Source organism: Micromonospora sp. CCTCC AA 2012012 (genome assembly GCF_040499845.1).
Lineage (GTDB): Bacteria > Actinomycetota > Actinomycetes > Mycobacteriales > Micromonosporaceae > Micromonospora > Micromonospora mangrovi.
The window spans coordinates 3,251,101-3,364,862 of record NZ_CP159342.1; the positions used below are offsets into that span (position 1 = coordinate 3,251,101).

At 74.4% G+C, this 113,762-nt stretch carries 98 protein-coding genes, 1 pseudogene and 1 riboswitch (2 of these 100 only partly in view); of the genes and pseudogenes, 51 read left to right on the forward strand and 48 right to left on the reverse strand.

All coding sequences use genetic code 11. The annotated features are described in order from the left end of the window. Window positions 1-287: the start of an App1 family protein gene (locus ABUL08_RS14085; protein WP_350938212.1), read on the reverse strand. The gene continues 754 nt to the left of window position 1, outside the view; 287 of the gene's 1,041 nt are visible here — the first part of the coding sequence; it begins with the start codon at window positions 285-287; its stop codon lies beyond the left edge, outside the window. 119 nt (window positions 288-406) lie between these two features. Between ABUL08_RS14085 and ABUL08_RS14090 the strand changes: the two genes are divergently transcribed. The 4 genes from ABUL08_RS14090 to ABUL08_RS14105 all read left to right on the forward strand — a co-directional run bounded on the left by ABUL08_RS14090 (window position 407) and on the right by ABUL08_RS14105 (window position 4,653). Then, window positions 407-2,017: an ArnT family glycosyltransferase gene (locus ABUL08_RS14090; protein ID WP_458329395.1), complete on the forward strand. Its 1,611-nt coding sequence runs from the start codon at window positions 407-409 to the stop codon at window positions 2,015-2,017. A 22-nt stretch (window positions 2,018-2,039) separates the two neighbouring features. Beyond that, the gene (gene yaaA / locus ABUL08_RS14095; RefSeq protein WP_350938216.1) at window positions 2,040-2,837 is read left to right on the forward strand and encodes a peroxide stress protein YaaA; all 798 of its coding nucleotides are present in this window, start codon (window positions 2,040-2,042) and stop codon (window positions 2,835-2,837) included. Window positions 2,838-2,933: 96 nt separating this feature from the next. Then, window positions 2,934-3,602: a hypothetical protein gene (locus tag ABUL08_RS14100; RefSeq protein ID WP_350938218.1), complete on the forward strand. Its 669-nt coding sequence runs from the start codon at window positions 2,934-2,936 to the stop codon at window positions 3,600-3,602. Window positions 3,603-3,699: 97 nt separating this feature from the next. After that, a complete protein-coding gene (locus ABUL08_RS14105; protein WP_350938220.1) occupies window positions 3,700-4,653 on the forward strand; it encodes a TAXI family TRAP transporter solute-binding subunit in 954 nt (317 codons plus the stop codon). A 2-nt stretch (window positions 4,654-4,655) separates the two neighbouring features. Here ABUL08_RS14105 and ABUL08_RS14110 read toward each other — a convergent pair whose 3' ends face one another. The 3 genes from ABUL08_RS14110 to ABUL08_RS14120 all read right to left on the reverse strand — a co-directional run bounded on the left by ABUL08_RS14110 (window position 4,656) and on the right by ABUL08_RS14120 (window position 7,186). Further along, a complete protein-coding gene (locus ABUL08_RS14110; protein WP_350938222.1) occupies window positions 4,656-6,098 on the reverse strand; it encodes a sensor histidine kinase in 1,443 nt (480 codons plus the stop codon). A gap of 9 nt (window positions 6,099-6,107) precedes the next feature. Continuing rightward, entirely contained in the window at window positions 6,108-6,764 is a 657-nt protein-coding gene (locus ABUL08_RS14115; protein ID WP_350938224.1) for a response regulator transcription factor, read from the reverse strand. Between the two features lie 110 nt (window positions 6,765-6,874). Continuing rightward, window positions 6,875-7,186 (reverse strand): hypothetical protein, encoded by a 312-nt coding sequence (locus ABUL08_RS14120; protein ID WP_350938227.1) that lies wholly within the window; start codon window positions 7,184-7,186, stop codon window positions 6,875-6,877. Window positions 7,187-7,266: 80 nt separating this feature from the next. Between ABUL08_RS14120 and ABUL08_RS14125 the strand changes: the two genes are divergently transcribed. Both ABUL08_RS14125 and ABUL08_RS14130 read left to right on the forward strand, forming a co-directional pair. Continuing rightward, complete coding sequence (locus ABUL08_RS14125) at window positions 7,267-7,605, forward strand: DUF952 domain-containing protein (RefSeq protein WP_350938229.1); 339 nt, start codon at window positions 7,267-7,269, stop codon at window positions 7,603-7,605. 159 nt (window positions 7,606-7,764) lie between these two features. Further along, on the forward strand, window positions 7,765-8,307 hold the full coding sequence (locus ABUL08_RS14130; protein ID WP_350938231.1) for an acyltransferase: 543 nt from the start codon (window positions 7,765-7,767) through the stop codon (window positions 8,305-8,307). Between the two features lie 56 nt (window positions 8,308-8,363). Here the strand turns inward: ABUL08_RS14130 and ABUL08_RS14135 are convergent, their stop codons facing one another. From ABUL08_RS14135 to ABUL08_RS14145, 3 genes are all read right to left on the reverse strand, one after another. Further along, window positions 8,364-10,112, reverse strand: a complete 1,749-nt coding sequence (locus ABUL08_RS14135; protein WP_350938233.1) for a CDP-glycerol glycerophosphotransferase family protein — start codon at window positions 10,110-10,112, stop codon at window positions 8,364-8,366. 206 nt (window positions 10,113-10,318) lie between these two features. Beyond that, the gene (locus ABUL08_RS14140; protein ID WP_350938235.1) at window positions 10,319-11,602 is read right to left on the reverse strand and encodes a nucleotide sugar dehydrogenase; all 1,284 of its coding nucleotides are present in this window, start codon (window positions 11,600-11,602) and stop codon (window positions 10,319-10,321) included. 5 nt (window positions 11,603-11,607) lie between these two features. Next, window positions 11,608-13,176 carry a glycosyltransferase family 2 protein gene (locus ABUL08_RS14145; RefSeq protein WP_350938238.1) on the reverse strand — a complete coding sequence of 523 codons (1,569 nt, stop codon included), beginning with the start codon at window positions 13,174-13,176 and terminating at the stop codon, window positions 11,608-11,610. Window positions 13,177-13,504: 328 nt separating this feature from the next. Here ABUL08_RS14145 and ABUL08_RS14150 point away from each other — a divergent pair, with 328 nt between their 5' ends. Beyond that, window positions 13,505-14,689: a hypothetical protein gene (locus ABUL08_RS14150; protein ID WP_350938240.1), complete on the forward strand. Its 1,185-nt coding sequence runs from the start codon at window positions 13,505-13,507 to the stop codon at window positions 14,687-14,689. A gap of 48 nt (window positions 14,690-14,737) precedes the next feature. Here ABUL08_RS14150 and ABUL08_RS14155 read toward each other — a convergent pair whose 3' ends face one another. The 3 genes from ABUL08_RS14155 to ABUL08_RS14165 all read right to left on the reverse strand — a co-directional run bounded on the left by ABUL08_RS14155 (window position 14,738) and on the right by ABUL08_RS14165 (window position 20,115). Continuing rightward, window positions 14,738-16,708 carry a hypothetical protein gene (locus ABUL08_RS14155; protein WP_350938242.1) on the reverse strand — a complete coding sequence of 657 codons (1,971 nt, stop codon included), beginning with the start codon at window positions 16,706-16,708 and terminating at the stop codon, window positions 14,738-14,740. Between the two features lie 71 nt (window positions 16,709-16,779). Then, window positions 16,780-18,333 carry a glycosyltransferase family 4 protein gene (locus ABUL08_RS14160; protein WP_350938244.1) on the reverse strand — a complete coding sequence of 518 codons (1,554 nt, stop codon included), beginning with the start codon at window positions 18,331-18,333 and terminating at the stop codon, window positions 16,780-16,782. Window positions 18,334-18,585: 252 nt separating this feature from the next. Continuing rightward, a complete protein-coding gene (locus ABUL08_RS14165; protein WP_350938246.1) occupies window positions 18,586-20,115 on the reverse strand; it encodes a hypothetical protein in 1,530 nt (509 codons plus the stop codon). Between the two features lie 219 nt (window positions 20,116-20,334). Here ABUL08_RS14165 and wecB point away from each other — a divergent pair, with 219 nt between their 5' ends. Then, window positions 20,335-21,423 carry a non-hydrolyzing UDP-N-acetylglucosamine 2-epimerase gene (wecB, locus tag ABUL08_RS14170; RefSeq protein WP_350938248.1) on the forward strand — a complete coding sequence of 363 codons (1,089 nt, stop codon included), beginning with the start codon at window positions 20,335-20,337 and terminating at the stop codon, window positions 21,421-21,423. 64 nt (window positions 21,424-21,487) lie between these two features. On the opposite strand, the gene ABUL08_RS14175 is transcribed toward wecB, so the two are convergent. The 4 genes from ABUL08_RS14175 to ABUL08_RS14190 are packed head-to-tail and all read right to left on the reverse strand — an operon-like array spanning window position 21,488 to window position 25,192. After that, window positions 21,488-22,087, reverse strand: coding sequence for a hypothetical protein (locus tag ABUL08_RS14175; protein WP_350938251.1), 600 nt, complete (start codon window positions 22,085-22,087; stop codon window positions 21,488-21,490). After that, window positions 22,084-23,472 (reverse strand): glycosyltransferase, encoded by a 1,389-nt coding sequence (locus ABUL08_RS14180; RefSeq protein ID WP_350938253.1) that lies wholly within the window; start codon window positions 23,470-23,472, stop codon window positions 22,084-22,086. The genes ABUL08_RS14175 and ABUL08_RS14180 overlap by 4 nt, the downstream gene beginning before the upstream one ends. After that, the gene (locus ABUL08_RS14185; protein ID WP_350938255.1) at window positions 23,469-24,035 is read right to left on the reverse strand and encodes a hypothetical protein; all 567 of its coding nucleotides are present in this window, start codon (window positions 24,033-24,035) and stop codon (window positions 23,469-23,471) included. The genes ABUL08_RS14180 and ABUL08_RS14185 overlap by 4 nt, the downstream gene beginning before the upstream one ends. A 32-nt stretch (window positions 24,036-24,067) precedes the next feature. Beyond that, window positions 24,068-25,192: a glycosyltransferase gene (locus tag ABUL08_RS14190; protein ID WP_377521776.1), complete on the reverse strand. Its 1,125-nt coding sequence runs from the start codon at window positions 25,190-25,192 to the stop codon at window positions 24,068-24,070. Window positions 25,193-25,418: 226 nt separating this feature from the next. On the opposite strand from ABUL08_RS14190, the gene ABUL08_RS14195 reads away from it, so the two are divergent. Continuing rightward, window positions 25,419-27,071: a glycosyltransferase gene (locus tag ABUL08_RS14195; RefSeq protein WP_350938259.1), complete on the forward strand. Its 1,653-nt coding sequence runs from the start codon at window positions 25,419-25,421 to the stop codon at window positions 27,069-27,071. 73 nt (window positions 27,072-27,144) lie between these two features. Here ABUL08_RS14195 and ABUL08_RS14200 read toward each other — a convergent pair whose 3' ends face one another. Continuing rightward, on the reverse strand, window positions 27,145-27,861 hold the full coding sequence (locus ABUL08_RS14200) for a helix-turn-helix domain-containing protein (protein WP_350938261.1): 717 nt from the start codon (window positions 27,859-27,861) through the stop codon (window positions 27,145-27,147). Between the two features lie 239 nt (window positions 27,862-28,100). Between ABUL08_RS14200 and ABUL08_RS14205 the strand changes: the two genes are divergently transcribed. Both ABUL08_RS14205 and ABUL08_RS14210 read left to right on the forward strand, forming a co-directional pair. Continuing rightward, complete coding sequence (locus ABUL08_RS14205) at window positions 28,101-28,766, forward strand: DUF4097 family beta strand repeat-containing protein (RefSeq protein ID WP_350938263.1); 666 nt, start codon at window positions 28,101-28,103, stop codon at window positions 28,764-28,766. Between the two features lie 13 nt (window positions 28,767-28,779). Next, complete coding sequence (locus ABUL08_RS14210) at window positions 28,780-29,598, forward strand: alpha/beta fold hydrolase (protein WP_350938265.1); 819 nt, start codon at window positions 28,780-28,782, stop codon at window positions 29,596-29,598. 65 nt (window positions 29,599-29,663) lie between these two features. Here the strand turns inward: ABUL08_RS14210 and ABUL08_RS14215 are convergent, their stop codons facing one another. From ABUL08_RS14215 to ABUL08_RS14230, 4 genes are all read right to left on the reverse strand, one after another. After that, window positions 29,664-29,954 carry a cold-shock protein gene (locus ABUL08_RS14215; RefSeq protein WP_350938267.1) on the reverse strand — a complete coding sequence of 97 codons (291 nt, stop codon included), beginning with the start codon at window positions 29,952-29,954 and terminating at the stop codon, window positions 29,664-29,666. A gap of 90 nt (window positions 29,955-30,044) precedes the next feature. Beyond that, window positions 30,045-31,076 (reverse strand): Gfo/Idh/MocA family protein, encoded by a 1,032-nt coding sequence (locus ABUL08_RS14220; RefSeq protein ID WP_350938269.1) that lies wholly within the window; start codon window positions 31,074-31,076, stop codon window positions 30,045-30,047. Then, entirely contained in the window at window positions 31,073-32,182 is a 1,110-nt protein-coding gene (locus ABUL08_RS14225; RefSeq protein ID WP_350938271.1) for a DegT/DnrJ/EryC1/StrS family aminotransferase, read from the reverse strand. Before ABUL08_RS14225 ends, ABUL08_RS14220 begins: the two co-directional genes overlap by 4 nt. A gap of 163 nt (window positions 32,183-32,345) precedes the next feature. Then, window positions 32,346-32,978, reverse strand: coding sequence for a TetR/AcrR family transcriptional regulator (locus ABUL08_RS14230; protein WP_350938273.1), 633 nt, complete (start codon window positions 32,976-32,978; stop codon window positions 32,346-32,348). 167 nt (window positions 32,979-33,145) lie between these two features. Between ABUL08_RS14230 and ABUL08_RS14235 the strand changes: the two genes are divergently transcribed. From ABUL08_RS14235 to ABUL08_RS14250, 4 genes are all read left to right on the forward strand, one after another. Then, window positions 33,146-34,048, forward strand: coding sequence for an ABC transporter permease (locus ABUL08_RS14235; RefSeq protein WP_350938276.1), 903 nt, complete (start codon window positions 33,146-33,148; stop codon window positions 34,046-34,048). Further along, window positions 34,041-34,841 carry an ABC transporter ATP-binding protein gene (locus tag ABUL08_RS14240; RefSeq protein WP_350938278.1) on the forward strand — a complete coding sequence of 267 codons (801 nt, stop codon included), beginning with the start codon at window positions 34,041-34,043 and terminating at the stop codon, window positions 34,839-34,841. Before ABUL08_RS14235 ends, ABUL08_RS14240 begins: the two co-directional genes overlap by 8 nt. A 141-nt stretch (window positions 34,842-34,982) precedes the next feature. Beyond that, window positions 34,983-36,521, forward strand: a complete 1,539-nt coding sequence (locus ABUL08_RS14245; protein ID WP_350938280.1) for a bifunctional cytidylyltransferase/SDR family oxidoreductase — start codon at window positions 34,983-34,985, stop codon at window positions 36,519-36,521. A 28-nt stretch (window positions 36,522-36,549) separates the two neighbouring features. Continuing rightward, the gene (locus ABUL08_RS14250; RefSeq protein WP_350938282.1) at window positions 36,550-38,256 is read left to right on the forward strand and encodes a CDP-glycerol glycerophosphotransferase family protein; all 1,707 of its coding nucleotides are present in this window, start codon (window positions 36,550-36,552) and stop codon (window positions 38,254-38,256) included. A gap of 4 nt (window positions 38,257-38,260) precedes the next feature. On the opposite strand, the gene ABUL08_RS14255 is transcribed toward ABUL08_RS14250, so the two are convergent. From ABUL08_RS14255 to ABUL08_RS14275, 5 genes are all read right to left on the reverse strand, one after another. After that, complete coding sequence (locus ABUL08_RS14255; protein ID WP_350938284.1) at window positions 38,261-39,013, reverse strand: alpha/beta fold hydrolase; 753 nt, start codon at window positions 39,011-39,013, stop codon at window positions 38,261-38,263. Window positions 39,014-39,119: 106 nt separating this feature from the next. Beyond that, entirely contained in the window at window positions 39,120-39,971 is an 852-nt protein-coding gene (locus tag ABUL08_RS14260; RefSeq protein ID WP_350938286.1) for a C39 family peptidase, read from the reverse strand. A 230-nt stretch (window positions 39,972-40,201) separates the two neighbouring features. Next, window positions 40,202-40,344, reverse strand: a riboswitch (cyclic di-AMP (ydaO/yuaA leader). A gap of 290 nt (window positions 40,345-40,634) precedes the next feature. After that, complete coding sequence (locus ABUL08_RS14265; RefSeq protein WP_350938288.1) at window positions 40,635-41,423, reverse strand: hypothetical protein; 789 nt, start codon at window positions 41,421-41,423, stop codon at window positions 40,635-40,637. Between the two features lie 156 nt (window positions 41,424-41,579). Continuing rightward, window positions 41,580-42,080 carry a hypothetical protein gene (locus ABUL08_RS14270; protein WP_350938290.1) on the reverse strand — a complete coding sequence of 167 codons (501 nt, stop codon included), beginning with the start codon at window positions 42,078-42,080 and terminating at the stop codon, window positions 41,580-41,582. A gap of 351 nt (window positions 42,081-42,431) precedes the next feature. After that, a complete protein-coding gene (locus ABUL08_RS14275; protein ID WP_350938292.1) occupies window positions 42,432-43,658 on the reverse strand; it encodes an acyltransferase family protein in 1,227 nt (408 codons plus the stop codon). Window positions 43,659-43,753: 95 nt separating this feature from the next. On the opposite strand from ABUL08_RS14275, the gene ABUL08_RS14280 reads away from it, so the two are divergent. Next, window positions 43,754-44,389, forward strand: coding sequence for an alpha-ketoglutarate-dependent dioxygenase AlkB (locus ABUL08_RS14280; RefSeq protein WP_350938294.1), 636 nt, complete (start codon window positions 43,754-43,756; stop codon window positions 44,387-44,389). An 80-nt stretch (window positions 44,390-44,469) separates the two neighbouring features. Further along, window positions 44,470-45,816 carry a uracil-xanthine permease family protein gene (locus ABUL08_RS14285; protein ID WP_350938295.1) on the forward strand — a complete coding sequence of 449 codons (1,347 nt, stop codon included), beginning with the start codon at window positions 44,470-44,472 and terminating at the stop codon, window positions 45,814-45,816. Between the two features lie 51 nt (window positions 45,817-45,867). Here the strand turns inward: ABUL08_RS14285 and ABUL08_RS14290 are convergent, their stop codons facing one another. After that, window positions 45,868-48,357 (reverse strand): DNA gyrase/topoisomerase IV subunit A, encoded by a 2,490-nt coding sequence (locus ABUL08_RS14290; protein WP_350938297.1) that lies wholly within the window; start codon window positions 48,355-48,357, stop codon window positions 45,868-45,870. Window positions 48,358-48,389: 32 nt separating this feature from the next. Next, entirely contained in the window at window positions 48,390-50,504 is a 2,115-nt protein-coding gene (locus ABUL08_RS14295; RefSeq protein ID WP_350938299.1) for a DNA gyrase/topoisomerase IV subunit B, read from the reverse strand. Between the two features lie 295 nt (window positions 50,505-50,799). Between ABUL08_RS14295 and ABUL08_RS14300 the strand changes: the two genes are divergently transcribed. Next, window positions 50,800-52,056 (forward strand): SGNH/GDSL hydrolase family protein, encoded by a 1,257-nt coding sequence (locus tag ABUL08_RS14300; protein ID WP_350938302.1) that lies wholly within the window; start codon window positions 50,800-50,802, stop codon window positions 52,054-52,056. Window positions 52,057-52,184: 128 nt separating this feature from the next. Here the strand turns inward: ABUL08_RS14300 and ABUL08_RS14305 are convergent, their stop codons facing one another. Continuing rightward, on the reverse strand, window positions 52,185-52,622 hold the full coding sequence (locus ABUL08_RS14305) for an RrF2 family transcriptional regulator (RefSeq protein WP_350938304.1): 438 nt from the start codon (window positions 52,620-52,622) through the stop codon (window positions 52,185-52,187). A 160-nt stretch (window positions 52,623-52,782) separates the two neighbouring features. Between ABUL08_RS14305 and ABUL08_RS14310 the strand changes: the two genes are divergently transcribed. Next, window positions 52,783-54,003, forward strand: a complete 1,221-nt coding sequence (locus ABUL08_RS14310; RefSeq protein ID WP_350938306.1) for a globin domain-containing protein — start codon at window positions 52,783-52,785, stop codon at window positions 54,001-54,003. 367 nt (window positions 54,004-54,370) lie between these two features. Here ABUL08_RS14310 and ABUL08_RS14315 read toward each other — a convergent pair whose 3' ends face one another. Then, window positions 54,371-54,700, reverse strand: coding sequence for a cupin domain-containing protein (locus ABUL08_RS14315; RefSeq protein WP_350938308.1), 330 nt, complete (start codon window positions 54,698-54,700; stop codon window positions 54,371-54,373). Window positions 54,701-54,922: 222 nt separating this feature from the next. On the opposite strand from ABUL08_RS14315, the gene ABUL08_RS14320 reads away from it, so the two are divergent. The 10 genes and pseudogenes from ABUL08_RS14320 (at window position 54,923) to ABUL08_RS14365 (ending at window position 66,461) form a co-directional block, all read left to right on the forward strand. After that, window positions 54,923-56,575, forward strand: a complete 1,653-nt coding sequence (locus ABUL08_RS14320) for a carbamoyltransferase family protein (protein WP_350938310.1) — start codon at window positions 54,923-54,925, stop codon at window positions 56,573-56,575. Further along, window positions 56,572-57,645 carry a glycosyltransferase family 2 protein gene (locus ABUL08_RS14325; RefSeq protein ID WP_350938312.1) on the forward strand — a complete coding sequence of 358 codons (1,074 nt, stop codon included), beginning with the start codon at window positions 56,572-56,574 and terminating at the stop codon, window positions 57,643-57,645. Before ABUL08_RS14320 ends, ABUL08_RS14325 begins: the two co-directional genes overlap by 4 nt. Then, entirely contained in the window at window positions 57,642-59,258 is a 1,617-nt protein-coding gene (locus ABUL08_RS14330) for an HAD-IIIA family hydrolase (protein WP_350938314.1), read from the forward strand. The genes ABUL08_RS14325 and ABUL08_RS14330 overlap by 4 nt, the downstream gene beginning before the upstream one ends. 44 nt (window positions 59,259-59,302) lie before the next feature. Continuing rightward, a complete protein-coding gene (locus ABUL08_RS14335) occupies window positions 59,303-60,289 on the forward strand; it encodes a glycosyltransferase (protein ID WP_350938316.1) in 987 nt (328 codons plus the stop codon). Beyond that, entirely contained in the window at window positions 60,274-61,491 is a 1,218-nt protein-coding gene (locus ABUL08_RS14340) for a glycosyltransferase (protein WP_350938319.1), read from the forward strand. The genes ABUL08_RS14335 and ABUL08_RS14340 overlap by 16 nt, the downstream gene beginning before the upstream one ends. After that, window positions 61,491-62,063: pseudogene (locus ABUL08_RS14345) on the forward strand (D-sedoheptulose-7-phosphate isomerase); the annotation flags it as partial. The gene ABUL08_RS14340 and the pseudogene ABUL08_RS14345, both read left to right, overlap by 1 nt. Before the next feature lie 362 nt (window positions 62,064-62,425). After that, window positions 62,426-63,829: a D-glycero-beta-D-manno-heptose 1-phosphate adenylyltransferase gene (rfaE2, locus tag ABUL08_RS14350; protein WP_350938321.1), complete on the forward strand. Its 1,404-nt coding sequence runs from the start codon at window positions 62,426-62,428 to the stop codon at window positions 63,827-63,829. Window positions 63,830-63,905: 76 nt separating this feature from the next. Further along, a complete protein-coding gene (locus ABUL08_RS14355; protein WP_350938323.1) occupies window positions 63,906-64,601 on the forward strand; it encodes an SDR family oxidoreductase in 696 nt (231 codons plus the stop codon). After that, on the forward strand, window positions 64,598-65,575 hold the full coding sequence (locus ABUL08_RS14360; protein ID WP_350938325.1) for a glycosyltransferase family 9 protein: 978 nt from the start codon (window positions 64,598-64,600) through the stop codon (window positions 65,573-65,575). Before ABUL08_RS14355 ends, ABUL08_RS14360 begins: the two co-directional genes overlap by 4 nt. 22 nt (window positions 65,576-65,597) lie before the next feature. After that, window positions 65,598-66,461, forward strand: a complete 864-nt coding sequence (locus tag ABUL08_RS14365) for an alpha/beta hydrolase family protein (protein ID WP_350938327.1) — start codon at window positions 65,598-65,600, stop codon at window positions 66,459-66,461. A gap of 29 nt (window positions 66,462-66,490) precedes the next feature. On the opposite strand, the gene ABUL08_RS14370 is transcribed toward ABUL08_RS14365, so the two are convergent. Beyond that, on the reverse strand, window positions 66,491-68,308 hold the full coding sequence (locus tag ABUL08_RS14370) for a SpoIIE family protein phosphatase (RefSeq protein WP_350938329.1): 1,818 nt from the start codon (window positions 68,306-68,308) through the stop codon (window positions 66,491-66,493). 118 nt (window positions 68,309-68,426) lie between these two features. Between ABUL08_RS14370 and ABUL08_RS14375 the strand changes: the two genes are divergently transcribed. From ABUL08_RS14375 to ABUL08_RS14385, 3 genes are all read left to right on the forward strand, one after another. Further along, window positions 68,427-69,056 carry a hypothetical protein gene (locus tag ABUL08_RS14375; RefSeq protein WP_350938331.1) on the forward strand — a complete coding sequence of 210 codons (630 nt, stop codon included), beginning with the start codon at window positions 68,427-68,429 and terminating at the stop codon, window positions 69,054-69,056. Window positions 69,057-69,235: 179 nt separating this feature from the next. Continuing rightward, window positions 69,236-69,631, forward strand: a complete 396-nt coding sequence (locus ABUL08_RS14380) for a hypothetical protein (RefSeq protein WP_350938334.1) — start codon at window positions 69,236-69,238, stop codon at window positions 69,629-69,631. Between the two features lie 260 nt (window positions 69,632-69,891). Then, the gene (locus ABUL08_RS14385) at window positions 69,892-70,686 is read left to right on the forward strand and encodes an SGNH/GDSL hydrolase family protein (protein ID WP_350938336.1); all 795 of its coding nucleotides are present in this window, start codon (window positions 69,892-69,894) and stop codon (window positions 70,684-70,686) included. A gap of 63 nt (window positions 70,687-70,749) precedes the next feature. Here ABUL08_RS14385 and ABUL08_RS14390 read toward each other — a convergent pair whose 3' ends face one another. Continuing rightward, entirely contained in the window at window positions 70,750-72,270 is a 1,521-nt protein-coding gene (locus ABUL08_RS14390; RefSeq protein WP_350938338.1) for an APC family permease, read from the reverse strand. Between the two features lie 203 nt (window positions 72,271-72,473). Here ABUL08_RS14390 and ABUL08_RS14395 point away from each other — a divergent pair, with 203 nt between their 5' ends. Further along, complete coding sequence (locus ABUL08_RS14395) at window positions 72,474-73,127, forward strand: GOLPH3/VPS74 family protein (protein ID WP_350938340.1); 654 nt, start codon at window positions 72,474-72,476, stop codon at window positions 73,125-73,127. Window positions 73,128-73,167: 40 nt separating this feature from the next. On the opposite strand, the gene ABUL08_RS14400 is transcribed toward ABUL08_RS14395, so the two are convergent. After that, the gene (locus ABUL08_RS14400) at window positions 73,168-73,770 is read right to left on the reverse strand and encodes a GNAT family N-acetyltransferase (protein ID WP_350938341.1); all 603 of its coding nucleotides are present in this window, start codon (window positions 73,768-73,770) and stop codon (window positions 73,168-73,170) included. Window positions 73,771-73,992: 222 nt separating this feature from the next. Between ABUL08_RS14400 and ABUL08_RS14405 the strand changes: the two genes are divergently transcribed. Further along, the gene (locus ABUL08_RS14405; protein WP_449288901.1) at window positions 73,993-75,597 is read left to right on the forward strand and encodes an alpha/beta fold hydrolase; all 1,605 of its coding nucleotides are present in this window, start codon (window positions 73,993-73,995) and stop codon (window positions 75,595-75,597) included. Between the two features lie 58 nt (window positions 75,598-75,655). Here ABUL08_RS14405 and ABUL08_RS14410 read toward each other — a convergent pair whose 3' ends face one another. Together ABUL08_RS14410 and ABUL08_RS14415 are read right to left on the reverse strand one after the other, a co-directional pair. Then, entirely contained in the window at window positions 75,656-75,844 is a 189-nt protein-coding gene (locus ABUL08_RS14410; RefSeq protein ID WP_350938346.1) for a GTPase activator, read from the reverse strand. A gap of 74 nt (window positions 75,845-75,918) precedes the next feature. After that, the gene (locus tag ABUL08_RS14415) at window positions 75,919-76,821 is read right to left on the reverse strand and encodes a DUF72 domain-containing protein (protein ID WP_350938348.1); all 903 of its coding nucleotides are present in this window, start codon (window positions 76,819-76,821) and stop codon (window positions 75,919-75,921) included. A gap of 125 nt (window positions 76,822-76,946) precedes the next feature. Here ABUL08_RS14415 and ABUL08_RS14420 point away from each other — a divergent pair, with 125 nt between their 5' ends. The 4 genes from ABUL08_RS14420 (at window position 76,947) to ABUL08_RS14435 (ending at window position 79,745) form a co-directional block, all read left to right on the forward strand. Next, window positions 76,947-77,453 carry a DinB family protein gene (locus ABUL08_RS14420; RefSeq protein ID WP_350938349.1) on the forward strand — a complete coding sequence of 169 codons (507 nt, stop codon included), beginning with the start codon at window positions 76,947-76,949 and terminating at the stop codon, window positions 77,451-77,453. Window positions 77,454-77,569: 116 nt separating this feature from the next. Beyond that, a complete protein-coding gene (locus ABUL08_RS14425) occupies window positions 77,570-78,394 on the forward strand; it encodes a hypothetical protein (RefSeq protein WP_350938351.1) in 825 nt (274 codons plus the stop codon). Window positions 78,395-78,478: 84 nt separating this feature from the next. Further along, window positions 78,479-78,940 (forward strand): DUF427 domain-containing protein, encoded by a 462-nt coding sequence (locus tag ABUL08_RS14430; RefSeq protein WP_350938352.1) that lies wholly within the window; start codon window positions 78,479-78,481, stop codon window positions 78,938-78,940. Window positions 78,941-78,986: 46 nt separating this feature from the next. Next, window positions 78,987-79,745 carry a Pr6Pr family membrane protein gene (locus ABUL08_RS14435; RefSeq protein ID WP_350938354.1) on the forward strand — a complete coding sequence of 253 codons (759 nt, stop codon included), beginning with the start codon at window positions 78,987-78,989 and terminating at the stop codon, window positions 79,743-79,745. On the opposite strand, the gene ABUL08_RS14440 is transcribed toward ABUL08_RS14435, so the two are convergent. Together ABUL08_RS14440 and ABUL08_RS14445 are read right to left on the reverse strand one after the other, a co-directional pair. Beyond that, window positions 79,727-80,056, reverse strand: coding sequence for a P-II family nitrogen regulator (locus ABUL08_RS14440; RefSeq protein WP_350938356.1), 330 nt, complete (start codon window positions 80,054-80,056; stop codon window positions 79,727-79,729). The two genes, ABUL08_RS14435 and ABUL08_RS14440, sit on opposite strands and share 19 nt — an antisense overlap. A gap of 38 nt (window positions 80,057-80,094) precedes the next feature. Beyond that, window positions 80,095-84,285 carry a putative inorganic carbon transporter subunit DabA gene (locus ABUL08_RS14445; RefSeq protein WP_350938358.1) on the reverse strand — a complete coding sequence of 1,397 codons (4,191 nt, stop codon included), beginning with the start codon at window positions 84,283-84,285 and terminating at the stop codon, window positions 80,095-80,097. Window positions 84,286-84,368: 83 nt separating this feature from the next. Here ABUL08_RS14445 and ABUL08_RS14450 point away from each other — a divergent pair, with 83 nt between their 5' ends. After that, on the forward strand, window positions 84,369-84,914 hold the full coding sequence (locus ABUL08_RS14450) for a carbonic anhydrase (protein WP_350938360.1): 546 nt from the start codon (window positions 84,369-84,371) through the stop codon (window positions 84,912-84,914). Between the two features lie 26 nt (window positions 84,915-84,940). Here ABUL08_RS14450 and ABUL08_RS14455 read toward each other — a convergent pair whose 3' ends face one another. From ABUL08_RS14455 to ABUL08_RS14465, 3 genes are all read right to left on the reverse strand, one after another. Beyond that, window positions 84,941-86,986, reverse strand: a complete 2,046-nt coding sequence (locus ABUL08_RS14455) for an amylo-alpha-1,6-glucosidase (RefSeq protein WP_350938363.1) — start codon at window positions 86,984-86,986, stop codon at window positions 84,941-84,943. Then, window positions 86,986-87,360, reverse strand: a complete 375-nt coding sequence (locus ABUL08_RS14460; protein WP_350938365.1) for an SCP2 sterol-binding domain-containing protein — start codon at window positions 87,358-87,360, stop codon at window positions 86,986-86,988. The genes ABUL08_RS14455 and ABUL08_RS14460 overlap by 1 nt, the downstream gene beginning before the upstream one ends. 92 nt (window positions 87,361-87,452) lie before the next feature. Beyond that, on the reverse strand, window positions 87,453-88,295 hold the full coding sequence (locus tag ABUL08_RS14465; protein WP_350938367.1) for a DUF6671 family protein: 843 nt from the start codon (window positions 88,293-88,295) through the stop codon (window positions 87,453-87,455). 59 nt (window positions 88,296-88,354) lie between these two features. On the opposite strand from ABUL08_RS14465, the gene ABUL08_RS14470 reads away from it, so the two are divergent. Continuing rightward, complete coding sequence (locus ABUL08_RS14470; protein WP_350938369.1) at window positions 88,355-89,344, forward strand: glycoside hydrolase family 88 protein; 990 nt, start codon at window positions 88,355-88,357, stop codon at window positions 89,342-89,344. On the opposite strand, the gene ABUL08_RS14475 is transcribed toward ABUL08_RS14470, so the two are convergent. Next, complete coding sequence (locus ABUL08_RS14475; RefSeq protein ID WP_350938371.1) at window positions 89,314-89,823, reverse strand: mycothiol transferase; 510 nt, start codon at window positions 89,821-89,823, stop codon at window positions 89,314-89,316. The two genes, ABUL08_RS14470 and ABUL08_RS14475, sit on opposite strands and share 31 nt — an antisense overlap. Window positions 89,824-89,908: 85 nt before the next feature. Here ABUL08_RS14475 and ABUL08_RS14480 point away from each other — a divergent pair, with 85 nt between their 5' ends. Next, window positions 89,909-90,424, forward strand: coding sequence for a 2'-5' RNA ligase family protein (locus ABUL08_RS14480; RefSeq protein WP_350938373.1), 516 nt, complete (start codon window positions 89,909-89,911; stop codon window positions 90,422-90,424). Between the two features lie 19 nt (window positions 90,425-90,443). Here the strand turns inward: ABUL08_RS14480 and ABUL08_RS14485 are convergent, their stop codons facing one another. Next, window positions 90,444-92,240, reverse strand: coding sequence for a SpoIIE family protein phosphatase (locus tag ABUL08_RS14485; protein ID WP_350938375.1), 1,797 nt, complete (start codon window positions 92,238-92,240; stop codon window positions 90,444-90,446). Window positions 92,241-92,464: 224 nt separating this feature from the next. Here ABUL08_RS14485 and ABUL08_RS14490 point away from each other — a divergent pair, with 224 nt between their 5' ends. The 8 genes from ABUL08_RS14490 (at window position 92,465) to ABUL08_RS14525 (ending at window position 101,684) form a co-directional block, all read left to right on the forward strand. Further along, the gene (locus ABUL08_RS14490) at window positions 92,465-93,568 is read left to right on the forward strand and encodes a hypothetical protein (protein ID WP_350938376.1); all 1,104 of its coding nucleotides are present in this window, start codon (window positions 92,465-92,467) and stop codon (window positions 93,566-93,568) included. Window positions 93,569-93,703: 135 nt separating this feature from the next. Next, on the forward strand, window positions 93,704-94,531 hold the full coding sequence (locus ABUL08_RS14495; RefSeq protein WP_350938378.1) for an MEDS domain-containing protein: 828 nt from the start codon (window positions 93,704-93,706) through the stop codon (window positions 94,529-94,531). Further along, window positions 94,531-95,493: a sensor histidine kinase gene (locus ABUL08_RS14500; RefSeq protein ID WP_350938625.1), complete on the forward strand. Its 963-nt coding sequence runs from the start codon at window positions 94,531-94,533 to the stop codon at window positions 95,491-95,493. The genes ABUL08_RS14495 and ABUL08_RS14500 overlap by 1 nt, the downstream gene beginning before the upstream one ends. Window positions 95,494-95,650: 157 nt before the next feature. Next, complete coding sequence (locus ABUL08_RS14505) at window positions 95,651-97,126, forward strand: coiled-coil domain-containing protein (protein WP_350938380.1); 1,476 nt, start codon at window positions 95,651-95,653, stop codon at window positions 97,124-97,126. A gap of 127 nt (window positions 97,127-97,253) precedes the next feature. After that, on the forward strand, window positions 97,254-98,477 hold the full coding sequence (locus ABUL08_RS14510; protein ID WP_350938382.1) for an acetyl-CoA hydrolase/transferase family protein: 1,224 nt from the start codon (window positions 97,254-97,256) through the stop codon (window positions 98,475-98,477). Between the two features lie 47 nt (window positions 98,478-98,524). Beyond that, window positions 98,525-98,986, forward strand: coding sequence for an HIT family protein (locus ABUL08_RS14515; RefSeq protein ID WP_350938384.1), 462 nt, complete (start codon window positions 98,525-98,527; stop codon window positions 98,984-98,986). 184 nt (window positions 98,987-99,170) lie between these two features. Beyond that, window positions 99,171-99,641, forward strand: coding sequence for an SRPBCC family protein (locus ABUL08_RS14520; protein ID WP_350938386.1), 471 nt, complete (start codon window positions 99,171-99,173; stop codon window positions 99,639-99,641). A 54-nt stretch (window positions 99,642-99,695) separates the two neighbouring features. After that, window positions 99,696-101,684, forward strand: a complete 1,989-nt coding sequence (locus ABUL08_RS14525) for a SpoIIE family protein phosphatase (protein ID WP_350938388.1) — start codon at window positions 99,696-99,698, stop codon at window positions 101,682-101,684. 31 nt (window positions 101,685-101,715) lie between these two features. Here ABUL08_RS14525 and ABUL08_RS14530 read toward each other — a convergent pair whose 3' ends face one another. The 6 genes from ABUL08_RS14530 to ABUL08_RS14555 all read right to left on the reverse strand — a co-directional run bounded on the left by ABUL08_RS14530 (window position 101,716) and on the right by ABUL08_RS14555 (window position 108,715). Further along, window positions 101,716-102,255 carry a P-loop NTPase family protein gene (locus tag ABUL08_RS14530; protein ID WP_350938390.1) on the reverse strand — a complete coding sequence of 180 codons (540 nt, stop codon included), beginning with the start codon at window positions 102,253-102,255 and terminating at the stop codon, window positions 101,716-101,718. 23 nt (window positions 102,256-102,278) lie between these two features. Continuing rightward, entirely contained in the window at window positions 102,279-103,904 is a 1,626-nt protein-coding gene (locus ABUL08_RS14535; protein WP_350938392.1) for a glycoside hydrolase family 10 protein, read from the reverse strand. A gap of 44 nt (window positions 103,905-103,948) precedes the next feature. Beyond that, window positions 103,949-105,907, reverse strand: coding sequence for a bifunctional aldolase/short-chain dehydrogenase (locus ABUL08_RS14540; RefSeq protein WP_350938393.1), 1,959 nt, complete (start codon window positions 105,905-105,907; stop codon window positions 103,949-103,951). Between the two features lie 26 nt (window positions 105,908-105,933). Further along, entirely contained in the window at window positions 105,934-106,980 is a 1,047-nt protein-coding gene (gene mtnA, locus ABUL08_RS14545) for an S-methyl-5-thioribose-1-phosphate isomerase (protein ID WP_350938395.1), read from the reverse strand. 108 nt (window positions 106,981-107,088) lie between these two features. Continuing rightward, a complete protein-coding gene (gene dhaL, locus ABUL08_RS14550; RefSeq protein WP_350938397.1) occupies window positions 107,089-107,703 on the reverse strand; it encodes a dihydroxyacetone kinase subunit DhaL in 615 nt (204 codons plus the stop codon). A 10-nt stretch (window positions 107,704-107,713) separates the two neighbouring features. Beyond that, window positions 107,714-108,715 (reverse strand): dihydroxyacetone kinase subunit DhaK, encoded by a 1,002-nt coding sequence (locus ABUL08_RS14555; protein ID WP_350938400.1) that lies wholly within the window; start codon window positions 108,713-108,715, stop codon window positions 107,714-107,716. Between the two features lie 241 nt (window positions 108,716-108,956). Here ABUL08_RS14555 and ABUL08_RS14560 point away from each other — a divergent pair, with 241 nt between their 5' ends. Beyond that, the gene (locus ABUL08_RS14560; protein ID WP_350938402.1) at window positions 108,957-109,880 is read left to right on the forward strand and encodes a quinone oxidoreductase family protein; all 924 of its coding nucleotides are present in this window, start codon (window positions 108,957-108,959) and stop codon (window positions 109,878-109,880) included. Window positions 109,881-109,945: 65 nt separating this feature from the next. Here the strand turns inward: ABUL08_RS14560 and pdxY are convergent, their stop codons facing one another. Together pdxY and ABUL08_RS14570 are read right to left on the reverse strand one after the other, a co-directional pair. Further along, complete coding sequence (pdxY, locus tag ABUL08_RS14565; RefSeq protein ID WP_350938403.1) at window positions 109,946-110,797, reverse strand: pyridoxal kinase PdxY; 852 nt, start codon at window positions 110,795-110,797, stop codon at window positions 109,946-109,948. A 49-nt stretch (window positions 110,798-110,846) separates the two neighbouring features. Then, the gene (locus tag ABUL08_RS14570) at window positions 110,847-112,688 is read right to left on the reverse strand and encodes a glycoside hydrolase family 3 protein (protein ID WP_350938405.1); all 1,842 of its coding nucleotides are present in this window, start codon (window positions 112,686-112,688) and stop codon (window positions 110,847-110,849) included. A 140-nt stretch (window positions 112,689-112,828) separates the two neighbouring features. Between ABUL08_RS14570 and ABUL08_RS14575 the strand changes: the two genes are divergently transcribed. Then, window positions 112,829-113,762 carry the 5' portion of a MalY/PatB family protein gene (locus ABUL08_RS14575; protein WP_350938407.1) on the forward strand. It continues 311 nt past the right edge of the window, so the window shows 934 of its 1,245 coding nt (coding positions 1-934); it begins with the start codon at window positions 112,829-112,831; its stop codon lies off the right edge, out of view.

A 113,762-nucleotide genomic window follows, 5' to 3' on the forward strand; every position in this document is an offset into this window, starting at 1 on the left:
CCGGCCTCGATGGTGACGGTGACGTGCTTGGCGGGCAGGGTGGCGAAGCTGCGCCAGCCGCGCACCTTGTCCAGCCGGCCCTGCTGTCGGGTGTCCGGCCGGCCGAGCAGCACCCGGCAGAGCACCCGCGCCCAGCCGGGGCCGCCGTAGCCGGCGTACGCGATGATGTTGGGCTGCCAACCGGTGCGCCGCAGCCGCCGTTCCACCAGGGCGTGGACGGCGTCCTCGATGCGCGCGGCCCGGTGCAGCTGCGGTACGGCGAGTTCTCCGGCGGGTGTCGGTGGCACGCTGCAACCCTGCCACACCCGGCCGTGCCCGGCCACGCGAGTGGGCTGCGCCGATCGACCGCGCCGCCCGCCGGCACCGTGACAGACTGCGGTCGCAGGCGACGACGGGGGCGTTGGTCGTGGCGACACCAGTGCGGCGTACGGCGCGACGGTGGCCGAGGTGTGACCGGCCGGCGCTCGTGGCGCTGCTGCTCGGGCTGGCCGGGGTGGGTTACCGGCTGGTCCTGACGCTGTTCACGCTGCCCACCTCGAACAGCGACGAGGCGACGTTCGGGCTGGCCGCGCTGCACATCGCCGCCGGTGGGGAGCGGCCGGTCTTCCTGTACGGCCAGCGTTACATGGGGATGTTGGAGTCCTATCTCGCGGCCCCGCTGGTCGGCCTGGCCGGGCCGAGCTGGCCGGTGCTGCGGCTGCCGCTGCTGGCGCTGTACGCGCTCTTCGTCTGGCTGACCTACCGGCTGACCCGCCGGCTCTTCTCCCCCTGGTTCGCCGCCTTCGTGGTGGGGCTGCTGGCGCTGGGCTCGGAGCGGGTGGTGCGGGACCAGCTCACCGTGGTGGGGGGCCGGCCGGAGGTGAAGCCGGCGGTGGTGGCGATGCTGCTCATCGCGGTGGGGCTGGCGGAGCGGCGGATCGGGCACCGCTTCCTGGCGACCGGCCTGTTCGGGCTGCTCGCCGGGATGGCGCTCTGGTCGGACTGGCTGATCGTGCCCTATCTGGCGGTGGCCGGGGTGGTGCTGGTCTGGGCGGCGCCCCGGGAGCTGGTGGGGTGGGCGGGGGTGCTGCTGGTGGCCGGGTTCCTGGTCGGCGTCGCACCGATGATCAAGGACAACCTGGTGGCCCCGGCGGGGCAGGACTCGCTCTCGGTGTTCCGTGAGATCAGCACCCGGGCGGGCGCGACGCCGGCCTGGTCGCAGCGGGTGCGTGGCGGGCTGCTGGAGGGGGTGCCGCTGGCCACCGGGCTCTGCCCGATGGACGGCTGCGCCCGGTGGCAGCAGTGGTTCGGCCTGCTCTACCCGCTGCTGCTGGCGGTGGCCGCCGCGCTCGGGCTGGTCGCGTACCGGCGGGCCGTCGACGGCGCCGGCCGGGTTCGGGCCGTCGCGCAACTCGCCCTGGTCGCCGGCGCGGGCCTGACCCTGCTGGCGTACGTCCGCAGTCCGCTCGCCGCGACCGACCCGCTGGGCAACTCCCGCTACCTGTCGGTGCTCCAGATCTCCCTGCCGGCGGTGCTCTGGCCGCTGTGGTCGGCGGCCCGGCGGGCCGGGCCGGGCGCGGCGGGCGCGGCGGGGCGGCTGGTCGGGGTGCTGGGGACGGCGGTGCTGGCCGCGCTGACCGCCACCGCGCTGGTGGTGACCGGGGCCTTCGTGGCCTCCGCCGGCTCGCTGCGCGCCGAGGAGGGGCGGGCCCGGGAGCTGGCCGCCGCGGTGCGTCGGGCCGGCCTGCGGGAGGTCTACACCGACTACTGGACCTGCCACCGGCTGATCTTCAACACCGGGGAGGCGGTGGTCTGCGGGGTGCTCGACGGCAACCTCACCCCCGGGCAGAACCGCTATCCGGCGTACTGGCGGCGGGTGGCGCGGGCGCAGCGGCCGGGGTACGTGCTGGCGGTCGGGTCGTCGGCGGAACGGGGCCTGCGGCGGCTGCTCGGTGACCGGGCCGACGCCGCCGTGGTGACCGAGGTGAGCGGCTATCGCGTGTACCACCCGGAGACGCCCGTGCGGCCGTGGCGCTGAGCCCGGGCCGTACGCTCTCCGGGTGCTCATCCTGCTGCCGCCCTCCGAGGGGAAGGCCGACGCCGGCACCGGCCGTCGCCTCGACCTGAACCGGCTCTCGCTGCCGGAGCTGAACCCGGCCCGGGACGAGGTGCTCTCCGCGCTGGTGGCGCTCAGCACCGGCCCGGACGCCGACGCCGCCCTGGCGGCGCTGGGGTTGAGCGAGGGGCAGCGCGGCGAGCTGCGGCGCAACGCGCGGCTGCGGGAGGCGGCCACCGCGCCGGCCGGGCGGATCTACACCGGGGTGCTCTACGAGGCGCTCGACCTGGCCTCGCTGCCGCCCGCGGCGGAGCGGCTGGCCCGCCGCTCGGTGCTGATCTCCTCCGGCCTCTGGGGCGCGGTACGCCTCACCGACCGCATCCCGCCCTACCGCTGCCCGGTCGGGGCACGGCTGCCCGGGGTGGGGGCGGTGTCGGCGTACTGGCGGCGGGCGCTGGGCCCGGCGATGGCGGCGGCGGCCGGCAGCGGCCCGGTGCTGGACCTGCGCTCCGGCGCGTACGCGGCGACCTGGGCGCCGCGCGGGGAGCTGGCCGGGCGCACGGTGACCGTCCGGGTGCTGCACGAGCGGGACGTCGACGGGGTGCCCACCCGGTCGGTGGTCAGCCACTTCAACAAGGCGACCAAGGGCCGGCTGGTGCGTGACCTGCTCACCTCCGGAGTCCGGCCACGCAGCGCGAACGCGCTGGTCGGCGCGTTGCGGGACCTGAAGTACCGGGTGGAGGAGCAGCCGACGGCGGCCGGCCGGCCCCGCCAGCTCGACGTCGTGGTGACCGAGCTGTAGGCGCAAATTTTGCTCAAGGCTGGCGCGCAGCGGTTTCCTCGCACCGGCGTACGGGCCACGGTTAGGGGGACCCCGTAGCCGAGGAGGAGCGGTCCGATGGCCCTCGACACCACCCCCCTGCTCGACCGGACCCGCCCGTCGCCCGCCCCGCCCCCGCTGGACTGGCTGACCCTGGCCGACGCCTTCGAGGTGGCCTGCCTGGTGCGCTGCACCCCGCCCCCGCCCACGGACGCCCGCTGGCCGACCGGCGGCACGTACCGGGGTGGGATCGCCGAGTTCAACCGGGAGGACGCGGCGCAGCGGATGCGGCAGCTGCTCGCCCGGCTGGACGTGCCGGTGGCGCACGAGACGACGACCGGTGGGCTGCGCCGCCGCTTCGAGCTGCACCGGCTGCACGTGCCCCGGGAGCACCGGGCGACGTACGCGACGCTGCTGGAGACCGGGTGGCGGCAGGGCCGCCGGGAGCTGCTGGGCGGGCCGGTGCCCGGCGCGTCCACCGCCCGCCGGGTGTGGCGGCCCCGGCTCGCCGCCGCGGCCTGGCGGGCCGCGCTGCTGGGCGGCGGGCGGCACGTCCGCCGGCACATCCTCGGCATCCGGCTCGCCGACCGGGAGCTGGCCGCGGTGCTGGTCCGCGGCGCGGCCCTGCTCGACGTCCCCACCGTGCTCCAGCCCGGCGCGGGCTGTTACGTGGTGAGCGTCGCCAACGGTCCGCACCGGGACCGGATCCTCGACAGCGCCACCCTCGCCCCCGCCCCGGCCTGCTGAGCCGCCCCGGCGCGCCGAACGGTGCGCCGAACGGGCCGGCGGGCTCCGCCGTCCGGTGGCTTGCGCGGCGGGCCCCGCACGGCGCACAGTGCAGCCCGTGAGTCGTGGCTGGTCTCCCCGCGGCCGGCGCCGGGCCGCCGGCCCGGTGGCGCTGCTGATGCTGCTGGTGGCCGCGCTCGGCGGGTGCCGGGACGAGCAGCACGAGCCGGTGCAGATCCGGATCGCCACCGGCAGCCCGACCGCCGTCTACCACGCCTTCGGGCAGTCGCTGGCGACGATCCTCAACCGGGAGCTGCCCGGGGTACGCGCCAGCGTGGTGGTCACCGCCGCGTCGGCGCAGAACGTCCGGCTGGTCGGCTCCGGCCAGGCGGAACTGGGGTTCACCCAGGCCGACGTGCTGCCGGCCACGCCCCCGGAGCACCCCGGCGTGCTCGCCGTGGCCCGCGTCTACGACGACCTGCTGCACCTGGTCACCGTCGCGGGCGGCCCGGTGCGTACGCTGGCCGACCTGCGCGGCCGGCGCGTCTCGGTGGGCGCGGAGGGCTCCGGCACCGAGGTCACCGCCACCCGGCTGCTGACCGTGGCCCGCCTCGACGGCGACCGGGTCGTGCAGGAACACCTCGGGTTGGACGACTCGGTCGCGGCGCTGCGCGCCGGCCGGATCGACGCGTTCTTCTTCTCCGGCGGCCTGCCGGTGCGCGGCGTCGACGAGCTGGTCGCCGCCACCGCGATCCGGATCGTCGACCTGGGCGAGTGGACCGAGCCGCTGCGCCGCCGCTACGGGGAGGTCTACGTGACCCGGGACGTACCCCGGTCGGTGTACGGGCTGGAACCGGTGAGCACCGTGGCGAACCCGAACTACCTGATCGTCCGCGCCGACCTGCCCGAGCCACTGGTCCGCGAGGTGACCCGGCTGCTGATGGACCGCCGGGCGGAGCTGGCCGCCGCGCACCCGGCGGCCGGCCGGATGAGTCCCCGCTCGGCGATCGTCACCACCCCGCTGCCGCTGCACCCGGGGGCGGCCGACTGGTACCGCTCGACGAAACCCTGACGTCAGTCCACGGGTGCCGGGGCGGCGGCCGGCTTCCGTGGGCCGGGCAGCTCGGCCGGTCCGCCGGACACGACCGGGTCGGGCGTGGGGAACCAGAGTTCGGCGACCAGGCCACGGGGCTCCTGCGAGCGCATGGTCAACCGGCCGTCCGAGGCGTCCACCAGCACCGCGACGATGGTCAGTCCCAGCCCGGCGCCGTCGACGTTCTGCACCTCCGGTGCCCGCCAGAACCGCTCGGTGGCCTGGTCGAGCTGGCTCGCGGTCATGCCCGGGCCGGTGTCCCGGACCGCCAGCGCCGTCCCGCCGTCGGCGGCGCGTACGGTCACCGTCACCTCGCCGGTGTCCCCGCTGAACTTCACCGCGTTGTCGATCAGCGCGTCGAGGGCCTGGTCGATGGCGGTGGGCACGGTCCGGGCGTACGCGGGGGCGTCGTCGGCGACCAGCCGGAGGGTGACCGCGCGGCGGCGGGCCAGCGGCTCCCAGGCGGCCACCCGGGAGGCGGCCACCGCGACCGCGTCCACGGTGACCCGCTGGTTCTCCTCCCGTTCGGCCCGGGCCAGGGTGAGCAGCGCGTCGAGCACCTTGGCCAGCCGGTCGGTCTCCTCCAGCGCCAGCTGGTGCTCGGCGCGCCCGTCCGCGTCGCTGAGGCTGGGCCCCAGCTCCTCCACCCGCAGCCGCAGCGCGGTGAGCGGGTTGCGCAGCTGGTGGCTGGCGTGCGCGACGAAGGCGCGTTGCCGGTCCATCACGTCGGAGACGACGTCGGCCATGTTGTTGAAGCTGGCCGCCAGCCGGCGCAGCTCGGGCGGGCCGAGCCGGGGCCGGACCCGGGCTCCCCGGTCGCCCTCGGCGATCTCGTGGGTCACCGCGTCCAGCTCGGTGACCGGCCGCAGCACCCAGCCGGCCAGGGCGAACGCGGTGGAGAGGCAGGCCGAGACGGCGATCAGCCCGATCACGGCGAGCAGCAGCCACCAGGCGGTGACGGTCCGCCGGACCTTGTCGGCGGGGGTGGCGGTGACCACGGCCCCGAGCACCTCGCCGCCGTCGTTGATCGGTACGGCCACCACCAGCGGACCGTCCACCCAGGGCCAGACCGAGTCCGGTCCGCTGAACTGCTGTCCGGCCAGCGCCGTGTCCAGCGCCGACTCGGTGCCCCGCCCCGGGCGCCAGCCGGTGGAGGCGACCACCGTACGACCGTCCCGGTCGACCACGGCGGCGCCGATGCCGTACAGGTCGTCGTAGGCGCCCAGCTCACCGGCGAGCGGGCCGGGCCCTCCGCCGCGCAGCGCCGGCCCGGCGAGCGAGGCGAAGCGGGTGGCGTCGGCGAGCCGGTCGGCGCGGACCCGGTCGGTCTCCCGGGACGTCAGGGTGGCGGCCAACGGCGTCTCCAACGCCAGGAGCACCAACACCATCAGCAGCAGATAGCTGATCACCAGCCGACGACGCACCCGGTCTCCTCACTCGCCGCGCAGCCGGTAGCCGACCCCGCGGACGGTCTCCACCAGGGTCGGGTCGCCGAGCTTGCCGCGCAGCGACCCCACGTGCACCTCGACGGTGTGCCGGTCCGCCCAGGTGGTGCCCCAGACGTCGAGCAGGATCCGGTCGCGCGGCACCGCCACCCCCGGCTGCCGGGCCAGCGACAGCAGGATGTCGAACTCCTTGCGGGTCAGCGTGACGGCCCGCCCCGACACGCTCACCAGCCGGCCGGCCACGTCGATCCGGACCAGCCCCGCCTCGATCAGGTTCCGCTCCGGCAGGGTGTGCGCCGCGCGCCGCAGCACCGCCTCGATCCGGGCCTGGAGCTCCACCATGGAGAACGGCTTCACCACGTAGTCGTCGGCGCCCAGCCGCAGGCCGAGCACCCGGTCGCGTTCCTCGCCCCGGGCGGTCACCGCGATGATGCCGAGCTGGCTGCTGCGCCTGCGCAGCTCACGGCAGAGGTCGGTGCCGTCGCCGTCGGGCAGGGTGAGGTCGAGCAGCACCAGGTCACAGGGGGCGGCCGACAGAGCGGCGGCGACGGTCGCGGCGTGCTCCACCTCGTAGCCGCGACGGGTCAGCGCGGACGACAGGGCGGCGGCCACCCGACGGTCGTCCTCGACCAGGAGGATCCGCACCCGCGCTCCCCGCTTCCCACTCGACACTGCCCACTCGACGCTGCCCACGAATGGTGGCAGAAGCGGCGGCGGAACGGGAGAGCCGGGCACCCGCCGACCCGGCCGGCGGGTCAGAGGCCGAAGACCTCGTCGGCGGTGGCGTCCCGCACCCCGTCGACGAAGCCCCGGAAACCGGGGTCGTCGTGGCTGGCCGGCACGCTGGTCACCGGCACCCCGGTCGCCTGCGTGACGGCGTCGACCAGGGGCGGGTAGTCGGTCTCCGCGTCGGCGAGGGTGTCGTCGTCCGCCTGGCCGAGATTGATCACGTGCTGGACGTCCTGGGTGGGGGTGTCCGGGTCGGTCGCCCACTCGCCGCCGGCCCGGTGGCACTCGTCGTAGACGGCCCGCTGGCCGTCGGTCCAGTCGTCGGCGTAGCTCTCCATGGCATCCCTCCACGGCCGGTTCCCACCCGAGCATGCCGGGTCCGGGGTCCGACCGGGCAGGTTCCGCCTACGCTGCGACGGTGATCTACAAGATTCTCCCCACCGACGAGTGGGAGCAGGCCCGGGCGGCCGGGCACTTCGCCGGCACCGCGCTGGACCGCCAGGACGGCTACCTGCACCTCTCCGGGCCGGACCAGGTGGTCGAGACGGCCCGCCGGCACTTCGCCGGCGTCGCCGGGCTGACCCTGCTCACCGTCGACCCGGACCGCCTCGGCGACACGCTGCGCTGGGAGCCGTCCCGGGACGGCGCGCTCTTCCCGCACCTGCACGGCGTACTCCCGGTCGCCGCCGTGGTGGCGGCGGAGGCGCTGCCGGCGGACACTCCGGCCGCCGACGCGGTGGCGGCGCTGCTGGCCTGAGGGGTCGCTATGCTACGCCGAGCCCGCGCGCGACGGTCCCGGCTCCGCCGGCCCGGCGGCGGGCGGTCCAGCCCTGCGGGGACCGGCCGGCACCCGGCGCGGTCCACCGCACGGCACCGACGGCGCGACGGCGCGCCCCGTGACGAGGCGAGTTGAACGATGACTGACACCAACGACCGGACCCCCTCGGTCTTCGTCCACCCGACCGCCGACGTGGAGTCCGGCGCCCAGGTCGGCGACGGCACCAAGGTCTGGCACCTGGCCCACGTCCGGTCCTCGGCCCGGATCGGCGCCGGCTGCGTCATCGGGCGCAACGTGTACGTCGACGCGGGCGTCAGCGTCGGCGACCTGGTGAAGATCCAGAACAACGTCTCCGTCTACCAGGGCGTCACCATCGAGGACGAGGTCTTCGTCGGCCCCTGCGCGGTCTTCACCAACGACTTCCGCCCGCGCGCCCAGAACCCGGACTGGACGATCACCCCGACCCTGGTCCGCCGGGGCGCCTCGATCGGCGCCAACGCCACCCTGGTCTGCGGCATCACCGTCGGCGAGTACGCCATGATCGCCGCCGGTTCGGTGGTCACGAAGGACGTCCAGCCGTACCAGCTGGTGGCCGGGAACCCGGCCCGGCCGAAGGGCTGGGTCGACGAGAAGGGCGAGGTCGTCTCCCGCGACGTCGACAACCCGCCGCACCGGGGCTGAGCACGCGGCGGGGGCGACGACCACCGGTCGTCGCCCCCGTCGGCAGGTACGCGCCCTCAGCGGCAGAGCCGGCCCAGCTCGTCCCGGAACCGGTCCATCGGGTTCGCCCCGGCCGGGCCGAGCAGGTATTCCTTCAGCTCCCGCCGGGCCCCGGTCATCGGGTCGTCGCCGGCCCGGGTGACCTCGAGGATCTTCGGCAGCTCCCCGCAGTCCGCGGAGAGCAGGTACGCCGCCCGCGCGGTCGGGAACTGCCGGCGGAACTCGTCCTCCGGCAGGCCGGCCGGGTTCGCCACCACGTACGGGCGCTGGCTCTGCACGAAGTCCGACACGACGCTGGAGACGTCGCTGACCAGCAGGTCGGTGGCGTTGAAGCAGTCGAAGAGCGCCGGCGTACGACCGGTCACCACCAGGTGCGCGGTGCCGTCCAGCGAGTGCGCGTCGGTCTCGCCACCGGCGGCGCGGATCCGGGCGACGATCCGCTCGTGCACCGCCCGGGCCTTCTTCGACCGGGTGCCGGTCAACGGGTGCGGCTTGTAGACCACCCGCACGCCACCGGCGGCCAGCAGCCCGCCCACGATCCGCTCCCCCATCAGCACCAGCGAGGTGTGGTACGGGTCGTCGTCGAGCCAGCCCTCCCAGGTGGGGGCGTAGAGCACGGTGAACGGGCGCTCGACGTGCTCCGCGCCGAAGGTGTGCACCCCGGCGAGCTGCGGCCGGCCGATCTCCACGATGTCCCGGTCGAGGACGCCCACGTCGGCGCGGGCGTACCGCTCCCGACCGGCCGGCCCGGCGACCCAGACCTCGTCGTACACCTTGCTGTAGGGGTTGACGCTGGCCTGCTTGTCGCTGTCGCCGTGCCCGACGAAGACGTGCTTCACGCCCGGCTCGCGCAGCAGGTGGATGTTCGCGCCGACGTTCGCCGCGTAGAGCGCGACCCGCAGCGGGCTCAGGTCCAGGTTCATGAAGTCGACGCCCGCCGGTACGCAGATCACCGGCAGCCGGGTGTCGGCCAGTTCGCGGAACGCCTCGGCCTCCCGGAGCAGCACCACCGCGCGGCGGCCGGCCGCCTCGACCGGGGCGAGCCACATGTTGGCCTGGTAGACGTCCTTCGCCGGGCCGGCGAAGTAGAGCGCCACCTCCGGGCGTTCCCGGGCCAGCCAGTCGTGCACGACGGGCAGCACACCCGGCGTCCGGCCCCGCCCGCGCCACCAGCCCAGCGCCAGCGCCGCCGCGACGACCAGCCCGGCGGCCAGGGTGACCAGCCCGGTCACCACCACCGGGGTGGCCCGGTCGACCAGCACGGCGACCACGGCCGCCGGCACCAGCAGCACGTTGAGCAGCGGCAGCCGCAGGCCGGCGAGGCGCTGCGCCCAGGCCGGCGCCGCGGGCGTGCGGCGCAGCGCGCCCAGGTCGATGTTGCGGGTGTACGCCGGGGTGGTGGCGCGCCGGTCGGTGACCTTGCCGAGGGCGGTGGTGCCGACCGCGACGGTCCAGAGGGCGGCCGGCAGCAGCAGGACCGCGATGATCGCGCCCACCGTCGGGCGGACCGCGCTGACGACCAGCAAGACGACGGAGAGGTCGCGCAGCAGGCGCCGCCAGACCAGCCCGAGGCCGGCCTTCTGGAGCAGTGCCGCGGTGGCCGCGTACCGGGTGGCGAGGGCCAGCTCACCGGCGATGACGACGGCGGCGGCGACCGCGAACGGGACCGCCTGACCGAGGACTCCGGTCAGGAGCATGATCCCGTAGCCGAGCAGCACCACGCCGACCGTGGCGACACCCTGCTGGCTTCGTACTCTGCTGAACAACGACACGCTCCCTGTCTGCCCACCGGTGTCGAGGGGGTCCGAAACCGGGCAAGCTGCGACCCTAGACGGGGCAGATGACCCAAGTATTGCCGGGGTGTCGGGCAGGTGAACGAAGAACGACGCTGCTCACGATGGGTGCCGGCGGGGCTGCGCAACGCAGCGGGCCCCGACCGTGACCGGCCGGGGCCCCCTGACGGGCGACGTGCTCAGCCGCCGATGACCACCCGACGGACGCCGGCCCAGCGGGCCGGGTCGGTGACCCGGCGACCGTCGACCAGCACCGTCACGCCCGGCAGGTCGGCCGGGGAGAGGTTGCGGTACTCGGCGTGGTCGGCCTGGATCACGGCCGCGCCGAGCGGCTCGCCGTCGTACCCGGGCAGACCGTGCGCGACCAGCTCCTCGTTGCTGTACATCGGGTCGGAGACGTACGGCTTCGCGCCCCGGGCGCGCAGCGCCTCGACGGTCGGGAAGACGCCCGAGAAGGCGGTCTCCTTCACCCCGCCCCGGTAGGCGGCGCCGAGCACCAGCACGCCGACGTCGGTCAGGTCGCCGTACGCGGCGGCGAGCAGGTCGACGGCGTAGTCCGGCATGGCGGCGTTGGCCTCGCGGGCCGACCGGACGACGGTGGCGGCCGGGTCGTTCCAGAGGTACATCCGCGGGTAGATCGGGATGCAGTGCCCGCCGACCGCGATGCCCGGCGAGTGGATGTGGCTGTACGGCTGGGTGTTGCACGCCTCGATCACCTTGGTGACGTCGACGCCCACGGTGTCGGCGAAGCGGGCGAACTGGTTCGCCAGACCGATGTTGACATCCCGGTAGGTGGTCTCGGCGAGCTTCGCCAGCTCCGACGCCTCGGCCGAACCCAGGTCCCAGACGCCGTTCGGGCGGTTCAGGTCGGGGCGCTCGTCGAAGTCCAGCACCGCCTCGTAGAAGCGCACGCCGTGCTCGGCGGACGCCTCGTCGATGCCGCCGACCAGCTTCGGGTAGCGGCGCAGGTCGGCGAAGACCCGGCCGGTCAGCACCCGCTCGGGGCTGAAGACCAGGTGGAAGTCCGTGCCGGCGGTGAGCCCGGAGCCCTGCTCCAGCATCGGGGCCCAGCGGCTGCGGGTGGTGCCGACCGGCAGGGTGGTCTCGTAGCTGACCAGGGTGCCCGGCCGGAGACCGGCGGCGATGGAGCGGGTGGCGTCGTCCATCCAGCCGAAGTCCGGCACGCCCTCGGCGTCCACGAAGAGCGGGACGACCACGACGACCGCCTCGGACTCGGCGACCGCGGCCGCCGTGTCGGTGGTGGCCGAGAAGAGCCCGGCGGCCACCACCTCCTTCAGCTTGACGTCCAGGTCCGCTTCACCGGGGAACGGCACGGCCCCGTCGTTGACCAGCTGCACCACCCGCTCGGAGACGTCGGCACCGATCACCCGGTGCCCCTTGCTGGCGAACTGCACGGCGAGCGGCAGACCGATCTTGCCCAGCGCCACGACGCAGATGTTCATGAGTACTACTTTCCTCCTAGCGGAAGCCGGCGCCGCAGGCGGGCCATCATTCGACGGAGCGTCACCGGGGAGACGGCGAACACCAGCTGACCTTTGTGATTTGTGGTGGCGGTGATCAGAAAGAGCTGGCCCGCCTCGCGGTGCAGCACCCGCTGCACCACCGGGGGCCGGGGACCGCGCAGCGGGGTGCCGTCGCCGGTGGTGCCGGCGACCCGCGCCCGCACCACCCGGTTGCCGCCCTCGGGGGCCAGCTCGGCGAGCAGGTCACGCACCCGGAAGGTGGCGTGCACGGTGGTGCCGACGGGGTCCTGGGTGAGCGGGCGCAGGATGCCCTCGACCTTGCCGGCGTGCAGCCCGAGCGCGCCGCCGACCAGCTCGGCGAGGTCGGGGCGGGGGCTGCGGGCGACCAGTCGGAGCACCCGCTCACCGGCGCCGTCGACCGTCCAGCCGATCGAGACCGCGTCCAGCCGGGCGAGCCAACGGGCGGCCGGGTTGGTCAGTTCGAACCACTCGTCGGTCAGGCCGGAGCGCGGGTCGCCGAAGCCCGGATAGACGGCGTACCAGCGGTCGTCCTGGAGCACCATCGGCGGCAGGCCCTCCTCGACGTCCTGCCGGATCACCGCGCGCAGGTCGGCCAGGGAGCCGTACGCGGCGGTGCCGATCCGGACCCGGGAGGTGACGTCGAGCTGGTCGCGGATCCGGTCGGTGAGGAAGTCCCGGGCCAGCGTGCCGACCCCGGCCCGGACCCGCTCCTGGACGTCCCGGTCGAGCTTGAGGAAGTCCGCCTTCAGCAGCTTGGCGATCTCCCAGGCGAAGTGCCGCCGGAGCACGGCGTCGCGCTGCTCCCCCGGTTCGAGCTGCGCGGCGACGAACCGGACGATCCGGTCCACGCAGTCGAGCCGGGCGACGTGGTCGCTGCGGTAGGTGATGTTGCCGGCGTTGAGCCGCTTGACCGCGTAGTAGTAGTCGTAGTCGGCGAGCACGGAGATCCGGCCGGCGCGCAGGCAGGCTTCGAGGGTGAACGGCTGGTCGCTGCCGACCGGCATGTCCTCCGGGAAGCGCAGACCGTACTTCTCCACCAGCTCCCGGCGGAACAGCTTGGTGTTGGAGAGCGAGAACGGCAGCGCCGAGGTGAAGAGGTCCACCTCGGTCCGGGTCTGGTCGAAGATCTCCTGGTGGATGTAGCGCTTGTTGACCCCGACCGTGCGGCCGAGCAGCACGTCCGAGCCCCAGCGGTCGGCGGCGTCCACCATCCGCTCCAGCGCCTCGCGGCCGAGGTGGTCGTCGGCGCCGATGAAGAAGACGTACCGGCCGGTGGCCTGGTCCAGGGCGCGGTTGCTCGGCGCGGCCGGCCCACCCGAGTTGGCCTGGTGCAGCACCTTCACCGTGCCCGGGTACGCCTCGGCGAAGCGGTCCAGTTCGGCGCCGCTGCCGTCGGTGGAACCGTCGTCCACCGCGACGACCTCCAGCCGGTCCCGACCGATGCTCTGCTCCACCAGGGAGGTGAGGCAGGTGGTCAGGTCCGGCATGGTGTTGTAGACCGCGACGACGACCGTCACGTCGGGCTGGGTCACGCCTCCGCCTTCCGCGCCGGTGAGTCCCCGCCGGTCCGGTTCTCGACCTGAGTGGCGACCCGTACCCGGGTGTCCACCCCTGCGGTCGTGCCGTCAGATCCCATTACCGCCCGTTCCGTCGAAGCCGGCACCGCCCTCGCGGACCCGAGCGAGTCTACGACAGGCGGTCGGCGACCAGCGGGAGCGCCGTCCGGTGTTCCGGGCCCGGCCGCGTAGGTTGCTACCCTGCATCCGGTTCCCGGGCCGCACAGCACACCGTCGCCGCAGGCCAGGGGCGGCCTGCCGCCCTCCGGTGGACCGCACACCCCCTCACTGACGGGACCCGGACATGGACGTGGTGATGACCGACGAGCGCGGCCCGCAGCGGTGGACACCGCCCGAGCCGGCCGGGCAGGCGCCGCCGGCCGGCCGGCCGGCACGGCTGCGGGCCGCGGCCCGCGCCGCGCTGCCCGCCCTCGCGGGCTACCTCGCGGTCCGGCTGGTCGGCCTGCTCACCCTCGCGCTCTGGGCGCGGAGCACCGGCCGCTCCACCGGGGCGCTGCTCAGCAAGTCCGACGGCACCTGGTACCTGGGCATCGCCCAGCACGGGTACGACGGCTACGAGCGGGTGCAGAGCAACATGGCCTTCTTCCCGCTCTATCCGGGGCTGATCCGGGCCCTGGAGCCGCTCACCCCGCTCGGCGCCCGGAACACCGCGCTGCTGGTGGCGTGGGTCGCCGCCCTGGCCGCCGCGTGGGCGCTGTACGCCATCGGCGACCACCTGTACGACCGCCGGGTCGGCATCCTGCTCGCGGTGCTGTGGGGCGTGCTGCCGCACAGCGTCGTGCAGTCGATGAGCTACAGCGAGGGGCTCTTCACCGCCCTCGCCGCGTGGAGCCTCTACGCGGTGCTGCGGGCCCGGTGGGTGACGGCGGGTCTGCTCTGCCTGCTGGCGGGGCTGACCCGACCGACGGCGTCGTCCCTGCTCGCCGTGGTGTGCCTGGCCGCGCTGGTGGCCGTGCTGCGGCGTCGGGACGGCTGGCGGCCCTGGGCGGCGCTGCTGCTCGCGCCGGCCGGCTGGCTGGGCTACCTGGCCTGGGTGGGGTGGCGCACCGGCCGCCCGGACGGCTGGTTCCACATCCAGGACGCCGGCTGGGGCACCACCTTCGACTTCGGTGCGGACACGGTGACGGTGGCGCGGAAGGTGCTGGGCCACCCGTCGGCGCTGACGCTGTACGTGGTGACCCTGGTGGTGCTGCTGGCGGTGGCGCTGTTCGTGCTGAGCCTGCTCGACCGGCAGCCGTGGCAGTTGCTGCTGTACAGCGGCCTGCTGCTGGTCACCACCCTCGGCGCCGCCGGCTACTACCACGCGAAGGCCCGCTTCCTGCTGCCCGCGTTCCCGCTGCTGCTGCCGGTGGCCGTGGCGCTGGCGCGGGCGTCCCGGGCGAAGGCGGTCACGGTGGTGGCGACCCTCACGGTCGTCTCCGCCTACCTCGGTGGGCACGTGCTGATCATCTGGGCCCAGTCGCCGTAGGGCCCCGGCGACGCGGCCGGGTCGGCCCCGGTCGCGTCGCCGGGTCACTCAGCGGGTGTACGGGCGGACGTCCCACAGCCACACGTCGTCGACCCGCTGGCCCGGCCCGTAGAGCGCGTCCAGCACGGTACGCAGCGCGGTCTGGCGGCGGTGCTTCGGCAGCGCCACCGCGTCGGCCTTCCAGTAGCGGGCGTCGGCGCGGGCCTGGGCCACCTCGGCCGGGGTCACGGCGGTGTCCCGCTTGCCCTCGGCGACCGCGGTGAGCAGCGCGGCGGTCGGCTGCGGTTCGACCCCCCACCGGCCGGTGGCGTCGGTGGCCGAGACCGGGCCGAGGAAGTAGCCCTGCGGCACGGCGAAGCCGGCCAGGGCGGCGGAACTCCAGTACACCGACGTCATGTTGACCACCGGCACCGGCACCAGGGTCCGCCCGGGGCTCACGTGCGCGCGCCACTCGCCGTCGGTGACGAAGTGCGGCACGGGGGCGCGTCCGCGCGCCGGCAGCGGGGTGGGCAGGATCGGCAGCAGCGCGGCCAGCGCGGCGACCGCACCCAACCGGGCGAGCAGCCGCCCGGCGGGCTGGGCCCGCAGCTCTGCGGCGGTGAGCCGGTCCCCGGCGACGGCCAGCAGCACGCCGAGGGCCACGGTGGTGATCAGCGCGAACCGGGCCACCACCACCGAGTCGAACACCGGCAGGTTCTCCACCAGCGCGAACGGGGCCGGGATCGTGGTCCGTTCGACGCCCCACGTCCAGGTGGTGCCGATCGAGAAGAGCGCGGAGACGACGGCGACCAGGGCGAGGACCCGGACGATCGCCTCGCGGCGCAGCCACCAGACGGCGGCCACCGCCAGCACCAGCAGCGACCAGCCGTAGAAGCTGGCCTGCTCGGTGGTGTTCGGGCCCCAGCCGCCGGCGCTGGTGAGGCTGCCCGCGATCGACTCGGTGGCGTACCGGACGTAGGAGCCGAGCTTCAGGGCGTAGACGTCCGGGGCGCCGGGGTGCCCCACCCGGTGCTGCGGCCCGGCGAACTGCATCCACAGCGGGTACGCGGCGGCGGCCGCCACCAGCGTCCCGCCGACCGCCAGGCCGGCGACGAGCGGCCGGACCCGCCGCAGCGCGTCCCGGGGCCGGACGACCAGGTGGCCGAGGACGAACATCAGCAGGCCCAGCGCGGTCAGGAAGAGGATCTCCAGGCTGACGAAGAACTGCGCGGCGACCAGGACGCCCAGGATCAGCCCGTCGCGCAGCACCCGGCCGTCCAGGGCCAGTGCGACGACCCGCCAGACGATGAACGGCACCAGCCACTGGGCGGTGATGTGCGGGTGCCCGTTGCTGTGCGACACCAGGGCCGGCGCGAAGGCGCAGAAGAGCCCGCCGACGAACGCCGCCGCCCGGGACCGCACCAGGTGCCGGGAGAGCACGTGGTACCAGGCGTAACCGGTGCCGGCCAGGTTCAGGGTGATGAAGAGCAGGTACGAGAAGGACGCCCCGAAGAGCAGGGTGACCGGGGCCAGCACCAGGCCGGGCAGCTGCATCCCGACGTTGGTCATCAGGTTCACCCCGGTCGGGGCGTTCTGCAGGGTGGTGAAGAACGGGTTCTCCAGGTGGCTGACCGCGTGCGCCGCGTACGCCAGCATCCACTCGTTGAAGCCCTGGTCGTCGGGGCGGCTGCCGAGCAGGCGACCGTCGAAGTCCCGCCAGCCGCGGGCGGTCACCCAGACCGCGCCGAGCAGGTAGACCAGGGCGACCAGGAGGTCCACCCGGGCCCGCCGCCACCTCGGTACGGCCGCCGCCTCGTCGGCCCCGTCCCCGGCGCCCGGCGTCGGGTCCGGTGCGCCGGTCGGCTCCGCCCGGTCGTCGGTCCGCTGCTCCGGGACGGTGCCGCCGGTGGTCGGGCCGGTCGGCGCGGTCACCGGCCCGGTGCTGGTGGTGTCGGTCACCGCGCGGTCCTCCCTCGGCGCGTCGGCGCCGCCGGTCGACGCGGAATCAGGGCGGCGGGTGTCGGGGCCGGACGCGGTCATGGCGCAAGAGTCTACGAAAGCGATCTTCCCGGCCGGACCCTGCCCGTCGCGGGGTCCGGCCGGGGTCGGGCTCAGGCCTCCGCGCCGACCGGGGTCGACTCGGCGGCGGGCGCCGGACGGGCGGTCGGGACGGCGCCGGGGCGGCCCGGCAGCAGCCGGGAGTAGACCCCGTCGAGCACCCGGGCCTGCGCCTCCCAGGTCCACTCCTCGAGCAGGCCGGGCCGGTCGTACGCGGCCCGGTAGCGCTCCGGGTCGGCCAGCACGGCGCGGACCGCGCGGACGTAGTCGGCGGTGTCCTCGGCCCGGAACACCTCGCCCTGGCCGGTGGAGCGGACCGTGCCGGCCATCGTCTTCACGTCGGAGACGATCAACGGCAGCCGGGCGTGCGAGTACTCGAAGAACTTGGTGATCAGGGCGATCTCGTGGTTGGGCCAGTGGTGGATCGGGATCACCCCGGCGTCGGCCGCGCCGAGGAAGGGCACCACCTGCCAGTGCGCGACGTAGGGCAGCGCGTGCACCCGGTCGGCCACGCCGAGCTTCGCCGCCCGGGCCAGCACGCCGGTGACGTACCCGCCGGCCGGCTTGTTGACCACGAGCGCGACGTGTACGCCCGGCAGCTCCGGCAGGGCGTCGACCATCACGTCGAGGCCACGCTGCCGGGCGGCGGCGCCGCTGTAGACCAGCAGCGGGACGTCGGGGCCGACGCCGCAGAGCGCCCGCAGGTCGGGGGCGGGGGCGTCGGGCACCAGCTCGCCGTGGTCGGCGGCGGGCGCGTTGAGCACCACGTCGGGCAGGGTGGCCAGGCCGTGCTCGCGCTGGAGCAGCTCGGCCAGGCCGTCCGAGACGGTCATCACCGCGTCCGCGTACGGGGCGTACTCCCGCTCGTGCGCCATGTGGGCCGGCAGCCAGCGGCCGTTGTCCTGCCAGGGCTTGATGCCGGGGAGGAACTCGTGCGCGTCCCAGACCAGCTTGATCTCCCGCCCGGCGGCCGAGGCGCGGATCTTGGCGCGGGCGGCGACGCCCAGCATCCGGAAGTCGTTGGCGTGGATCAGGTCGGGCTTCAGCTCGTCGATCACCGGTCCGTAGGCCAGCTCGTAGTCCCAGAGCCCGGGCTCCAGCCGGCGCCAGGCCCGGTCACCCTGCACCGACTGCCAGAACTTCGTGTAGGCGCGGTCCCACGGGCTGCGCAGCTTGCGCCGGGTGCGGGCGTTCGTCAGCGACCAGTACCGCAGCGAGACCCACTTGCCGGTCGCCTTCGCGGCCAGCTCCTGGGCGGTCAACGCCGACCCGCGCAGCCCACCGTCGCCGCCGGTGACGGCGAGCTGGGCACGGCGCACCGCGAGGTCCGCCTTCCACGCCTTGACCGCCTGCGCCCGGTGCGCGGCGATGCCGGTGGGCGGGTACGCCAGCGGCCAGCGCAGCAGGGACCGGCGGAACTCGTGCCGCCGCTTGGCCAGTGGGTTCGGCATCTTCAGCAGGCGGACCCGGGCCTCGCCGAGCTGCCAGTGCCGCTCCTCGTTCACCGGGGACCGGCCGAGGAGGATCACCTCCCAGCCGGCGTCGGCCGCCGAGCGCGCGGCCTTCTGGACGCGCGAGTCGCCGTTGACGCCGTTGTCGACCAACATGACGATTCGTCCACGCGCGGCCGGTCGGCCGGAAGCGCCCTCGATTGCCATTGTGCCGGTATCGCCCTTCTGCGGGGGTGTGGTCGTCTCCGGGCGGTTCGTGCCGGAGCACACCGCCCTGCGTTCACCTGGGGGAAAGGCTCCGCCCACGAGCCCTCGCGAGTCTACGGCAGGACCGGACCCATCGACCTGCACCACCACGGCCCCCCGCGCTCACCGACGGGACCGCCCGTGACCTGCGGCACCATGCCCTCAGCGCTCATCCGACGAGACCGTGGCGGGCTCCGGTCGGCCCTGCTCCGCGGCGGCCGGGTCCGGCTCCTCGCCCGGGCCGGCGGGCCCGACGGTGCGCTCGGCCCGCCGGGTCAGCGCCGCGTCGAGCGCGGCGACCAGCAGCACCAGCAGGCTGATCCGCAGGTAGAGGGACTCCTGGATGCCGAAGCGGGTGTACTCCCCCGCCGACAGCATCAGGCTGGCCAGCACGCTCGCCACGCTGGTCAGCCCGCCGACCACCCCGACCACCACCAGCCGGCGCCGCCGGCGCAGCGCCCCGGTGAGCAGGCACGCCAGCACCGCCACCAGGGTGATGCCGCCGAGCGTCGGCAGCACCCGCGGCGCGGCCGGGAAGTAGACCGCCTGTACGACGCCGTCGGGCAGCAGCGGGACCGGCTTGCCGTACGTGTGCAGCGCGGTGCTGCCCAGCGCCGCCGGCAGCGTCTGTTCCATGGTCCAGGCGTAGTGGCGCGGGTCGGCCAGCGCGTACCGGTAGCCGACCGACATGCGGTGCTCGTCCGACCACGCACGCAGCGCCGGGCACGCCGTGTACGCCTGCGACACCGCGCCGATCCGCCACGCCTTCGGCGCGGTGGCCCGCTCCATCGGCCGGCAGCGCGGCATGCCGAGGTCCTGGTAGTAGGTCCGGCGCATCTGCGGGTCGTCCATGACCTGCACCATCAGCCGGTAGAGGAAGGTCTCCTCGGTCTGCGAATAGCCCGAGGCGCTCCACTTCGCGAAGGTGTGATCGGTCGGGCCGAGGATCGCCACGTTCCAGGCCAGGCCGGCGAGCACCGCGACCAGGGCGGCCGCCGCGGCCCGCCGGTGCGGCCGGCTGCGCCAGGCCAGACCGGCCAGCACCAGCACCACCAGGCCGACGAAGAGCAGCATGTCCTGCCGCACGAAGATCCACCAGAGCACGACCAGGGTCGTCGCCACCAGGACGACCCGGGACCGGGTCCGCACCCAGATCGCCAGCAGGCCGAAGGCCAGCAGGCCCAGGTTGATCGAGAGCGACTCGGAGATCAGCGTGTGGTCCCAGACGTACGCGGCCGGGGTCAGGGCCAGCCCGAGCAGGAGCACCGTCGCCACCACCCGGGCGGTCAGGGTGCGCAGGCTGAACCAGAGCGCGACGGCCAGCACCGACCAGGCGACCGTGCCGACGAGCGCCTGCGCCAGCGCCCGCGCCGGGTCGCTGCCGGCCAGCGCGTACAGCAGCGGGGTCCCCCACAGCCGGGGGGCGTGGCCGGTGAAGGAGACGGTGGCGGTGGGATTCGACCCGTCCAGCAGCCCGGCGTACGAGCGGGAGTCGTAGGTGCGGAACGGCTCCACCCGCGCGGCGATGCTCGCCCGCGCCGCGACGTACGCCAGCAGCAGCCCGACCAGGACCAGGTCCTGCGGTCGACGGCGCAGGCCCCGGCGCGCGGGCTCGACGGTGCTGGCCGACCCGTCGGTGGGAGCGGGTTCGTCGACCTCGGGGTCGACGGCGACCGGACGTTCGACGGCCACGGGCGGTCCTCACGCTCGTATCGGGATGGCGCTGCCGTCCTGGGGCAGGACGGCAGCGATGTTAGCCTAGGCCGCCCACAACCCGACGAGACGGACACCACGCCCGTCCGGCGCCTGGTCGGTGGGTCACGACGCCTCGGGGGCCGCCGACGGGTGGACCGGGCGTGCGGGGGCCGCAGCGGCCGATCGCGGACAGGACAATCGGAGGGAAACATCCAGATGAAGGTCGTCAGCATCGTCGGGGCCCGCCCGCAGCTGGTCAAGCTCGCGCCGATCGCGGCCGCGTTCGCCGCCACCGAGCACGAGCACGTCATCGTGCACACCGGGCAGCACTACGACGCGGACCTCTCCGACGTCTTCTTCTCCGGCCTGGGCATCCCCGACCCGGACGTGCACCTGGGCATCGGCTCCGGCAGCCACGGCGTGCAGACCGGCAAGACCCTCGCCGCCCTGGACCCGGTGCTCGCCGCCGAGCGCCCCGACTGGGTGCTGGTCTACGGCGACACCAACTCGACCCTCGCCGGGGCGCTCTCCGCGGTGAAGATGCACCTGCCGGTCGCGCACCTGGAGGCGGGGCTGCGGTCGTTCAACCGGCAGATGCCGGAGGAGCACAACCGGGTGCTCACCGACCACTGCGCCGACCTGCTGCTCGCCCCCACCGAGGAGGCGATGCGGCACCTGGCCAACGAGGGGCTGGCGAAGCGGGCGGTGCTGGCCGGCGACGTGATGGTCGACGTCTGCCTGCGGGTCCGGGACCTGGTCCGGGCCGGTGAGGCGCCCCGGCCGGAGCTGCCGGAGGGGATCGACCCGTCGGCGCCGTACCTGCTGGCCACCCTGCACCGGGCGGAGAACACCGACGATCCGCGCCGGCTCGCCACGCTGGTCGCCGCGCTGGCCGAACTGCCGGTGCCGGTCGCGCTGCTGGCCCACCCCCGGCTGCTGGCCCGGGCCGAGGAGCACGGCATCAAGCTGGGCGGCGGCTCGCTGCACGTCGGCCGGCCCCTGCCGTACGCCGGCATGGTCGCCGCCGTGCTCGGCTCGGTCGGGGTGGTCACCGACTCGGGCGGCCTGCAGAAGGAGGCCTACCTGCTGGACCGGCCGTGCACCACGCTGCGGCCGGAGACCGAGTGGGTGGAGACCCTGGCCGACGACTGGAACCGGCTGGTCCCGGACCCGTCGGCGCTGGGCCGTGACGGCTGGGTGGAGACGGTCACCCGGCCCGCCCCGCGCGCCGACCGGGGCACCCCGTACGGCGACGGCCGGGCGGCCGAGAACGTGGTGCGGATCCTCGCCGAGCACGCACGCTGACCGAGAACGACGTCGGGGGTGGTCGCCGCGGCGACCACCCCCGATCCGTCAACTCCTGCCGTGCTCAGCTCCGCGCGGCCGCCTCGGCGGCCGTCGGCGGGTCGAGCGAGGTGGTGGCCACGGCGTTCGGGAAACGACGGGCCAGCTTCCAGCCCAGCGTCACGGACAGGGCGTCCGAGGCGACGATCATGTCGACCCGGTCGAGGCCCAGCCCCGGCAGCCGCTTGTCGAAGATCCGGGACAGCACCAGCGGCCGGAAGTTCGAGTAGGTCTTCATGAAGACCCGCTTGTGGAACGCCTTGGCGACCCGCTGGTGCCCCCGCTTGAGCCGGCGGACCGATCGCTCGCCGGTGATCCGGCCCAGGCCGTTGAGCACCTTCTCCGGGCCGCGCTCGATCAGGATCCGCTCGGTACGCATCACCGGGTGCCGCTTCTCCGCCCCGTTCAGGGCGAGGATGTGCAGGTCGGTCCGGTCGGCGTACTCGGCCCAGTTCTTGTCGCTGAGCACCAGCAGGTCGACCCGGGCGCCCTCGTCGAGCAGCCGGTCGACCAGCGCCACGACCCGCTCGTGCGGACGCAGGTTGAACGAGAGCAGCAGCACCCGTGGTTGCCGACCGTCCACCACCGTCGCCGATCCCTCCTCGTGTTCCCGCACCGTCGTCACGACTGCGTCTCCCCACCGGCGATGCCCCGCTTGACCATGCCGCGCAGCCGCGCCTCCAGCGGGGCGGTGACCGCCTCGCGGGTGAAGGTGGCGGCGTGCGCGCGGGCCACCGCCCGCTGCTCCGGTGACATGTCCCGGGCCGCCTTGCCGGCGGCGATCATCGCCTCGGCGATCTCGTCGACGTCGAGGCTGTTCGGGTTGAACCAGAGCGGATAGCCGGCGAGCACGTCCTGCGCCGCGATGCCGGGGGCGTGCACCGAGACGATCGGGCTGCCGCTGGCCATGTACTCGAAGATCTTGCCGGAGGTGACGTACCGGGCGCCGCCGGCCAGGAAGACCAGCACGTCGCTGTCCTGGTAGACGCTGCCGACCTCGGTCTTGGAGACCGGGCCGCGGTAGTGGATGCCGGTGTCGGGCAGCGAGTGCCCGTGCTCACCACCGGGCAGCCCCAGCCGCCCCATCAGCTCGGCCTGGCTCTGCTTGAAGTAGCCCAGGTGGCCGTGGATGTTCAGCTCGGCGTCGGCCAGGTCGGGGTGGCGGCGGGCCCGCTCGAACGCCTCCGCCAACTGCTCGACCGGCTGGGTGTTGTTCATCGTGCCGAGGAAGCTGAACCGCAGCGGGCGGGAGCGGTCGTGGGTCGTCGTGGCGCCCGTCGGCTCCAGCTGGGTGAGCAGGTCCGGGTCCCAGCCGTTCGGCACGACCATCATCCGGTCCGCCGAGTCCGGGTAGCGCTGGGCGTACCAGGTGCGCAGGGCCTGGTTCACGAAGATCGACGCGGAGGCGTCGCGCAGGATCCGCTTCTCCCACTTCCAGGCCGGGTGGTCCGCCGGGTAGGCGTCCTCCTCGGTGAACATGTTCAGCGTCCAGGCGTCCCGGTAGTCGACCGCGAACGGCACCCCGGTGAGCTTGTGGATCACCCAGGCGGCGGCGAACGAGGCGAACGGGTTGCCGGTGGCGAGCACCACGTCGAAGCGGCGCTTGGCGTGCATCTTCAGCGCCTTGCGCACCGCCGCGGCGGCCCAGGAGAGGTAGTGCTCGGGGAAGATCTTCTTCAGGCCGAGGTTGTAGACGTTGCGCGCCAGGATCGGCGACATGCCCCGGAACCGGCTGAAGTGCCGCAGGTCCCGCTCCCAGGCGAAGTGGCTCAGGTTGGGCCGCTCCACCCGGATGCTCGGGTCGACCGTCTCGGCGAGCTGCTCGTCCACCGAGCCGATCACGTTGTGCAGGAACTTCAGCGGCGACGCGAACGCGGTCACCTCCCAGCCGTGGGCGGCCAGGTAGTTCGCCGTGGCCCGGGCGCGGTAGACCCCGCTGGCCCGCGACGGCGGAAAGTAGAACGAGAGGTAGAGAATGCGTGGTCGGCGCGGCTCCCGCGTCCGATTCATGAGTTGTCCCCCTGGACGGCATCCGGATCTGACCGGTGCTGACGTTTCGGCGTACGACCAGCGTAGTCGTAACTGAAGCAGACTCTCGGTTGCGCCGCCGGGCGCCCACCGGTCAGCAGGCGGGCCGCGTACGGCATGGCCACCGGATCCGTGACCACCAACACGTCCACCGGGTTACCCCGGCGCAGCAGACCGTCCACCAGCTTGGGACGCAGGTCACCCCGCAACCGCACGAAGGCGCGGTGCGCGCGGGCGGCGATCCGCTTCTCGTACGACTTCTCGGCCCGCTTGGCGAAACGGCGCAGCGGGCCCCGGCCCACCGTGCGCAGCACCTTGCGGGGCGCCTTGAAGAGCACGGCCTGCTCCACCCGCGCCGCCCGCTGCCGCTGCTCCAGGCCGGCGAGGTCGATCACCCGCACCCCGTCGGCGAAGGTCTCCCGGCTCCACGGCGCCACCCGGTCGACGACCACGGTGGCCGTCCCCCCGTCGGCGACCACCTGGGCGGACTCCTCCACCACCGCACGCCGCCGGGTGCCCCCGACGGACAGGAAAAGAACGTGCATCTCACTCCATCAGCTCTGGTCGCGCCGGCCGGTCAGGCCGACGGGGCCGCCTCGTCGGGGAACCAGAGACGGTGGTGGGTGCGGGCGACGGCAGCGTACCCGTACCGGTCGGCCAGCACCTTGCGGGCGAGTGACGAATCGAGGCCGCTCGCCAGCCGGGACCGCAGGGCGCGGTAGCCGGCGACGATGGTCTCCGGGTCGTCCGTCACGTCGATCATGACGCCGGCGGCGTCCTCCACCCCGGCGAGCGTGCGCTCCGGGCCGCCGCAGCGGGTGACCAGGACCGGCAGCCCCGCGGCGACCGCCTCGATCACCGCGACGCCGAAGGTCTCCTGCCGGCTGGGGTGCACCAGCACGTCGTGCTCGCGCATCAGCCGCAGCGCCTCGTCCGGCGGGATCGCGCCGGTGAAGGTGACCGCGTCGGCCACCCCCAGCTCGGCCGCCCGGGCGGTCAGGCTCGCCTGGAGCGCGCCCTCGCCGACCAGGGTCAGGGTCAGCTCCGGCTCGTCGGCCCGGCACCGGGCGAACGCCTCCAGCAGCAGCGGGACGCCCTTCAGCTCGGAGAGCGCGCCGACGAAGAGCCACCGGCGCAGCGCGGTGACCGGGGTGGCCCGCGGCTGGTCGAAGGCGATCGGGTTGGAGATCGACCCGATCCGGTCGGCGTGGTGCGGGAACGCCTCGACCAGCGGCCGGCGCACCCCCTCGCCGACGGCCAGGAAGCCGGTGCAGCGGTGCAGCACCTCGTCGTACATCTCCCGGCCGCGCGGCGTCTCCAGGACCTTGTCCAGGAAGCTGGCGTGCTCGGTGACGAAGATCTTCGCGTCCGGGCGGGCGTTGCGGATCGCCGCCCAGCCGCTGGGCAGCCCGACGTGCGCGTGCACCACCGGGGCGTCGATCGGCTCGCCGCCCAGGGCGGCGCGGAGCGCCACGTCGTGCCGGTCGGCGATCTCGGCGTGCCCCTGGCCGCGCGGCACCGGGACCGGCACGTAGACCAGCTCGGCACCGCCGACGGTCGGGTTGCGGTGCAACGCGTGCGGCATCAGCTCGCGGTGCGCGGCCAGGACGGCCCGGTCGGCGGTCCCGTCGAGCGCGGCCACCCAGGCGTCACAGTGGAAGACGGTCATCCGGTCACAGCCGGGCGCGGTGGCGTCCACCATGGCCCGCACGAACGCGCCCCGGAACGGCAGCTCACGGTTCGGGTACCAGGGAGTCAGGACAGCGACGTCCCGGTCAGAAGATGGAGGCACCCCGAACCTTCCCAGCCGTTTTGTCCAGACCGACTGACGTTAACATGCAGGCTGTCGATCACGCTCGGCCGGCCTGCGGGGCCGGCGGGCCCCACCGAGTGACCCGGAGCGCATCCGTGACCCGAGACGGTCAGCCATGAAGGGCCCGCTGGAGCCGGTGCTGCGCCGGGTCACCTCCCCCGCCGTCGTCCGGCACCGCGCCGCGGCGCGGCTGCTGCGCGGGCTCGCGGCGGTGCCGGTGCTGCCCACCCCGGCCCGGGTCACGCTGGCCCGGCGGCTGCGCGCCGGGATGAGCCGGGCCGGCTGGTCACCGGACGAGTCGCGGGCGGCGCTGGCGGCGGTGGCCCGCTCCGTCGACGTCGACACCCGGGCCGACCTGCTGATGCAGGAGGCGACCGGGGAGCTGAAGGCCGGTCGTACGCCCGGCCACCTGGTGGCGGCGGTCGCGGCGGAACTCGCGGCGGCCGACGCGGCGTACGCGAAGGGAGACCGGCCGGGCGCGGCCCGGCGGCTGCACCGGGCCCTGCGCGCCCAGTTCCACCGGGTCCTGCACTTCGACCAGCTCACCTCCCCTCTGGCGGACGACCCGGCGGCGTTCCTGGCCCCGCTGCGCGACAGCGCCGTCGGTCGGGTGCTGCTGGCGCCGCGCGGCCGGTCCCGACCGGCCGCGCCGCCGCCGACCGACCGGCCGCTGCGGCTGCTGGTGCTCACCAACGGCAACGACCACTTCCTGCGCGAGATCCGCGACCGGTACGCGCACCATCCGGACGTCGAGTTCCGCTACCTGCACCTCACCGAGGACCCGGAGGCCGACCAGCTCATCCGCCGCCCCGACGCGCTGGCCGCCGACCCGGTGCTGGGCGGCTCGGAGTACGGCCGGCAGGTGGAACGCTGGCTGCGCCCGCACCTGGACTGGGCGGACACCCTCTTCGTCGACTGGGCCGTGGCGACCGCCGCGATGGTGACCCTGGTCGACCCGGGTGACACCCGGATCGTGCTGCGGCTGCACAGCTTCGAGGCGTTCAGCTTCTGGCCGCACCTGATCGACTTCACCCGGGTCGACGACGTGGTCTTCGTCTCCGAGCACCTGCGCGACTTCGCCGCCGAGGTCGCCCCGGCACTGGTCGGCCCGCACGCGCCCCGGCTGCACGTGCTCAGCAACGCGATGGACCTGCGGGCGTTCCCGCTGCCCAAGGAGGCGTCGGCCCGGTTCACCCTGGGCCTGGTCGGGATCAGCGCGGTCGCCAAGGACCCGCGCTGGGCCGTCGAGGTGCTGCGGCTGCTGCGCGCCGAGGACGACCGCTACCGGCTGCTGCTCGTCGGCGACGGCCTCAACCGGGACGCCGGCGAGGGGGTACGCCAGTACGCCGACGCCCTCGACGCCGACCTGGCCGAGCTGGAGCCGACCGGCGCGGTGGTGCGGGTCGGGCAGGTCAGTGACGTGCCGAAGGCGCTCACCGGGATCGGCGTCATCCTCAGCACCTCGGTGCGGGAGAGCTTCCACTGCGCGGTGGTGGAGGGGGCCGCGAGCGGGGCGGTGCCGGTGGTGCGGGACTGGCCGTTCTTCGCCTCCCGCCCGCACGGCGCGCACTCGCTCTTCCCGGCCGACTGGGTGGTGCGGACGCCGGCCGAGGCGGCGGCGCGGATCCTCGACGTCACCGCGGATGAAGAGCGCTGGCGGGCGACCGGCGAGGCCGCCGCCGCCCACGCCATCGCGACCTGGGACTGGACCGTGGTGCGGCGCGGCTTCGACGCGCTGTTCGGCGTGGACACCCCGCCGGTCGGCTGAGCCGGACGCCGACGAACCTCGCCGTCCCGCCCCAGGTGCTCCCGCCGGACCGGCCCGGTGCTGCACCCGGGCCCTAGGCCGTCGGCCTCGTGTGCAGGACCTCCCGGGCCTGCTCGGCGGCGCGGGTGATGCTCTCGCTGATGAAGTCGAGGAAGCGGGCGATGTTCTCCAGCCGGTGGGCGGCGGGAGTGTGCGGGCCGAGGACGGCCACGCCCCGGCGGGCGGTCTCGACGAGCTGGTCGTTGGCCCGGGCGCCGGCGATCGTCGCCTGGTAGAAGAGCTCGTCGTCGACGACGTACCGGTCGCGGCGGCGTTCGTCGCGTTCCCGGCGGACCAGGCTCTGCGCCTCCAGGAAGGTGATCGCCTTGGAGACGGACGCCGGGCTGACCCGGAGGTGCTGGGCCAGCTGGGACGCGGTGAGGCTGCCCGCGTCGGTGGTGAAGAGGCAGGTCAGCACCCGGGCCGCCATCTTGGGCAGACCCGAGGCCATGAGGACGGTGGTCAGACTCTCCTCCAACTCGGCCACGGCCTCCGGGTCGCGCCCGTGGGGTTGGGGGGCGGTCGGTGATCCGGTGCTGGAGGCGGGTCGACGCCGCCGGGCGCGGCGCTCGGTGGCGCGATGGGCCAGATCGGCGCGGTAGGCGGTGGGGCCGCCGTTGCGCGTCACCTCCCGGGTGATCGTCGAGGTCGGACGGTCGAGGCGGCGGGCGATCTCGGCGTAGGGAAGGCTGTCGGCCAACCCCAGGGCGATCTGCTGGCGTTCCTGGACGGTGAGCCTGCCTCCCGGCATCGCGTTCTCCTCGGTGTTTCCGCGTGTTGGTCCCTGCGCCGCTCAGCATAGCGTTCACTCACCATTCATTGCAATGCGACAGGTGCCAGACGTTGCATTGCTTCCAAATCCATCGCAACGATTTACTGGCTCTGACCTGTTGATACTCCGAGCGAACGCAACAGTCTCGTTGCCACCAAGTAGAAAGCAACGTAGCGTTTCCGTTGTCGGAAAGACACAGTGAGCACGGGAGGCGCACGATGCAGAAGTTCGACACCCCGGTCCCGATCACCGCCGTCCTGGACATCCCCGCCGGACGCGTCCGGTTCATCGCCGCCGACCGCGCCGACGCCACCGTCGAGGTCCGGCCCGACGACCCCGCGAGGAACAACGACGTACGGGCGGCCGACCGGACCAGCGTCACCTACGCCGACGGCGTCCTGCGGATCCAGACCGAGGAGCCGAGGAACCGGCTCCTCGGCCCCTCCGGATCGCTGGAGGTCACGGTCCAACTACCGGCCGGCTCCCGGGTCGAGGCGAAGGCCGCCGGCGCCGAGCTGCGCGGCGTCGGTCGCCTCGGTGACCTCGCCTTCGAGGGCGCGTACCGCCGGATCAAGATCGACGAGGCGGGGCAGGTGCGGCTCACCGCGATCGACGGCGACGTCGAGGTGGGTCGGCTCACCGGGCCCGCGGAGATCAGCACCGCGCGGGGCGACATCCGGATCGCGGAGGCCGTCCGCGGCACCGTCGTGCTGCGTACCGGGTCCGGCGACATCTCGGTCGGCGCCGCCGTCGGCGTCTCGGCGGCCCTGGACGCCGGCACCGGCCACGGCCGGATCAGCAACGCGCTCCGCAACGACGGCACCACCGTGCTCGACATCCACGCCACCACCGCGCAGGGCGACATCGCCGCCCGCAGCCTCTAGAGGAGCAGCAAGCATGACGAAGAACGACACGCCCGTGAGCGGTCCGACGTGGACGGGCCTGGTGCCGGTCGAGGACACCGCGCTGGCCGTCACCGACACCGGCGGTCCAGGTGTCCCGGTGGTCTACCTCAACGGCCAGTTCGCCACCCAGGGCTACTGGCGCCGGGTGATCGCCGACCTCGGGCCGGGCTGGCGGCACCTCACCTACGACGAGCGCGCCCGGGGCCGCTCGAAGCGCTCCGCGGACTACTCCTTCGCCGCGGCCGTGCGCGACGTCGACGCCGTGCTCGCCGCGCGCGAGGTGGATCGGGCGCTCGTGGTCGGCTGGTCCTACGGGGCGGTCGTCGCGGCCCACTGGGCCCACCGGAACCCCGAGCGGGCCATCGGCGCGGTCCTGGTCGACGGCGCGTTCCCGTACGACTGGCTGGACGAGGCCATGGAACAGCGGATCCGGAAGCTGTTCCGACGGCTGAACCTCTTCCTGCCGCTGCTGCGCCCGACCGGCCTCGCCCCTCGGATGAGCGCCGCGCAGCAGGCCGAGAGCAACATCGAACTCGGCCGGCTCTCCCGGGTGGACCAGTTGGGCCCGGTGCTCGACGCCATCACCGTCCCGACCCGGTACGTGGTCGCCTCCGGCGTCTCCTTCGGCAGCCACGGCGACGAGCAGGAACGCATCCGCACCAGCCTGGACGCGGTGACCGCCGGCAACCCCAACATCGCGGTCAGCGCAAAGGTCGCCAGCAACCACGGTGCCCTGCTCAAGAAGGACTACCGGGCCGTCACCGCTGCCGTACGCGAGGTCGCCGGCCTCGATCGGACGGGCCGCGGCTGAGGCCGATCACCCTGGCCGGGCGTGGCAGGCGGATCAGAGGCCGCTCGGCCTGCCACGCCGTCCCCTCATTCACCGAATTCGAGATGCAGGGTGCTGCGGTAGGCCACCGACCGGCACTGCGCCGGGGATGCGGGACGCTCGTCGCCGGTCCAGACCGCGAGCGCCCGGAAGGCGTATCCGTCCTGCTCGGCGCGCTCGAACTCGAAGGAGACCGGGCGGCCCGGATCGAGGGATCGGAAGCCGCCGGCCAGGATGCTGCTGAAGTGCGCCCAGCAGCCGCCCGGGGTGGCGTCGGAGTCGATGACTCCCCAGCCCTCGCCGCTGCGCCATTCCCGCACGGTGCCGGTAGCTGTCACACCGTCAGTATCACCCCTTGACGGCGTCCACCACCGACCCGCGAAAGGGCCGGACCGCGTCGGCGGTCCGGCCCTTTCGGTCGTACGGGATCAGGCGACGGCGACCCGGTCGCCGGCCTCGGCGGCCGAACCCACGGCGACCGTCTTGCCGACCGACGCCGACTCCAGCAGACCGGCGGCCACCTGCACGGTCCGCAGGCCCTGGCGCAGGGTGACGATGTCGCTCTGCTTGCCCTCGACGGCGTCGCGGAACCGCTCGTGCTCGACCAGCAGCGGCTCCCGCTTCGGGATCGCGAAGCGGACCATGTCGCCCTCGGCGACGCCGCGGAACGCGCGCAGCGCCTCCCACTCGGTGTCGATGGCGGCGTTGGCATAGAAGGTCAGGTCGGCGGTGAGGGTGTCCGCCACGAAGCAGCCCTTGTCGCCGGTGACGACGGTGGACCGCTCCTTGAGCGGGCTCAGCCAGTTGACCAGGTGGTTGACCATCGTGCCGTCGGCGAGCTGACCCACCACGGCGACCATGTCCTCGTGCAGCCGGCCGGAGCGGGAGACCGTCCGGGCCGAGACCGAGGTGTATTCCTGGCCGGTGACCCAGCTGGTCAGGTCGATGTCGTGGGTGGCCAGGTCCATCACCACGCCGACGTCGGCGATGCGGTGCGGGAACGGGCCCTGGCGGCGGGTGACGACCTGGAAGACCTCGCCCAGCTCGCCGGCCTCCAGCCGGGTACGCAGGTTCTGCAGGGCCGGGTTGTAGCGCTCGATGTGGCCGACGCCGGCGACCAGGCCGGCGGTCTCGAACGCGTCGACCAGCCGGGTGGCCGCCTCGACGGACTGCGCGAGCGGCTTCTCGATCAGCGCGCAGACGCCGTTGGCGGCGAGTTCCAGGCCGATCTGCTCGTGCAGTGCGGTGGGGCAGGCGACGACGGCGTAGTCGACGCCCATGGCGAGCAGGTCGCTCAGGTCCGGTACGACCGGGGCGCGCAGCGTGCCGGTGGTGTCACCGGCCGGGTCGACGATGCCGACCAGCTCGACGCCGTCGAGGTTGGACAGCACCCGGGCGTGGTTGCGCCCCATCGCGCCGAGGCCGATCAGGCCGGCGCGCAGCTTGCGTCCCTCGCTCATCGGGCACCGCCCGCGAGGTTCGCACCCTCGGCGATCCGCTCCAGGTCGGCCTGGCTCAGCGACGGGTGCACCGGCAGCGAGACCACCTCGGCGGCGGCCTTCTCGGTCTCGGGGAGGTCCCACGGGCCGGGCTGGCCGTCCGCGTTGAGGTAGGGCTTGAGGCGGTGGATCGGGGTCGGGTAGTAGACCGCGTTGCCGATGCCCAGCTCGGTGAGGCGGGCCTGGGCGGCGTCGCGGTTGCCGGTCACCCGCACCGTGTACTGGTGGTAGACGTGCTTGGCACCGTCGGCCACCGGCGGGGTGATCATGCCGGTGATGGCGGAGTCGAGGAACTTGGCGTTGGCGCGACGCTGCTCGGTCCACTCGCCGAGCTGGCGCAGCTGCACCCGGCCGATGGCGGCGGCCACGTCGGTCATCCGCATGTTGGCGCCGACGATCTCGTTGGCGTACCGCTGCTCCATGCCCTGGTTGCGCAGCAGCCGCAGGGTACGGGCCAGCTCGGCGTCACCGGTGGTGATCATGCCGCCCTCGAGGGAGTGCATGTTCTTCGTCGGATAGAAGCTGAAGCAGCCGGCGGTGCCGAAGGCGCCGACCGGGGTGCCGTTCAGCGCGGCGCCGTGCGCCTGTGCGGCGTCCTCGACCACGGCCAGGCCGTGCTGCTGCGCGATGGCCATGATCCGGTCCATCGCGGCCGGGTGGCCGTAGAGGTGCACCGGCATGATGCCGACGGTCTTCGGCGTGATCGCGGCGGCGACGGCCTCCGGGTCGACGCAGAAGGTGCCCGGCTCGATGTCCACGAAGACCGGCTCGGCGCCGACCAGGCGGACGGCGTTGCCGCTCGCGGCGAAGGAGAACGAGGGCACGATGACCTCGTCGCCCGGGCCGAAGCCGAGCGCCATCAGGGTGAGCTGAAGGGCCGAGGTGCCGGAGTTGACGGCGACGCAGTGCCGGCCGTCGACCAGCTCGCCGAACTCCTCCTCGAACGCCGCGACCTCCGGGCCCTGTACGACCCGGCCGCTCCGCAGCACCCGGACAGCCGCTTCGATCTCGGCCTCACCGATGATCGGTCGCGCTGGGGGGATGAACTCTGAGTGCGGCCCAGCCATGGGGCTTCCTCCTGTCGACAAAGTGCTCATTGGGGGTTTTCCGGCTTCCGAGGGGGGATGGTAACTGGCTTCGCTGATGCGTCAGTGACCGCGTTGTTCGTCCGACCAGCCGAATGGGTCAACGTGCGTACGGTGCGGCTGGTCACGGACGCGGCGCCGGGGGTCAGACTTCCACCTCGTCGCGGACGGGCCCCAAGCATGCTACCCGGAGCGCCGCGACGATCGCGGTGGCCAACCGTGGCACCTCGTCCATGCTCATCGGCGCCCGGGCGATCGCCAGCCGCCAGTAGAGCGGGCCGACGATCAGGTCGACCGCCGCCCGGGTGTCGGTGTCCGGGGCGAGTTCGCCCCGCTCGACCGCCCGGCCGATCAGGATCCGGCCGACCGCCTGCTGGTAGTCGTCCAGCGCCTGTTGGAGCTTCTCGCCGATCTGCGGATTGCGGGCCGCCTCGGCCAGCAGGTCCGGGATGATCTGCGAGGCCAGCCGGTGCCGCAGCGCCCGCGCCATCACGTGCAGCAGGATCTCCAGGTCGCTCAGGAGGCTGCCGGTGTCCAGCAGGGGCAGGTTGCGCCCCGCCACGGCGGAGACCATGTCCAGCACCAGGTCGAGTTTCGAGCGCCAGCGGCGATAGATCGCCGTCTTGCTCACCCCGGCCCGGCGGGCCACCGCCTCGATCGAGAGGCGGCCGTAGCCGACCTCGGCCAACTCCTGCATGACGGCAGCACGGATGGCCGTGGTGATCTCACCACGCAGTACCGCCGCACCGGCCGGGGCACGCCTCTTCTCGGTCGTCACGTGGAACAATGTAGCGCAACGACGGTACGGTTGCGTCCCGACGTGTTTTGGACTACCTTCCACGCAGCGGCGAGGCCCTGCCACGACCTCGGCGGGCTAGATTTCATCGCTGCGACACCCTTCCTTCCACTGCTCCCCATCGGCACGAAAGATCGGAGCACCTGACCATGGCCAACACCGTGGTGGCCGACCCCGACTCCGGGCTGACCCAGGCCCAGCTCGCGCAGCGGTACGGGCTCCGGGTCGCCGGGGAACGCCCACCCCTGGCCGAGTACGTCCGCAAGCTCTGGGCCTACCGGCACTTCATGACCGCGTACTCGCGGGCGAAGGTCGCCTCGTCGTTCAGTCAGACCCAGCTCGGGCAGCTCTGGCAGGTGCTGACCCCGATCACCAACGCGGCGGTCTACTTCCTGATCTTCGGGCTGATCCTGAACCAGCACCGGAACGTGTCGAACTTCATCGCGTACCTCTGCACCGGTGTCTTCATCTTCATGTTCACCCAGACCGCGGTGACCAACGGCACCAGCGCGATCACCTCGAACCTGGGGCTGATCCGGGCGCTGCAGTTCCCCCGGGCCGCGCTGCCGATCACGGTCACCCTGGTTCAGCTCCAGCAGCTGCTCATGTCGATGGTGGTGCTGGCCGGCATCGTCCTGCTCACCGGCGAGCCGATCACCCTCCGCTGGCTGCTGATCGCCCCGACGCTGCTGCTCCAGACGGTCTTCAACGTCGGGCTGACCATGGTGATGGCCCGGATCGGCGCGAAGGTCACCGACCTCAAGCAGGTCATGCCGTTCGTCATGCGCACCTGGCTGTACGCCTCCGGCGTGCTCTACCCCGTCGCCCTGTTCCGGCAGCATCTGCCCCCGTGGGCGGCCACCCTGCTGGAGGGCAACCCGGCGCTGGTCTACATCGAGCTGGCCCGGCACTCGCTGCTGGACTCCCACCGGCAGAACCTGGTCTCGTCCCCCACCCAGCTCTGGCTGCTGGGGCTCGCCTGGGCGGTCATCGCCGGGGTCGGCGGGTTCATCTACTTCTGGCGCGGAGAAGAGGAGTACGGCCGTGGCTGACCAGACCCAACTGGCGGAGCCCACCGCCACGCCCGCCGCCGGGCGCATCCCGACCGTCGTGGTCGACGACGTGCACGTCGTCTACCGGGTGCACAAGGGCGCCACCGGGGGCACCAGCCCGGTGACCGCGCTCAAGCGGATCGTCTCCCGCACCAGCGCCCCGAACATCACCGAGGTGCACGCGGTCAAGGGGGTGAGCTTCACCGCGTACCAGGGTGAGGCCATCGGGCTGATCGGCAGCAACGGCTCCGGCAAGTCCACCCTGCTGCGGGCCATCGCCGGCCTGCTGCCGGTGAACAAGGGCGCCGTCTACACGGCGGGCCAGCCGTCGCTGCTCGGCGTGAACGCCGCGCTGCTCAACGACCTCTCCGGCGAGCGGAACGTGGTGCTCGGCTGCCTGGCCATGGGCATGCCGCCCGAGGAGGTCAAGAAGCTCGCCCCGGAGATCATCGAGTTCTCCGGGATCAACGAGCGGGGCGACTTCGCCTCGCTGCCGATGCGCACCTACTCCTCCGGCATGGGCGCCCGGCTCCGCTTCGCCATCGCGGCGGCGAAGAAGCACGACGTACTCCTGATCGACGAGGCCCTGGCCACCGGTGACCGGAAGTTCCGTCGCCGCAGCGAGCAGCGGGTCCGCGAGCTGCGCGAGGGCGCCGGCACGGTCTTCCTGGTCAGCCACTCGCTCAGCTCGGTCGCCGACACCTGCGAGCGGACCATCTGGCTGGAGAGCGGCGTGCTGCGGATGGACGGCCCGACCGACGAGGTCATCGCGGCGTACGAGAGCCAGCAGTAGGACCGTCGAGCGCACCGGCCGGGTCCGCCCGGTCGGTGCGCTCCGTCGTACGCGTTAATGTTTTCTGGTTGCCGGCGAAAGTTCACCAGCCGGTCATCCGGGCGTAAACCCCACCATCCCCCGCAGAAGTGAGGAACGGCAATGACGCAGGACCGCACCACCGCACCGGACGCCACGCCGGCGAGCCCGGCACCCTGGCGCCCCTCGCGGACGGTGGCCGTGATCCTCGCGGGGGGCACCGGGACCCGGCTCGGACTGGGCATCCCGAAGCAGCTGCTGAAGATCGCCGGTAAGCCGATCATCGAGCACACCCTGGCCGTCTTCGAGGCCGCGCCGGAGATCGACGAGATCATCGTGCTGATGGCCACCGGGCACGTCCCCGACGCCCAGCAGATCGTCGCGAACGCCGGCTTCCGCAAGGTGACCCAGGTCATCGAAGGCGGGGACACCCGCAACGCCACCACCCGGATCGCGCTCGACGCGGTCGGCGAGGGCGACGTCAACATCCTCTTCCACGACGCGGTCCGCCCGCTGGTCAGCGCCCGCATCGTCCGCGAGTGCGTCAACGCGCTCTGGTCCTACTCGGCGGTCGACGTGGCCATCCCGTCCGCCGACACGATCATCCAGGTCGACGCCGACGACTGCATCACCGACATCCCGGTCCGCTCGACGCTGCGCCGCGGCCAGACCCCGCAGGCGTTCCGCTCCGGCACCATCCGGGAGGCGTACCGGCGGGCCGAGGGCGACCCCGACTTCGCCGCCACCGACGACTGCGGCGTGGTGCTGCGCTACCTGCCCGGCACGCCGATCAAGGTGATCGACGGCTCCGACGAGAACATCAAGGTCACCCACCCGGTCGACGTGCACCTGGCGGACAAGCTCTTCCAGCTCGCCGCCGCGCAGGCGCCCCGGCTGACCAACCACGGCTACGCCGAGGAGCTGACCGGGCGGACCATCGTGGTCTTCGGCGGCAGCTACGGCATCGGTCACGACCTCACCGAGCTGGCCCGCCGCCACGGCGCGCAGGTCTTCCCGTTCAGCCGCTCCACCACCGGCACCCACGTCGAGCGGGCCGAGGACGTGTCGGCCGCGCTGAAGACCGCCTTCGAGGCCACCGGCCGGATCGACCACGTGGTGGTCACCGCCGGGATCCTGGAGAAGGGCGCGCTGGCCGAGATGGACGAGGCCACCATGGACCGGCTCCTGCACGTCAACTTCGTCGGCCCGGTGACCATCGCCCGGCAGTCGCTGCCGTACCTCCAGCAGACCAAGGGTCAGCTGCTGCTCTACACGTCCAGCTCGTACACCCGGGGGCGGGCCCGCTACGCGCTCTATTCCGCCACCAAGGCCGCCCTGGTCAACCTGACCCAGGCGCTCGCCGACGAGTGGGCCGAGTTCGGCGTACGGGTCAACTGCGTCAACCCGGAGCGGACCGCCACCCCGATGCGGACCAGGGCGTTCGGCGAGGAGCCGGAGGGCACGCTGCTCTCCTCCGAGGCGGTGGCCCAGGCGTCCCTGGACGTGCTCATCTCCGACCTGACCGGCCAGGTGATCGACGTCCGCCGGGACCCCGGCGAGCAGGCCGCGCCGGTGCCCGCCGAGCCGGTCGCGCGGGTCGCGGCGGTGCCGGCCCAGCCCGGCGCGCCCGCGTCGGAGCTTCCCGCCGACGTGGACGCCTGACCACCCGAGCCCGGAACGGACGACCGACATGCGTGGTGACCTGGTCCGGAAACTGCTCGCCCGGGTGCTGACCACCGGGCTGGCGGTGCTGGCGTTCCTCGTGCTGGCCCTCACCGGGGCGACCGGCTGGGGGCTGGCGATCGCGGTGGCCGCGCTCGCCTCGGCGGCCGTGGAACGCCGGATCCGGCCGGGCGCCGACGGCGTCGCCGAGTCCGTCCTGGTCGCCGCTGCCATCCTGGTCGGCTACGCCCGCCGGCTCGACGACGGCTTCGACCCGGCGCTGGCCGCCACCGCGCTGGTGCTGCTCGGCCTCGTCCTGCTGGTCGGGCCGCTACGCCAGGCGGGCGCGCTGGAGCTGCGCGCCGCCAACCTGCCGGTCCGCACCTGGACCCCGCTGGTCGCCGAGCGGCTCGGCGACGCGCTGCTGGTGCTGCTGGGTCTCGTCGCGGTCGCCGCAGCCCTGGTCCTGCCCGCCTGGGTCGCGCTGGTGGCCGCCCTGCTGGTCGGGGCCGGCTGCGCGGCGGTCGGGCTGGACCTGGCCCGGCGGCGGTTCCGCCCACCGGCCGGCGGCGGCCCGGTGGGTCGCGCGCTGCGCCGCCACCAGCCCGAGTTCGTGCTCTACTTCTCCGCCCCGCCCGGGTCGGAATACCAGATCACCATGTGGCTGCCCTACCTGGAGCGGCTCGGTCGGCCGTTCCTGGTGCTGCTGCGGGAGCCGGAGTTCCTGCCGACGATCGCCGCCGCCACCAGCGCCCCGGTGGTCTTCTGCCCCACCATCAAGACCCTCGACGAGGTGCTGGTGCCGAGCCTCCGGGTGGCGTTCTACGTCAACCACGGCGCGAAGAACAGCCACTGCGTCCGCTTCGCCCAGCTCACCCACGTGCAGCTGCACCACGGTGACAGCGACAAGGCCCCCAGCGCCAACCCGGTCTCCGCGATCTTCGACCGGATCTTCGTGGCCGGACCGGCCGCCATCGAGCGGTACGCCCGCGCCGGCGTGGAGATCCCCGCCGAGAAGTTCGTCGTGGTCGGCCGCCCCCAGGTGGAGTCGATCGAGGTACGCCGGGAGCCGACCACCGGGCTGGCCCAGCCGACGGTGCTCTACACCCCCACCTGGACCGGGCACCACGCCGACGCCAACTACTGCTCCCTGCCGGTGGCCGAGACGGTGATCCGGCGGCTGCTGGCGCGCGGCGCCACGGTGATCCTGCGGGCCCACCCGTACACGTCGCAGAACCCGACCTCGGCGCGGCAGCTGGCCCGGCTCACCGAGCTGCTCGCCGCGGACCGGGCGAAGACCGGGCGGGCGCACCTGTGGGGCGCGGCGGCCGCCCGGGAGCTGACGCTGACCGACTGCGTGAACCGCTCCGACGCGCTGATCTCCGACGTGTCGGGCGTCATCTCCGACTACCTCTACTCGGGCAAGCCGTACGCGGTGACCGACATGGGGGTGGACGGGGACGACTTCGTGGCCCGGTTCCCCCTGGCCGGCTCCGGCTACGTGCTGCGGCGGGACATGTCGAACGTCGACGACGTGCTGGGGCGGCTGCTGGACACCGACCCGCTGGCGGCGGCCCGGTGGGAGACCCGCCGGCGCTACCTGGGCGACTTCCCGGCCGACTCGTACGCCGACGGGTTCCTCGACGCGGCCCGGCGGGAGCTGGAGCCGGGGTGGGACCCGCCGGCGCCGCGCACCCCGGGCGGTGCCGAGCGGAACCTCTCCGCCGGCGTCTGAGGCGTCAACGGTAGGCGTCGAGCAGGTCGAGGACGGCCGCCGGATCCTCGACGTGGGCGTTGTGGCCGAGGCCGGGCAGGGTGGCCACCGGGACGCCGTACTCCTTGAGCTGGGCGTCGGTGACCATCGGGTCGTGCTCGCCGCGGGCCAGCAGCACCGGCACGTCGGTCGCCGCGAGCAGCGTCGGCAGGCACGGCTCACCGACGGCGAACGCCGCCGGGTCCATCGCCAGCCGCCAGCGGCCGTCCTCGCGGCGCAGCCCGGCGTCGACCGCCGGGTGGTCCGGCGCGAAGAGCCCGGTCAGCCCGGCGACCCGCAGGTAGCGGCGGGCCGCCTCGTCCCGGGTGCCGAACCAGGTCACCGGACGGGCCGCCAGCTCCGCGGCCTTCGCCAGCTCGGCGGACGACCAGACCGCCTTGATGCCGAGCCCGACCACCGCGTCGACCGGCAGGCCGACGCTCCGCGCGGCCAGCGCGAGCCCCACCACCCCACCGAGCGAGTGCCCGAGCACCACCAGCCGATCGTGCGGGCCGAGCCGCTCCGCGACCGGTCGCAGGTCCGTCACCACCCGTCGGGCGAGGCCGGTGAAGGAGTACGCGGGCAGCGGCGGCGACCAGCCGTGGCCGGCCAGGTCCGGGGCGAGCCAGCGTCCCGCCCAGCGGTGCTCCAGCAGCGGTGCCCAGGGCAGCCACACCTCACCGGTGGCGCCCAACCCGTGCAGCAGCAGCAGATGCCGGTTGCTCGTCTCGTCGCCCATGGGGCGCAGTGTGCCACCGGTCGGACACGATGCGCGAGAGCGGACGGCGGAGACGACATCGGGCGCCGGCTCCAAGAGCCGACGCCCGACGGGTGAACGGGGTTGATCAGGCGGAGTAGCCGCGGGTGGCCATCCAGTTCGCCAGGTCGGCGGCGCTGATCCAGTACGCCGGCAGCGACGGGTCCGCCGAGTCGGCGATCCGCAGGGTCCGGCCGTCGTTGGAGTAGCCCACCACGGCGATGTAGTGGCCGCCCGGGAAGGAGTGCCAGCCGCCGTCGGTGTCGGTGGCGTCACCGGCGACGTTGGCCACCACGCCCCGCCCGTTGCTGATCGCCTTGACCACGTCGGTCCGGAGCCGCTCGGTCTCCGCGGCGCTCGGCACGCCGTCGATCATCCGGGTCCGGTACGGGTCGCCCTTGACCTGCTGGTTGAGCACCCGGGTGGTGTCCTCGGCCGAGTTGGTGCCCATCTCGGTGGTGCCCAGCGCGACGGCCAGCTCGTCCTGGGTCCGCTCGATGCCGGTGGCGCTGAGCGCGTTGCGCACCGCCGCCGGGCCGCAGTTGTAGTAGGTGGTCTGCGCCTCGTAGGTGTAGTCGAGGACCTTCTTCGACGGCGGCTTCGGTGCCGCCTTGCGGGTGGTGTCCGGGTCCGGCTTGGCCGTGGTCGGCTTCGCGCTCGGCTTCGGCGAGAGCGAGGCGCTGGCCGACGGCGACGCGCTGGGCGAAACCGACGGGACGGCGGCGATCCGGGCCTGGGTGCCGGCCGCGACGTCGCTGAGCCGCGGGGCCAGTTCGGCCACGGCGGCGGTGTTCTCCTGGCGGACGGGCGCGTCGTCACCGTGTGCCAGCAGGGCACCGGTGCCGGAGGCCAGCACCAGGGCGGCGGCCGAGCCGGCGACGACCTGGTAGCGACGTTCGGTGGCGAGACGGCGCAGCTGCCGCTTGAGGGTGTGCTTCACGAGGTTTCCTCCACGGGGGCGGGGGCGGCACACGCCGGCCCGGCGCGCGGAGCTGTTCACGCGCGACGGAACGGATCCGTGGGCGGGGTGGACCGCGGGGAAGGGGTGCGCCCGGTCAGTCGGGCGCGGGGGCGGATGCCGGTATCAGCTCGCGGAGAGGGCGAGCGACGGCACCGCGGCGCCGTGGAGGGGGTGTGGCCGAGGGGTGGCAGGGTGCTGCACGAAGACGGAACTCCTTCCGACACCGCCTACCGGGTTAGCTGACGGATTCGGGCGGGAAGATCGCCCTACCGCGGGCCGTGGCTCGCGGATTCACCCCGGACGTGCATGGGTCCCCGGTTCGCAGAAGATCGCGATTGAGCGGGTCGGCGCGGCGTCGCCTCTTGCGATCGGAAACCGCACCGGACGCGCCGACACTACCGGCGGGCATGCGCCCTGCCAAGCGCTCCCACCTGCGCAAACGTCGAACACCCGGGCCCGACCGGAACAGACAGGTCACTGATGTCACTCAATGGGACGAGCACCCGAGAATGGAACGGGGGTCGATTACCGGACATCCGGTGAGCGGGTGACCGGGCAACCTGGGCCGGCCTGGACCGCCACGCCCCGGATGACCGTTTTCCGATTCCCGGGGCGACCGGGACGGCAGTTTCACATCACAATTCAGCCAACCCGCGCCGGCCGCCACCGGGCGGTCCGGGAAACGGCGGCGGAGGCGCCGACCGGGGCGAGGGTCTGGGTCACCGCGTCCGGCCGATGCACCGGGACGACTCCCGGGCGCAGCCGCTCCGTCGCCGCGTACGCCTCCACGGCCAGGGCACGCGCCGCCTCGGCGGCCAGCTCGGCCTCCCGCCACGCCTGCTGCTCCCGCTCGGCGGCGGCCCGGTACCCGGCCAACCGGCCGTCCCGAACCGCCCGCGCCAGGACGATCTCCTGCTCGGCCGGGTGCCGCCGGGGGTCCCACCCGTTGCGGTGGGCGAGCACGTCGGCGAGTTGCCGGGCGGTCAGCTCGCCCCGCCAGTGCGCCGCCATCGCGGCGTGGTGCAGCCAGCGCTCCCGGGCGGCGTACTCGGCGGGCGTGCGCGGGGTGTGCGGGGCGGGCAGCACGGCGGCACCGGCGAACCGCCGGGCGACCGCCTCCGCCTCGTCGTACGTCTGCCACGCCCGGTCCACCTCGTCCTGGGCGGCCAGCCACCGCTCCCGGCGCCGACGGGCGTTCTGGGCCGCTCCGGCGGCGGCGACGGCGACCTCCTCGGCGTACCGGCGCAGGTCGGCCAGGTGGGCCGCCTGTTCCGCCGCAGGGTCGACGGCCGGCTCGACGTCGGTGGGGGTGTCCCGCTCGGGGCGGGCGACGAGCACCGCGAGCAGGGTCAGGGCGAGCAGGAGCAGGGCCGACCAGATGGCGGCGGCCTCCGGGACCTCGATCAGGAACTGGTACAGAACGGTCTGCATGGTCGCACCTCACGGGGAGCGGGCGTGGTGTGGCGAGATCCGCAGGACCCGACGGGGCGGGGCGCGACCGGAACGGGCGCCGCCGAGCCGCCGTCGGGCGGATGCGGGGGGTGAGGTCGGGTGGTACGTGCTGGCGGGCCACCGCCCGCGCGGAGGTCAGCGGGTCGGCGGGGCGCGGGAGCCGAGGGCCGCCGGGGCCCACCCGATCGCGACGCGCTGCCGGCCGGCCGGCACGACCGACGCCGCCACCGTGGCGAGCACCACCGGGGCCGGCGCGACCGCGACACCGACCAGGTCGGACCCGGTCGAGGGGCTGACCTCGCGACGCGAGCCGGAGGCGCCGATGACCGTCCGCGTGGAGCCGGTTGCGCCGACGACGGCACGGTCGACGCCGGACGTGGGGCTGACCGCGTCGCCGGAGCGGGCTCCGGCGGCGACGGTGTGGCCCGCGCGGGCCGTGGGAATGACCGCGTGAGCGGAGCCGACGGTGGGCGTGGCCCGCAGCCAGCGGGTCGGCAACGGTGGGTCGGACCAGTCGTCGGCGGCGGAGGCGAGGGAGTCGCCCACCGGGGGCGCCCAGGTCGGCGCGGCCACCTCGACGGGGAGTGTCGTCGCCCCGAGGGAGAAGGCGAGCGTCACGGCCAGACTGGTGAGCATGCGAACGGTCCAGCGCGCCAGCCACCACACGGGACTGGTGAGCGCGACCGGAAGCACGGCCCCACGCTACCGCCGTTGCCGCCGCCCCGCATCGCCGCCGGGCGTGTCGTCCCGGCCCGATCACGGTGCTGACCAGGGTGGACACCAGCCGCTGATTCATTTACGTCATCAGATCGGTGGCGGGCCGGCACCGCACACCACTCGTCGGTCCAGGCGACCAGCCCGGTCACAGCCCGGCCCGACCGGCACCACCACCACACCGACCCGGCGTCGATCACGACCGGCGACGCCCCAACTGCTCCGGGTGCGAGCGGAGCCGGGTCAGGCGGAGGTGGGTCAGGCGGAGGTGGGTCAGGCCGGGTCGCGCCGGCCCGCGTACTCGATCTGCGGGGTCGCCGGGCCGGACGCCGCCCGCTGGGCCGGGACAGCCGGTTCGGACGGTGCCACCCGGGCCGGGACGGGCGGGCGTGCCTGGACCCGGAGCCGACGGGACGGGCCGAGCCGGCGCATCATCGGCGTCTCGACCCAGCGGTGCAGGGCCGCAGCGAGCGCCAGGTTCGCCAGCAGGAAGCCGAGCACCGCGAGCGGTCCCCGCCAGCCGGGCAGTCCGACACCCCAGTCCCCGGTCAGCCGCAGCACGGTCATCATCACGAAGACGTGCACCAGATAGAAGGCGAAGGAGACCTCACCGAGCCAGACCATCGGCCGGGACCGCCACGGCGTCCGCCGGCCCCGGACGTCCGCGTCGGCCGCGGCCGTGATGACCAGGAGGTACGCCACCGCCAGCAGCGCCGCCCACAGCTCGGCGCGGATCCACTGCGCGGCCGCCACCCAGGTGGTCAGGAAGAGCAGGCTGGCCACGGTCAGGTTCGGTCCCCGCCACCGGCCGCGTCGCATCAGCTCGGCGGCGGCCACGCCCATCCAGAACTCCAGCGACCGCACCACCGGGAAGACCTGGGTGAACCACCAGCGGCTCTCCTCAGGCACGAGCCGCTGACCCGGCCAGAGCGCCACGATCAGCAGCGGCGCGGCCACCACCACCGCCCAGAGGGCCGCGGGTCGCAGCCGGCGCAGCACCGGCAGCGCGAAGGGCAGGCAGAGATAGAAGAACAGCTCGCAGGAGAGCGACCAGCTCACCGTGTTCACGCTGTAGAAGTAGCCGGGCGTGGGGTTCCAGGCCTGGAGCAGGAGCAGGTTGCCGCCCGCCGCCCAGAGGTTGACCGGGTCGGCGAACCAGAGGCCGACGAGGAGCACCACGGCCCACATCAACAGGTGGTTCGGATAGATCTTGGCCAGCCGTCGGCGCAGGAACGTGCGCCGACGCTCCCCCGGACGGTACGACCAGACCAGCACGAATCCACTGAGGATGAAGAAGAACTCGACGCCGGAGAGACCGAGGGCGAACGCCTTGTCCACCACCGCCTTGAAGTCCGGCTCGGCGACGATCCGCATGGTGGCGACGTGGAAGCCGAAGACCAGCAGCGCGGCGATCCAGCGCAGCCCGGTCAGGGACGGCAGCCGGGCCGGTGGCGGGGCCGCCGGAGGCGCGACGGCCGGGGCGGTCGGGGCGCTGGTCATGCCGGGCACCCTACCGGCAGGTACGCCACGCCGGACGCACCGCCCGGCGGGGCGATCGTCGTACGCCTGTTCGAACGTCGGGTAGGATCGGTGGCGTGTCCGACGCCGCCTACCAGCCCTCGATGCTGGACCTCACCGACGACGGTCCCACCCTGGGTCCGCTCGCCGGCCGGGTGCGCCGGCACGAGCTGAGCCGGGGCGCCTGGGTGGACCATTTGCCCGGCTGGGTGCAGGGCTCCGACGCGGTGCTCGACACCCTGCTGCACGAGGTGCCCTGGCGGGCCGAGCGCCGCACCATGTGGGACGCCGAGGTCGACGTCCCCCGCCTGCTCTGCTGGTACGGCGCCGGCCGGCCCCTGCCCCACCCGGTGCTCACCGCGGCCCGCAAGGCGCTGACCCGCCACTACGCGCCGGAACTCGGCGAGCCCTTCGTCACCGCCGGGATGTGCCTCTACCGCACCGGGCGGGACAGCGTCGCCTGGCACGGCGACACCCTGGGCCGCTCCGCGCACAGCGACACCATGGTCGCCATCGTCTCGTTCGGCTCACCGCGCCCGCTGCTGCTGCGCCCGCGCGGCGGCGGAGCCAGCCTGCGCTTCCCGCTCGGCCACGGCGACCTGGTGGTGATGGGCGGCTCCTGCCAACGCACCTGGGAACACACCATCCCCAAGACCGCCCGCCCGGTCGGTCCCCGGGTCAGCGTCCAGTTCCGCCCGGCCGGCGTCGCCTGACCCCCACCGCCCGGGGCGTGCTAGAAACAACTCTCAGGGTCGACCACGCCCCCGTCACCTGACGACGCGAAGGGCACCCGATGACCCAGTCCCCCACCGAGCCGCGTTCCGGCTGGTCCCCCTGGACGGTGCACGGCGACGGCCGCTCGATCCGGCCGGGCGACGTGGTGCACCCCGCCGAACGGCTCTCCTGGCCGCGTACGGTCGGCGTCGGCGTGCAGCACGTGGTGGCGATGTTCGGCGCCACCTTCACCGTGCCGCTGATCACCGGCTTCCCGCCGGCCACCACCCTCTTCTTCTCCGGGCTGGGCACCCTGCTCTTCCTGCTGATCACCGGCAACCGGCTGCCGTCGTACCTCGGCTCGTCGTTCGCCTTCATCGCGCCGGTGCTGGCCGCGAAGGCCGGCGGCGACATCGGCCCGGCGCTCGGTGGCATCGTGGTGGCCGGCGCGGTGCTGGCCCTGGTCGGCGTCGCGGTGCAGCTCGCCGGGGCGCGCTGGATCGACGCGCTGATGCCCCCGGTGGTGACCGGCGCGATCGTCGCCCTGATCGGCCTCAACCTCGCACCGGTCGCCTGGGACGGCGGCGGCAGCGGCACCGGGGTCAAGGCGCAGCCGCTGATCGCGGTGGTCACCCTGGCGGCGATCCTGCTCACCACGGTCTTCTTCCGGGGCTTCCTGGCGCGGCTGTCCATCCTGCTCGGCGTGGTGGTCGGCTGGCTGCTCGCCGCGCTCCTCGGCGACCTGGACCCGAAGGCGGTCACCGGGCTGAAGCAGGCCGCCTGGGTCGGACTGCCCGAGTTCCACGCACCCAGCTTCAGCCTCCGCGCGGTGGTGCTGGTCATCCCGGTGATCCTGGTGCTGGTCGCGGAGAACGCCGGACACGTCAAGGCGGTGGCCGCGATGACCGGCCGCAACCTGGACCGGCAGCTGGGCCGGGCGTTCCTCGGCGACGGCGTCGCCACCGTGCTCGCCGGCTCCGGCGGCGGCTCCGGCACCACCACGTACGCGGAGAACATCGGCGTGATGGCGGCGACCCGGGTCTATTCCACGGCCGCGTACTGGGTGGCGGGGGTGGCCGCGGTGCTGCTCGGGCTCAGCCCGAAGTTCGGCGCGCTGATCCTCACCGTGCCCGCCGGGGTGCTGGGTGGCGCGACCACCGCGCTGTACGGCCTGATCGCCGTCCTGGGCGCCCGGATCTGGATCGAGAACCGGGTCGACTTCCACGACCCGGTCAACCTGATGACCGCCGCCGTCGCGCTGATCATCGGCGCGGCGAACTACACGCTGACCGTCGGCGACCTCTCGTTCAACGGCATCGCCCTCGGCACCGCCGCCGCCCTGGTGATCCACCACGGCATGCGCCTGGTGGCCCGCCTCCGCGGCACCACCCCCGACTCCCGCCGGGGCCCCGAGCCCGAACTCTGACCCCGCCGAGGGGCCGGCGGCGGGTGCCGGCGGCCCCTCGGGGGCGGTGCGTCAGTCGCGTTCGACCTGGTGGCCGACGACGGTGGGGCCGAGCATGACGGCGAAGCCGGAGCCGTCGCGGCGGGGATCCGCCGGGGGCAGCTCCACCGGGTCGCCGGTGGCCGTGGCACCCACCGGGCGGGGACCGATCCAGCCGACCGCCAGGTCCGTCTCGCCCTTGAGGAACCGCTGGGCGCGCACCCCGCCGGTCGCCCGCCCCTTCGCCGGGTACGACCCGAACGGCGTCACCTTCACCGTCGCCCCGGTCGAGGTGACCACCATCGGCTCACCGCGCCCGGGGTCGTCGGTGCGGATCGCGCCGAAGAAGACCACCCGGGCCCCGGCCGTCAGGTTGATGCCGGCCATTCCGCCACCCTTGACGCCCTGCGGGCGGACCAGGGACGCGGCGAAGCGCAGCAGCGCCGCCTCGGAGGAGATGAAGGCGAGGGTCTCGGTGCCGTCGGTGAGCCAGGTCGCCCCGACCACCTCGTCCCCCTCCCGCAGGGAGATCACCTCGAACTCGTCGGACCGGACCGGCCACTCCGGCGCGCAGACCTTCACCACACCCTGCCGGGTGCCGAGCGCCAGACCCGGCGAGCCCTCGGCCGAGGACCCGAGCGGCGCGAGGCCGACCACCGTCTCGCCCGGCTCCAGCGGCACCAGCTCGGCGGCGGACATGCCGCCGCGCAGCGACACGGTGCCGGACTGCTCGGGCAGCACCGGCAGCGGCAGCACGTCGATCTTGAACGCCCGGCCGGCGCTGGTCACCAGGAGCACCCGGCCGCGCGCCGTGGAGTGGACGAGCGCGCGTACGGCGTCGTGCTTGACCCGACCGCTGCGCCGCCGCCCCTCGGCGGCCTCCTCCGACTCGGCCGCGGTCCGGGCCACCAGCCCGGTCGCCGACAGCAGCACCTGGCACGGGTCGTCGGCGACCTCCAGCGGACCGGCCGGGACGGAGGCGGCGAGGACCTCCTTGAGGTCACCGTCGACCAGCGTGGTGCGGCGGGGTGCGGCGAACTGCTTGACCACGGCGGCCAGCTCGTCGGAGACCAGCTTCCGGAGCACCGTCGGGTCGTCGAGGATGGCGGAGAGTTCGGCGATCTCGCCGCGCAGCTTCTCCTGCTCGGCCTCCAGCTCGATCCGGTCGTACTTGGTGAGCCGGCGCAGCGGGGTGTCCAGGATGTAGGTGGCCTGGATGTCCGAGAGCTTGAACTTCTGCATCAGGCCGGTCTTGGCGTCCTGCGCGTCCTCGCTGGCCCGGATCAGCCGGACCACCTTGTCGATGTCGAGCAGGGCGATCAGCAGGCCGTCGACCAGGTGCAGCCGCTCCTGGCGCTTGCGACGGCGGTAGGAGGTGCGCCGGGTCACCACCTCGTAGCGGTGGGCGAGGAAGACCTCCAGCAGCGCCTTGAGCCCCAGGGTCTGCGGCTGGCCGTCGACCAGGACCAGGTTGTTGACGCCGAAGGACTGCTCCAGCGGGGTCAGCCGGTAGAGGTCGGCCAGCAGCGCCTGCGGGTTGACCCCGACCTTGCACTCGACCACCAGCCGGGTGCCGTTCTCCCGGTCGGTGAGGTCCTTCACGTCGGCGATGCCGACCAGGCGCTTGGTCTTGTTGACCTCGTTGGTGATCGCCGCGATGACCTTCTCCGCGCCGACACCGTAGGGCAGTTCGGTGACGGTGATCGCCTGCCGACCGCGGCTGCCCTCCAGCGGGCCGATCTCGACCCGGCCGCGCATCCGCACCACGCCGCGTCCCGTCTCGTACGCCCGGCGCACCTCGTCCAGGCCGAGCAGCAGCCCACCGGTGGGCAGGTCGGGGCCGGGGACGAACTCCATCAGCTTGTCCAGGTCGGCGTCCGGGTGGTTGATCAGCCAGCGGGCGGCCTGGACGACCTCGCCGAGGTTGTGCGGGATCATGTTGGTGGCCATCCCGACGGCGATCCCGGAGGCGCCGTTGACCAGCAGGTTGGGGAAGGCGGCCGGCAACACGGTGGGCTGGGTCAGCGAGCCGTCGTAGTTGGGCTCGACGTCGACCGTCTCCTCGCCCAGCTCGCCGACGAGCAGCATCGCCTCGCGGGACATCCGGGCCTCGGTGTAACGCGCCGCGGCCGGTCCGTCGTCGGGGCTGCCGAAGTTGCCGTGCCCGTCGATGAGCGGGGCGTTGAGCGAGAAGTCCTGGGCGAGCCGGACCATCGCGTCATAGATCGCCGCGTCGCCGTGCGGATGGTATTTACCCATCACGTCGCCGACGATCCGGGCGGACTTCACGTGGCCCCGGTCGGGTCGGTGGCCCTGCTCGTACATCGACCAGAGGATGCGCCGGTGCACCGGCTTGAGGCCGTCCCGGGCGTCGGGCAGGGCGCGGGAGTGGATGACCGAGAACGCGTATTCCAGGTAGGAGTCGGAGACCTCGGTGACCAGCGGGTTGTCGAAGACCCGGGCGCCGGCCTGGTCGAAGGCGGACAGGTCCGCCTTGGCGCGGTCTTCCTTACGGCGTGCCATGACTCAGCTCTCCCCTCGAACGAACCCGGTGCTCATGCGTCGATGGCGTCGCGGTCGACCCGGTCGGCCGAGTCGATCAGCCAGTTGCGGCGGGGCTCGACCTTCTCGCCCATCAGCAGTTCGAGGACCCGCTCGGCGTCCTCGACGTCGTCGAGGGTGATCCGGCGGACCGCCCGGGTGGCCGGGTTCATGGTGGTCTCCCAGAGCTCGTCGGCGTCCATCTCGCCGAGGCCCTTGAAGCGCGGGATCGGGGTGACGATCTGCTTGCCGGCCTTCTCCAGCTTGCGGACCGTCGCCTCCATCTCCGCCTGGGTGTAGGTGTAGATCGTCTGCGGGTTGCGCCCCCTGGTGGTGATCTTGTGCAGGGGCGGCATCGCGGCGTAGAGCCGGCCGGCCTCGATCAGCGGGCGCATGTAGCGGGCGAAGAGCGTGATCAGCAGCGTCCGGATGTGCGCGCCGTCGACGTCGGCGTCGGCCATGATCAGCACGCGGCCGTAGCGCAGGGACGACAGGTCGAAGGTGCGGCCGGAGCCGGCGCCGAGCACCTGCACGATCGCCGCGCACTCGGCGTTGTCCAGCACCTGCTGGAGGTTCGCCTTCTGCACGTTGAGGATCTTGCCCCGGATCGGCAGCAGCGCCTGGTATTCCGAGGAGCGGGCCATCCGGCTCGTCCCCAGTGCGCTGTCACCCTCCACGATGAACAGCTCGCTGCGGTCCACGCCGTTGGCGCGGCAGTCGACCAGCTTCGCCGGCATCGACGCGCCCTCCAGGGCGGTCTTGCGCCGGGCCGCGTCCTTCTGCTGCTTCTGGGTCAGCCGGACCCGGGCGGCGTCGACGATCTTCTGGAGCACGGTGCGCGCCTCGGCCTTGGTGCGCCGGTCCTCCAGCCACGCCTTCAGGTGCGCCTCGACGAGTCCCTGGATCACCTTGGTGATGCCGGCGGTGGAGAGCTCGTCCTTGGTCTGCGAGGTGAACTGCGGCTCCGGGATGCGGACGTGCACCACGGCCGTCATGCCCTCCAGGACGTCGTCTAGGGTGGGCGCGTCCTCCTTGGGCTTGAGCAGGCCACGGGTGTTGCGGGCCGCGTCGGCGAGGGTGCGGACCAGGGCCCGCTCGAAGCCCTTGCGGTGGGTGCCGCCGTGCGCGTTGCGGATGGTGTTGGTGAAGCACTCGACGGTGCGTTCGTAACCGGTGCCCCAGCGGAACGCCACCTCGACCTCGGCCCGGCGCTGCACGTTGGACTGCATGACGCCGTTGGCGTCGGCGGCGTTCTCCCGGTAGGTGCCTTCGCCGTCGACCAGCAGCATGCCGGAGACCGGCCGGTCACCGGCCGGGGCGAGGAACTCGACCATGTCGGTGAGGCCGTTGGGGAAGTGGAACGACTCCTCGACGGCCTCCTCCCCCGTCTCGTCGCGCAGCCGGTAGGCGACGCCGGGGACGAGGAAGGCGGTGTTGCGCAGCTTGAGGCGGACCGCCTCGGTGTCCAGCCGCGCGCCGGTCTCGAAGTAGCGGGCGTCGTGCCACCACCGGATCGAGGTGCCGGTGCGCTGGCCGCGCTTCATCGCGCCGACGATCTGCAGCCCGGGACCGGGCGTGAAGGCCGCGTCGGGGCCGGGCCCGTCGAAGATCCCCGGTACGCCGTGCCGGAACGACATGGCGTGGACCTTGCCGGCGCGCCGGACCGTGACGTCGAACCGCCGGGACAGCGCGTTGACCGCGGAGGCGCCCACGCCGTGCAGGCCGCCGGAGGTCTTGTAGCCCGAGCCGCCGAACTTGCCGCCCGCGTGCAGGCGGGTCAGCACCAGCTCGACGCCGGAGATGCCGGACTTGGCGTGCACGTCGGTGGGGATGCCCCGGCCGTCGTCGTCGACCTGCACCGAGCCGTCGGCGTGCAGGATCACGTCGACCTTCGTCGCGTGGCCCGCGACGCCCTCGTCGGTGGCGTTGTCGAGGATCTCGTTGACGAGGTGACCCACGCCACGGCTGTCGGTGGAGCCGATGTACATGCCGGGGCGCTTCCGGACGGCGTCCAGGCCCTCCAGGTGCGTCAGGTCGTCGGCCCCGTACAGGGTCTCAGGCTGTGCGGTCAACTGGTCGTACTCCCAGGTCTCGGCGGTGTGGTGCCGCTCACCGTCTTGATCAACCACATGATCGCCACGCGCGGCGCGCCGCAGCGAAGCCTAGCCGGGCGCTGTGACAACGCCGTGGCACCCGGCGCGGTACGCCGTTTCGTGCCCTTTCCGCCGGGCTCTCCCCCACCGTGCTCCGGGCCGCCCGGACACGTCAACGACGCGGCCCGGTGACCTCTTCCCCGTCCCGGCCGGGTGGACGCGGGATCGCCTCGACGGACCCGGGTCGGGACGTTGACCGCCGTCACACCCCCGTGATCTGATCGCCATCCAGAGGATCTCTCATATTTCCATTCCTGGATGGAGGCCGCGTATGTCCGTGCTCCGTCGTACCGCCCTGGCCGCAGCGCTCGCCGTCGCCTCGGCCGGGCTGTCGGCCGCCGTCGCGCCGCCCGGGCCGGCCGCCGCCGCCCTCCCCACCGCCGCCGTCGCGCTCGGCGACAGCTTCATCAGCGGCGAGGGCGCCGGCGCGTACGCCCCGGTGGTGGACGTCAACGGGGTGGCCCAGGGCTTCCCCGGCTGGTCCGCGCCGAACAGCAACGCCTACTTCTGCCACCGCTCCCCGAACGCCTCGCTCTTCGAGGCGGACCTGCCCGGCATCACCGATCGGTTCAACCTGGCCTGCTCCGGCGGCCAGCCGTACGACATCGCCGGCGCCTCCGCCACCCGGACCAAGGGCCGCCAGGTGGCCGCCCAGCTCGACCAGCTCCGCGCGGTCGGCCAGACCCACGACATCGACCTGGTGCTGGTCGGCCTCGGCTCGAACAACAGCTCGTTCACCTTCGGCAGCGTGGCCGAGAAGTGCGCCAACCGGTTCATCGCCGACGCGTGGACCGGCTGGTGGGAGTTCTGGGCGTACCTGGGTGGACCGGTGGAGCAGAAGCCCTGCTCGGACGCCGACCTCGCCACGGCGGCCCAGTTCAGCGCCGCGACGGCGGAGACCACGGCGGCCGTACGCCAGATCCTCACCACCCTCGACCAGATCGACGCCGACGGCCAGCACCGGATCGTGTTCCAGGACTACACCAACCCGCTGCCGCCGGAACTCGCCCCGGTCTACTGGGACGAGGACGGCCGGGACGACACCCGGGACAAGTTCCGCGCCCTCGGCGCCGAGCGGTACGCGGCCGGCTGCCCGATCCACCGGGCCAGCCTCGCTCCCGGCCAGCGCTTCTCACAGGGCCTCGGCACGCTGGTCAGCTCGGTCCGGAACAACCTCGCCGCCGAGTTCCCGAACGCCGACCTGGTCTATCTGAACGTGCAGCGGGCCTTCGACGGGGCCCGGCTCTGCGAGTCGGCCGGCAGCCCGGCCAACGCGCTGGCCACCCCGATCCGGCTCCAGGACGGTCCGAGCGGCGTCTTCGTGACCAGCCTCTCCGGCTACGACAAGCTCGACATCCAGCGGATCGCGAACACCTGCGGGACGTACTTCCAGACCTGCCAGGAATCGTGGCACCCGAGCGCGGCCGGCCACCGGGTGCTCGGCCGCTGCCTGACCGGCGCCGCCGCGACGGCCGCCCGGACGGTCTCCTGCGTCCGGGCGCCGGACGGCTCGGTGAGCGTCGGCTGACCCCGGTGGCGGTGGGGCGGTTCCGGCCGGTCGCCGGGACCGCCCCACCGGCGTCAGTCCCGGCCGGTCGCCGGTACCGCCCCACCGGCGTCAGTTCCGGCCGGTCGCCGCCACCGTCTCCACCGGCCTCAGTTCCGGACGGCCGGGGTGGCCAGGCCGAGCAGGACGGGACCGGCCGGGTCGTCCACCAGGTCGCCGAGGCGGGTCCCGTCCAGGACGGCCAGGAAGGCGGCCTGGGCACGCCGCAGCTGACCCCGCAGCCGGCAGCCGGCGATCAGCGGGCAGACCGGCTGCTCGCAGGCGACCACCTCGTCGTCCCCCTCGAAGGCGCGGACGACCTGCCCGACGGTCAGCTCACCGGCGTGCTCGGCGAAGGCCACCCCGCCGGAGCGTCCCCGGATGGTCACCAGCACGCCGAGGTGCTGGAGCCGCTGGACCACCTTCGCGACGTGACTGCGGGGCAGCGCGAGCCGGGTGGCCAGCTCGTCCACCGTGGTGCGCGCCGGGGAGGCGGCGGTGACCATGGCGATGCGCAGCGCCATGTCGGTCGACCGGTTGAGCTTCACAGGAGTGACCCTAACCAGCGCGAACGCCCCGCGACACCGGCCAGGAGGCCCGGGGTCGGTGTGATCCGGAGGACCCCCGGACCCGGGACCTTCGGCCTGGAAGTGGAGTTCAAGACTCCTGTTAAGTGGGGTTCGACCCACCGAACCCCGAGGAGTAGTCGTGCTCTCTGAATCATCCGCAGCCGTGGTGAAGGCGACCCTGCCCGTCGTGCAGGCCCACGGAGAGGCGATCACCGGTTGCTTCTACCCGCGCATGTTCGCGGCGCACCCCGAACTGCTCAACGTCTTCAACCGGGGCAACCAGGCCAACGGGGCGCAGAAGGCGGCGCTCGCCGCGTCCGTGGTGGCGTACGCCGAGCACCTCCTCAGCGGCAACGACGCGTCCTGGGCGCCCATCCTCGAGCGGATCGCCCAGAAGCACGTCTCGCTCGGCATCCGCGCCCCGCAGTACACGATCGTCGGGCGGCACCTGATGGGCGCGATCGGCGAGGTGCTCGGCGAGGCCGTCACCCCCGAGGTGGCCGCCGCCTGGGACGAGGTCTACTGGCTCTTCGCCTGTGAGCTGATCGCCCGGGAGGCCCGCCTCTACACCGATGCCGGCATCGCCGAGGGCGCGTCGATCTGGCGGGAGTGGCGGGTCGCGAACCGGATCGAGGAGACCCGCGAGGTCGTCTCGTTCACCCTGGTCCCGGCCGACGGCGGCGAGCTGCCCACCTTCACCCCCGGGCAGTACGTCTCCGTCGCGGTGGACCTCGACGGCGACCGTGGCCAGCAGATCCGGCAGTACAGCCTCTGCGGCCCCCCGGACGCCGACCACTGGCGGATCACCGTGAAGCGGGTACGCGGCATCGACGGCACGCCCGACGGCGTCGTCTCCACCTTCCTGCACGAGCAGGTCCGGGTCGGTGACACGCTCCGGCTCAGCCCGCCCTGCGGGGAGGTCAGCGCGGTGGCCGGTGAGGGCCCGCTGCTGCTGGTCAGCGCCGGCATCGGGCTCACCCCGGCGATGGCGGCGCTGGAGCACCTGGCGGTCACCGAGCCCGACCGTCCGGTGGTGCTGGTGCACGCCGACCGGGCGGGGGCCGCGCACGCGATGCGCAACGAGCTGCCCCGGCTCCAGGAGCGGCTGCCCAACCTGCGGATGCGCCTCTGGTACGAGGACGCCACGGACGGGGAGCTGAGCGGGCTGAAGGCGGAGGTCGCCAGCGGTCTGGTCGACCCGGAGCTGATCCCGGTGAGCCCCGACGCGCACGTGCACCTGTGTGGTCCGGTGCCGTTCATGACCACGGTCCGGGGCGGCCTGCTGCGTCGCGGTGTGCCGACCGAGCGGATCGCGTACGAGGTGTTCGGGCCGGGCATGCTCCAGGACGCCCGGGTCTGACCCGCGCCCGGCGGCTGCCCGGGCCCGAGCCTGGGCAGCCGTTGAGTGACGCAGGGTGACATCACACCCGGCCGGCGACGTGACCCGCGCCCCCGCTTTGCTCTGCAGCCATCGGCGCATCGGTCACCTTCCGTTGCTGCTGCGTCCGTGGCTGCAGAGCAAAGCGCGCGGCGGGTGGCAGGCGGGAGGGAAGGGGGTGCGAGGAAAACGCCTGCTCAGCGCGGCACAACGGCGGGCCTCACCACACGGAACAGTTGCGGCACCACCGAGACCGGTGACGCAGAGCGAAAACGCGGCCGGACGCCCGAGGTGACGTTGAGTCAGCCGAGAGGCGGATCGCACCCGGTCCGGACGGGTCGGGCCCGTCTCAGCCCAGGGCGACCGTGAGCAGCACCGCCGAATCCTCGTCGGCGTGCAGGGCGTGCCGGGCGTCCGGGATCGGCAGCAGGTCACCGGTCACCCCGGTCCAGGACCGGTCGTCGGCGGTCAGCCGGACCCGGCCGCGCAGCACCTGGAGGGTCGCCTCACCGGGGCTGGCGTGCTCCTCCAGCGCGTGCCCGGCGACCAGCGCGAGCAGCGTCTGGCGCAGCGGGCGGCCCGGGTCGCCGTACACGGTGCGGGCGCTGCGGCCGCTGTCGGTGGCGTGGGCCAGGGTGAGTTGCTCCTCGATCAGCTCGGAGAGCGAGGACGGGGACACGGGCACCTCCCGGGGGTTCAGTTTCGGCACGGGTGGCCGGCCGCCTCAGAACGGGAGCCACCGTTACCTCTTTGTCCCAGCTTGATGGCATGAAGGGCGTCTGAACAGGGGCGCTGGTCCCTGGACAGCGCCGCCCGGCGATCTCCACACCCGACGGTGACCATCGCCGGAGAAGTCGATGATCTACAGGTTAGGGAGCGGACGCCAGGGTACGGACCTCCCATGCGCGTCCTTGGAATCAACGCGATCTTCCACGACCCCGCCGCCGCCCTGGTGGTCGACGGGACGGTGGTGGCCGCCGCCGAAGAGGAGCGGTTCAGCCGCCGCAAGCACGGCAAGCGACCCGTGCCGTTCTCCGCCTGGGAACTGCCCGAGCTGTCCGCCGCGTGGTGTCTGACCAGCGCGGGAATCGACGTCGACAGCCTCGACGCGGTCGCGTACTCGTTCGATCCCGGGCTCTGCCGGGACGCCGGCAGCCTCGGCCTGGCCGACCCGTGGGACTGGCTGCGCGTCGACTACGCCCGCCGGGCTCCGCAGTTCCTGGCCGCCGCGCTGCCCGGGCTCGACCCGGAGAAGGTGCGGTTCGTGCCGCACCACGTCGCGCACGCCGCCTCCGCCGGGCTGGCCGCCCCGCCGGCCGGCGACGACACCGCGGTGCTGGTGCTGGACGGGCGCGGCGAGGTGGCCAGCCACCTGGCCGGCGTCTACCGGGACGGAGAGCTGTCCGCGCTGCACTCGCAGGAGCTGCCGCACTCGCTCGGCCTGCTCTACGAGGACCTGACCCGGCACCTGGGCTTCCTGCACTCCAGCGACGAGTACAAGGTGATGGCGCTGGCCTCGTACGGCGAGCCGAAGCACCTCGGGCTGCTGCGCGAGCTGATCCGGGTCACGCCCGAGGGCGGCTTCCACGTCGACCGGATCGACTGGGCCAGCATGGCCAAGGCGGTCGCTGCCGGCGGCGAGCTGACCGCCGAGCACGCCGACCTGGCGTCCAGCGTGCAGACCCGGCTGGAGGAGGTCGTCCTCGACCTGTCCCGCTGGCTGTACGACGCCTCCGGCGGCGCGTCCACCCTGGCCCTGGCCGGCGGGGTGGCGCTGAACTGCGTGGCGAACGCCCGGCTGGCGGCCGAGGGGCCGTACCGGGACGTGTGGGTGCAGCCGGCGGCGGGCGACTCGGGGACGGCGCTCGGCGCGGCCCTGCACGTGGCCGGCACGCTCGGCGACCGGTCCACCCCGATGACCGGGGCCGACCTGGGGCGCGGCTGGTCGGACGAGGAGCTGGAGGCGGAGCTGCGCCGGGCCGCGCTGCCGTACACCCGGCCCGCGTCGATCGCGGCCGAGGCGGCCCGGGTGCTCGCCGACAACGGCATCGTCGCCTGGTACCAGGGGCGCAGCGAGTACGGCCCCCGCGCGCTGGGCCACCGGTCGCTGCTCGCCCACCCCGGCGACCCGGACACCACCCGCCGGATGAACGACGTCAAGGGCCGGGAGCAGTTCCGCCCGATCGCCCCGATGGTCCGCGCGGAACGCTTCGCGGAGCTCTTCGACGGGGTCTACCCCAGCCCGTACATGCTCTTCGTGCACCGGGTGAGGCAGGAGTGGCGGGACCGCATCCCGGCCGTCACGCACGTCGACGGCACCGCCCGGGTGCAGACCGTGCACCCCGACACCGAGCCGGTGGTGGCGGAGCTGCTGGCCGAGTTCGAGCGGCTGACCGGGCTGCCGGTGGTGGTGAACACCTCGCTGAACACCGCGGGCCGACCGATGGTGGACACCCCGCGCGAGGCGATGGAGCTGTTCGGCTCGGCGCCGGTGGACCTGCTCGCCCTCGGCCCGTTCGCGGTGCACCGCCGGGCGCTCGGCGGTGACCGGTGATCAGCGTGGTGGTGCCGACACTCGGCCGGCCGAGCCTGGCGGCACTGCTGGACGTGCTCGCCGGCCAGCTCGGCGAGCTGCCGGAGGTGGAGCTGCTGCTGGTCGACGACCGGCACGACGACGCCGGCGACCGGCGTCACGACGGCGGTGACCGGCCCGACGACAGCGGCGAGCTGGCGGTGCCGGGGGCGCTGGCGGCGTACACGAAGGTGCTGACCGGTCGGGGCGCGGGCCCGGCGGCGGCCCGCAACCTGGGCTGGCGGGCGGCCCGCGGGTCGTGGGTGGTCTTCCTGGACGACGACGTGCGGCCCGCGCCGGACTGGTGCCGACGGCTGCGCGACGACCTGGCGGTGGCCGACGCGGTCGGCGGCGTGCAGGGCCGGGTCGAGGTGCCGCTGCCGACGGACCGCCACCCCACCGACTGGGAGCGGGTCACCGCCGGCCTCGCCGACGGCGACTGGATCACCGCGGACATGGCCTACCGGCGGGCCGCGCTGGCCGCCGTGGGCGGCTTCGACGAACGCTTCCCCCGGGCCTACCGGGAGGACGCCGAGCTGGCGCACCGGGTGCGGCGCGCCGGCTGGCGGCTGGTCCGCGGCGGGCGGCGGGTCACCCATCCGGTACGCCCGGAGAGCCGCTGGGTCAGCCTGCGCACCCAGCGCGGCAACGCCGACGACGCGCTGCTGCGCCGGCTGTACGGCCCGACCTGGCGCGCCGACCTGGACCTGCCCCCGGGGCGGCGACCCCGGCACGTGGCGGTCACCGCCGCCGGCACGGTGGCGCTGGCCGCCGCCGCGGCGTGGGCCGGCACCCGCCGCTCCCCCGCCGGTCGGGCGCTCGGGGTGACCGCCGCGGTCGCCGCGCTCGGCTGGGCGGCCGGCACCGCCGAGTTCGCCCGGGCCCGGATCACGCCCGGCCCGCGCACCCGCGACGAGGTCGTCACCATGCTGCTGACCAGCGCGGCGATCCCCCCGCTCGCGGTCACCCACTGGGTACGCGGCTGGTGGCGCAGCCGGGCGGTGCCCGCCGGGGCGGTCGCGTCGGCGACCGGGGCGAAGGCGGCCGGATGATGTTTACCGCCCCTGGTCAGGGCAACTGGTCCGACATGGATCACCCGGCCCTCTTCGACGCGGTGCTGCTCGACCGGGACGGCACGCTGGTCGAGGACGTGCCCTACAACGGTGACCCGGAGAAGGTCCGCCCGCTGCCCGGCGCCCGGGAGGCCCTGGACCGGCTGCGGGCGGCCGGGCTGCGGCTGGCCGTGGTGACCAACCAGTCCGGACTGGCCCGGGGCTTCTTCACCGCCGAGCAGATGCGCGCGGTGCACGAGCGGATCGAGGAGCTGCTCGGCCCCTTCGACAGCTGGCAGATCTGCCCGCACGACGACACCGACGGCTGCGCCTGCCGCAAGCCGGCACCCGGCCTGGTGCACGCCGCCGCCGACGCGCTCGGCACCACGCCCCGGCGCTGCGTGCTGGTCGGCGACATCGGTCGGGACATGACCGCCGCGCTCGCCGCCGGCGCGACCAGCATCCTGGTGCCCACCCCGGTCACCCGGCCCGAGGAGGTCTCGGCCGCGCCCGCCGTGGCGCGGGACCTGCCGGCGGCGGTGGACGAGATCCTGCGCCGGCAGCGGGCCGTCCGGCCGGCCGTGCCCCGCGCCGGGCGGGCCGGGACCGTGCTGGTGGTCCGCAGCGACTCCGCCGGGGACGTGCTGGTCACCGGCCCCGGCATCCGCGCCGTCGCCGCCGGAGCCGACCGCGTCGTGCTGCTCTGCGGCCCCCGCGGCCGCGCCGCCGCCGAACTCCTCCCCGGCATCGACCAGATCATCGAATGGCCGCTGCCCTGGATCGACGGCGACCCCGCACCCGTCGACCCGACCGACATCCGCCACCTCACCGACCGCCTCACCGCCGTCCACGCCGACGAAGCCGTCGTCTTCACCAGCTACCACCAGTCCCCACTACCCCTGGCCCTGCTCCTGCGCCTGGCCGGAGTGCCCCGGATCAGCGCCATCAGCGACGACTACCCCGGCAGCCTCCTCGACGTCCGCCACCGCGTCCCCGTCGGCGTACCCGAACCCGAACGGGCCCTGTCGCTGGCCGCCGCCGCCGGATTCGCCCTGGCGGGCGACGACGAGCCCGCCCTGCGGCTGCGCGCCGACCTCGGCCCGGCCCCGGCGGGCCTCCCCGACGGCCCGTACGTGGTGGTGCACCCCGGCTCGTCGGTGCCGGCCCGGGCCTGCCCCGCCGAGCGCTGCGCCGACATCGTCGCCGCCCTGGCCGCCGACGGGCACCGGGTGCTGGTCACCGGCGGAGCGGGCGAGCGGGACCTGACCGCCCGGGTCGCCGCGGCCGGCGGGGTCGACCTGGGCGGCCGGACCGGGCTCGCCGAGCTGGCCGCCGTGATCGCCGGCGCCGACGCGCTGGTGGTCGGCAACACCGGACCCGCCCACCTCGCCGCCGCCGTCGGTACGCCCGTGGTCAGCCTCTTCGCCCCGACCGTCCCCTACGGACAGTGGGGCCCCTACCGGGTGCCCGCCGTCCGGCTCGGCGACGCCGAAGCGGCCTGCCGGGACACCCGGGCGGCGATCTGCCCGGTCGCCGGGCACCCCTGCCTGACCGGTGTCGACCCGGCCGAGGTCGTCGCCGCCGTCCGTCTCCTCGCCCGCCCACCCACCTGACCACCCCTGTCCACCCCGTCCCCCGACCAGTCGCGAGGAGAGGCATGAACGTTCTGCTCTGGCACGTGCACGGCTCCTGGACCACGTCCTTCGTGCACGGGCGACACCGCTACCTGGTCCCGGTCACCCCGGACCGGGGCCCGTACGGCCTCGGTCGGGCACGGACCTATCCGTGGCCCGACAGTGCGGTCGAGGTGACGCCGGAGCAGCTCGGCCGGGCCGAGGTGGACGTGGTGATCCTGCAACGCCCGGAGGAGCTGGAGCTGGCGGAGCAGTGGCTGGGTCGCCGACCCGGCCGGGACGTCCCGGCGATCTACGTCGAGCACAACACCCCCAAGGGCGACGTGCCGAACACCCGCCACCCGATGGCCGACCGGGACGACCTGCTGCTCACCCACGTCACGCACTTCAACGAGCTGTTCTGGGACAACGGCGGCACCCGCACCGCCGTCGTCGAACACGGCATCGTCCCGCCCCGGGTGGAGTGGACCGGCGACCTCGACCACCTCGCCGTGGTCACCAACGAGCCGGTACGCCGCTGGCGGGTCACCGGCACCGACCTGATGCCCCGGTTCGCCGCCGTCGCCCCGCTGGACGTCTTCGGCATGGGGGTGGCCGGGCTGTCGGAGGCGCTCACCGCGCGCGCCGGGGTGCTGCCCCACCCGGTCACCGGCTTCGACGACCTGCCGCAGGAACGGATGCACGCGGAGGTGGCGCGGCGGCGGGCGTACCTGCACCTGTGCCGGTGGACGTCGCTCGGGCTGAGCCTGGTCGAGGCGATGACCATCGGGATGCCGGTCGTGGCGCTCGCCACCACCGAGGCCGTGGACGCCGTACCGCCCGACGCCGGGGTGCTCTCCACCCGGGTGGACACGCTGGTGGAGGCGGCCCGCTGGCTCGCCGAGGACCGCGACGCGGCGTACCGGCTGGGGGCGCGGGCGCGTGAGGTGACGAAGGAACGCTTCGGGCTCGACCGGTTCCTCGCTGACTGGGACCGACTGATGGAGGAGGAAACATGCGCATCGCGATGATCTCGGAGCACGCCAGCCCACTCGCCGTCCTCGGCGAGGAGGACGCCGGCGGCCAGAACACCCACGTGGCGGAACTCGCGTCCGCGCTGGTCGGCGAGGGACACGACGTCCGGGTCTACACCCGCCGCGACTCCGCCCGGCTCGCCGAGTCGGTGGCCACCGCCGACGGCTACCAGGTGTGGCACGTGCCGGCCGGCCCGGCGCAGCGGGTGCCGAAGGACGAACTGCTGCCGTACATGGGTGAGTTCGGCAACTGGCTGGCCGACCGGTGGCGGCACGGCGACTGGACGCCCGACGTGGCGCACGCGCACTTCTGGATGAGCGGACTGGCCACCGTGCACGCCGGGCGGCGGGCCGGGGTGCCGACGGTGCTGACGTACCACGCGCTGGGCGCGGTGAAGCGGCGCCACCAGGGCGCCCGGGACACCAGCCCACCAGGACGGGTCGGCTACGAGCGGGCGCTCGGCCGGGCCGTGGACCGGGTCATCGTGCAGTGCGAGGACGAGGTGGGTGAGCTGGTCCGGCTGGGCGTGCCCCGGTCCCGGATGGCGCTGGTCCCCTCCGGCGTCAACCAGGAGGTGTTCCGCCCCGACGGTCCCGTCGCCCCGCGCGACCCGGCCCGCCCGCGGATCCTCACCGTCGGCCGGATGGTGGAGCGCAAGGGCTTCCTGGAGGTCGTCCGGTCGTTGCCGGCCGTCCCCGAGGCCGAGTGCGTGGTCGTCGGCGGCCCACCGGCGGAGCTGCTGCCCGCCGACTCGTTCGCCCGCCGGCTGCGCGCCATCGCCGAGTCCTGCGGCGTCGCCGACCGGGTGAAGCTGGTCGGTGCGGTGCCCCGCGAGGAGATGGGCGCCTGGTACCGCTCGGCCGACGTGCTGGTCGCCGCCCCCTGGTACGAGCCGTTCGGGCTCACTCCGCTGGAGGGCATGGCGTGCGGGGTGCCGGTGATCGGCACGAACGTCGGCGGGATCGCCGACACCGTGGTCGACGGGCTCACCGGCGACCTGGTGCCGCCGCGCGACCCCCGCGCGCTGGGCACCGCGATCCGCCGGCTGCTCGCCGACAAGGTGCGCCGCTTCGCGTACGCCACGGCGGCGCTGGACCGGATCCGCAGCCGTTACTCCTGGAAGCGCTGCGCCCAGCAGCTCGGCGCGGTCTACGCCTCGGTGAGCACCGTCGCCCGACCGGCCACGGCGGTGGCCTGATGACCCACCTCGACACCCTCGACGCGCACCTGTCCGGGCTGGCTGCGGCGCTGCTGCCGTACCGGCGGGAGGCCGAGCGGCTGGCCGACTGGGGCACCGAGCTGGCCTGGACCCTGGCCCGGGGCGGTCGGCTGCTGGTGGCCGGCAACGGCGGCAGCGCCGCCGAAGCCCAACACCTCACCGCCGAACTCGTCGGGAAACTCCGCGACGACCGCGAACCCCTGTCCGCCATCGCCCTGCACGCCGAAACCTCCGCCATGACCGCCATCGGCAACGACTACGGCTACGACGAGGTCTTCGCCCGCCAGGTCCGCGCCCACGGCCGACCCCACGACATCCTCCTGCTCCTGTCCACCAGCGGCACCAGCACCAACCTCCTCACCGCCGCCCAGGCCGGACACGACACCGGACTGCGCTGCTGGGCATTCACCGGCCCCACCCCCAACCCCCTCGCCGACGCCTGCCACGACGTGCTGGCCGTGCCGTCGCCGGACAGTCAGGTGGTGCAGGAGCTGCACCTGGTCTCCAGCCACCTGCTCTGCGAGTACGTCGACCAGGCCCTGCCGCTGGTCCGGCAGCTCCCGACGGTGTCCGCCCCGGCACCCCGGACACCGGCCTTCGCCCCGTGGGGCGGGCGCACCGGCGCGGAGCGCGGCGGGCGGGACGGCCGGGTCCTGGCCGGCGTCGGCCTGCCCACCCACGGCCTCAACGGCCACGGCACGAACGGCCACGGCGCGAACGGGCACGGCGCGAACGGGCACGGCGCGAAGCGGCACGGATCCGCCGAGCACGGGATCGACGGACACCGGATCGACGGGCACGGGATCGGCGGGCAGAGCGCCGACGGGCACCTGTCGAACGGCCACGCCCGCAACGGGCACGACGGATCCGGCCGCAACGGGCACGGGTCCACCGGCACCGGGTGGGTGGAGTCGTGAGCGGGCCGCTCGTCGTCGTCGGCGACGCGCTGCTCGACCGGGACGTGGCCGGCGCGGTCAGCCGGGTCTGCCCGGACGCCCCCGTGCCGGTGCTGGACGAGCGTTCCGCCACCGACCGGCCCGGCGGCGCCGGCCTGGCCGCCCTGCTCGCGGCGGCCCAGGACACCGAGGTCGCCCTGGTCACCGCGCTCGCCGACGACGCCGGCGGCGCGCGGCTGGCCGAACTCCTCGCCGACGCCGGAGTCGAGGTGTACCCGATGCACCTGCCCGGTGCGACCGCCGAGAAGATCCGGCTCCGGTCCGGCGGGCAGACCCTGCTCCGGCTGGACCGGGGCGGCGACCCGCAGTCGCCGGGTGAGCCCTCCGCCGCGACGCTGGAGCTGCTCTCCCGTGCCCGGGCCATCCTGGTCAGCGACTACGGTCGCGGACTGGTCCGGCAGCCCACGCTGCGGGCGGCGCTCGCCGAGGCGTCCGCCCCGGTGGTGTGGGACCCGCACCCGCGCGGCCCCGCCGCCGTGACCGGCGTCCGGCTGACCACCCCCAACCTCGCCGAACTGCGGCAGCTGACCGGCGACGCCGGGGCCGGTTCCGCGCTCTCCACCGCCACCCGCGCCGGGCACGAGCTGCGGACCCGCTGGCGGGTCGGGGCGGTCGCGGTGACGATGGGCCCGGACGGCGCGGTGCTCTGCCACTCCGGCAGCACCCCGCTGGTCGTCCCACCACCGTCCACCGTGGACCGGGTCGAGGACACCTGCGGGGCGGGTGACCGGTTCGCCGCGACCGCCGCGCTGGCCCTCGGCGACGGGGCGCCGGTCGCCGAGGCGGTCGGCGCGGCCGTCGCCGCCGCGTCCGCGTACGTGGCGGCGGGCGGGGCCGCCGGGCTGCACCGGGAGCGGGGGCGACGCCCCGTCCTGGCGGCGGCCCGCAGCGCCGAGGAGCTGGTGGCGAAGGTACGCGCCGACGGCGGCACCGTGGTCGCCACCGGCGGCTGCTTCGACATCCTGCACGCCGGGCACGTCGCCACCCTCCAGGCGGCCCGCCGACTCGGCGACTGCCTGGTGGTCTGCCTCAACTCCGACCGCAGCGTCCGGGGCCTGAAGGGTCCCGAGCGCCCGGTCAACCCGGAGAGCGACCGGGCCCAGCTGCTGGCCGCGCTGGACTGCGTGGACGGCGTCGTCGTCTTCGACGAGGCCACCCCGCACCAGGTGCTGGCCCGGCTGCGCCCCGACATCTGGGTCAAGGGCGGCGACTACGGCGAGGCCGAGCTGCCCGAGGCCGAACTGGTCCACCGGTGGGGCGGGAAGGTCGTCACCGTCCCCTACCTGGCCGGCCGGTCCACCACCGGCACCATCTCCGCCGCGCGCCAGCGCGGCCTCCACCTCGTCAAGGGAGCGGTATGAGCGAGCGCCAGCGAGCGAATCATCGACACAGCGCAATGGTGCCTCAGGACGGCACGGAGCGAAGCGGAGTGCCGGCATGAGCAGGGATTTGAGTGGGGCGGCGGTTCTCGTCACGGGCGGGTCGAGCGGGCTCGGCGCGGCGGTCGTCGCCGCGGTGGCGAAGGCCGGCGGACGGCCGTACGTGCTGGACCGGCAGGCGCCGGCCGACGGGGTGCCGTGGGTCGAGTGCGACCTGGCCGACGCGCGGGCCGCCGAGGCGGCCACCCGGCAGCTCGCCGAGCAGGCCGGTGACCTGGCCGGCGTGGTGACGGCCGCCGGGATGGACGTGCCCGGCCGGCTCGTCGACGTCCCGGGCGAGACCTGGGACCGGATCGTGGCGATCAACCTGCTCGGCACCGCCGCGGTGGTCCGGGCCGCCCTGCCGCACCTGGAGCGCGCGCACGGCACGGTGGTGACCGTGGCGTCGACGCTGGGCGTCAAGGCGGTCAGCGACGCCACCGCGTACTGCGCGGCGAAGTTCGGGGTGGTCGGCTTCACCCGGGCGCTCGCCGCCGAAGTCGCCGGGAAGGTCGGGGTGACGCTGCTGATCCCGGGCGGGATGCGGACGGCGTTCTTCGACGACCGGGACGAGCAGTACAAGCCCGGCCCGGACGCCATCCTGAACGACCCGGCCGACACCGCCGAGGCGGTCATGTTCGCCCTGTCCCAGCCGCCCGGCTGCGCGGTACGCGAACTCGTGGTCTGCGCCGAGCAGGAGTCGTCGTACCCGTGATCCTGGTCCTTCGGGCGCTCGGCGTCGGCGACCTCGCGACCGGGGTGCCGGCGCTGCGCGCGTTACGCGCCGCGTACCCCGGTGCGGAGCTGGCGCTGGTCGCGCCGCGCTGGTCGACGCCGCTGGTCGAGCTGACCGGCGCGGTGGACCGGCTGGTCGAGGCGGACGGGCTGGGCCACCTGGCGTGGCCCGGCCCGCCGCCGGACCTGGCGGTCAACCTGCACGGCCGGGGCCCGCAGTCGCACCGGATGCTGGCCGCCGCCCGGCCGCACCGGCTGCTCGCCTTCGCCAACGCCGAGGCCGGGCACCGGGACGGCCCACGGTGGCGGGCCGAGGAGCACGAGGTCGACCGCTGGTGCCGGCTGCTGGCCTGGTACGGCATTCCCGCCGACCGCACCGACCTGGCGCTGCGCCGCCCGACGCCCGGACCGCTGCCGACCGGGGTGAGCATCGTGCACCCGGGCGCCAAGGCGACCCAGCGGCGGTGGCCGCCGGACCGGTTCGCGGCGGTGGCCCGGGAGCTGACCGACCGGGGTCACCGGGTGGTGGTCACCGGCACCCCCGGCGAGCGGGGCATCGCCGAGGCGGTGGCGCGGGCGGCCGGGCTGCCCGCCGACGCGGTGCTGGCCGGGTCGACCGACGTCGGGGAGCTGGCCGCGCTGGTGGCGCACGCCCGGCTGGTGGTCAGCGGCGACACCGGGATCGGGCACCTGGCGACCGGCTACGGCACCCCGTCGGTGCTGCTCTTCGGTCCGGTGCCGCCGGCACAGTGGGGGCCGCCGCCGGACCGGCCGTGGCACGAGGCGCTCTGGGTGGGGCCGCGGCTCCCGGCCGACGACGGTGGCCTGCATCCGGCGCTGGCCGAGCTGGACGTGCCGACGGTGCTGGCCGCCGTGGACCGGGTGCTGGGAGCGGCGGCCGGGCGAGGCGTTCCGGTCCCCCGGCGACGGACCCCCGTGGCTACCGGCCAGTAGGGTACGGCCGTAGGCTGGGCCGGTGAGCGGGGAGCCGGAGTACACGCAGGAGTTCATCGACGTCGACGGCGCCCGGATCGGGGTGCAGACGTACCCGGACCCGGACGGCGTGCCGGACGCGCCGGTGGTGGTGATCTGGCCCGCGATGGGCGTCCGGGCCCGCTACTACCGCCCCTTCGCCGCCGCCCTGCGCGCCGCCGGCCTCGGCGTCGTCGTGGCCGACCTGCGCGGCACCGGCGAGAGCACCCCCGCCCCCAGCCGCTCCTGCCGGTACGGCTACGCCGAGCTGGCCGGCGACGTCGAGGCGGTGCTGGCCGCCCTCAAGCCCCGGTTGGACGGCCGCACCCGACTGCTGCTCGGGCACTCCCTCGGCGGGCAGGTGGCGGTGCTGCACCAGGCCCTCCACGACGCCGACGCCGTCGACGGGCTCGCCCTGGTCGCGGTCGGGGTGCCGTGGTGGCGCGGTTACCCGGGCCTGCGCGGGTGGGGGGTGCTGCCGTACACCCAGGGGATCGCGGCCACCGCCCGGCTGCTCGGCGTCTGGCCGGGGTGGGGGTTCGGTGGGCGGCAGGCGCGCGGGGTGATCCGGGACTGGGCGTACACCGCCCGGACGGGCCGCTTCCCCCGGCTCGACGGGGTGGACGCCGAGGCCGCCCTGCGCACGGTCCGTACGCCGGTGCTGGCGGTCAGCGTGGACGACGACCAGTACACCCCGCACCCCACCCTGGACCACCTCTGCGGCAAGCTGACCGCCGCCCCGGTGACCCGGCACCGCTACACGGTGGCGGAGGCCGGTGCCCCGCTGGACCACTTCACCTGGGTCCGTGCGGCGACGCCGCTGGCCGCCCGGGTGGCCGACTTCGCCGCCGGCCTGCCCCGCCGCTGACCGCACCCGCGCGGAAACCGGGCCGCCGGTCAGCCGGCGACCCGCACCACGAGCAGGGCGATGTCGTCGCTCGGCACGTCGACCAGCTCGGCCAGCAGGGCGTCGCAGAACTCCTCCACCGGCACCCCGGCCAGCCGGCCGGCGGCGCTGCGCAGCCGCTCCAGCCCCTGGTCCAGCGGGTCCTCCCGCCGCTCGACCAGGCCGTCGGTGTAGAACACCAGGGTCGAGCCGGGGTCGAGGGGAAGCTCGTGGTTGCGCCGCGGCCGGACCGGCCGCACCCCCAGCAGCGGATGCGGGTCGGTGGCGAGCAGCCGGGCCGTGCCGTCCGGGGTGACCAGCACCGGCGGCGGATGACCGGCGTTGCACCAGCGCAGCCTGGCCCGCCCCGGGTCACCGGAGGGCGGCCCGCCGGGCTGACCGGGCGTCCAGACGTGGGCCACCACCGCCGAGGCCAGGGTCGACACCCGCAGGCCGGTCAGCACCCGTTCCAGGCCGGCCAGGATCTCCGCCGGGGACGCCGCCAGGACGTACGCGAGACCGCGCAGTGTGCTGCGGATCTCCGCCATCTCGGCGAGGGCCCGCCGGTCGTGCCCGGTCACGTCGCCGATCACCAGGGTGGTGGCGCCGTCGGCGGCCGGGAAGGCGTCGTACCAGTCACCGCCGACCTGCTCGTGCTCGGCGGCCGGGTGATAGCGCACCGCGACGGAGAGTCCGTGCCTCTGCACCGGCTCGGTGAGCAGGCTGCGTTGCAGCGTCTCGGAGGTCTGCCGCTGGGCCTGGTGGATCCGGATCCGGTCCAGGGTCTGCGCGCACTGGGCCGCGAATGCCGCCAGCAGGTCGACCTCGTGTCGGGGGAAGGGTTGGGGCGCGCGCCAGCCCACGGTGAGCGAGCCGAGCAGCCGGTCACCGACCCGCAGGGGCAGCGCCGCCCAGCGGGACAGGCCGGTGTCCGCCAGCACGTCGGCCATCGCGTCGGCCCAGGCGAGCGAGGTGTCCCGGTCGGGCAGCAGGACGGTCTCGTCGCGCAGCGCGGCGACGGAGGCGGGGAGCGGACCGCGCAGCGGCAGGTCCGCGTACCGCTGCCGGTCCAGGCCGGCGAGGCTGTCGGTGAGGGTGAGGTGCAGGTCGTCGTCGCCGTGCCGGACCGCGACCGCTCCCCCGTCCGCGCCCAGCGCGGCCAGTCCCCGGTCGATCACCACCTCGGTCAGTTCGGCCACGGTCTCGCAGCCGGCGAGCTGACCGGCGAGGTCGGCCAGCGTGGTCAGCTGGCGGGTGGCCAGTGCCTCCGCCGCGAGCGCGCTCCGCAGCTCCTGCGCCCGCGCGAACAGGTCGACCTCGACGCTCTCCACCCGGTGCCGGAGCTCCTCGTCCCGGGCCCGCTCGGCCTCGACGCGTGCCCGCTCCTCGACGACCTCGGTGACCTCGGCGGTGCGGTGCAGCAGGAGCGCCGTCCGGCCGCGCTCGTCGAGGACGGGGACGTTCACCACGCTCCACCAGCGGGCGACGAAGCCGCCGTCGGGGTCGGGGAGGTCGTAGCGCTGCAGGGGCATGGCGTCGGGACGACCGGTGTCGCGGGCCCGGATCAGCGAGGCGCGCAGGTTGGTCTCCCCGGTCGGGTCGGGCGCGTCGGCGGGGACCGGGAAGAGTGCGAAGATGTCCCGACCGACGAGTTCCTCCCGAATACGACCGGTCGCCGCCAGGAGGGCGTCGTTGACGTCGACCACGACCAGGTCGGGCGTGAGGACGGCGTACGGGGTCGGGGTGGCGCGGAAGAGCCGGACGTAGTCCGTCGGCGGTTCCGCCCCGGCTGCACCGTGCGTACCGCTCATCGCTCTCCCGTCGCTCACCCGTGCGATCCTTCCCCATCCCCGTTCCGGCGAATCCCACGCCACCGGGAGCAGGGGGCGTAGCGGCGCCGATGGCGGGTAAGCGGCACCGCCCGAACACGGTGGAGGGGGATCACAGATGTCCGAACGGCACACCGCACTGCGCTCGATGCACGACCTGGGCCTGGCGGCCTGGTTCGGTGGCTCGCTGATGGGAGCGCTCGGCGTCAACGGCGCGGCGGCACGGATCAACGACTCGACGCAGCGGCTCCCGGTCGCCTCGGCCGGCTGGGCCCGGTGGACCCCGGTCAACGCGGCGGCCATCGGGGCCCACCTCGCCGGCGCGGTGGGCGAACTGGTGACCGAGAGTCCCCGGGTCGCCTCACAGGCGGGCGTGGCGAAGATGAGCGCGGTGAAGACCGCGCTGACCGTCGGCGCGCTCGCGGTGACCGGGTACAGCCGGTTGCTCGGCATGCGGTTGCAGAAGGCGGGCAACCCGCCCGTCGAGGGCACCACCGAGCCCAGCTACCAGACGCCGGCGAACGTGGCGGCCAGCCAGCGGCAGATGAAGCTGCTCCAGTGGGCGATCCCGGCGATGACGGGTGCGCTGGTGGTGGTGACGGCGTACATGAGCGAGCAGCAGAAGCCGTCCCAGGTGTTCCGCGGCATGCTCGGCCGGGCCGGTGGCCTGATCACCGCGCCGAAGACGATCGGCAAGGTGGCCGCGATGGGCGCCGCCAAGCGGCACATGGCGATGTCGCACAACTGACCGCGCCGACGCGCTGGGCGGCCGGGATCCCACGACGAGGTGGGGTCCCGGCCGCGCGGCGCCCGGCCGCCCGCCGACCGGTCCCGGTGCGCCCGGGACCGTCCGGCGGGCGCCGGCATGACGGCGGCGGTCCCGGGCAATCAGCGCCGGCACCGCAGGAGCGACCAGCGAGGTGGGCGATGAGCAGGAAGAACAGGCCGGGCAGGGAGGGCGACGGGCGCGGGCCGGAGGCGGCCGCCCCGTGGGGCACCACCGACGGGTTCGACGCCGATCCGCCGTGGGGCGCCGGGGAGGACTCGCCGATGGACGCCGGTAGCGAGGAGACCGCCGTGTCGGACGGCCGACGCGTGGACCGACGGGCCGGCGCGGCCGGCACCGGGGGCCCGGCGGCCGGGCGGCACGGGTTGGGGTCGGTCGAGCCGACCCGGACCACCGAGGCCGGGCCGGGGGCGCCACCCGACCCGGCACCGGCGCGGCGGACGTTCCCGGACGACAGCGCCGGGGGCGACCTGCCGGACAACGCGCTGGAGGAGGCGACCGGGATGCACCCGGAGGGAGTGAGCCGGCGCGGCTGAGCGGCCGACCGACCGGTAACCCCTGAACCGCCGACGGCGGCCCGGATCACCGGGCCGCCGTCGCATGCTGTCGGGGGCTTTCCGCGTACGCCTGACGGGCTGCGGAAACCCGACCAAAAGCATTGATAATCGTCTATTAACCCCGTACGGGCAAGCCCGGGAGATCAAATTTCCGCCGGGTGCCGAATGCGGCTCCGGCAATGTTACCAGCGAGTAGACGACGTGTTACGAAGTGACCTCCAACACATCGGAGGTCCTGAATGCCCCGTCGCCTGCTCGCCACCCTCGGCAGCCTCACCGCCGGACTCCTGCTCACCCTCGGCCTCGCCACCCCCGCCTCCGCCGCCGGCACCGACTACGCCGCCCTCGGCGACTCCTACTCCTCCGGCGTCGGCACCAACAACTACGACGGCGTCAGCGGGTCCTGCCTGCGCAGCCCGCAGTCGTACCCGCGGCTCTGGGTGAGCGGCCACGCCGTGGCCAGCTTCCAGTTCGTCGCCTGCTCCGGGGCCACCACCCGGGAGGTGCTGAACAACCAGCTCGGCGCGTTGAACTCCGGCACCGACCTGGTGACCATCTCCATCGGCGGCAACGACGCCGGCTTCGCGGACGTGGTGACCACCTGCCGGCTGGGCAGCGACAGCAGCTGCCTGAGCGCGGTGAACACCGCCAAGGCGTACATCAGCAACACCCTGCCGGGGCGGCTGGACGAGACGTACCGGGCGATCCGGAGTCGGGCGCCGGGCGCCCGGGTGGTGGTGCTGGGCTACCCGCGCCTGTTCGAGCTGGGCTCGTGCGGCTTCGGCAGCATCAGCGAGTACAAGCGGAGCCTGCTCAACGGCGGCTCGGACACCATGTCCGGCGTGATCTCCGCCCGGGCCGGCGCCGCCGGGTTCAGCTACGTCGACGTCCGCGGCCGGTTCGCCGGGCACGGGGTCTGCGCGTCCAGCCCGTGGATCAACGGGACCACCTTCCCGATCGTCGAGTCGTACCACCCGAAGGCGGCCGGCTACTCCGGCGGCTACCTGCCGGCGCTCACCGCCGTCACCGGCTGACCTCCGCCGAACGCCGAACGGCCCGACCGCGTGCGCGGTCGGGCCGTTCGTCGGTGGGCCGGGTCAGCGGTGGCCGGCGGGGGTCCAGTGCGGGCGCTCCGGCTCCGGCGGCGCCGGGTGCAGGCCCGGCTCGTGCAGGCCCTCCTCCGCGACGCGACCGATCCGGGCGTACGCCTCGGGCCGGATCGACTTCAGCGCGAAGCCCCAGACCAGGCCGATCACCGCGGCGGCCACCGGGATCACCGGCAGCAGCCACTTCAGGTACGCGGCGGTGTCCGGCGCCAGCAGCGCGTCGAAGTTGACCAGCATCACGACGAGCACGGTGCCCAGCAGCAGCGTGCCGAGGACCGGGGCGATGAGCCGCTGCCACAGCGACTCCGGCCCGGAGCGACCCCGGAAGAAGCCGACCACGGCCGCCGAGGTCAGCGTCATCAGCAGCACCACGCCGACCGCGGCCGAGCCGGAGAGCCAGGTGAACAGGTCGAGCAGCGGGTCCCGACCGGCGACGGCGAACGCCATGAAGACGACGACCGCCAGCACGCTCTGCACGATCGAGCCGGCCACCGGGGCGCCGGACCGGTTCGAGGTGGCGCCGAGGAAGCGCGGCAGCACGTTCTCCCGGCCGAGCGCGAACAGGTAGCGGGCCACACCGTTGTGGAACGACAGCAGGGCGGCCAGCACCGAGGTGACGAAGAGGACGTTCGCGATGTCCGCGACGGCGCTGCCGGCGTACTGGGCGAGGGCGCCGAAGATCACGCCCGGGCCCGCCTCGGCGGACGCCTTGGCGACGTTCTCCGGGCCGGTGAGGACCGACAGGGACCAGGCGGAGAAGGCGTAGAAGAGACCGGTGAAGGCGACCGCGATGTAGGTGGCCCGGGCCACGGTGCGCCGCGGGTCCTTGACCTCCTCGCTGTAGATGGCGCCGCTCTCGAAGCCGGTGAAGGCGGCGATGCCGAGGGCGAAGACCGCGCCGAAGCCGGCGGTGAAGAGGTTGCCGGGCATGATGCCGTCGAAGCTGACCGTGCCGCCGGCCGGGTGGCCGAAGGAGATCACGTCGAAGATGAGCACGACGACGCACTCCAGGCCGAGCAGGACGGCCAGCACGGTGGCGTTCAGGTCGATCCGCAGGACGCCGAGGAGACCGACGATCACCCAGGCGAGCAGGGCCCAGACCCACCAGGCCAGGTCGATGTCGAACTTGCTGGCCATGAAGTCCTTGAGGATGTAGCCGAGCAGGCCGTACAGGCCGATCTGGATGGCGTTGTACGCGGCCAGCGCGACAGCGGAGCCGGCCACGCCCCCCGCGCGACCGAGACCGTTGGCGATGTACGCGTAGAAGGCGCCGGCGTTGGCGACGTAGCGGCTCATCGCCGCGTAGCCGACGGCGAAGACGGCGAGCACGGCGGCGAGCAGCACGAAGCTGACCGCGGTCCCGACGTTGCCGGTGACGGCGTACGTCGTGGTGACGCCACCGCCGAGCACGGTCAGCGGGGCCGAGGCGGCGACGGTGAAGAACACCAGATGGGCGGTGCCGAGCCGACCGCGGCGCAGGCCGCTGTCGGCGAAGAACGGATCGGCGGACAAGTGGTACTCCAGGGGGCGTGAGGGGTTGAGGGGATGGAACGATCAGGGATCCTGGGGCAGAGTATTGGTGATCACGATCCGTCACAAGTCCACTTCGGATAACTATTTACAACGTTCGGCTGTCTGTCCGAATTGAACTGTGAGTGTTCATGCCGTACCGTGCCGTGTCGATGCTCACGGCCGCCCCCCGCTGAGGGATTCCGATGACTTACCACAGTGCACATTCCGTCTACCGGCTCGCCGACGCCCTGTTCCTGATCGGCCATGACGAGTTCTCCGGAAAGCCACACGGAGCCCTCGACCGGCTCAACTGCGCCCTGGCCGGCGCGGCGCTGGCCGAACTGATCTTCGAGCGTCGGGTCACCATCGAGAACGGCGGGGTGATCGCCGTCGACCGCCGGCTCTGGCAGGAGCCGCTCACCGACCTGCTGGTGACCGAGATCATGGGCCGTGACGGCGTGCACCCGACCCGGTTGTGGATCCGCTACCTGCGCGACCACCTGAACATCCAGGAGCGGGTCGGCACCCGGTTGGCGACCGCCGGGGTGGTCCGGCGCGAGCAGGGCCGCGCCCTGCGCCGGTCGGTCCGGTGGCCCGCGGTCGACCCCAACCAGGCGGCCTCACCCCGGGTCCGGCTCACCGCCCTGCTGATGCGTCAGCAGCGCACCGACCTGGACGCCGAGACGCTGCTGCTGGCGGCGCTGACCGGCGCGGTCGGCCTCGGCTCGAACGTCTTCGACGAGCAGGTGAGCGCGCGGATGCGGGACTGCCGCAAATACCTGCCGCCGCCGCTGGACGGGCTGCTCGGGGCGGTCGTCGCCGCCCTCGACGCCGCCACCGTCTCGGTACGGCGCTGACCGCCGCCCGCCCCACCGACGGCAGGGCGGGCGGGCCGGATCAGGCCGGGTCGCGCCACATCGGATAGAGGCTCGGGCCGTCGGGCAGGTCGAGGGTGACCTCCCGGCGGCCGAAGCCGTGCCGCTCGTAGAGGGCCGCGTTCCGCGGCGAGCTGGCCTCCAGGTAGGCGGCCGAGCCCATCTCGTCGAGCCGGGTGAGCTGGTGCCGCAGCAGCGCCGAGCCGACGCCCCGACCGTGGTGGTCGGGGTGCACGGCGATGAACGGCAGATACCAGTGCGGCTGCTCCGGGTGGTTCGCGGTCATCAGCTCGTCCAGCACGCTGAAGCGCTTCGCCGCCTCGGGGCCGATGGTCGGCTCCAGCGCCGCGAGGAGATCCGGCTCCTCCCCACCGGCCTCGCTGCCGTCGACCGGCAGCCACAGGGTGGCACCGGCCCCGTCGCCGGCCAGGTGCACCTCGCCGGCCTCCAGCGCCAGCGCCACGAACTCCCCGAAGAAGGCGGGGTGGGACTGCGCCCGGTGCGCCTCGTCGGGAAAGATCCACCCGCTCACCGGGTCCCGCATGAACGCTTCCGCCAGGATCACGGTGACCACCTGCGCGTCGTCGCGCGACGCCCGCCGGACCTCGCCCTGCCAATCTGACACTGGCTCTTCTCCCGAACCCTGGTCGCACCGACCAGCACTGTGGACACGAACGCCCGGCACGCTACCAGCGTTCGGGGTGGACACTCGGCGCGGTCCGCCAGTCGCGATCGATGTGACACCAGCCCTTCCCTCAGCGGCACCTGCGGTAGCAGACTCGGCACGGAAACCGGGACCCGCAACGTCCCGGTGCGACAGATCGAAAGGGACGGTATGAAGAGATTCGTGGCGACCACCGCCACCGCCGGGTTGATCCTCGGCGGCGCGGTTGCCGGTCCCGCGCAGGCGGCACCCGGGCCCCGACCCGCGGCCGCCCAGGTGTCGTACACCCCGCCGCCCGTCGCGTGGGGCGCGTGCGAGAGCCCCGGCCTGCAGCGCCGGGGCGCCGAGTGCGGGTTCGTGCAGGTGCCGCTCGACTACGCCCACCCGCACGGCACGACGATCAAGCTGGCCGTGTCCCGGATCCGGCACAAGACCCCGGACGCGCAGTACCAGGGCGTGATGCTGGTCAACCCGGGTGGCCCGGGCGGCTCCGGACTCACCCTCTCGGTGCTCGGCGAGTACGTGCCGAACGGCGCCGGCGAGGCGTACGACTGGATCGGTTTCGACCCGCGCGGGGTCGGCTCCTCGCAGCCGTCGCTGTCCTGCGACGGCGACTACTTCGCCCACAACCGGCCGTTCTACGTGCCGGCCACGCCGAACCTGGAGAAGACCTGGCTGGCCCGCTCCAAGGGCTACGCGAAGGCGTGCGCGGCGGCCGGCGGCGACCTGCTGGACCACCTGAAGACCACCGACTCGGCCCGGGACATGGACAGCATCCGCAAGGTGCTAGGCCGGGACCAGATCAACTACTACGGCTTCTCGTACGGCACCTATCTCGGCCAGGTCTACGCGACGCTCTTCCCGCAGCGGGTCCGGCGGATGGTGCTGGACGGCAACGTCGACCCGCGCAAGGTGTGGTACCAGGCCAACCTGGACCAGGACGTCGCCTTCGACCGGAACATCAAGCTCTACTTCGACTGGGTGGCGAAGCACGACGACGTCTACCACCTGGGCCGCACCGGCCGGGCGGTCGAGCGGCTCTTCTACGCCCAGCAGCTCAAGCTGCTGAAGAAGCCCGCCGGTGGGGTGATCGGGCCGGACGAGTGGTCGGACATCTTCCTCCAGGCCGGCTACTACGTCTTCGGCTGGGCCGACGTCGCCAAGGCGTTCGCCGGCTGGGTGCACGACGGTGACTGGCAGACCCTCCAGGCGCTCTACGACAGCTCCAACCCGCAGGGCCCGGGGACGGACAACGGCTTCGCCGTCTACCTCGGGGTGCAGTGCACCGACGTGCAGTGGCCGACGAACTGGAACCGGTGGCGGGCCGACAACTGGCGGACCTTCGCCAAGGCGCCCTTCGAGACGTGGGGCAACGCCTGGTTCAACGCCCCGTGCATCTGGTGGGACGGCCAGGTCGGCAAGCCGGTGAAGATCGACGGTCGCAAGGTCGGCGGCGTCCTCCTGATCAGCGAGACCCTGGACGCGGCGACGCCGTACTCGGGCTCGTTGGAGGTGCGCAGCCGGTTCCCGAAGGCGGTGCTGGTCGAGGGCGTGGGTGGCACCACGCACGCCGGCTCGCTGAACGGCGTGGCGTGCGTGGACGACACCATCGCGGCGTACCTGGCGACGGGCGCGCTGCCGCAGCGGGTCGGCGGCCGACGGTCGGACGTGCAGTGCGACCCGGTGCCGCAGCCGGACCCGGCGGCCTCCGCCCGGTCGGCGGCCCCGTCCCTCGCCCCGGCCGACACCGAGCGGAGCGAGCTGCGGCGGCTGATCGGCGTCCGCTGACGTGAACGACGGGACGCCCGGGTCGGTGCACCACCGACCCGGGCGTCCCGCTGTCGGCTCAGGAGCCGGTGCCGTCCTCCCCCGGCGCGCCCATGACGGAGGGCTCCACCACCGGGTGACCGGTGTCGTCCACCAGGCCGGGGGCCATGCTGCCGCCGTGCGCCTCCTCGGCCTCCCGGGTCTGCTCGGGGTCCCGGTGCTCGGGCGCCCCGGCCGTCGCGTCGTCCCGCTTCTCGCGCTCGCTCATCCGCTCCCCCTCGTCCGACGTCCTCGGCACCGCCGGTACCCGGCCGGGACCGGGGAAAACCTGACCGGCCCGGCTCAGCCGACGGCGGCGGGGCGGGGGCCGGGCGCGTCGACGCCGAGCAGCCCGGCGAGCCGCGCGGCGTCGCGCTGCGCCTGGTCGCCGCAGCAGTTGTTCATCAGCACGTGCAGCTCGGCGCACTCGTCGGCCAGCTCGGTCAGCAGCACCGACCAGCGGCGCAGTTCCTGCTCGCCGTAGGCGTACCGGAACTTCTCCTGCTTGTCGCCGCTCTCCCATGCGGTGCTGTGCCCGTGGAACCGGACCACGGCGAGGTCGGCGGTGGCGGTCAGGATCGGCGGCACCGAGGAGACGTGCCCCTGGGGCATGTCGACGCAGACGTAGGTGAGGTCGCGCTCGCGCAGGAAGGTCACCGTGTCGACCACCGCGTCCTCGGCGAACCAGGAGGCGTGCCGCAGCTCCACGCTGACCCGCCAGGGCCGGCACCGCGCCGCCACGTCGGCGATCCGCCGCTTCGCCGCGTCGGTGCGGGCGAACCAGGGCGGGAACTGCAGCAGCACGGCACCGAGCCGGTCGGCCGCCGCGATCGGCGCCAGCACCGCGTGGAACCGGTCCCAGAGCTCGTCGTACGCCCCGGCGGAGAGGTCACGCCAGCGGATCCGGGTCGGGCCGCCGGTCGGGCGCAACTCCCGGGGCAGCATGCTGACCGGGGTGTGGTGGCCGGTGAAGAGGCTGAACGCCTTGACGTCGAAGGTGAAACCGGGCGGGGTGGCCGCCACCCAGCCGTCGGCCGTCTCCGGCAGCGGGATGGCGTAGTACGACGTGTCCACCTCGACCAGCCCGAACCGCTCGGCGTAGTGCCGGAGCCGACCGGCCGGAGTGTTGGCCGCGCGCGGGTACCAGCCGGAGCGGACCAGCATCTGATCCGCCCAGGACGACGTGCCCACCTTGATGACACCCATGTAATTCAGTTCACCCCCGTTCGTCCGGATCGGCAACCGGAGGCGGCGGTCCGGTGTGGAAGCCCCGGAACTGTCGGTGCGCGCTCCTATCCTGGCCTCCTTTCGTGACGCGAAGGGCGGACCGCATGACCTCCACCGACCAGCACCGCAGCGGCGAACTGGCCGACCTGCTCAGCACCCTGCAACGACACCGGGGCTTCCTGCGGCAGACGGTGACCGGGCTCGACGACGAGCAGGCGGCACGCCGCAGCACGGTCAGCGAGCTCTGCCTCGGCGGCCTGATCAAGCACGTGGCGTCGATGGAGCTGCGTTGGGCGCGCTTCATGGTCGGCGGCGCCGTTGCGATGCGGAGCGAGCCGGTCGACTGGGTCGCGCAGTTCCGGATGCAGGAGGGTGAGACCCTCGCCGGGCTGCTCGACGAGTTCGACCGGGTGGCCGGGGAGTTCGACGCGCTGGTCGCCACCCTCGACCTCGACACCGCGCACCCGCTGCCGGAGGCGCCGTGGTTCGAGCCCGGGGCGACCTGGACGGTCCGCCGCGTGCTGCTGCACGTCCTCGCCGAGATCGCCCAGCACGCCGGGCACGCCGACATCCTCCGTGAGTCGATCGACGGGGCGAAGACGATGGGCTGACCTGCGGGCGCGATCCGGTGACGCGGCGGTGGTGCCCCAATCCACCGCCGTGCCCGTCGGCGTGCGCGGGGTTCCGATGTGACGTCGTGGCGGGTGGCGGCGCTGAGGGACACGAGATGAACGCACACCGCATGGACTCCGAGACCGTCGAGCGACTGCTCGTCGGTCCCGTCGCCGACCCGCAGGACGGTCCGGAGGCGCTGGTCCGGATCCTCACCGCCGTCCGCGCCGCCCCCCACCCGAGTGAGCTGACGGGCGAGGGGGCCGCGCTGCGGGCGTACCGGATGGCCCGGGCCGGCTCGCTGCCGGTGCCGGCGGCGCCGCCCCGGCGGGTCCTGGCCGGCCTGCTCAGCGCGAAGCTCGCCCTCGCCGGTCTGCTGGTCGCCGCCACCGGTGGCGTGGCGCTCGCCGCCGCCACCGGCACGCTGCCCGGCCCGCTCCGCGGCGGCGGCGGCGACGAGGTGACGGCTCCGCCGCCGAGCGCCACCACCGACGCCCGGCCCTCGCCGAGCGGCGGCACCGACCCGTCGGCGGCGACACCGGGCGGCACCCCCACGGGGTCGGACGCCTCACCCGTCCTGCGCCGGCTCTGCACCACCTACCGCGAGCAGACGGGCGAGGAACGCCGTCGGGCGCTGGCGACCGCGCGCTTCGCGGAACTGGTCACCGCCGCCGGGGACCGGGACCGGGTGGCCGGCTACTGTGACCGGCTGCTCGACGGACGCGACCGGCAGGGCACTCCCGGCGCGAGCCAGACCGGCCGACCGGGCGCACCGCCGGCCAGCCGGGTGCCGAGCCGACCGGGGCGCACCCCCGCCATCCCGGGCACGCCGTCGAACCCGTCCACCCCGGTCATCCCCGGCGCGCCGACCGTCACCACCCATCGCCCGGTCGGGCCGGCGGGTCAGGTGCAGACCCCCGAGGGGCCCGGCACCCACTGACCCGACGTCGGCGCGGGAACCCCGAGGTGGGCCGCTCTGTCGGGGTCGTCGCGCCCGGGACCCGGAGCTGGGTAGCGTGGCGGCATGGAATCGGTTTGGGACTATCCCCGCCCGCCCCGGCTGGAGCGCACCGGCCGCCGGATCACCGTGCGGCACGCCGGGGTGACCGTGGTCGACAGCGACCGCTGCTGGCGGGTGCTGGAGACCTCCCACCCGCCGGTCTACTACGTCCCCCGGGGCGAGGTGACCGGGGCGCGGCTGGAGCCGGACCCGCGACGTACCTGGTGCGAGTGGAAGGGCGAGGCGAGCTACTGGGACCTGGTGGTCGGCGACGTCCGGGTCCCCGAGGCCGCCTGGTCGTACGAACACCCGACCCCGGCGTACGCGGACCTGGCCGGGGCGGTCGCCTTCTATCCCGGGCGGGTCGACGAGTGCCGGGTCGACGGGGAGCGCGTGGAGGTGCAGCCCGGCGACTTCTACGGCGGGTGGATCACCAGCGACGTCACCGGCCCGTTCAAGGGCGCCCCCGGCACCCTCGGTTGGTGAGGCCGGGGCCGGTGACCGGCGCGCGGCGGCCTGATAACTTGCCCCGATGACCCCGCGGCGTCGACGTCTGGCGGTCGCCTTCCGCCTGGCGATCGTGATCAGTGTGCTGGCCGGCATCGTGCTCACCGCGCTCGGCCCGGCCACGGTGACCGGACTGCTGCCGTACTTCACCATCCAGAGCAACGTCGCGGTGGGCCTCTTCGCCGGGTACGCCGGCTGGCGCGCCTGGCAGGACCGGCCCGACCCGCCGTCGGCGCTCAAGGGCGCGGTGACCCTCTACATCACCATCACCGGCGTGGTCTACCACCTGGTGCTGGCCAACCCGGCCAGCCCGTTCGCGATGGTCCAGCCGCACCGGGCGCTGGGCGAGGCGCTGGGCAACCAGTTCCTGCACACCGTCGTGCCGCTGCTGGCCGTCGCGGACTGGGCGCTGTTCGACCAGCGCGGCCGGCTGCGCCCCCGGTACGCGGCCTGGTGGCTGGCGTTCCCGCTGGCGTACCTGGGGTTCGCGCTGGTGCGCGGGCTGATCGTGCACCGCTACCCGTACCCGTTCATCGACGCCGGGCAGCTCGGCTACGACGGCGTCGGGGTCAGCTCGCTCTTCTTCGCGTTCGCGTTCTGGCTCCTCGGTCTGCTCTTCGTCGGCGTCGACCGCGGCCTGTCCCGGGGCGCCCGGCGGCGCGCGGCGACCGCCGGGCGGACCGCCCCGGACGGGGAGGTCACGCCCGGCGGGCAGGTCACGCCCGGCGGGTCGCTCGACGCGGCCGGGCCCGATCGCGGCGCGGCTCAGTCGGCCCGGAAGTAGTCCGGCCGGCTGACCCAGGTCTCGCCGACGAACATCACCCCGGGACGCTGGTCCAGCAGCGTGCGCAGCCCGGTTACCACCGGCGCCGCCCGGTCCGGCGGCAGGACGGTGATCAGCAGCACCAGCCCGGCCCGCTCGTTGAACAGCAGCCGCCCCTCGTGGTTGCCGTGGTGGCCGAAGCCGGACACCCCGGAGAGGCTGGTCCAGCCGCTGACGCCGGCCGCGTGCAGCAGGTCCCGCACCGCCTCGACGTCGTCGCCGCGGACCACGATCTCCACCTTGACCATCCGGGTCAGACCCAGCTCGTTCATGACACGCTCCCAGTTTCGGTTGGACAGGACGGGACGACTCAGCTCGACGGGACGAGGGTGGGACGGGCTTCCCCGGCCGGTACGACGGGCGCGGCCGGCACCGGGGTCGGCGGGAGTTCCCGCCAGCCACCGCGGGTCCGCTGCCACCAGCCGCCGTCGGTCGGGTCGAGGGCGATCAGGTGGAGCCAGCCGCCGTCGGTGAGGTCCCGCAGCGCCGGGTTGCGGTCCAGGACGGCGTCGACGAGCGGGCGGGGCGCCCGGACCAGGGCGAGCAGCCGCAGCGGCTCGTGCACCAGCTCCCGCCCGTCGCTCACGGACTGCCGGGGCAGGCCGGTACGCAGGTCGCCACCGGCGCCGGAGAGCACCCCGATGCCGTCGCCCAGCACGGTGTGCACCGTCTTGGTGCCCGCGCCGAACCGCTCGGGGTCGACGCTGGAGAAGTAGTACTGGAGGTTGATCCACTCGGCCACCACCAGGGGACCCGTCATGATCGTCTCCAGGGCCACGCCGGCCGGGTCGGCCGACCAGTCGTACGAGTGCAGGAAGGTCCGGCAGCCCAGGTCCCGGCCGACGGTGAGGTCCCGGGGCGCGGCGATGAACGCGGCGTTGCCGGCGAGCGCCCACTCCGGACGGACCTGCGCCCAGTCCACCGACCGCCCGCCGACCCGGTCGGTGGCGGGCCGGTCCGGCAGCCGCGCGGCCCGCTCGGCGCGCAGCCGCCGTCCCGCCTCGGCGAGGTGCCCGACGAGCCGCCCGAGGGGCTCCGCGTGGCCGGCCGGCACCGGGTCGAGGATCCGCACCTCGTCGGTGACCGTGTCGTGCTCCCCGGCGACGAAGCGCGTCCCGGCGGGCACGTCGATGCCCCGCCCGGCCAGCCCCGCCCGGACCGCCGGGTCGTTCAGCAGCGCCGCGGCCAGCCGCGCGCTCACCCCGCCCCGGTTGCCGCCGCAGGCGCCGCAGTCCAGCGCGGCGGCGTACGGGTTGTTGGCGCTGGTCGCGCCGTGCCCGCAGAGCAGCACCAGCGGGGCGAAGCCGGCGGTGAGGCCCATCGTGCGCAGGGTCGCCTCCGCGTAGTAGACCCGCTCGTCGAGCTCCAACGCCTGATCCAGCTCGGGCGCACCGACCGCCGGGTCCTCCGGGCGACCGGCCAGCCATCGGGGAGCGGCGGCGCGCAGCAGCAGCCCGGCGGCGGCCAGCACCCCGGCGACCTCGACGAAGACGAACGCGCCCACCGGATCACCCTTCGCCCCCGCGTACGCCCGGCGCCAGCCCTGCCGGGTGCGGCGCCGGTCGGCCCGGTCGCCGTCGGCCGGCTCGGCGACGGTGGCCACCGGGCGCATCAGCACCGGGCAGCGGTCGCGGCCCTCGCTCGCGCCGTCCGCGACGGTGCGGACCGGCAGGCCGAAGAAGCCGGCGAAGCCGAGGGTCCGCACCGGCGCGACGGCCTCCAGGTGCCGGCGCAGCCCTTCGGAGCGCACGTCGATGCAGAAGACCGCCTGGGCCGTCGGCGCGGCCTCGACCGGTGCCGCCGTCGTCGGCCGGTCGAGCTGGTGGCGCAGCCCCCGACGGTAGGCGTGTTCGGCGGCGACCAGCCAGATCTCGGACTGCCGGTGCGGTGGCAGGGCGTCGAGGGCGGCCCGCAGGGCGGTCACCGACCCGGGCGGCAGCGCGTCGAGCCGGTCGGCGTCGAGATCGAGCAGCCGGGCCAGCCGGGCCAGCGGCACGGGGTCGACGAGCGGGGTCGCCCCGGCGCGGTACGCCGTGGCGGTCGCCGCCCGTACCGCGGGCAGCGTGCCCGGCACGTCGAGCCGGCGGGCCGCGACGGCCGCACCGAGCGCCAGCTCGTACGCGAGCCGGACGGCGAGCAGCTCCACCGGGGTGAGCGGGGGACGGTCGCCGGGGTGGGTGGCGCGCCAGCGGGCGTACCCGGCCCAACCGGGCAGCCGGGCGAACGACCGGCCCAGGTATTCCGCCCACTCGGACTCCGGCACGTCGAGGGCGCGCAGCAGGGCGGCCACGGCGCGTTCCGGCGCGGACGGCAGCGCGGCGACCAGGGTGGCGAAGCCGGCGACGCCGTGCCGTACCGGGCCGGGGTCGGTGCCGGCCACGTCCCGCCAGCGCGGCCAGCAGCCCGCCGCCGGGTCGCCGGGGGCCGGCCAGCGGGCCTGCGCCCGCCCGCAGTGCGCGGCCAGCCAGTCGGCCACCAGGTCGTCGACGGTCGCGGCGACCCGGGTGCCGAGTGCGTCGTCCAGCAGCTCGGCGAGGGTCCGCCCGTCGGCCGCGTCGGAGCGGGACTCGACCGGGCCGAGGCCCGCCGTCAGCGCGCGGGTGGCGGCGGCGAGCAGGGCCGGTCCGGGCACGGGTCCGTCGTGCGGGCCGTGCCGCAGCACCAGCCGGTGCAGCTCGGCCGGGTCCAGCAGCCGCTCCCCCAGCACCACCGCCGGCCCGGCGGGCAGCCCCGCGTCGGCCAGCGCGGCGGTCAGGTCGGCGTCGCTGATCGCGCCGGTCGCGTACCGGGCGCGGTAGTGCTCCGGCGGCAGGTGGGTGGTGGCGCCGGTGACGGCGCGCAGCCGGGTCGTGGCGGCCGGGAAGGGCTCCCGCTCCAGCCCGGCGAGGGGGTTGACCGCGACGAAGGTGTCCACCGGCCAGGCCGGTCCGACCAGGTCGGTCGCGGCGGCGACCGCGGCGGCGGCGCGTACCCCGTCGGCCCGGTCCACGACGGGCACCCGGGGCGTGGGCACCGAACGGCGGGCGGGCCGGGGCGCGACGCCGTCCCGCCAGGCCCACCACCAGAGCCGGTCGATCCGGTGCCGGGGCGCCAGCCGGACCAGCAGCGCCACGCCCGCCAGCAGGACGGCGGTGACGGCGAGGCCGGCGGGGTGGACCGCGGCGTCCAGCCCGAGCCACCGGTCGGCCAGCGCGCCGAGCAGCAGGTATCCGCCGGCCAGCCCGGTCACCGCGGCGGTCAGCCCGAGCGCGGCGCGGACGGGGAGCGCCCGGTCGCGCAGCGCCGCGTCGAGCGCGGCCACCCCGGCGAGCGCGGCGAGCCCCGCCGCCAGCGGACTGCCGCCGACCGCGACCTCGACCAGGAGCACCGTGGCGACCAGGAGGGCCAGCGCCGGGAGCAGCCGGTGGGCCGGGCGGGGACCGACCGGCGGCGGGGCCTGGTCGGCGGCCACCCGGGCCTGCACCGCGCCCCCGGCGGAGAGGAAGGCGTACGCCTTGTAGACGCCGTGCCCGACCAGGTGCAGGGCGGCGAGACCGAAGGCGCCGAGGCCGACCTGGACGAGCATGAAGCCCATCTGCGCCATGGTGGAGCGGGCCAGGGCGCCCTTGACGTCGGTGCGCACGGCGGCGAAGAGGGTGCCGGCGGCGGCGGTGCCGAGCCCGACCAGCAGGATCGCGGCGGTCACCACGGGCACCGCGACGACCACCGGGGCGAGCCGGATCAGCAGGAAGCCGGCCACGTTGACCATGCCGGCGTGCAGGAAGGCGCTGACCGGGGTGGGTGCGTAGAGGGTGGTGGGCAGCCAGCGGTGGGCGGGCAGTTGGGCGGAGCGGACCACGCAGGCGACCAGCAGCAGCAGGCCGACGGTGACGAGCAGCGGGGTCGGCAGCCCGGCCGCGCCGGCCCGGACGGCGGCCAGGTCGGTGTCGCGCAGCGCGACGGCCAGCAGCGCCACCGCCGCGAGCAGGGCGAGGTCGGCGAGGGCGAAGAGCCGGCGTACGCGGCGGACCGCCGCCCGGACCCGGGGCTGCTCGCGGTGGTGGCCGATCAGCCCGACCAGGCACCAGCCCGCCAGGGTCCACCCGATCCAGAGCTGGACCAGGCCGGGTGCGGTGGCCATGACCAGGGTGGCCGCGGTGGCGGCGGCGACCCGGGCCTGGAAGGCGGCGGCGGCCGGCTCCCCGTCCAGGTAGCGGTGCGCGTACCCGGCGACGACCGCCGCGATCCCGCAGACCAGCAGCACGAAGAGCGCGCCGAAGCGGTCCACGGTGACGCCCAGGCTGACCGGCACGCCGCCCGGGGTGAGCCGGGCGTACGTCTGGTCGACGGCACCGCCGACGGCGACCAGGACGAAGAGCGCCAGGGCCCCGACGGCGGTCGCCGCGAGCAGTCGGGTCACGACGCGGCTGGAGCGCCGCTGGTCGGTGCCGGTCAGCGGGACGAGTGCGGCCACCGCCGGCAGGGCGAGGACCAACGGAACGAGTGGATCGGACAGGACCATGACCACCTCCTCTGTTGTACGAACCATAGAACACGTTTTTCATTTCGTGTATTGTGGCTCGCACAACAGTCGAGGAGGCGACAATGCCGAACCCCGGAAACCCGTCGGACGGCCCACTCCACCCGCCGCTGGCGGCGCTGGCCGCACTCCGGGCCGGTCACCGCCGTTACCTCGCCGGTACGGCGACCGGATCACCCGGCCCCGCACCCACCGTCGCCGTGTTCAGCTGCGCCGACCCGCAGCCGGCCGCCGAGACGCTCTTCCCGGGGGTGGATCTCTACGTGGTCCGCACCGCCGGGCTGGCCGTCGGCCCGAGCGTGCTGGGCAGCCTGGAGTACGCCGTCGACCGGCTCGGCGTACCCCTGGTGGTGGTGCTCGGACACGACCGCTGCGGCGCGGCGGCCGGTGCCGGCGACGGCGCGGTACGACGGGCCGCCGCCCTGCTGCTGCAGCGCTCGACGCTGCTGGCGCGGGCCGTCACCGCCGGCCACTGCGCGGTGGTCGGCATGTCCTGGCGGGCCGAGCTGGGCCGGGTCCGGCCGGTCCCCCGGGTCGCCCCGGCCCCGGCGGCCCGGCTGCGCTCCCGGGCCCGCCCGCCCGCCGCCCGGCCGGCCGGTGCCCCCCGCTGACCCGGGCTCGGCGCCGGGTCGCCGCGTCAGCGGATCCGCGCGCCGGTGACCCGGTGCTCACGGCCGTAGGCGTCGGTCAGCCCCCACCGGCCCGGGATGTCGAGCAGGTCCAACCACCCGAACCCGTCGGGCAGCGCCGGGCGCACCAGCAGGTTCTCGCCCACCGGATACAGCCCCAACGTGGTGGCGAGCAGCATCATCAGGGCCCCCGCCGCCCAGGACTGCGGGCGGCCCGCCGCCGGCAGCTGGACCGGGTACCGGGTGAGGTCGCGGGGATAGCCGGCGATCACCTCGGGGACCGAGCCGCCGAGCGTCTCCGCCATGGCGAAGATGCCGGCCACGATCCGGGCCGCCTCCTCGTCGTGGCCGTAGCGGCGCAGCCCCGCCGCGATCAGCGCGTTGTCGGACGGCCAGACCCCGCCCAGGTGCGCGCCGACCGGGTTGTAGGGCAACTGCCCCTCGGCGAAGGTGCGCACCCCCCAGCCGGTGAACATCCGCGGCCCCAGCAGGTGCCCGGCGATCTGCGCCGACCGCTCCGGCGGGACGATCCCGCTCCACAGCAGATGGCCGATGTTGGAGGTGAGCGCGTCGACCGGTCGACCGTCCGGCCCCAACGCGAACGCGTAGTAGCCGCGCTGCGGCAACCAGAAGTCCCGGTTGAACCGTTCCTTCAGGGCCGCCGCCTCGCGCCTGAGGCGGTCGGCGTACCCGGGATCGTCCCAGATGTCGCGGGCGAGCCGCGCGCCCCGCATCTTCGCGTCGTAGGCGTAGCCCTGAAGCTCGCAGGTGGCCCGGGGGAAGGCGGGCTGCCGGCCGTACTGGTCCACCACCGCGTCCGGTGAGTTCTTCCAGCACTGGTTGAGCAGCCCGCGCGAACCACGCCGCCGGTAGCGCAGGTAGCCGTCGCCGGTGCTGTCGCCGTACTCGTCGAGCCAGTCCAGCGCCATCCGGGCCGGGTGCCGCAGCTCCCGCACCAGCTCCACGTCGCCGGACCAGCGCTCGTACTCGTCGAGCAGGATCACGAAGAGCGGCGTGGTGTCGGCCGCCCCGTAGTAGAGCGAGGTGGGCTGCTCGCCGAAGGCGGCCGACTCGCCGTACCGCGTCTCGGCCAGGATCTTGCCGGGCTCCTCGTCGTGGTCGTCGTCCAGCCGGCCCCCCTGGCCGTTGGCGAGCAGCCGCAGTGTCGGCGCCGCCAGCTCGGGGGTGAACGCCAGGGTCTCCAGGCAGGTGATCAGGCTGTCCCGGCCGTAGAGGGCCATCGCCCACGGCATCCCACCCACCGGCACCCGGTCGGTGTACGCCAGCGGCGCGTACCGCAGCGCGGCGAGGTCGGTCAGCGCCGCGAGGTCCGCGTCGGTCAGCGGCTGCCGCTCGGCGACCAGCGTCGGCGCCCGCTCCAGCCACTGCCGCAGGTCCTCCCGCATGTCGTCGCGGACCTGCCGCTGGTGCGACTCCAGGCTGGCCCGCAGGTCCCGGGCCCCCTCGCCACGGATGGTCATCGCCACGTGCAGGTTGGTCGTCCAGGTCCCGCGCGGCGCCACGGTGATCCGGAACGTCATGCCGCCCGGGTCGACCTGCGCCGCGACGGTGCTGGAGACGATGGCCTCCCGGGTGAACCGCTCCCGCTCGTGGCAGAGCCGGAGCCGGTTCTCCTCGACCCGCGCGGCGACCCGGCGCGGGCGCGGGCCCTTGATCTCGGAGGTGTCGGCGAAGTCGCTGCCGATCTCCATCCGGACGGTGAACTCGACGGCCTCGGCCGAGTGGTTGAGCAGGGTGATCCGCTCGTTGAAGCTGTCGTCGATCGAGCGGTGGCGGATCACCGAGACGTCGGCGTCGATGTAGTGGCTGGCGGTGCCGGGCACCAGGAAGAAGCGGGTCTCGAAGTAGGTCATGTCGTCCCGGGACAGCGGACTCAGCGGCTGCCCGTCGATCGTCAGGACCCAGTGGGACAGGAACCGGGTGTCGAAGGAGAAGAGACCCATCGGTGCGTGCGGGTCCGGTCGCATGTCGCCGGTCGCGTCGCTCACCGCGAACGTGTTGCCCGCCATGACATGGACCCGTTCCTGCTTCATCAGCGCCCGTCCGAGGAGTCGGTGACGTCCCTGGGGTGCCGCGCCCCGGGCCGGCCGGGGAAGATCCGGCGCAGGGTCATCAGCAGCTTGATGTCGCCCTGCACCGTCACGTCGTTGCGCAGCAGCGCCGTACCGATGTGGCTCTCCCCGGCGGCGAGCCGGTCGAAGACCTCCCGGTCGGCGCGGACCACCAGGTCGGCGTGCTCGGCGGAGCGGCTCACCTCGACGTGCTGCCGGTCGAGGGTGAGATACCAGTGCTCGGTCCGGCCGTCCTCGCTGATGTCCAACCGCAGCGTGCCCGAGGTGGTCTCCGGCAGGTCCGGGTGCCGACCGGCCACCGACCGCTCCAGGTAGCGTCCCGCTGACGTGACCATCCCACCTCGTCCCCCCACGCGTGGCTGCCGCCCGGTCCGGGTTCCCGCAAAAGGGGTGATCACCACTCACCCGATCCGGGTGAGCGGCACGGTCAGGGGTTGCAGCGGGGGCACTCGGCCGGGTCGGCGGTGTCGGCCGGGGCCGCGGTGACGCGGTGGTCGCAGAGCGGGCAGCCGTGGATCAGCTCGCCGACCCGTTCGGTGGCCGTGCCGCAGGCCCGGCAGGGCAGGCCCGGGCGGGTGCCGACCACACCCCAGCCGGGGCCGGCGCAGGCCGGGCAGCGGGTGGCCAGCCGCCGGGCCAGCCGCCGACCGGCCTCAGCGATCACCCGCATCCGGCGCGGGTTGTGGTGGGCGCGCAGGTCGGCGGCGACCCGGGCGCGGCCGTCACGGCTCGCCGCCGCCGCGTCGGTCACCGCCGCGAGCAGCGCCGGCAGCCGGACGATCCCCTTCACCATCGGGTACGTCCCGTCCGGCGGCACCGCCGGCAGCACGGTGAGCGCGTGCCCGGGCAGCCCGACCCGCCGGGCGAAGGCGAGCAGTCCGGCCCGGTCGTCGCCGTCGGTGAACAGTTCGGCGTGGTTGGTGTCGGTGCTGGCCGCCCGCTCGACCAGGACCAGCCCGATCCGGTCGTCGACCAGGGCGACGTGTTCGACGTCGAGGGGGCACCACGGGGCGGCCGGGTGCGGGCCGAAGCTGCCCTCGCTGGCCACCCCGACGGGGCAGCCGGCGGCGGCGGCGCCGAGCCGGGCCTTGGTGACCACGAGCCGGTCGGCGGGCGCGGTCCGGGGCACCTCGCCGGTGAAGGTGCCGAGCGCGTCGGTGTCGACGTCGGGCACCCGCAGCCGTAGCCCGACCGCACGGCGCAGCGGGGCGGCGAGGGCGGCCCGCTTGCCGTGCCGGGTGGCGAGCGCCCCGACCACGTTCCGGTACACGTACGAATTGTAGTTCGTGTGTCTGGGTGAAGCCGGCCGGAACAGGGTAGAGCGAGGAGATGATCGGCGGAGCTGACGACACCACCGGGCGGGTGCTGCGCGCGCTGCTGGCGATGCAGCGGCAGTCCTGGGAGCAGGGGGTGACCGCGCACGCGCTGCTCGACCTGGGCCAGCACGAGCTGGTCGTGCTGCTGGCCGACGCGGCGGTCACCCGCCAGCACCCGGACGGCCGGCTCGGTGACGTCTCCGGGGAGGTGGGGGCGGTCAACGGCGCGGCCTGCGGCGAGGCGGTCCGGTACGCCGCCCGCCACGACCCCGACCCGCGCTGGACCGCCGCGCTGGACGCCCAGCTCGACTGGCTCGTCTCCCGGGCCGCCCGGGCCGCCGACGGCACCCTGTTCCACCTGCTCGACAACCGGCAGGTCTGGGCCGACACGGTCTATCTGGTGGTGCCGCTGCTGGCCCTGACCGGCCGCACCGACCTGGCCGTCGCGCAGCTCGCCGGCCACCGCCGTCGGTTGCACGACCCGCACACCGGCCTCTACGCCGCCCGTTGGGACGAGGACCGCCGGGAACTCGACCGGCCCGAGCACTGGGGCACCGGCAACGGCTGGGTGGTGGCCGGCATCGCCCGGGCACTGCGGCACGCGCCGTCCTGGCCGGCCGGGGCGCGCGAGGAGTGGGCCGGGCACGCCCGCGCGGTGCTCGACGCCTGCCTGGCGCACCGCCGCGAGGACGGGCTCTTCTCCGACGTGCTCGACGACCCGGGCACCTTCCGGGAGGCGAACACCGCGCAGATGCTGGCGTACGCGGCCCTGACCGGGGTGGCCGACGGGTGGCTGCCCGGGTCGTACGCCGGGACCGGCGCGCAGCTGCTGGCCGCCGCCAGCCGGCGGGTCGACCGGTACGGCCGGGTGACCGGGGTGAGCGGCGCGCCGGACTTCGCCCGCCCGGGCACCTCGCCGGAGGCGCAGGCGTTCCACCTGCTCGCCCACGCCGCCCTGACCCGGGCGACGGGTCAGTCCCGCACGACGAGCCCGCGCACGTAGGCGGCCTGCCCGGCGTGCTGGAGGTCGTCCTCCAGCACGCTGACCAGCCGGACGCCGAGGGTCACCGGCGGGTCCCAGTTCTCGTCCACCACCCGGTCCAGGTCGGCCGGGCCCAGCCCGCGCAGGTACGCCCCGGTCCGCTCGGCCACCGCCCGGTGGTAGTCGACCAGCACCTGCGCGTTCCGTGGCCGGACGGCGGCGATCTGCTCCGGGGTGTGTCCGAACCCGGTGTCGTCCGGGTCGGGGGCCAGCCCGAACCGCCCCGCCCAGTCCCCGGAGATCCAGACCTGTTCCTCGCCGAGCAGGTCGGCGACGTGGTGGTCCTGGATCCGGGTCAGGTGCCAGACCAGCCAGCCCACCGGGTTCGCCCCCGGTCCCGGGGCCTGCCGCAGCTGCTCCGGGTCCAGCCCGTCCACCGCCGCCGCCACCAGCCCGGGCACCCGGTCGTACGCCTCGGTCAACAGCTCCTTCGCGTCCATCCGGACCACACCCCTCCACCGTCGCCGCCGGGGTTGGCTGTACCGCGTAGGCCGCCCGGCAAACCTGGACCGCTACGGTGATCATGTGGTGGCGGCGCTGGAGCTGTATCTCGACACCCGGGCCACCCGGCGGATCCGGGTGCTCTGGGACGCGCTGGAGTCCGAGGGCGTGCAGAGCATGCGCTCACTGCTGGAACAGCGGCACCGGCCGCACGTCTCGCTCGCCGTCGCCGACCGCTTCGACCCGGACCGGGTCGCCGAGGCGCTCAGCGGCCTGGTGGTGGCCGCCCCGCTGCGGCTGGAGTTCCAGCACGCCGGGCAGTTCGTCGGCCGGGTGCTCTGGCTCGGCCCCACGCCGAGCGCCGAGCTGCTGGCCCACCACGCCCAGGTGCACCAGCGGCTGGCCCGGGCCGGCATCACGCTGGTCGAGCACTACCAGCCGGGCCGCTGGGTGCCGCACTGCACGCTCTCCATGCGGGTGCCGAACGCGCTCATGGCAGCGGCGGTACGCCGGTGCCTGGAGGTGCTGCCGCTGACCGCGACGGTGGTCGGCGCGGCCATCACCGACCACGCCCGGGGCATCTCCCACCCGCTGCCCTGACCCACCCGTGGGCCCGCGCTCAGCGGCCGTCCGGCGGGCCGCAGCAGCGCATCACCAGCAGGGCGATGTCGTCCTCGTGGCCGGTCGGCGCCACCTCCAGCAGCAGGTCGCAGACCCGCTCGGGATCCAGGTCGCCGACCTGCTCCAACCGCAGGGTGAGCTCGGCGATGCCCTGGTCGAGCACGTCGTCCCGGCGCTCCACCAGGCCGTCGGTGTAGAGGACCAGGGTGCTGCCGGGAAGCAGCTCCAGACCCTGCTCGCGCCGCGGGCCGCCCGGGTGCACCCCGAGCATCAGGCCGTGCTCGGCGAGCTGCCGCACCCCGCCCCACGGGCCGCGCAGCAGGGCCGGCGGATGCCCGGCGTTGGACCAGCGCAGCCACCAGCCCTGCGGGGTCGGCTCGATCCGGGCCAGCACCGCCGTGGCCAGGGCCCGGACCTGGAGTCCGCGCAGCGCGCGGTCGAGCCGGCCGAGCAGCGCCGCCGGCCCGTCGGCACTGTCGTACGCCAGTCCGCGCAGCACGTTGCGCAGCTGCCCCATCGCGGCCACCGCGTCCCGGTCGTGGCCGGTGACGTCGCCGACGACGAGCACGGTGCCCCCGTCGGCGGTGCCGAAGGCGTCGTACCAGTCACCGCCGACGTGCGCGCCGTCCGCCGCCGGCTGGTAGCGGACCGCGATGTCGAGCGCGCCGGCGGTCGGCGGGGAGGTGAGCAGGCTGTGCTGCAACGCCTCGGAGAGGCGCTGGGCGGCGAGCGCGCTGGCCCGCTGGGCGGTGAGCTGCTGGATCCGGTCGAGCGCCTGCGCGCACTGCGCGGCGAACGCCTCCAGCATGGTGATCTCGTCGGGGCGGAACCGCCGCTCGTCGACCCAGGAGACGGCGAGCGAGCCGAGCAGCCGGGTGCCGACCCGCAGCGGCAGGAAGGCCCAGGCGGACCGGCCGGTGCTCTCGTACACCTCGATCATCTCGGCGGCGAACGCGACGCCGGCGGGGCGGCTCGGCAGCAGCACCAGCTCCCCGTGCCGGGCCACCCAGCAGCCGGGCAGCGGGCTGTCGAACGGCAGATCCCGGTAGGCGGCCTGCACCTCGGGGCCGAGTCGCTGCCCGACCACGACCCGCAGCCGGTCGCCGCCCTCCCGGACGACCACCGCGCCGCCGTCGGCGCCGAGCACCGGCACCGCCCGGTCCACCATGATGTCGACCAGGTCCTCCACGGTCTCGGCGCTGAGCAGGTCCAACGCCACCAGCACCATCCGGTGCAGCCGCTCGTCGGCGCGCTGCACGGCGCCCGCCTCCCGCTGGTGGGCCGCGGCGACCTGGCGCAGCGCGTCGGCCTCGACCTCGGCCTGATCGGCCCGCGCCCGCTGGGCCGCCATCGCGTCGGTCACGTCCAGCCCGGTCGCCACCAGGTACGGCTGGTCGCCGTCCCGGACCGGCGTGAGCACCAGGTCGACCATCCGCCGGCTGCCGTCGCCGAGGAAGAAGTGGCTCACGGTGCGGAACGGCTCGCCGGTGCGCACCGCCTCCTCGCACCAGTCCCGCAGCCGGGAGCTGAGCTGCGGATCGGGAGCCCACCAGCCGCCCTCCCAGTACGGCCGGCCGAGGGTGCCGGCCCGGTCCAGACCGCACCCCTCGACCGAGGCGCGGTTGGCGTCGAGCAGCCGGCCCCGCCCGTCGAGGATCCCGGAGAAGATCAGCGGCGTCTCATAGAGGGCCGTGAACCAGTGGTCGGTCAGCGAACCGGTCAGCCGGGGGGTGAGCTGCCGGGTCCAGTCCGGTACGCGCGGCGCCGACGACCGCTCCGCGTGACCTCCGCGCACCCGGTCCCTCCCTCCGCCGCCATCCGTCCATGGTCACGGACAGCACAGCACACGGGCCCCCGGTGACCGCCACCACGTCCGGTCGCGGCCCGGTTTTGCGCCATCTGGTCAGGTGATGGCCCCGTGACGGTACGCGAGAAGGCTGACGGACAAGCAGGTCAGGGCGTTCCACGCCACCCAGGAGGGGCGGCTGGCGACCCTGGATCACCTATCGGAGGCACGCCATGGCCGCTCCCGTCATCCGTTCCGTCAGCGCGACACCCTCGGTGCTGCTGCCCGGACAGTCCACCACCGTCGTCATCGACGCCTATCATCCCGACTCCCGCCTGCTCACCTTCCCGGGGCGGGTGAGCGACCCGACCGGGGCCGCCTGGGACACCTCCGTCCGGGTGGATCTGGCGGTGCCGCTGACCTGGCAGCTCACCACCACCGCGACCGGGGTGACCATCACCCCGAGCGGCACCGACCCGACGCGCTTCACGGTCACCGTGCTCGCCGGCCGGGGCACGGTGCCGCTGACCGCCGTGGTCCGGGACGCGGCGGGTCACACCACCACCGCCACCACCACCGTCACCGTGCCGCTGCTGGTGGGGATGAGCGCCGAGAAGGGCGCCCGGACCCAGCGGATCGTGGCCGAATACCCGGACATCCGGTACATGCGGGACTTCGGCACGGACGGTCCCGACGCGGACGTCCTGCCCGAGTTGCCGGCGCTGAACGCCGGGAAGTTCGTCGACGCGCCGTCGGCGGTGATGCACGTCTCCTGGAAGGACGACGTCGAGCAGCTCACCTCGTGGCTGGACGGGCTGAGCCGGCCGATCTACCTGACCTGGTACCACGAGCCGATGGGGGACGTCGCGCCGGCGACGTACCGGACCACGGCGACGCGGGTGTCGCAGATCGTGGCCGCGCACCCGAAGAAGCGCTGGGTCCTCGGGCACGGGCCGATCGTCACCCGGTACTGGCTGGACGAGGGGGGCGGCAACCCCACCGACTGGGGCTACCCGGGGATGACCCACTACGGGATCGACTGCTACTCCCGGGACACCGCGACGTACTGGACGGCGTCGCGCATGTTCGGGGTGTCCTTCGGCAAGGTCCGGGCGGCGTACCCGGGGATCCGGCTGCTGGTCCCCGAGTACGGCCTGACCCGGACCACCGCCGACACCACCGGGGCGGGCCGGGCGCAGACGTTGAAGGACCACGTCACCTGGCTGCGTCAGCAGGCGGACGTGGACGCGGTCGCCTACTGGAACAACTGGGCGGAGTTCGAGCTGGGCGACCCGCCGCTGGAGTCGACCGCCTGGCGCAACCTGCAACTCGGCTGACCCCGGGCCGGACCACGACTCCGGTCCGGCCCCGCCGGGCCGGAGTCCCCCGACCGGCCCGGCGCGGCCCCGCCGCGAAGGGTGAACTGGTCGATTCCACGGATCGGCATAGACTGACGCCATGAGGCATCCCGCGTGACCAGCGACGTCACGCCGTCAGGCGGGTCCGGGCACATCTGCTGGGCATACGACGACACGGCGGAACTCGACCGCCGCGCGGTGGCGTTTCTGGCCGCCGGGCTCGCCGCCGGTGAGCGCGTGTGGCTGATCGCGGACGGCACGCCGGAGGCGCTGACCCGCCGACTGGAGCCGCTGCCCGGCCTCCCCGACGCGCTGCGACACGGTGCCGTCAGCATCGTCCCGATCAGGGACGCCTACCGCGACGACCACGTGGTCGACCCCGAGTCCCAGGTCCGGGCGTACGCCGCGGCGACGGATGCGGCGCTGGCCGCCGGCCACACCGGGCTGCGGGTGGTCGCCGAGGCCACCTCGCTGGTCCGGACGCCCCCGCAGCGCCAGGCGTTCCTCCGTTACGAGCACCTGATCGACCGCTACATGCAGCGTCGCCCGATGTCGGCGATCTGCGCCTACGACCGGCGTGAACTCAGCGAGCAGGCCGTCGCCGAACTGGCCTGCCTGCACGCCGAGGAGAACACCGACGGGCTGTTCCAACTGCACGCCGGTGGCCCGGACGACGGCGCCTTCGCCCTCGCCGGCGAGCTGGACCCGTCCAACCACACGCTCTTCGCCGAGGTGCTGGCGCAGACCCACCCCGAGCCGGTCGACGGCCGGCTGACGATCGACGCGCGGCACCTGCGCTACATCGACCACCGAAGCCTGCTCCACCTGCGCGACCACGCCCGCCGGCAGGGCGCCACCGCCGTCCTGCGCACGTCCCGGTCCACCGCCGCCCGCCTGGTCGAACTCCTCGACCTCGCCGAGGTGCGGGTGGAGGCCGCGTGATGCGCACCGGTGCCGCCGCCGGGCACGCCGGCTACTTCCACGAGGCGATCTTCTTCGACTCCGAGGAGCACCTGCTCGCCGTCGTGCTGCCCTTCCTGCTCGACGGCGTGGCGAACGGCGAACCCACCCTGGTGGGCTTCGGCGAACGCAACACCGACCTGGTCCGCCGGGCCCTGCCGGCCGGCTCGCCGGTGACGTTCCTGCCCGGCGGCGACGTGTACGCCCGGCCCACCGGCGCGATCCGCTCCTACCGGCAGCTGCTCTCCGCGTACGTCGCCGAGGGGGCGCAGCAGATCCGGATCGTCGGCGAACTGTCGCCCGCCTCCTTCGGCTCCACCTGGGACTGGTGGGCCCGCTACGAGTCGGCCATCAACCACGCGTACGACGACTTCCCGCTCTGGAGCATGTGCGCGTACGACACCCGGATCGCCCCGGCGGGGGTGCTGCACGACGTGGCCCGTACCCATCCCCGGGAGGCCCGCCCGGACGGCAGCCACGTGCCGACCGGCGTCTACACCGAACCGCGCCGCTACCTGAGCGAGCCGCGACCGATGCTGCTGGACCCGGTGCAGCACGACCCGCCCGTGGTCGAGCTGACCGACCCCACCCCCGCGGAGGCCCGCGCCGCCGTCTACGCCGCCGACAAGGGACAGCTCCCCGTCGACGACGTCGAGGACCTGGTCGTCGCGGTCAGCGAGACGGTGACCAACGCGCTGCGGCACGGCAGGCCGCAGGTGCGGATGACGCTGTGGAGCGCCGAGGACCGGATCGTGGTGAGCGTCCGCGACGCCGGCCCCGGCCCCGACGACCCGTTCGCCGGGCTGCTCCCGGCGACCACCGGCACAGCGGGTGGCCTGGGGCTCTGGATCAGCTACCAGTCCTGCAACCACGTGGCCCTGCAACGCGACCCGGACGGCTTCACGCTGCGGCTCACCGCGGGCAATCCGCACTTCCCGGTCTGACCGGTCGGCCCCTGGACCGGGCCCCTCGACCGCCCTACGGTCGAGGGCCGGGGTGGTCCGGACGCCGCGCACCGACGGCGGTACCGTTGCGCCTCATCATGCCCTGCGGGGCGGTCATCCGCCGGCCTGGCGCTGGCGAACCGACGGAGGATGGCGCATGTCCACTGGCGAGGACCCGTTCGCGAACCACGACGACGTCACCGCGCGGCCGCACTTCGCGCTCGCCGTACGCGGCTACGACAAGCGGCAGGTGGACCGCCACGTCGAGCACCTGGACGCCGAACTGGCGCGGGTGACGCTCGACCGGGACCGGGCGTACGGGCAGGTGCGGGAGCTGACGGTGCAGATGCAGGGGCTGCAGACCGAGGTGACCGAGCTGCGGGAGCGTCCGGCGCAGGTGGACCGGGCGTCCTTCCGGGACCTGGGCCCGATGGTCGACCAGATCCTCGCGCTGGCCGAGAAGCAGGCCGCCGCGATCACCGACGGCGCGACGCAGCACGCCACCGACGTGCGGGAGCAGGCCGAGCAGACGCTCGTCGCCGCGCAGGAGCAGGCCACCCGGACGCTGCGGGAGCTGGACGAGGAGCTGTCCGCCCGGCGTACCGAGCACGACCGGGCGCACGAGGAGCAGCGGGCCGCCGCGCAGGCCGAGCTGACCGGCATCCGGGAGCTGGCGGAGAAGCTGCGAGCCGACGGCCAGGCCGCGCACGAGCGCGCCCAGCAGGAGGCGAAGCGGATCGCCGAGCAGAGCACCCAGCAGGTCGAGCAGGCCCGGTCCGCGTCGGAGGCGCTGGTGAAGGCCGCGCGGACGCAGATCCAGCAGGAGGTCCAGGCCACCCGCGCCAAGGCCCAGCAGGAGCTGGCCCAGTGGCAGACGGCGATGGCCCGCGAGCTGGAGGAGCGGCGGGCCGCCGCCGAGCAGGAACTGGCCGAGCGGGCCACGGGCGCGGAGCGGGACATCGCCGCGCTGGTGGCCGAGGCCCAGCAGTACGCGACCGAGGTGCGCGAGCGGGCCGACGAGCAGACCGCCGCGCACACCGAGCAGCTCACCGCGCTCCAGCAGGAGATCCGGGAGCGGCAGGAGGCGCTGGCCGAGCTGCGTACCGAGCTGGAGACGGCCGGCCAGCAGCTCGCCCGGCTCCAGCAGGACGCCGCCGCCGTGGAGCAGGAGGGCGCCGAGCTGGAGCAGCGGCTGCTCCAGGTACGCCGGGACCTGGCCGCCGAGACGAACCGGTTGGAGGAGGCCCGCCGGGCCGGTGACTCCGCCGAGCAGCACGCCAAGGAGGTCCGGGCGCGGGTGCAGCGGGAGGCGAAGCGGGTGGCCGACCTGGCTGCCGCGGCCGTCATGGCGGCTGCCGCCGGCGGTGTCGAGACGGCCGAGTACCCGCAGGTCGCCAACCGACCGGCCGGGGACCGGCCGCGCCCGGGCACGCCCGAGCCGGAGCGTCCGGCCGCCGAGCCGGCCGCGGTCGAGCCGGCCGGCATCGAGCCCGCCGCCGCCGCACCCGCGCCCGTCAGCGCGCCGCCCGCCCCGGAGCGGTACGAGCGGCCCGCGCTGGACCGGCCCTTCGTCCGCCGGACGGCGGCGGAGGTCGTCGAGGCGTCCCCCTCGGAGGTCCCCGCCTCCGCCTGACCCGCGGGGCGGCCGGTGCGGGCCGGGTCACGGACCTTGGACCCTGTGCCGCGGGACCTGCCGCGCGACATGCTCCCCTCGACGGTGACGGTCACCTGTCGACGACGGTCGGAGTGTCATGCGCGCGGTGTCGGAAACCCGGTTGGCGGAGATCCTCGGACGGCTGCCCGGCGAGCCCCGGGTGGTGGCCAGCGGCAACCACGTCGCGCCGCTGCACACGCTCGCCGTGCTGGACCGGTCGGTGGCCGAGTACCGGCTGTTCATGCTGAACGCGCCGCGCGGCATCCCGGACCGGGAGGGCGTCCACTACGAGACGGCGTTCGTCGGCGCCGGGATGCGCTGGCACCCACGCCTGTCGTACCTGCCCAGCCGGTTGTCGCTGGTGCCGGCGCTGCTGCACGACCGGCTGCCGCCCGACGTGGTCGTGCTGCACACCAGCCGCCCGTCCGGCGGCGCGGTCAGCCTCGGCGTGGAGGTGAACATCCTGCCGGCCGCGGTGGAGGCGGTCCGGGCCCGCGGGGGTCTGGTGATCGCGCAGGCCAACCGGCAGATGCCGGTCACCCACGGCGACGCGGTGCTGCCGCTGGACGCCGTCGACCACCTGCTGGAGGTCGACGAGCCGCTGCCGGCGACCGCCCCGGCCGAGCCGGACGAGGTGGCCGCCGCGATCGGCGCGCGGGTCGCCGCCCTGGTGCCGCCGGGGGCCACCCTGCAGACCGGCATCGGCGGCATCCCGGACGCCACGCTCTCCGCGTTGGCCGACCGGCAGGGGCTGCGGATCTGGTCGGAGATGTTCAGCGACGGGGTGCTCGCCCTGGAGAAGGCCGGCTGCCTGGACCGCGAGGTGCCGGTGACCGCCTCGTTCTGCTTCGGTTCGGACGAGCTCTACGACTGGGTGGACGGCAACCCCCGGGTCCGCATGCTGCGTACCGAGAAGACCAACGACCCGGCGCTGATCGCCCGGCACCCGCACCTGGTGTCGGTTAACAGCGCCCTGGAGGTGGACCTCTTCGCGCAGGCCAACGCCAGCCGGATCGGCACCCGGGTGCACTCGGGTTTCGGTGGGCAGACCGACTTCATCGTGGGTGCCCTGCACTCCCCCGGTGGGCAGGCGGTCATCGCGCTGCGCTCCTGGCACCCGAGGGCCGACGTGTCGACGGTCGTGCCGCTGCTCTCCGGGCCGGTGACCTCGTTCCAGCACAGCGCGATCGTCACCGAGCAGGGCTGCGCGTCGGTGTGGGGCCGGGACGCCGTCGAGCAGGCGCAGCAACTGGTGGACCACGCCGCCCACCCGGACGCCCGGGACGGGCTGCGCGCGGCCGGCCGCCGGATGGGCCTGCCGCTGCGCTGACCACCCGGGGTACGCGCCCGGCCCCCGCCTACCGGATGATGTCCCCCATGATCGATTGGCGACAGGACCGGATCGGGTCGGCGCTGCGCGGCGAGAACCCCACCGTGCTGGCCACCCTGCCGGGCGGGTTCGCGGTGCTCGGGGACGTGCAGTGGCTGCCCGGCTACTGCGTCCTGCTCGCCGACGACCCGACCGTGGAACGGCTCAGCGACCTGCCGAGGGCGCGGCGGCTGGCGTACCTGGAGAGCATGGACCGGCTCGCCGGGGCGGTGGAACGGGCCTGCAAGGCGGCGGACCCGGCCTTCCGCCGGGTGAACATCGAGATCCTCGGCAACACCGACCCCTTCCTGCACGCGCACGTCTGGCCCCGCTACGACTGGGAGCCGCCGGAGATCGTCGGGAAGCCGGTCTGGCTCTATCCGGCGGAACGGTGGCGCGACCCGGCGACCGCGCTCGGCCCCCGGCACGACGGGCTGCGCGCCGCGATCACCCGCGAACTGTCGCGCTGAGCCTCAGCCGACGGGGGGCGGGGTCGGGTCGACCGCCGAGCGCCGCCACAGGGCGGCGCTGACCAGCAGCATCCAGGCGATGAACAGGCCGGCCATCACGGCCCGCCGCCCCGAGCGGCGCCGCCCCGGTCGTACCGGGGGACGATACTGGGGCCCGGAACGACACCGGCGTACGGAGACTGTCATGTCGAGTGCCTCCCTGCCGCACGTCGACGAGCACGCGACGATCGTCGCCGCGCCGCCCGAGGACGTCTGGCCGCACCTGTGCGACACCGTGGAACGGGCGTTCTCCCGCCCCGGGATGAGCCACTACCCGCGCCTGGTCGGCTCCGCCGAGCCCTCGGCGTCCGGGCCCCGGCCGCTCGCCGAGGGCTCCACTCTCCCCGGCTTCCGGGTGGTCACCGCGCTGCCCGGGCGCGAGCTGGTCCTGGCGGGGCGGCACTGGTTCGCCACGTACGCCCTGATCTTCCGGCTGGAGCCCGCCGGCCCCGGCCGGACCCGGCTGCGCGCGGAGACCCGGGCGGTCTTCCCCGGCGTGGCCGGCGGCCTCTACCGGATGGCCGTCATCGGCAGCGGCGGGCACCGGATCGCCGTGCGGCGGCTGCTCGCCACGGTCCGCCGTCGCGCCGGGGGACCGCCACCGGCTCGGCCCTGATCACCGCGCGGTACCGTGCTGCCAGGCAACCAGGAGAGGTAGGGGGCGACGGCAGTGAGCGGAACGGACCCGGGCTGGTCCTCCGGCGACCCGGCCGCGCTGCTCGACGCGTTCGAGCAGTTCCCCGGCTTCGTCTGGGTCTTCGAGGGCCCCGAACTCCGGGTGGTCGCCGCCAACCCGGCGGTACGCGCCGCCGTCGGCAATCGCAGCGACCTGATCGGGCAGCCGTTCAAGCGGGCCGTGCCGGAACTGCACGGCCAGCACATCTTCGAACTCCTCGACGAGGCCCTCCAGGGCGTTCGCTCCAGCGGCCAGGAGCAGCGGATCCTGACCGACCGCGCGGGTGACGGCGCGCTGGAGGAGGCCTTCTACACCTTCGAGTTGTCCCCGTGGCTCCACCCCGACGGCTCCGTACGCGGCGTCATCGTCCAGGCCGTCGACGCCACGTCGGTGGTGGCCGCCCGGCGGGCGGCCGAGTCCGCCGCCGCCGTCTCCGAGCGCCGCTACCAGCACGCCTCGGACCTCGTCCTGGAGCTGCAACGCAGTCTGCTCCCGGACGTCCTGCCCGTCCTGCCCGAGGTGCAGTTGGCCGCGCACTATCTGGTGGCCGACGACGACCTCGTCGCCGGTGGCGACTGGTTCGACGCCGTCGCGCTGCCGGACGGCCGGGTCGCGCTGACCGTCGGTGACGTGGTCGGGCACGGCGCCACGGCCGCCGCGGCGATGGGCCAGTTGCGGGCGGTGGTCCTCCAGGCGCTGCACGCGGGCGGCAGCCTGCCCGACACGCTCCGCGCCCTCGACCACTTCGCCGGCCTGCGCACCCTCACCCGCGCCGCCACCACCTGCCTGGCCGTGCTGGACCCGGCCACCGGAGCGCTGGAGGTGGCGAGCCACGCGCACCCGCCGCCGCTGGTGATCGACGCGGACGGTGTCACCCGCTTCCTGCCGGTCAGCGCGGCCGGACCGCTGGGCACCCGCTCCCCCGCCCCGGAGGTCCACACGACCCGGCTGCGTCCCGGCGACACGCTGCTGCTCTACACCGACGGCCTGATCGAACGGCCGCACCAGAGCCTGCGCGACGGCTCCGACGCCCTCGCCGCCGCGGCGGAGGCGGCAACCACCGGTCCCGTCCTCGACGAGGACAGCCGGCTCCCCGACCGGATCTGCGCCGTCGTCACCGAGCGCCTCGCCCGGACCGGCGGCGGGTACCGGGACGACACCACCCTGCTCGCCGCTCATCTGGTGACCGAGCCGGTCCGCCCCCTGCACCTCACCCTCCCCGCCGACCCGGCCACGCTGCGACCGCTGCGCCGGCAGGTGACCGACTGGCTCACCGCGGCCGGTGCCGGGACGCAGGACACCTGGAGCCTCATCCACGCCCTCGGCGAGGCGGCCGCCAACGCCGTCGAGCACGCCGACCCGGGGAACGAGTCCGCGACCTTCCAGGTGGAGGCCGTCCTCGACGCCCACGGCGTCGCCTGGCTCACCTGCACCGATCAGGGCCGCTGGCGCCCGCCGACGCACGACCCCGCGAATCGCGGCCGGGGCCTGGCGATGATCCGCGGCCTCGTCGACCACACCGAACTCGACCGCGGCGACCGGGGGACCCGCGTCCGGATGGGGCTGCGGCTCAGCCACCCCAGCACCGTCACCACGACCACCTCCCCGCCCGGGAGACCCGGCCCACGGGACCGGCAGCCGGAGGAGCTGACCACGGACGTGGTGGACATTCCCGGCGGGCGGGCGCTGACGGTGCGGGGCCCGGTCGACATGGCCTCGACTGCCCGGTTGCAGGGCGCGATCCTGCAGGCCGGCCGCGGTGGAGGGCTTCCCCTCACCGTCGACCTGACCGGCGTCAGCCACCTCAGCAGCGCCGGGGTGCGGCTCCTGCACGACCTCACCGGCGCCCTCGCCACGCTGCGGGTCACCGCCGGTCCGACCAGCCCGGCGTACGCGGTCCTGACGCTGACCGGACTGCGGCCCCTCGACGGCGACGCGCCACCGACCCCCGGCGCTCCGGTCGACGCGGGTCGTCCGGCCTGACCGGGCACCGGGGGCGGCCCGGGCCCGGTGGTCAGGAGTCCGAGCCGGTGGGCAGGTCGACCAGCCAGCGGTCCAGGGCCGCCGGGGAGCGGAACAGCAGCACCGGCGGGCCGGACGGGTCGCTGCGCCAGGCGCGCATCCGCCGCCGGGCGCGGCCGAACGCGGTGACGTGCCAGACCAGGATCGAGTCGCGGGACAGCACGCTGCGCAGCGACTCGCGGTTGCCGTTGCAGATCACCTCCCCCGACACCAGCCGGCCCGCCGTGCGGCGCAGCAGCCGCCAGAACGATCGCCAGCGCGGGTAGTCCAGGCCGACCACCAGGTCGGCGCGGGTCAGCGGCACGTCCCGCCAGCCGTGGTACGCCCCGTCGATGATCCAGCGGTCCCGCCGGCAGATCTCCTCGATCCGGCTGCGCTGCACCGCGACCGGCACCTCCACCCAGCCCGGCTGCCAGAGCAGGTCGTCGACCGGATACCAGGGCAGGCCCAGGCGCTCCGCCAGCCGGGCGGCGAGGGTGGACTTGCCGGCGCCGTACACCCCGTAGACCAGGATGCGGGAGGGTGCGTTCACGCCGGCAGCGTAGTGCGGGACGGCTACCGGGCCGGGACGGGCGCGGCGGCGCTGAGCCGGCCCTCGGTGCCGCTGCGGTCCACGCCGGAGACGCAGTAGGCCAGCGGGCGGCCAGGCGGGGCGGTCCGGTCGACCCAGCCGGTGCCCCGGACGGTGCCGACGAGCGCGGCGGTGTCGCCGTCCAGCCGGTAGACGGCGAAGCTGGTGGCGGCCTCCCCGCGCCAGGTCAACGCCACCCCGCCGGTGTCGTCCCGCCGCGCGTCGGTGACGGTGGGCGCGGCCGGCGCCGCCGCCGGCAGCTGCGCCATCGTGGGCACCAGCGCCGGTCCGGCGTAGTGGTTCGCGCTGTACCGGCTGACCGCGCCGAGCTTGTCGGCGCGTACCTGGGCGGCGCTGAAGTGGACGCTCCCCTGCACCCCGTAGCGGCGGTTGAGGGTGAGCTGCCGGTCCAGCTCGGCCGGGTCGCGCCAGGCGCCCTTCTCCCCCACCCGGTAGTCGGCCTGGCCGATGTAGAGCTGCACCCGGGTGCCCTGCACCGTGGCCGCCCACCACGGCAGCAGCTTGGCGTAGTCGGCCTTGCCGAAGCCGATGTGCCAGTAGAGCTGCGGCACGACGTAGTCCAGCCACTGCCGGCGGACCCAGAGCCGGGTGTCGGCGTAGATGTCGTCGTAGCTCTGCAGGCCGGCGGTCGGCGAGCCGGTCGGGTCGGTGCGCTGGTTGCGCCAGATGCCGAACGGGCTGATGCCGAACTTCACCCACGGCTTGAGCGCCTTGATCCGCTCGCTCATCTCGCGGACCAGGGTGTTGACGTTGTCCCGCCGCCAGGTGTCCCGGTCGGCGAACCGCCGGCCGTACCGGGCGAACGCCGCGTCGTCGGGGAAGTCCTGCCCGGCCTCCGGGTAGGGGTAGAAGAAGTCGTCGAAGTGCACCCCGTCGACGTCGTACCGCGCGACCGCCTCCAGCATGGAGTCCTCGACGAACCGGCGCGCCTCGGGGATGCCCGGATTGAAATAGAGGCGGCTGCCGGGCCGGTCGGCGCTGGGGTAGGTCACCACCCAGTCGGGGTGCTGCCGCAGCGGGTGGTTCGGCGCGAGCTGGTCGACCCGGGGACCTGGACCGCCGACGGTGGCCGGCTGCCCGCCCCGGTACGGGTTGAACCAGGCGTGGAACTCCAGGTTGCGGGCGTGCGCCTCGGCGACCATGAACTCCATCGGGTCCCAGCCCGGGTCGCGCCCGTCGCGGCGCCCGGTCAGCCACTCCGACCACGGCGCGTACGCCGACGGCCAGAGCGCGTCGCCGCTGGGGCGTACGTGCACGAAGACGGCGTTGTGGTTGCGGCGTACGGCCAGGTCCAGCCAGCCCCGGAACTCGGCCCGCGCCGCCTCGGCCGGCAACCCGCGCCGGCTCGGCCAGTCGATGTTGTTCACCGTCGTGATCCACATGCCGCGCAGCTCGCGGGGCGCGGTGAGCGCCCGGCCCGCGCAGCCGACCGCGTCGGGGACGGTCGACCGCACCGCGCGGTCGCCGTCGCCGTCCCCCCGGTCACGCAGCGACCAGGCGCCGCCGACGAGCACCACGGCCAGCGCCACGAGCAGCGCGACGACGGCATGGGTACGACGGCGGCGGGCGGCGTGCGCGGCGGGGGGCATCGCCACAGTCTGCCCAGTACGGCCCGCCGTACGCACCCCCGGCCTCAGATCACCCGTTCGTTCCCCCCGTCCACGGTGATCTGCGCCCCGGTGGTGGCGGCGAAGGCCTCCCCGCAGAGCGTGGCGGCCAGCTCACCGACCCGGGCGCTGGTGATCTCGGCGCCGAGCAGGTTCCGTCGCTTGTACTCCGCCACGGTCAGCCCGTAGTGCCGGGCCCGGGCGTCGAGCACCTCCGGGCTCCACAGACCGGTGTCGAAGACCGCGTCGGGGTGCAGCACGTTCACCCGGATGCCGTCGCCCGCCCATTCCAGCGCGGCCACCCGCGCCACCTGGGTCACCGCCGCCTTCGAGGCGGAGTAGGCGACCGCGCCGGGCCCGGGGGCGAGGGCGTTGCGGGAGGCGACCACGACCGCCCGGCCGCCCCGGGGCGCGAGTGCCAGCAGCGGGTGGGTCCGGGCGAAGAGGTACGCCACGGACTCCGCGTTGACCGCCATCGTGCGCTGCCACTCGGCCGGGTCCAGCTCGGCGATGGCCCGGCTCGGCGGGAAGATCCCGGCCGCCGCGACGACGATGTCCACCCCGCCGAAGCGCGCCACGGCGCTGTCCAGGGCGGCGTCCACGGCCGCGCCGTCGGTGACGTCGACGGTCAGGCCGAGCCGGGCCGGCCCGTCGGACGCGCCGACCGACGGGTCCCGGTCCAGGGCCACCACGCAGGCGCCCCGGGCCAGCAGCGCCTCGGCGCAGGCCCGGCCGATGCCGGAGGCCGCCCCGGTCACCACGGCCACCTCGCCCGCGAACTCCGGTGCCGGCCCGCCCCGCCGCAGCTTCGCCTGCTCCAGCTCCCAGTACTCCAGGTCGAAGATGTCCTCCGCCGGCAGCGCCCGGTAGCCGCCGACCGCCTCGGCGGCCTCGATCACGTCGACGGTGTGCCGGTAGATGTCCCGGGCCATCAGGGTCTCGGCCGCCGACCGGCCGGCGGTGAGCATGCCCAGCTCCGGGTCGAGGATCACCCGGGGCGCCGGGTCGAGCATGGTGAGCGTGGTCCGGGCCCGGGAGCGGTGCTGCTCGACGTACCGGTGGTAGGCGGCGGCGTAGCCGGTCACGTCGGTGCCGACCAGCGGGATCCGCTTGGTGCGCAGCACGTGGTCGGGGGTGACCGGGCCCCGGGTGGCGACCGCCGCCAGGTCGGGCCGGTCCAGGAAGGCCCGCACGGCCGGATCCTCGTGGCGGTGCAGCAGCATCGGGGTGCCCGCCGTGGTGGAGACCTCCCGGCGCAGCCGGGCCAGCCGCTCCCGGTCCACCGGCTGCGGCGCGGCCGGCGCGACCCGGGGCCGCGGCAGCCCCACCCGTTCCTCGGCCATGCCGACCAGCTCGACGTGCCGGTGGTACGCCTCCTCGGCGTCCGCGCCGAAGGTGAAGAGCCCGTGGTTGAGCAGGACCATGCCGACCGTCCCGGCGTGGGCGCGCGCCGGATACCGCTCCGCGCAGCGCCGGGCCAGGTCGAACCCCGGCATCACGTACGGCACCACGACGACGCTGTCGCCGTACAGCTCCTCGACGAGCCGGGCACCGTCCGGCTGGTTGGTCAGTGCGAGCAGCGCGTCGGCGTGGCTGTGCAGCACGGCCGGGTGCGGCAGCAGGGCGTGCAGCAGCGTCTCCACGCTCGGGTCGGGTGCCCTCGCGTCGAGTCGGGCGCAGCGCAGCTCGTTCATCATGTCGCTGTCGCCGAGCCGCTCCAGCCGCAGCAGCGCCCGCAGCCGGTCCAGCCGCAGCGCGGTGAAGCCGGCCGCGTCCATCGTCGCCAGGTCGGAGCCGCTGCCCTTGACGTGCAGCACCGGCACCGGTTCCCCGGTGAGGTCGGTGACGGTCGTCTTGACCGAGGTGTTCCCCCCGCCGTGCAGCACCAGGCCGGGGTCGGCCCCGAGCAGCCGGGACGCGTACACCAGGCGCGCGATGGGGGCGGAGCCGTCCGGGGCGTCGGCGGCGGACCAGCGGTTACGCATCGGGGGGTGGCTCCTCGCGGGGTCGGTCAGCTCCGGCTGATGGGGTCGTCGGGGCGACCGCCGGCGGCCGGCAGGATGACCCGACGCTCGGTGACGATGGCGGTGACCAGGTCCGCCGGGGTCACGTCGAAGGCGTAGTTCAGGGTGCCGGTGCCCTTCGGGGCCAGCGCCACCGCCCCCAGGGCGGTGATCTCCTCGGGGTCGCGTACCTCGATGTGCACGTCCGCGCCGGAGGGGGTGGCCAGGTCGACGGTGGACTCCGGGGCGGCGACCACCATCGGCACCCCGGCCCGGGCCGCCGCCAGCGCCAAGGGATACGTGCCCACCTTGTTGATCACGTCGCCGTTCGCGGTGATCCGGTCCGCGCCGACCACCACCGCGTCGACCCGGCCCTGGGCCAGCACCGAGGCGGCGGCGGAGTCGACCACCAGGGTGTGCGGCACCCCGATCTGAGCCAGTTCCCACACGGTCAGCCGGGCGCCCTGGAGCAGGGGGCGGGTCTCCGAGGCGTACACGTGGGTGAGCGCGCCGTGCTCCTGGAGGGACCGGACGACTCCGAGCGCGGTGCCCCACTCGACGGTGGCGAGCGCTCCGGCGTTGCAGTGGGTCTGCACCGCCACCTGCGGTCCGACGGTCTCGACCAGCCAGCGGGCACCCCGCTCGCTGAGTTCCCGGCAGCAGCGGACGTCCTCCGCCAGCACCGCCAGGGCCTCGTCGAGGGCCGCCTCGGTGCCTTCGGCGTCGAGCCGGGCGCGGACCCGGTCGACGCCCCAGGCGAGGTTGACCGCGGTGGGGCGGGCGGCGCGGAGCGCGTCAACGGCCGCGCGCAGCTCGGCCGGCTCCGGGTGCCGCCGGGCGGCGAGGGCCACCCCGAGCGCCCCGGCGACGCCGATCGCGGGCGCACCCCGGATCGCCAGTGACCGGATCGCGGCGATCAGGTCCTCGACGGTGTCGATCTCCAGGAACTCGACCTCGTGCGGCAGCCGGGTCTGGTCGATCGCGACGATCCGGTCGTCCCGCCAGTCGATGGTCCGCATGTCGTACCCCTCACCGCCCGGGCTCTCGATCTTCACGTCGAACGCAGCTGGAGAGTCCACCACGGGTCGGGGACTGTCAACCTCGGCCCCCGGGTGCGCGGGACGATCACTGGGACTTCGCCCAGTAGTGCCGGGCGGCTTCCGTCAGCCGCGGAGGCTCTCCACGATCAGGGCGACCGCGACGGCACCCGGGTCGAGGACGCCCCGGGCCACCTCACCGACATAGCTGGCCCGGCCCCGGTTCGCCACCAGGTCGGCCGTGGACTCGGCCCCCGCGCGTGCCGCGTCGGCCGCGGCGGCCAGGGCGTCCGCGAGACCACCCGTGGCGGCCGTCAGCGCCTCGGTGGCCGGCACCAGCGCGTCCACCATCGTCTTGTCACCGGGTCCCGCGCCGCCGAGCCGCCGCACCGTGGCGGTCCCGTCGGCGAAGCCCCGCGCCAGCTCGGCCACCCCCACGACCTCCGTACGGGTGGCCTTGGCCAGCTGCCGGAACCACATGCCGAAGAGGGGTCCGGAGGTGCCGCCGGTGTGCAGGAACGCGGTCGACACGACGTCCAGGACGTCGCCGGGCGTCGCGGTGGGCGCCTCGTCCAGCGCGGCCCGGGCCCGGCCGAGCGCCGAGCGCAGGTTCGCGCCGAAGTCGCCGTCGCCGGAGCGCCGGTCGAGGTCGGTGAGCGCCTGTCGTTCGCGGTCGAACGCCGCGAAGAAGCGCCCCATCCAGGCGCGGGTGTCGGCGGCGTCCATGGTGTCGCTGGTCATGACGGTCCTCTCACCAGGTCAGGGCGGGGGTGCGGACGGGCGCGTCCCAGAGGGCGACGCGCTCGTCGTCCGCGCGGACGAGGGTGATCGACAGGCCCGCCATGTCGAGTGACGTGACGTACGGCCCGACCAGGCTGCGGGCCACCCGGACGCCCCGGCCGGCGAGCTGGTGGTGCACGGCGCGGTGCACCAGCGCGAGTTCCAGGCCGTGGGTGGCCCCGAGCCCGTTCACCACCACGAAGACGTCGTCGCCCCGGGCCAGGCCGAGCGCGCCGACGAGGCGGTCGAGCAGGTCGGCGGCGAGTTCGTCGGCGCCGGCGAAGGGTCGTCGGCCGACGCCGCGTTCGCCGTGGATGCCCACGCCCAGCTCGACCTCGTCGGCGGCCAGCAGCCAGGCCGGCTCGCTCTCGCCGGGGTGCGCGCCGGCGGCCAGCGCGACGCCCATGCTGCGCGCCTGGCCGACCAGCGCCCGGCCGAACGCGGCGACGTCGGCGAGTGCCGCGCCGCGCTCGGCGAGCGCGCCGCAGAGCTTCTCGACCACGACGACGGCGGCGGTGCCGCGTCGGCCGGGGCCCTCGCCGTCGGCCCGCTCGGAGGCCAGGTCGTCGTCCACCAGCACCTGCTCGACCTCGATGCCCTCGTCGGCGGCGATCTCGGCGGCGATGCGGAAGTTCAGCAGGTCGCCGGTGTAGTTCTTGACGATCTGGAGGACGCCCCGGCCGGTGTCCACGGCGGTCGTCGCGGCGGCCACCTGCAGGGCCGTGGGGCTGGCGAAGACCGCGCCCGGCACGGCGGCGTCGAGCATGCCCGGGCCGACGAAGCCGACGTGCAGGGGCTCGTGGCCGGAACCGCCGCCGGAGACCAGTGCGACCTTGGCACCGGCCGGCTCCGCCCGGGTGACGTACGCCGGGTCGGGGTGCAGCCGCAGCAGTCCCGGGTGGGCGAGGACGAAACCCTCCAGCGCCTCCGGGACGACGTGCTCGGGGTCGTTGACGAACTGCCGTCGGCTCATGCGTTGTCCCGTCCTCGTCAGCCTCGCCGGGGTGATCGACGATGTCGGACGCTAGGCGTATCCCGGCCACCTGTCCACCGCGACCGACCTGCCGGTTGCGGCGGCGTGCTAGGGACGCACCGTCGCAAACCGGTTGCCGCGCGCCGCGCCGGGCGCGGAAACTCCGACGGCGTTGAGCGTCGACGGTGTGCACGGGTGGCGGGCCGCCGGGCGACGGGATGTTCGGCGGAAGGAATCCGTGGTGCGCAGGATCTGTTTTGCGGCCGGCCGCCCGGCCGAGGTCGTCGAGGAGCCGCCCCCGCTGCCGGGACCGGGGCAGCTGCTGCTCCGCGTCGAGGCCGTCGGCGTCGGTGTCGCCCTGGTCCGGCTGCTGGCGGCGGCCGGTGTGCGTGGCGAGCCGGTCCGGCCGGGTGGCGAGGTCGTCGGCACGGTGGTGGGGCTGGGCGTCGACGTGTCCGGGTTCGAGGTCGGCGACCGGGTCGGCGGCGTCGTGTTCGCCGACGCCTTCGCCGACCAGGTCGTCGCCGATCCTCGGCTGCTCAGCCGCGTCCCCACCGAGGTGGACGCGGCGTCGGCGCTGGCGCTGGTCCGTGGTGGTCTGATCGCCCTGAGCACCCTGCGGGCGGGCCACTTCGCACCGGGTGAGTCGGTGCTCGTGACCGCAGCGGCCAGCGGCACCGGTCACCTGGCCGTGCAGCTGGCGCAGGCGCTCGGCGCGGGCCGGGTGGTCGCGGCCGTCGGCGCGGCGGACAAGTCCGACTTCGTCCGTCGGTGCGGTGCCGACGAGGTGGTGACGTACGCCGAGCCGTCCTGGGGCGAGCCGGTGGACGTGCTGCTCGACGGGGTCGGCGGCGAGCTGGTGCGGCGCGGGGTGGCGGCGCTCGCGTCGTTCGGCCGGCTCGTCGCGTTCAGCGCCGGCGGTGGCGGTGTCGACGTCGACGCCCTGCTCGACGGTGCCCGGTCGGTCGTCGGTTTCACCATCGGTCAGCTCCACCGGGCCCGGCCGGAGGTGGTCGAGCGGCACCGGGCCGAACTGTGGGACCTGCTCGCCGCCGGCCGGCTGGAACCCCGGCACACCGACTTCCCGCTCGACCGCATCGGCGAGGCCGTCGAGCTGGTCAGGGCCCGCGCCAACCGGGGCCGGGTCGTGCTGCGTACCGGCTGACCCGCCGGTGACGGGGTTCCCCGCGGGCCGGTCGTCCTCGCCGGCCCGCCGGGGGGGGGGGGAGGTCAGCGCAGTCGGCGGGCGGTGAACCGGGCCGGCGGCTCGGCGATCGCGTCCTGGGCGGCGACCAGCTGGAGTTCCCGGGTGCCCGCCGCGAGGGTCGCCTCCAGCACGGCGAAGACGGACGAGATGGTGCGTTCCAGCGCCGTCGCGGGCGAGCCGGTCGTGCGCAGGTGCGCCAGATAGAGCGCGGCGGTCACGTCGCCGCCGCCGTTCGGGCTGATCGGCAGCAGCGGCGTGGTCACCGCCCAGGCGCCCTCGTCCGAGACGGCCACCACCTCCAGCGACCCCTCCGGCACCTCGCCGTGCAGCACGCTGGTGACCAGTACGTGCCGGGGTCCCGTGGCGCGTACCGCGTCGACCGCCGCCAGCAGCTCCGGCAACGTCCCGGTCGACCGGCCGGCGAGGAACTCCAGCTCGAACTGGTTCGGGGTGATGATGTCCGCGCGCGGGACGACGGTGTCCCGCAGATACTCCGGGATGCCGGGCCGGACGAACATGCCCCGGCCGACGTCGCCCATCACCGGGTCGCAGCAGTACACCGCGTCCGGGTTGGCCGCCTTGACCTGGTCCACCGCGTCCAGGATCACCGCGCCCATCGCCGGGTCGCCCTGGTAACCCGAGAGCACGGCGTCGGCGGTGCCGAGGACCCCCCGGTCGGCGATGCCGGCGATCACCTCGGCCACGTCCGCGGGGGCCAGCAGGGGACCCCGCCACGCGCCGTACCCGGTGTGGTTGGAGAAGTGGACCGTCAACACGGGCCAGACCTCGTGCCCGAGCCGCTGGAGGGGGAAGGCGGCCGCCGAGTTGCCGACGTGGCCGTAGGCGACCGAGGACTGGATGGACAGGATCTTCACCAGCCCATCATGGCGGTTCCCGCCGACGCCGCGCGCACCGCCCGCCGTTTCACCTCGGCGTGGCCGGGGCCGGCTTCGGGTAGCCGATGCCCGACCCGAACGGGAAGAGGACCTGCGTGCCGTCCGGCGTCAGGACGGTGACCGGGAGGCGGCCGGTCGGCTGCCCGCCGGTCAGGACGTCCGCGAGCGCGGCGAGGGAGACGTCCCGGTAGCCGTACGCCGCCAGGTAGGTGGGGGCCGCCGGGAAGTAGGCGATGTCGTACGGCCCGCCGACGGCCACGGTCACCACCGGCGTACGCGTCGCGAGCAGCGCCCGGACCAGGTTCTGCTGGGTGACGTCGTTCCGGGCGTTGTTGGTGAGCACGACGACGACGTCGCTCGCGGTGGCCGCCGCCACCACCTGGTTGATCGTATGCTGGTCCGGCGACCCGGTCCACATCGGGGTGGCGACCAGCCCCTTGCCGGACAGTTGCCCGGCCAGGGCGGGGACCGTGGTGCTGCCCCAGCCGGTGACCAGCACGTGGCGGCCGGAGTTCGCCGGGAGCGGCAGCGTGCCGGCCTGGTTGCGCAGCAGGGTGATCGAGCGGCGCGCTGCGTCCGCCATGACCTGCTGCTCGGCCGGGTTGCCGACGGTCGAGTCGACCGCCTCGCTGGTGGTGTACGGGTGGTCGAAGAGGCCCAGTTCGGCCTTCATCCGCAGGATCCGGTACACGGACTGGTCGATGCGCTGCCGGCTGATGGTGCCGGCGCGTACCGCGTCGATGACCGTGGCGATGGCGGCGGGCGGGTTGGTGGGCAGGAGCAGCTCGTCGTTGCCGGCGTCGACGGCGCCGAGGATCACCTGGTCCTGCGGGATGCCGGCGAGCGCGTCGGCGCGCAGCGCGTCGGTGACGACCACCCCGTCGTAGCGGAGGGTGTCGCGGAGCAGCCCGGTGATGATGGGCCGGGAGAGGATGGCCGGCGTCCGGGTGGGGTCGAGTGCGGGGACGACCACCGCCGTCGGCATGATCGACTTGACCCCCGCGGCGATGGCGGCGCGGAACGGCGGGATGTCGATCCGCATGATCTCCTCGCGGGTCTCGTTGACGACCGCGATCCCGGTGTCGGGGTTGGCCTCCGCGCTGCCCAGGCCGGGGAAGTGCTTGGCCGTGGCGGCGATCCCGGTGCCCTGGTAGCCGGTGACGGCCGCCGCGCCGAACGCGGAGACCACCGCCGTCCGGTCGCTGAAGGCCCGCGTGCCGTCGGCCGTGTTCCGGGGGTTGGTGTTGACGTCCACCACCGGCGCGTGGTCCATGGTGATGCCCATCGCCCGCAGTTGCCGGCCGGTCGCGGCGGCGGTCGAGAACGCCACCCCGCTGTCGAACGTCGCACCGATCGCCATGTTGCCCGGTGCGATCGCCGACGGCGGCGGGATCCGGCTGACGAAGCCGCCCTCCTGGTCGGTGCTGATCTGCAGCGGTATGCCCTGGTCGGCCAGCGCCGCCCGCTGCAACCCGTTGGACAGCAGCGCGACCTGCTGCGGGTTGTTCAGGTTGTCGGTGTTGGTGAAGTAGATGATGCCGCCGGGGTGGTACCGCGCCAGCAGTTGCGCCCCGTTGGCGACGTCGCTGCCGTAGAGCGCCCGGTTGGCTGCCTGGTCGGTGGGGTTCGTGGTCGTGGCGGTGTCGCCGTACACCTGGAGGACGAACATCTGGCCCACCTTCTCGGCCAGGGTCATCTGCGCCATCGCCGCGCGGACCTGCCGGTCCACCCGGTGCCCCGGGTCGCCGTCGGGCCGGTGCCGCCCGAGCGCGCCCGCCCCGGCCGACCCGCCGACGGCCAGGACGATGCCGCAGGCGGCGACGAGCGCGACGGGAACCCGTACGACGGCTCCGGTGATCCGACGGAACATGGCGCGACCCTCCGACGATCGGTGACCCCGACGGTCGGCGTCCCCGTCCCGCACCCTGCCCCATTGAACGTGAATGCGGGACTTTGTCGCTTTCGAATCACCCAGCAGTGGCGAAATCGCACGGGCTTAGGGTGGGCGGCATGGCACCCGCCCCCTCCTCGCCCCGGAACCCGCTCACCCGGCTCACGCCGGACGACCTTCGGCGGCGCACCAGCGTGAAGTGGCGCCAGTACCCGCCCGACGTGCTCCCCCTCTGGGTCGCCGAGCTGGACGTACCCCTGGCTCCCCCGGTGGCCGAGGCGCTGCGCCGCGCGATCGACCTCGGCGACACCGGCTATCCGCACGGCACCGCGTACGCCGAGGCGCTCGGCGGCTTCGCCGCCCGGCGCTGGGGTTGGCACGGCTTCCGGGTGGAGCACACCGCGCTGGTGCCCGACGTGATGATGGGCGCCGTCGAGGTGCTGCGGCTGGTGACCGACCCGGGCGACGCCGTGGTCGTCTGCTCCCCCGTCTACCCGCCCTTCTACGCCTTCGTCAGCCACGCCGGCCGGCAGGTGATCGAGGCTCCGCTCGGCCCCGACCGGCGGATGGACCCCGCCGCGCTCGACGAGGCCTTCCGCCGGGCCCGCGCCTGCGGCCCCCGGCCGGCGTTCCTGCTGTGCAACCCGCACAACCCGACCGGCGTCGTGCACCGCCGGGACGAGCTGGAGGCCGTCGCCGAGCTGGCCCACCGGCACGGCCTGCGGGTGATCTCCGACGAGATCCACGCCCCCCTGGTGCTTCCCGGGACGCACTTCACCCCCTACCTGACGGTGTCCGGGGCCGAGGACGCCTTCGCCCTCGCCTCCGCCTCCAAGGCCTGGAACCTCGCCGGTCTCAAGGCGGCGCTCGCCGTCGCAGGGCCGCGGGCCGTCGAGGACCTGCGGCGGATGCCCGAGGAGGTCGGCCACGGGCCCAGCCACCTCGGCATCCTGGCGCACACCGCCGCCTTCCGGGCCGGTGAGGAGTGGCTCGACCTCCTGCTGGACGGCCTCGACGCCAACCGCACGCTGCTGGCGGAGCTGCTGGCGGAGC

Bases quoted from the DNA above. Each gene is read 5' to 3' on its own strand.
- ABUL08_RS14100 (WP_350938218.1), top strand. From the start codon at position 2,934: ATGGCCCTCGACACCACCCCCCTGCTCGACCGGACCCGCCCGTCGCCC.
- ABUL08_RS14120 (WP_350938227.1), bottom strand. From the start codon at position 7,186: ATGGAGAGCTACGCCGACGACTGGACCGACGGCCAGCGGGCCGTCTAC.
- ABUL08_RS14130 (WP_350938231.1), top strand. From the start codon at position 7,765: ATGACTGACACCAACGACCGGACCCCCTCGGTCTTCGTCCACCCGACC.
- ABUL08_RS14140 (WP_350938235.1), bottom strand. From the start codon at position 11,602: ATGAACATCTGCGTCGTGGCGCTGGGCAAGATCGGTCTGCCGCTCGCC.
- ABUL08_RS14150 (WP_350938240.1), top strand. From the start codon at position 13,505: ATGGACGTGGTGATGACCGACGAGCGCGGCCCGCAGCGGTGGACACCG.
- ABUL08_RS14155 (WP_350938242.1), bottom strand. From the start codon at position 16,708: ATGACCGCGTCCGGCCCCGACACCCGCCGCCCTGATTCCGCGTCGACC.
- ABUL08_RS14160 (WP_350938244.1), bottom strand. From the start codon at position 18,333: ATGTTGGTCGACAACGGCGTCAACGGCGACTCGCGCGTCCAGAAGGCC.
- wecB (WP_350938248.1), top strand. From the start codon at position 20,335: ATGAAGGTCGTCAGCATCGTCGGGGCCCGCCCGCAGCTGGTCAAGCTC.
- ABUL08_RS14180 (WP_350938253.1), bottom strand. From the start codon at position 23,472: ATGAATCGGACGCGGGAGCCGCGCCGACCACGCATTCTCTACCTCTCG.
- ABUL08_RS14185 (WP_350938255.1), bottom strand. From the start codon at position 24,035: ATGCACGTTCTTTTCCTGTCCGTCGGGGGCACCCGGCGGCGTGCGGTG.
- ABUL08_RS14190 (WP_377521776.1), bottom strand. From the start codon at position 25,192: ATGGTGGACGCCACCGCGCCCGGCTGTGACCGGATGACCGTCTTCCAC.
- ABUL08_RS14195 (WP_350938259.1), top strand. From the start codon at position 25,419: ATGAAGGGCCCGCTGGAGCCGGTGCTGCGCCGGGTCACCTCCCCCGCC.
- ABUL08_RS14200 (WP_350938261.1), bottom strand. From the start codon at position 27,861: ATGCCGGGAGGCAGGCTCACCGTCCAGGAACGCCAGCAGATCGCCCTG.
- ABUL08_RS14205 (WP_350938263.1), top strand. From the start codon at position 28,101: ATGCAGAAGTTCGACACCCCGGTCCCGATCACCGCCGTCCTGGACATC.
- ABUL08_RS14210 (WP_350938265.1), top strand. From the start codon at position 28,780: ATGACGAAGAACGACACGCCCGTGAGCGGTCCGACGTGGACGGGCCTG.
- ABUL08_RS14220 (WP_350938269.1), bottom strand. From the start codon at position 31,076: ATGAGCGAGGGACGCAAGCTGCGCGCCGGCCTGATCGGCCTCGGCGCG.
- ABUL08_RS14225 (WP_350938271.1), bottom strand. From the start codon at position 32,182: ATGGCTGGGCCGCACTCAGAGTTCATCCCCCCAGCGCGACCGATCATC.
- ABUL08_RS14235 (WP_350938276.1), top strand. From the start codon at position 33,146: ATGGCCAACACCGTGGTGGCCGACCCCGACTCCGGGCTGACCCAGGCC.
- ABUL08_RS14245 (WP_350938280.1), top strand. From the start codon at position 34,983: ATGACGCAGGACCGCACCACCGCACCGGACGCCACGCCGGCGAGCCCG.
- ABUL08_RS14250 (WP_350938282.1), top strand. From the start codon at position 36,550: ATGCGTGGTGACCTGGTCCGGAAACTGCTCGCCCGGGTGCTGACCACC.
- ABUL08_RS14255 (WP_350938284.1), bottom strand. From the start codon at position 39,013: ATGGGCGACGAGACGAGCAACCGGCATCTGCTGCTGCTGCACGGGTTG.
- ABUL08_RS14265 (WP_350938288.1), bottom strand. From the start codon at position 41,423: ATGCAGACCGTTCTGTACCAGTTCCTGATCGAGGTCCCGGAGGCCGCC.
- ABUL08_RS14270 (WP_350938290.1), bottom strand. From the start codon at position 42,080: ATGCTCACCAGTCTGGCCGTGACGCTCGCCTTCTCCCTCGGGGCGACG.
- ABUL08_RS14275 (WP_350938292.1), bottom strand. From the start codon at position 43,658: ATGACCAGCGCCCCGACCGCCCCGGCCGTCGCGCCTCCGGCGGCCCCG.
- ABUL08_RS14285 (WP_350938295.1), top strand. From the start codon at position 44,470: ATGACCCAGTCCCCCACCGAGCCGCGTTCCGGCTGGTCCCCCTGGACG.
- ABUL08_RS14290 (WP_350938297.1), bottom strand. From the start codon at position 48,357: ATGGCACGCCGTAAGGAAGACCGCGCCAAGGCGGACCTGTCCGCCTTC.
- ABUL08_RS14300 (WP_350938302.1), top strand. From the start codon at position 50,800: ATGTCCGTGCTCCGTCGTACCGCCCTGGCCGCAGCGCTCGCCGTCGCC.
- ABUL08_RS14320 (WP_350938310.1), top strand. From the start codon at position 54,923: ATGCGCGTCCTTGGAATCAACGCGATCTTCCACGACCCCGCCGCCGCC.
- ABUL08_RS14330 (WP_350938314.1), top strand. From the start codon at position 57,642: ATGATGTTTACCGCCCCTGGTCAGGGCAACTGGTCCGACATGGATCAC.
- ABUL08_RS14335 (WP_350938316.1), top strand. From the start codon at position 59,303: ATGAACGTTCTGCTCTGGCACGTGCACGGCTCCTGGACCACGTCCTTC.
- ABUL08_RS14340 (WP_350938319.1), top strand. From the start codon at position 60,274: ATGCGCATCGCGATGATCTCGGAGCACGCCAGCCCACTCGCCGTCCTC.
- ABUL08_RS14355 (WP_350938323.1), top strand. From the start codon at position 63,906: ATGAGCAGGGATTTGAGTGGGGCGGCGGTTCTCGTCACGGGCGGGTCG.
- ABUL08_RS14375 (WP_350938331.1), top strand. From the start codon at position 68,427: ATGTCCGAACGGCACACCGCACTGCGCTCGATGCACGACCTGGGCCTG.
- ABUL08_RS14380 (WP_350938334.1), top strand. From the start codon at position 69,236: ATGAGCAGGAAGAACAGGCCGGGCAGGGAGGGCGACGGGCGCGGGCCG.
- ABUL08_RS14385 (WP_350938336.1), top strand. From the start codon at position 69,892: ATGCCCCGTCGCCTGCTCGCCACCCTCGGCAGCCTCACCGCCGGACTC.
- ABUL08_RS14395 (WP_350938340.1), top strand. From the start codon at position 72,474: ATGACTTACCACAGTGCACATTCCGTCTACCGGCTCGCCGACGCCCTG.
- ABUL08_RS14410 (WP_350938346.1), bottom strand. From the start codon at position 75,844: ATGAGCGAGCGCGAGAAGCGGGACGACGCGACGGCCGGGGCGCCCGAG.
- ABUL08_RS14415 (WP_350938348.1), bottom strand. From the start codon at position 76,821: ATGGGTGTCATCAAGGTGGGCACGTCGTCCTGGGCGGATCAGATGCTG.
- ABUL08_RS14420 (WP_350938349.1), top strand. From the start codon at position 76,947: ATGACCTCCACCGACCAGCACCGCAGCGGCGAACTGGCCGACCTGCTC.
- ABUL08_RS14425 (WP_350938351.1), top strand. From the start codon at position 77,570: ATGAACGCACACCGCATGGACTCCGAGACCGTCGAGCGACTGCTCGTC.
- ABUL08_RS14430 (WP_350938352.1), top strand. From the start codon at position 78,479: ATGGAATCGGTTTGGGACTATCCCCGCCCGCCCCGGCTGGAGCGCACC.
- ABUL08_RS14435 (WP_350938354.1), top strand. From the start codon at position 78,987: ATGACCCCGCGGCGTCGACGTCTGGCGGTCGCCTTCCGCCTGGCGATC.
- ABUL08_RS14440 (WP_350938356.1), bottom strand. From the start codon at position 80,056: ATGAACGAGCTGGGTCTGACCCGGATGGTCAAGGTGGAGATCGTGGTC.
- ABUL08_RS14445 (WP_350938358.1), bottom strand. From the start codon at position 84,285: ATGGTCCTGTCCGATCCACTCGTTCCGTTGGTCCTCGCCCTGCCGGCG.
- ABUL08_RS14450 (WP_350938360.1), top strand. From the start codon at position 84,369: ATGCCGAACCCCGGAAACCCGTCGGACGGCCCACTCCACCCGCCGCTG.
- ABUL08_RS14455 (WP_350938363.1), bottom strand. From the start codon at position 86,986: ATGAAGCAGGAACGGGTCCATGTCATGGCGGGCAACACGTTCGCGGTG.
- ABUL08_RS14460 (WP_350938365.1), bottom strand. From the start codon at position 87,360: ATGGTCACGTCAGCGGGACGCTACCTGGAGCGGTCGGTGGCCGGTCGG.
- ABUL08_RS14470 (WP_350938369.1), top strand. From the start codon at position 88,355: ATGATCGGCGGAGCTGACGACACCACCGGGCGGGTGCTGCGCGCGCTG.
- ABUL08_RS14475 (WP_350938371.1), bottom strand. From the start codon at position 89,823: ATGGACGCGAAGGAGCTGTTGACCGAGGCGTACGACCGGGTGCCCGGG.
- ABUL08_RS14490 (WP_350938376.1), top strand. From the start codon at position 92,465: ATGGCCGCTCCCGTCATCCGTTCCGTCAGCGCGACACCCTCGGTGCTG.
- ABUL08_RS14500 (WP_350938625.1), top strand. From the start codon at position 94,531: ATGCGCACCGGTGCCGCCGCCGGGCACGCCGGCTACTTCCACGAGGCG.
- ABUL08_RS14505 (WP_350938380.1), top strand. From the start codon at position 95,651: ATGTCCACTGGCGAGGACCCGTTCGCGAACCACGACGACGTCACCGCG.
- ABUL08_RS14515 (WP_350938384.1), top strand. From the start codon at position 98,525: ATGATCGATTGGCGACAGGACCGGATCGGGTCGGCGCTGCGCGGCGAG.
- ABUL08_RS14520 (WP_350938386.1), top strand. From the start codon at position 99,171: ATGTCGAGTGCCTCCCTGCCGCACGTCGACGAGCACGCGACGATCGTC.
- ABUL08_RS14535 (WP_350938392.1), bottom strand. From the start codon at position 103,904: ATGCCCCCCGCCGCGCACGCCGCCCGCCGCCGTCGTACCCATGCCGTC.
- ABUL08_RS14540 (WP_350938393.1), bottom strand. From the start codon at position 105,907: ATGCGTAACCGCTGGTCCGCCGCCGACGCCCCGGACGGCTCCGCCCCC.
- dhaL (WP_350938397.1), bottom strand. From the start codon at position 107,703: ATGACCAGCGACACCATGGACGCCGCCGACACCCGCGCCTGGATGGGG.
- ABUL08_RS14555 (WP_350938400.1), bottom strand. From the start codon at position 108,715: ATGAGCCGACGGCAGTTCGTCAACGACCCCGAGCACGTCGTCCCGGAG.
- ABUL08_RS14570 (WP_350938405.1), bottom strand. From the start codon at position 112,688: ATGTTCCGTCGGATCACCGGAGCCGTCGTACGGGTTCCCGTCGCGCTC.